Genomic DNA, 115,343 nt, shown 5'->3' on the forward strand with positions numbered 1-115,343 from the left:
AGACGAAGAGCAAGAACCCAAATATTTTCTTTAAGTTAGCGACAGGGATACGATAAGCCAGCTTGACGCCCAGCGGCGCGGTAAAAAAGCTGACCGCTGAAATAAGCAAGACGGCTGGCCAATATATATAACCAATCACAAATGCCTCTTCATGAGTACTTTCCCAACCACTGATCAAATAACCGCACGTGCCTGCCAGCGAAATGAAAAAGCCAACCGCAGAAGATGAGCCTATCGCTTGCTTGATATCTACATTTCGCCACACAAAATAGGGCACCATCAATGAGCCCCCTCCAATCGAAACAAGTGACGAGATACTCCCTATAGCGCCTCCGACCAAAAACAAACGGGTCTTATTTGGCAATTCTTTATCCGGTTTTGGTTTTTTGTTTAAAAACATCTGGATCGCAACAAACAACATAAATGCTGCAAAAAGTAGTGCCAGAAACAGCGTACTTAGCAGCGAAGCAAGAAACGCAGCAGCAAAAGCACCCATTAATACGCCGGGTAACATGGCTTTAACCACATTCCACAACACACCCTGTTTGGCATGATGTGACCGCAAACTGGAGAAAGCAGTAACCACCATCGAGGCCATCGATGTACCTAACGCCAAATGCACGACCATTTCATTACTAACGCCCTGATAAATAAAAAGCGACGTCAGCACCGGTACCATAATGCCACCACCGCCAATCCCTAATAAGCCCGCCATCACACCGACAAACCCACCCAGCAACAGAAAGGCTACAATCATTTCATACGCTAACATTGTGATTCCAATATTGATCAAATAACCGGATTAACGGACCGGGGGTTGAAGCGAAGCCTAAAACTGCACATTAAGATAAGCATGCTAAGTGAGCAATATGAACTCAGTGCTATTTTTATTGGTCTTTTGTTATTTGTACTACCATTACTTTTGAATAGGAGCCGTCTATCCACTTAAATTGAATGAATAGTGGTGATAGCGGCAATGAGTACGAAATAAAGCGCGACGTTCGAGTTTTTTCGCGAATTTTCCAGTCTTTTCTCACCTCAAATTTTATCGGCAGCCGCAACCTTTCAACGAGGGGAACAGGGTCTCTGCTGTTAACTGGAGTGCCAAAACTCAAATTCGATTGTTTTTCTTTTTTTACAGGCCTTGCCTCTTCATCTGCAAGCATCGCTAATCGCTGCTTTTCAGCATCCTTGGTAAGTAGGTTAATGTCACCCTTTGTAATTGACACAAGTCTGTCAGACTTAACGCCTATTAAAATATCTTCTATGGTATCCACGTCTTCTTGTGTCGCTTGTAACCATGAGAAAACGCAACCATAGGAGTTGCACTGAAATAGGTTTTTAGTTTGCTGTTTGTTCTTAGTTAAGCGCTGATCGTTGAGTTTTGTATTAAAGTTAAGTGAATATTGAAATTCGGATACGCTTCCATCTTTGTGCGTTGCTATTAGCTTGACCGTTTCCTGGCTATTTAATCCATCTGAAAGTGGGGAGTGATACCATGTTCCGACTGGCGTGAACGCATTATTCACATTGGGGTAAATCTGCCAGTCAAGGGCTGTCACATTGCTATCTGTAGCAGCAACCATTAGCAATGGGCTAGTTGGCAACCATTGCAACAAAAACAGCGGAATGGCATCCGGCGTGGATGAGTTTATATGATAATTATTACCGTCATTAGGCGAAGATAAATTCAGACTAAACACCGGGCTTTTTTCACCATTGATATACTCCACTTGATAAAAATGAGTTTTATCCGTCATCGGAATGAAAAATTCAAATGTACCATTCGAATCATTGAGCTTGTAACCGGCCACCCCTTGAGTATCCAATGTTTGTAAATTTATTCGATTGATGAGTGCGTTTTTCTGTTCGCCATAGGAAAAATAGTTAATGTAACTTAATAACTCTTGATACTTTTTCCCTTGCCCAAATGAGCCGAAATAACATGCTTTGACTCCTGCATAAAATGGAGTAATAGGTGAACAGTAGGTCGTGCCGCTTTTGTTGAAAAGAGTAATCAGTTTTTTAATTCGTTTATGCTTAGCCTCTTCTATTAAATATGGCAACTGAGGTATTGCATAATGTAGCGGTGCGCTTTTTTCGCCGTCTAAATCTTCCAGGATAAGCGTAACATTGAGTGGGACTTCATCGAATTCAGGGATTTCAATTTGGGCACCCACTAAACCGTTTATCTCACGCACGCTGGTGCCGTTATCAAACTTAAGATTGTAGTAATATTGCTTGGTAATTAACGAGAGACTCGACGCCAAACCCACTCCGATGGGAGTAAAATTAATTCGGTAACTATCCCCCAATTCATAATGGTTTATTTTAACTTGGAAATCTTCAACAGAAACGTCAGATATACCGTCTAATGCACTGGGCATATTGCTCAGACCAGAGCTATAAAAAAACTTCACCACAAAAAATAACAAGATGCCGACTGTGGCTATGCCCAGTGTATTTTTACGTAAAATTCGAAACAGCTTCAAGCCAAGGCCAGGAGGGGTGGGAGAAAAACCAGGCTGATCTGTTTGCTTTACATTTGCCACGATTTGTTGGAGTCGTTCGGGGTAATCGGCCGCCCAACTATCAACCCATTGAGTTGAGCCCAAAATCAACTCAAGGTTTTTAGGGACAGCTACCTCTTCCAACCTAACTGTATAAATTCTACGGCGATAGCTTTTGGCGCGTTCAACTTCGTTTTCTACATATTCAGCAAATTTGGTATTCTCGGAAAGTAACAGCAACAGGCATTTGGAGCGGATCACACCTTCAAGTATTTCTTCGAGGTATTTATTTCCTGCCCGTACATTGCGAGGCGCTATCCAACATTGTAATCCTTGTTTTTCAAGCTCTTCACATAGGCTTTTCGCAGCATCTTCATCCGGCCCGGCATAGCTAATAAACACATCATAACTTGGTTTGTTATCTTCAGTTGGCACGCTAATAATCCCTGTTTTTGTTATTTTACCTATGGATTAGGTCCGTTTGATGTTCCGAGTGATTCCATACAGCATGCTCTGCCATTGCTTCTTGTGCCAACTCAGCCAGCATTTCGGTTTGCAAACTATCTTGCTCTTTATCCAATAAATACAATGCGCGAACATACAGCATGCGTAAGTTTTCATAACCGTTATAGGTGTAATGATAGTTAGCCAGTTCCTGCCACAATGCCATAACAGCCCCTAGCATCAATGCAAACTGAACGCCTAGCAGCGTAAGCGTAGATATAGCGAGCCAATTATCTAATTGATTCTGTCGCAATTCGTGAGCCATTTGGATAGCCATCAATACCGCGGCAACAACAATAGCCAAAGTGAATGCCCGACTAGACCAGCGGGCTAAAAACGTAGCAGCCTTCTTTGGTCGCTTATATAAGAATTCTTTTAACGTTGATTTGCTGGTCATTTGCAGACGTGAATCTAAGAAGTCTATTTGTCCCTGTAACCATTCGGTTTTCACTAACCTGATATCTGCATTCACCGTTTGTGTCCACAGTACTAGCTCGGCAAGTCTGGAGACATAGTTAATGATTGGCCAATTTTGTCTGTATCGTCGAGGAATAATGGGCTTCACGTCTGGCGGAACATTGGCTAGATTCAGGTAAGCACGAATTCTGAGAGCCTCTGCAACACAGCGGAAGGTTTGATATTTAATCTTGGTTTGGTTTTTCTTTTCCTGTTTGATTAAAAATACCAGGCCCAATATACAGACCAAGATTGTCACATTGAAGACTATACCAAGCGGCTTATTGAGTAGTGCAGACATCAGCTCATATGAGATAAGCCCGTAAAGTGCGATGCGAATAAAGCTTTCAAGGTTGTTGCGATAACTTTTTTGATACGCTAAAGCCGAAGCATCTGCTTGATAAAATAAGCTGGCAGATTTCTTCAAGCCTTCTTCTATCCCTGCTATTTTATGCTCTGATGCGTCGACATGACTTCGCTCTGCAAAGATATTGAAACGAACAAGTTGCTGGTTAAGCAAAGCAAATTCGTTACTCAAAAATTCCTTAATGGGGTTTTCTTGTTTATTCAAGCAGTAGCTGACATAAAGTGGATAGGGTGTGTCGTGATAGTCTTTATGCTCTAGTTGAACGAGTTTTGACAATAAGGGGATTCCTGAAGCAGACTGACGTCGATTAATAGAAATATGTTGAACAACACCACCAATTTGGCCATCAAATTCACTATGGGGCTGCAATCCGACAGCAATAGCATTGCTACACCAATCTAACCGTTCACCACACTTGTATCTAACAATATCTGCGGTGCCGCCAACACCTCTGCTAAGGTTGCCGTCCCATAGCGCCATAAGTACGTGGCTGTATTTAGCAATAAACAATCCTACATTTAAGTACTGATAGTCCCGTTGTTGCTGGGCATCCATTTCGGCAGATAAAGGCGTGGTTCGCATTGCTTGAAACGGCTCACTAACCACTATCATATTCTGGCGATGGGCGTTCAAGCGGTTTTTAAATCCAGACAGGCCAAATTGGTATTCTTCTGGCGTCGTCACGAAGTCTTTTTCATACTCTTCTTCTGCCATTGGCAAGCATGGAAAAACTTCAAAATTATTCGTGCCATCAATACCACTGTCTCGTAATTCTTCAAGAGCCTGAACTGCCAATAAATCACACCCTTCAGCCATCGCACTCATCAACCAGATAGGCGTTTGTTCACCCAATTTTTTACGCCAGTAAAGAATACAGTCTTTGATAGCGTCCTTAATTTCAACTATTGAGGAATTACCCGTTTGAAGTTGATAAGGATCTCGATGACCAGTGACGCCAATAATAAAGGGAACTGACGCACTAGAGGGCGTTGATTCTTGTGACAGGTGATCTTGGAGTGCGTGCACTGCACTTTCCTCAATATCAAAAGTGAATTTGAGTCAGTAATTGTTTATAAATAAAACAATAGCCCAGTGCAGAGCGCAAGTCACCTCCTCATTGATCACATAGGATTTTTACGTAATCATGCAACCTTTCACTGCAATAGACGGTTCTTTATTAAAGAAACAGGCTTATCATCCCTGGATTTGAGCGACGCCTAAAACTGTAAACCAGGTTAATAATTCACATTAATTCATTAATACTTCTAACATTTTTATTATTTTTTCTGTGTTAATTTCACCCATTAGTTCTGGGTTTGAAAGCGCATAAATATAGCCTTCATTGCGTGCGAAATTAATATCATCTCTGCATTCTATAAAGTTTGCCCACTCCTCTAATTCATCTGCCGATATAAAACCGGCGATAAACAGCTGAAGTACATCGGCTAATATTGAATCGGATATTTCTACTAACTCGACGTCGCTATCAAATCCAAATTGACATAACGCCGAAAATGCCGGTTCGCGACACTCACCAAATGTGATTATTTGAACGAGTGCTTCAACTCTCTTCATCATTCATACTTTTTAAATCGCCTGTAAGTTAACCGATACAGTATCCACCTGTTAATTAATAAGATGGTCACGCACATCGTTCAGCAATGTAATATGCGGCATTGCTGCCAACACATCAGAGGACGACGACCAGGGATACGATAATGCTTCCAACCAGGACATTACCGCTGCCTGATCCGTAAAGGAAAGAACAATCATATTGTCTATTACTATGGTTAAACGGCTCACCAAATTTGAATCGGGCGCTTCAAATATCCACTGATAATCCCCGTATCCTACTCGCGACAGCCCGGACGATTTTTCTGTCATACCGACTAACCATCGGCAATTCAGGCTGGTGTTATCTTGCTGTAGCGTATCGGTAAGGCAGATGGTATAGACATTTTCGTATAACGTATGAAAGTCTCTCACTAATGTTTCGGTTATATTTGGCAAGCCTGACACGATAGGCGGGAAGGAAACATTGGCCGTACTTACCTTCATTTCAAGCGTAGCGTTGTGAGAAAAGACATGATCCATTAAATGAGGCTTATGCCCATCTTTTGCCCGTATATATCGACACACTTGTGCCACAAACTGACTATCCATATTGATTCCCTACATCCAATTCTTTACGGCGTTTATTGATTCAAGTGACATCAGACTAGTCGATTGCACTTATACATCGAACTTATACACCGCACTTATTCGTTAGCAATGTCCTGAGCAAGGGCTGTTATACCCCGATCACTCAAGCAATATCAATGTGATCTTGAACAAGACTGGTTGTTCTGCAAGCTGATACCTATGAAGCAGTACCTGGGAATCAGCAACTATGAATCAGCGCGTATAAATCAGCTTGGATTATCTGATGTATAATTGTCGCTTTTCCGACTCTATGAGTGTTTATGACACAGCGTAAACGTAACAGCTATTTCCAATGCAAGCAGTTCACTATTGACCAGGGTGACTGCGCGATGAAAGTCACGACCGATGCTTCTCTGTTAGGTGCGTATGTCGATGTATCTCATGCGCAGCGCATACTCGATATTGGCGCAGGCACAGGATTACTCAGTTTATTTGCCGCGCAGCGATCTTCTGCCTGTATTGATGCGGTGGAACTGGATGTGAAAGCGGCTGAGCAGGCACGTAAAAACTTTGCTAATAGCCCGTGGCCTGATCGATTATCACTGCTAGAAATGGATATTCGTGACTACGCACCCCAACACCTGCAACGTTACGATTGTATTATAACCAACCCTCCTTTTTTTACTGACTCAACACCCAACCCTTGTGAGCGCACCGCACTAGCACGACACAATACGCATCTGCCTTTAGCTGATTTGATGGCGGCCATTAATCAGCTATTAAGTGCCGATGGTCTGGTGTGGATTTTACTACCACTGGCAGAATCAGACACCCTGATTCAACTCGCTGAACCACTAGCACTCTATCCACAACAGAGAATGCTAGTGCAAAATAGCAGCCGACACGCGCCTCATCGTGAAATTTTGTCATTAGGCAGAAACCGCACGACAGTCGCGCACAGTGTTTTTTCGCTTTATAAAGAGCACCCTTTCCATACCCACGCGGCGGCGGCATTATTCGGCCAATACTATACCCGTATGAAAGTCGAAGAATAATGTTATAAAAAGCAGTCACTTATCATAAAGAGCCATTAACGCTACAGAATATTTATTGCAGCTTTGTCATCATTTATTCACACACTCAGTTTAGCCTTCCAGTCATTAGTTTTAACCCGCCACTCTTGGCTACTGATTAGCCATTAATGAGCAACCACATTTAACGACTACTGGATATTTGTAATGAAAAAACTCGAACTTCAGAATGCTGCTAACCCTGTAAACGATGACGAGTCAGAATTTTCTAAAATCATCGAAAGCGGTTTGAGCCGTCGTCGTTTTATGCAAGGTGGTGCGGCTGCAATGGGACTTTTCCTGGCAGCAAATCCTTTGGCACAAGCCATTGCAGCAGTAACACACCCTGCCAGCAAATTGCTGGGATTTACGGCAATGCCGATCAGCACCTCCGATGAGTTTCTTGTTCCTGAAGGCTATATTGCTAAACCACTAATCTCATGGGGTGACCCGATTCTTAAAAATGCTCCGGCCTTTGATGAATCAGGTATGCAGCCCAGCTCTGCACAAGCAGGCCAGTTTGGTGATAATACCGACGGTATGAGTCTGTTTCCATTGTCCGGTAACCGTGCCCTAATGGCCGTTAACAATGAGTACACTAACTATCTGCTTCTGTTTGCTCATCAAGGCAATAACCTGACGGCTGATGATGTTAAGAAAGCACAGGCAGCTCATGGTGTCTCCATCTTTGAAGTAGAATTAAAAGCCGATGGTCACTGGCACTACCTGAAAGACTCTAGCTACAACCGCCGTATTACCGCCAATACCGAAATGGAACTGACCGGTGTTGCCGCTGGCCACGCGTTGTTAAAAACCAATGCAGACCCTACCGGTAAAAAAGTACTGGGCACATTTAACAACTGCTCTAATGGTAAAACACCTTGGGGAACGTACCTGACATGCGAAGAGAACTTTAACGGTTACTTTGCAGCACCGGGTGCTGAGATGGACACACATCAAAAACGTTATGGTTTGAAAGCGGATAAGAACAAATATCAGTGGAACACCTTTGATCCGCGTTTTGATATGACTAAAGAGCCGAACGAGCCGCACCGTCATGGCTGGATTGTTGAGATTGATCCGATGGACCCAACCTCTACGCCGAAAAAACGTACCGCACTGGGTCGTTTCAAGCATGAAAACGCGGCTGTAACCTTGGCTGATAACGGTCATGTTATCGTGTATCTGGGTGATGATGAACGCGGCGAACACATTTACAAATTTGTATCTAAAAACCGTTACAACCCTGATGATAAAGCCGCCAACACGGATCTTCTGGAAGAAGGCACTCTGTTTGTTGCACGTTTTGATGCTGCTGAAGGTGAGCTCAAAGGTAATGGCGAGTGGCTTGAACTGACGCATGGTAAAAATGGATTAACAGCAGAAAACGGCTTTGACAGCCAGGCTGAAGTCATGATCTATGCACGTGAAGCCGCTACGATTGTCGGCGCTACCACAATGGATCGCCCCGAGTGGATAGCCGTTCACCCTGACAACAAAACCATCTTCTGCACGCTGACCAACAATAAAAACCGTGGCAATAAAGATAATCAACCTGTTGGTGGCCCTAATCCACGTGCCGATAACAAATATGGCCAGATACTCCGCTGGATGCCGGAAAAAGGCGATCACACTAGCGATGCATTCAACTGGGATCTGTTTCTGGTCGCGGGTAACCCAACAGTACACAGTGATTTTTATGCCGGCAGCGCGAATATCACCGATGAAAACATGTTCAACAGTCCTGATGGCTTAGGCTTTGATGATGCTGGCCGCATGTGGATTCTTACAGATGGTAAGTATTCGAACGAAGGCGACTATGCCGGCATGGGTAATAACCAAATGCTATGTGCTGACCCTGCTTCAGGTGAAGTACGCCGCTTTGCTACCGGGCCTATCGCTTGTGAAATTACAGGTCTGACTTTCTCACCCGATCAGCGCAGCATGTTTGTTGGTGTGCAGCATCCGGGTGAAGATAATAAACCATCACACTTCCCTGCTGGCGGTAACAGCAAACCCCGTTCTAGCATTATGGTTATTCAACGTGAAGATGGCGGCATTATCGGCGCCTGATCATCGCCCCTGATCAACAATAGCATTCTGATAAAAGCCCCTTAAAAAAGGGGCTTTTTTATACCAGTTAACTATTTGTTACTAAGAGTGCTCCAAAAGAGCTCGAACTGAGTTCTTAGGCGTTTTAGCTATCTTTTGTAGTAGTTTGAAGGGTATTTCCGGAAGTACAGTCTGTTTTTCAATAGTTCTTAACATAGCCTGCCATAGTTTGGCTGCCATTTCTGAGTCGTATAAGGCTCTGTGAAATGCGCCGTCACTGGGGATATTTGCATACCGCACCAATGTGCCTAGCTTATGGTCTGGTGCATGCGGATAGATCCGGCGAGCCACCAGCATTGAACAGGCAAACTGTCCTGAATAGGTGCGTGATATGTTACTTAATTCTGCGTCTAAAAAGCGTTTGTCGAATGAAGCATTATGCGCGACCAGATTATAACCGCTAATAAAATCGGCAAATTGAGACATCACCTCTTCGCATGAAGGAGCATGCTTTAACATACTGTTGGTAATCCCGGTGTAGTCTTCAATAAAACCACTGATACGCTGCCCAGGGTTCATTAACTCCTGAAAGCGCCCGGTTATTTCACCGTTTTCGATACGCACCGCGCCAATCTCAATAGCACGATCACCCATAGTCGGTGATAAGCCGGTGGTCTCGAAATCCAATACGACGACCGTATCTGCATTGGGCATAGCGGGTTCCTTTATTCGTGGTTTTTGATTGGGTGCTGAAATGTCGCAGTAATACTGCCTAAATCACCATATGCTAAGGAAAATTCCACATTAGGTTGTACTTCAAATACGCCAGCGTAGGAGCCGGTAATCACCACCTGCCCTGCTTTGATATCGATACCACGCTGTGATAGAAAATTAACTAACCAAAACAAAGGACGTTGCGGAAACAGATGAGGATGTTTACCTGGCATAATTTCAACTGCTGATTCAACTGCTGATTCAACTGCTGACTCAACTGCTGATGGAACGGCTAAAAGAGCGCTTGATTGAGCAAGCGTGAAATTAATCTCTGACGCTGAAAAAGCCTGAGATAATGTGATTTCTGGCCCGACAAAAACCCCTTGGTTAAACAAACAATCAGCCAGATGCTCATAATAGGTGACCTCTTCCGAAGGCACATAACGGTTCTGAATAAGCTCAAGTGCCAGGTGCGCACTCCCTAATGCCGCAGTGATTTCTTCTTCGGTGTAAGCTTCTTTACGGCTGGGTAGGTCGTGTGCAAATTTAAACGCAATTTCCGGTTCTATCTTACAAACGCCCTCATCCAATTGTATCGGGCACGGAGATTGGTTAAAAACAGTGCTACCCAGTATAGGTGCCACAATAAAATCATCACCGTTGGGTAATGAACATTTCCAACCACCCAGCGTATCTTCCATTTGATCCAGCATCGCCTGCTGAATGGCAAATCCATCTTCGATCGTATGTGGCCGCAAATAAGCGTCGTATCTGGCCGATATCTGGTGTGTTATACGCCGCATTAATAATAAAGCGGCGCTCACCTCGATCAATGATGTTTCCATTACACACCCTGAAATAATGTTTGTTTTACTGAACGTTTATCGCCTGTATTTCAGACTGACAATCAGCCACCTTAACATTAAAAAACGCAAAGGCCATTACTAACGGTGTATGTCACGGCGTTTGAGTAACAGGGCCGGTCAAACGCTCAACCATGCTGTTAATGGCCTGCATTTGTGGCGCATCTTTATGTGCATAGTTAAAGGGTGGCAAATTGTTACTGGTATATCCCCAAAAATCCCAGCATCCGCGCGGATTGATAGTCGATTTTTTCACCTGCGGGTACAGCACAATCAGATGATTACTATCGGCCACTTCCATATAACCCGTTTGTTCAATGTAGACGGTATTGATAACGGAGATTCCCTGCCGGCATCCATGTAAAGCAACATGCACACGGCACTGCTCTGTTCTGCATGACTGGGGAATATACACGTAAGCATCGTCATCCATACCCGCTATGGATGATTCGAAAAACTCCCTTTGATTAAAACGAATAAGGTCACCTTGTGGCACTGCAACCGGCTCGTTTAACTCACCATAGATATGGGTAAGCATTCTCTTTGCCTGCGGGATATTACAGTTATTGATGTAAGGCGCCTGTGTGACATCACACTCAGAATCATCTGCATCATTGGTAATAAATGCATGGCCTGCATCAACCGTTTTATTATAAAAAACCTGATCATCACTCAAGCCAAGTAAATGGTAAAATTCGGAGGTTGAATCAACGACTTTAGTGACGACTGTTTTATCGTTAAGTCCGGAAAAAATATAGACGTTGTCGTCTTGTAAATTTTCCAGATCATCAATAAGTGCATCATTAGCAGACGTTTTCGCCAGATCCACGAGGTCGCTACCATCAGGGAAAAATAGAGAAGGACAGATAAACCATGTGTATTTACAAGGGTCCATACAAGTCGTCACTGCATTATAAAGCGGCGACATAAATGAAAAAGTGGATGCACAATTCCACGGCCCACCCGCCACGATACCCGCACCGACTAAATTTTTTGAGTAAGCCACATGAAATTGCGCCGCCATAAAGCCACCAGACGATAAACCAGAAACGGAGGTTTGATCAGAAAAAGCGTTCATCTCTGGCAACCGTATTTCCTCAGCACTGACTATCTGGGTCATCATGACCATTAACAGTACAATAGAAAATCTGATTTTATGTAGCATAGTCATTAAGCCTCCTGGCTTTCGATATCATTTTATTGTTCCATAATTTACACATGACAAATCTTAAAGTTAATGTCTTTTTAGTCGAACTATTTTATGGAATTGTATGGGCATACTCTTCGTTACATTAGGTTACGCTGCACCGATTCGAGCGTTTGGCTGATTAAGGTATTGATAGTCATCGGGCCTACACCACCAGGCACAGGCGTAAGCGCAGATACGCGGGATTCTAACCCTGTTTTTTCGATATCGCCAATACCCCCCTCGTGATAACCGGCATCGATAACAACGGCACCATCTTTGATCCATTCGGCCTTGATGAGCTCTGGCTGCCCTACGGCACCAACAACAATATCAGCCTGGCGTACCAGCGTTGCCAAATCGATTGTACGGGAGTGGCAGAGAGTAACCGTTGCGTTTGCATTGAGCAGCATAGCGGCCATCGGTTTACCTAAAATAGGGCTACGTCCGACAACAACCGCGTGCTTCCCTTCAATAACAATATCGTAATGTTTGAGTAGCGTCATAATGCCCGCCGGTGTTGCCGAACCAAATGCGTGTTCTCCCATCGCCATACGGCCAAAGCCTTGCGTGGTAACACCATCTACATCTTTTTCCAGTGCGATAGCATCAAAACAAGCACGTTCATCAATCTGATCCGGCACCGGGTGCTGCAATAAAATACCATTCACTTTGGGATCGTTATTCAGACGGTGGATCTCTGCCAACAGCTCTTCAGTAGAGGTACTGGCAGGCATTGCGATGCTTTGCGATCCCATACCGACACGTCCACAGGCGTTTATTTTCATCTGTACATACGTTGCGGAAGAAGGGTCATCACCCACTAGAATGGTAGCCAATGCTGGCTTACGACCACCTTCGCTAACCAGCTGATCAATAACAGTTTTTAGCTGCTGCTCGCGGCTTTTAGCTAATACTTTCCCATCCAGAACCAGTGCAGGCATCAGATAACGCTCCTCATTAACAATCTAATTAAACCAAACCGCGATTTCATGAAATAACGATGCAGGTAAGATTTAAAATTTTCCCAGAAATAAAAAAATATTAATCACTCCAGAACAAACTCACGACTATAAAATCATCAGCTCACACCCTGTCACATTTTATAATAAAAAAATGACAGAGTGCGCTAAATAAGACGGATGCTTACTCTATTTAGAATAGATATTTGGAATCTCTTTAAAAATCTGCTTAAGCAGCGGCTTAAAAAATAGCGAAAAGCCTGCTAGCTGCTTATCTTAGGAAGCTTTTTACTCAGTGTTTTCGGGTGTTTATCCCAGCGAACCTTGATATCGAACTGCTGCCGGTCTTCCTCTTCAGACGCACTCACTTTTAAGTACAGCAAGCCCTGTGGTTCCAGTGTTAACACACCTTTATCGTCACTAAACTCAAGACTGCCTTTACCCAGTCCTTTGGAAATAGCTTTAAGCAGGTCCTGAATATCAGCAGGATCTAACAGGGCTTCATGTTTAAACGTGGTTTTGGATTTCATTACTTATTATCCGTCAATCAGCTGTAGTTCTTTTGGTTTGAGTACTTTGGCTGTCGGGTAGTCGCAACTAATGCCAATGATGCCGTTGCGTTTATCAATTAAGGTCGCCCCCATACCAAAGCCCTTCAGGCCTTCATTTTTACGCGAATGCCGATCAAGCGTTATATCTGCTTCAACATGTACGAGCCCTTTTTTGATCGCAATTCGTTGTCCTTCTTGTTGGTTAATATGCCCTTGAACCACCACGCGAATACCGGCTTTGTGTATAGCTTTAACGCCACGCTCTGTCAGAGGAAGATCGACATCCCTGTATTTAGTTCTGAACGTATTGGCTATCGAACTATAATAAAAACCAAATAAATCTCTGTGTTTAAGGTTGCGGTGGAAGGCTTTATTGGCATAACCCGTACCACTTTTTAACAACAATTCACCCATGGTGTCATCGAGACCCGCATGCAGGAATAAAAATGATCCGCGTTTTTCGACCAATTTCATCTTACGATAAAACCAGTGAAACTCCCCTTTTTTATGCAGAAAGAGTTTCTGGCACTTAAGAGAAGCGGCATATATATGCTGTAAACTCAATCCGGCGGCAACACAGTTTTTCTCAAAGCTCTTTACCTTCGAATGCATTTTCCGGACCTCTCGTTCAATCCCTTCTGTGGTCAGTTGTCCTGCTGCATGATAAGGAAATTGTTCGAACCACTTTTCATTCGGGAACAACGCTTTGCGACAAGCATCTTCATCGGGAATATTACGCTGCCAATTTTTATCCGCTAAATACTGCTCGAACACTTCTTTGAACAGAGGGATGACTTTTTTACCCATGCGTACGAAAAAGTGCTGATTACCAATATCTTTTTTCCGCGCTAATGCTAACAACCCCATAAACAATCGTAGATCATGATTACCTGCCAACAACGTCACACGCGCATTGAGGCGATAGAGATGCTTAACACTGCGCAGTAGAGACAAATTACTTGGCCCCTTATCAAGACAATCCCCACCAATGATAATTTCAGATTGTCGGCCTTTTTTCGTCAGTTTTAAATGACAGAGCCCGCTATCCATTTGCTTAGTGACGCCAGCTGCAATCAATGAGGCTTCAAACGCATGTGCATCAGCATGAGGATCGGAGATAAAAACAACAGGCCGCTTTGGCCAACGCAATTCATGTTTTGCAGGGACTTTTGTCGAGCGTTTCTTAGAGAGTTTCTTAGAGAGTTTTATTGAAGGTTTGGCACCTTTTATCGAGTGCTTTATGACTGTTAATGGAGTCTCCTCAGGCTCTCTGGCAACAGCATTACAGGAGCTACGGCCTTGCGGCCATGAGGTCCACTTGTTCGGTAACCTGGCAATAATATCGGCGTGTTCAGGACGATCGGAAATATAAGGGAGAGGGCTTAGCATTTTCATCATTTACCTATCATTCACTTATCAATAAGTGTGCTGTCGGTGAGTCCATCATCAATCTGGTACGTCTTGAATCTGACGCTGTTTCCATTGGCCGAAAAGCAGACGCGGGCACTGACCATCGGCAAATTCAAGCCCCATTTCAAATACCACCGGATGTCCGTAAAACATACTCAGCCTTTTAATATCGCACCGCTTAATAACATTAAGATGATACGCCGCATGCCTGATAGCAGCACCGTGGCCAACGAACAACTTAATGCCACTCTTCATTCCACTCTTCATTTCACTCTCAGCGCCTTCGCGCCACGCTAACAAATGCTGAGCGACACGCTCACCCGCCTCCATCAACGACTCTGCCCCATCAAATGGCAACCGATAATCACTATCCGACTTCCAGTTGGCTGGCGGCGTATCAAAACGTGGGTCCAGTTCGATAACACGTTCTATTTCGCTGACACTCAAATTTGCTACGGCGCCGACACTACGCTCGCACAGGCTCGGAAAGCTTTTCAGTTGCGGAGGTGCCTGAAAGAATTCATGTAATTCTTCCATGTATATTTGGCCTGTCTGCCACGCCCGCAACAGTGTGGATGTCTCCACCAGCGGATCGAGAGTGCGACCTGTTGCACGCAACCATAGACCAAAAGCACGCGCTTGTTGTCGAACCTCTTCCGTACCTTCTCTGGTTAATGGATAGGGTTGCAGGGCACTGGGCACATTCGGTAATTGCTCGTAAGCGCCATGGCGAATCAGTGCGCAACAGACATTGCTCTCCGTGCTCATCATGTATCCATTTGCTCAATCAACTCGAACGCTTTATCGAAGTCTATCAACCCGGTAAGCCTGAAAACACATACGCCTTTGAGCATCGCACAATAGCTTGCTACGGATGCACACGCATTCAGGTCACCGAAAGCGCCGGCGGCATCCTGAAAAAATGGACCTGGCCGTTTGCGTAAACCTTCAATGGCTTGTGGTTCATCCTCAAGATTAACCCTTTCCAGACGCGTCGGTTCAGTTGAATCCAGAGACCAATCCAGCATCAGCAGGTTAGTCAGTTCGCCTTGCAGCTGCACACGATCCGGACCGTATTCATCTTCGATTTGCACATCATATTTTTGCTCTAATACCCATAAATCCTGCTGCGTTAACTGGCGCATTTTATGCTGCTGATCTACAGGCAAAATATGTTTCAGACGCTCAGAATGCAATAAGGTGCCGGGATTGACGCGCGGTAACTTTGCCACACCAACCGCTGTTACAGCGTCCTGTGTAGCCTGCATCAGAATACGGTCATTGGTTAAAAATTGTCTTTGCTGATTTTCCAGACATCTCAACATCAAGGTCGACTTGCCGCCGCCAGAGCCGGCGGCAATGGCCGTTACTTTTCCTTGGACGACGAAGCCAGACGCATGGCCGAGTAAATAGCCACGGCACAAGTGGGCGTTAATAAATTGATTGTTGATAAAGTTAATGATCTGGGCAATATTCTGCAAGCAAGGGCCGACAACCACCGGATCCTTCTGACGCTGTAGCATAAGCATGCCGGTTTTAAATTTTTTGATCCAGCGTCCTGACTCACTATCCAGATAGCCTTCTTTTTTGCCTTGTTTGCCGGCTTCCCGGGGCACCTCTTGCCAATCGAGCGACTCACTGGCAGTCGACTGTTCAATCACAAAGATGTCTACTTCATGTTCGGTGGCCGTGTCTTCCTGATAGCTTTTATAATAGTCGCTAAGCTGATCAAGAATGATCGCGACGTTGCTATGGACGTTTACACCTAGCGAACCGAATACTAACCTTGAATTGAACCGGCAATTCGAAAGCTCCGTCTGCAGCGCATTCGCATCGAGTGGATTAATGATCATTTACAGCGCCTCTATCACTTTCCCTACAGTTCGCCACTTCGGCAAGGATATAATTTGCATAGGCGGAAGCCGCATCGACACCACAACCATCAAGCGCTCCTTTGAAACCGCCAAATGCTGACACCTCAAAGACAACAGGCCCTTCATCGGTAAGCGCGATATCTACCGTCGTAAAGCTAAGGTTAAAGCACGCCTGGGCGCGGTGACCTAGCTCAATCAATTCAGCACCGGGCTCAAAAAGCTCATAGCGACCCCCGCTTTGAATGGTCGTATTCCATGCGCCCGCCTCGGCAACCCGCGCATAGGTACAGAGATACTCCCCGCCTAAAAACACCATTCCCAAATCCCGTCCTTTCAGGTCTAACGCCTGCTGGATATAGAAAATCGAGTTTGTCTGACGATATTCTTCTAACTGGGATTTGACCTCTTCATCGCTGTCCTTTTGCCCTAAAATCAACATACCGCGTGCTTTAGTCGAATACAGCGGCTTGAGTATCGCAGAGCCAAATTCACGAATGGCATCAAAAGCACGCTGGGAGCATTCCGTCACGCGGGTTTTCGGCATGGGAATGCCACCTTGCTGCAGCACCAGTGTTCCGCTCAGACGGTTGATCAGTTTACTCATACTCTGTGTCGGGCTAAACACCGGAACACCAACAGCCTCAAGGTGAGCCAGCATATGGATTCGATCTTCGGTACCCGGCGCATAAATTTCGCTGATTTTCTTAACCACCAACCCATCAAGCTGGGTTAGATCAAAGCCGTTACACATTAGCTTATTGCTATCCAGGCGCAGCTCTACATCCTTCATATCGAAAACAGCACGAAACCCGGTTTGCGCTTCTAATCTATCAGCGAGTACTTCCGTTGACCATTTACCAGGGATGCCAACGACCCCTATTCTGGACTTATTCAATATAAAGTTCCTCTAATGGTATGTTAAACAGCAACTCTTGCTCGGGTGAAAGTTGCGCCAATTGTTCGAGTAAATAACGCGCCCGCAGATGCATGCGGGACGCGAGCTTCTTATCAAAAATAAAGCGTGTTGAGGTGGCAAAAGAACGCGCTAATCCAGCCGCCAGACGAGGCTCAAAATAGTGATCGCCGCGGCGTTTAGCAAAACCCCGTGCGAAATGGTAGATCTGAATGGCACTGGCCATCATCAACTCACGCGTTGAGCCACTGAGTACTTGCAGACGATAGATAGAGACCATTAATACCGAGATATCCTGAATATAGTCCAGGTACGTAGAACGGTGTAGGTCTATAAAATAGATGCGCCCTTCAACAGCGTCGTAAATCAGGTTATCGACATTGAAGTCGCCATGGATCAGCACTGAAAAGGGTGCCATCCAGCGTGACTCTTTCGCCTCTACCTTGCTTATTAAGGTTCGAAAACCCGGCCGGATATATCCACAGACACTGTACTCATCAGCAAAAAAGTCGGGATGTATCTTGATGCTATCGCCGATACGTTTCTCTAATTGCGCCATGAATTTTGCATACGAAGGTTCAGGCGTATAGGTTGCCTGCCAAATGCGTTCCAGTGTTTTGAATAACGTAGCGAGTGCCTGGTCAACTTCATCTTTGCGTCCATCAAGCAGCAAAGCTTCCAGAGTTTTACCGGAAAGATGTTCGATCAAGAGCGCAGATGAGCCACCTTCTGACACCTCATGAGCCAATACATCAGGGGCTAGCCGGCGATCAACTTTCTGCCAGTTTTTTACGCCCTCAACTTCTTCAGCCAGTTTGCTCTGATCACCTTCTTTATAGACGGCGAGTACGTCCTGATCAGATTCGTTTTTGTGAGAGATGGCGGCGATAGCGCTGCCTGAACGCGTCAATGCTAAGCGGCGTACTTTCAGGTCGCTAAGGCTATAGTTGAGTGTTGATGCGGTATTACGCAGGTGATCGTAGTTCTGCAAGGAGACAACCTGGCCCAGATCCGCTTTAATCAAGGCTTCACCAACAATCGCCAGCTGATCGATAACGCGCTTTAGTCCGAAGCTACTCAATATCGCCGCGCGTAACTGGGTGTCGCTTAATGAACCTTTCGCCGCTAAGGTGGCGATTTGTATCTCATCATACAGAGACAGCAAGCCCTGCCTGCGTCGACCAAGCTTTATGCCTGTGCGGCGCTGGGCTTTATCCATACCTAGTTTAATCAGGTTGAGCGCCCGCGCTATTCTGTGTACTAATCTGGCGCACGCCTGACTGCCAGGATGAATGTACGCTTCTGTCAAGGTGCCTTCTTGTATACAGTCAAGAAAACTGCTGGATACACCCTCTAACGCGGCAGCAAGCGATCGTATGGCCTCTACCCGCATATAATAAGCGGTACCCGGCTTACGCCTGGCGATCATCAATGCGCACTCAGTCTCAATTTTTTCGTGCAGTGTTTGCACATAGCCACGACGGGCACGAATGCGCGGCAGAAGATCTATTGAATGCGTTTTAAAAAAAAGATCAACAAGATGGCAATGCGTTTCTACTTCGTTGAGGAGAAAATGAAGGTTCTCCTGAATGCCCAAGGGAGATGTTGGCATGATTGACTAACCGTGATACGACTTTGGCGCCTACTATACGCGAATTACACGACTAAAAAATTACGTTTTTATTACAGTTTATATCCATGACTCAATTGCCTGACACCTGAGACAATCTTGATAGTTGGTGGACAGTTGATCGATAGCTGCGCCTGAGGCGCAGCCATCCATAACGATCAAAAGCTATCACTAACCATCAATAATTATCGACTAAGACAAGAGACTGCCCTAAACAACAACGGCTTTTGGCTCTATAGCACGACGGCTATACATAAATATGGCTATGAATACGGCCAACGAGATCAGACTAATCACGATCTGATGATGCGGCCAGAGCAGTCCCATACCCGCTGCTCCACATAACAGACGCAGGATAAGAGACAAGCGCCCCTCCAGATACCCCTCCATAAATCCAACTAATGCGTACATTCCGAAAAGCGCAAAAACAAAAATAGTTAAGACTTCTACCGCAGTGCCGCCAATAAAGTTCGTGTAAGCAAACAACACCGGGACAACATACAGCCCTTTAGCAATTTTCCACGCCATTATGCCTGTCGCCATCGGCGGTGTACCCGCAATGGCCGCCGCGGCAAAAGCCGTCAGACACACGGGGGGAGTCACGTTAGAGTCTTGTGATAGCCAGAAGATAATCATATGCGCCGACAACAGCAACATCGACAATGCTGTTGGATCGATAGCCTGCTGCAATAGCTGGCCTTTTAACTCATTTGGTATCATCTCTATTAACGCCAACGCGTCGACTTCTGACATAGGCGCCGCTAACAAGGCCACCTTATCCATATCTACCAGCATGAAAATCGTTTTAGCGACCTCAGGCAATGCGCCATCAACAATCAGTTGAACCAACTGCATCTCTGCCATTAAGTTATAGAGCGCAGGAGCAGACAATGTCGCCAATACGATATACGCCGCCGTGACAGGTAAGCCCATCCCCAGCACCAGCGATGCCAACGCCACCAGCACAAGCGTAATCAACAGACTACCACCCGCCCATTCTGTGACCATCAGCGAGAAAGTATTACCGATACCCGTCATGGCAACCACATTCACCACCAGACCTACGGCAATCAGCAGAATAGCGGTCGACGCCATATTCTTTGAACCCTGAGCCAATGCATCCAATATATCTTTAATGCCCATCGGGTGCTTAGACAGCCACGAAGAGGCAATCACGGATAAAATCGAAATACCGGCCGCATAAGTGGGCGTAAACCCATAAATAAGCAAGCCAACCAGTACCCCAATTGGCAATAAAAAATGCCAGCCTTCTTTAAAAACTTCTTTCGCCGGACGGCTATCGAGTTCAATCGCATGCGCATGACTACGCTGAGCCTCAACGCGCACATAAAAACCGACTGACATGAAGTACAGCAACGCAGGCAATGCGGCGATCGCAATAATCTCGACATAAGGAATCTGTGTGTATGACGCCATGATAAAAGCACCGGCACCCATCACCGGAGGCATTAGCTGCCCACCTGTTGAAGCAGCGGCTTCAACACCTGCCGCAAACTTAGCGGGAAACCCTGCTTTACGCATCAACGGGATAGTGATGACACCGGTCGACACGGTATTAGCAACGGATGAGCCAGAAACCGACCCCATCAAACCAGACCCCAGCACCGCGACGAACCCAGGCCCACCGACAAACCGACCTGCAGCACAACGCGATAATTCAATAATAAAGTCCCCTGCACCGGATTTCACCAGAAAAGCGCCGAAGAGTATAAACATGAATACATACGTCCATGAGATACGTGCAATTTGCCCGAACATCCCTTCAGACGAAAAATAACTGCGATACATAACCGTTTCAAGACTAAGACCGGCAAAGCCAAACATACCGTCAATATAAGGCCCCCACCAGAAGACATATGTCAGCGCAACAAGCACCATTGTGGGGATAAACCATCCTGTAGTTCGCCGCGTAAGCTCTAACGCAATAGCGATGGCAAGTATCGAAAACACCCAATCCCAGGTAGAGAATTTAACACCACGCTCATAAAGCGCATCTTCAAAACCGATTAGATACAGCGCGCACGCTACCGCAGCAAGCCCCACTAACATATCCATGATTAACACGGGTTTAGTGGCGCCGGCATGACCTTTTATCATGGGAAACATAAGCGAAGAAAGCAGCGCAAAGCCACCAAAGTGGATCGCTGAGACCCACAATTCAGACATCGTCCCTAATGTATTAAAATAAATATGCAGGATAGCAAAAAGTACACCCGCCCAGTATATAAAGCGGCCGACAGGACTAGCGTCATCGCGCTGCGCTAGCTCCAGACTTTTTAATTTTTCAGCAGTTTCCTGCTCAGAAGCAGACGATGCTTGAGTCATAATCACTCACCTATGTATTAAATCTTAGATTTAAAAGAAGCATTTACCAGAAGTAACAGAGGACACCGATGCAGCCTGAGTCAGACCACACCGGTTTAAAGTGATCAGTTAGCGATCAGATGATCAGGGATAGTGAGACCCATCTCTTTGTAGTAACGCACAGCACCCGGGTGCAATGGCAACGGCAAACCAGCAATAGCTTTATCCAGCGCCATTGCTTTGGTGGCTTTATGAATACCGTTCAGGAATGGCAGGTTTTCATAAAATGTTTTTGTCAGCAAATAGACATCTTCTTCAGAAACATCATCACGTACGGCTAAAAAATTAGGCTGCGCCATGGTGTTAATTTCTTTGGTCTGGCCTGGGTAAGTGTTCGCTGGAATATTAAAACGCGTCCACAGTTTATACTTACCATTTGCTTTTTCAATCTGAGCATCGGTAAAGTCCAGCACAGTGATATCACTACCCATCGACGCATATGCGCGTGTAATAGCGGAGGTAGGTACGCCCGATGGGATATTCATACCTTCAATGGTACCGTTCTGCAGCGCATCTGCAGATGATCCGTATCCCATATAAGCAAAGCTAAAGCTTCCAGTATCAAGACCCAGATTGTTCATGATCGCTAAACCCGAACCTTCTGTACCTGAGTTTTTCTTACCGATAGAAAACTTCTCATCGCTTAAGGCGCCCAGATCGTCAATCGTGCCTGATTTTGCAAATTGGCTTTTAACGACAAATTGCTCAACGTTTTGCCACAACATAGAAATCGAACGAAGATTTTTCTGTGGCCCACTATTCACAAGCTTGCCTTCACCCTCCCAGGCCCAAGCGCCATAGAGACCTTGAAGAATAGCAAACTGTGCTTCATTTTCGCCTAACAACTTAATATTCTCACCGGATCCTGCTGAGTTAATAGCAGACATGGAGATGTTATGCGTAGGTTCCAGTTTTATTTTTGCTAACGTTGCCAGCGCAACACCTACAGGATAATAAGTACCACCCGTTGAGGCGGTAGCCAGAATATAAGAGCGTTTTTCATCAGCCTGAGCCAATCCGCTGACACCAGCAACGGTGGCTAGTGCGACAGCCATTGAGAGTGATTTGATCAATGAGCGTTTGCTAATTTTCATTCTGTCACCTTTTATAATAATTATTTTATTATGATTGTTTTTGCGAGCAGTCTTTATAAATACAAAACAACTTAAAGCAGATATCGAGCCAAAAAAAACAACTCTTTGTTTTATAAGTAAAAAAATAATCATTCAACATTGATAAAGTAAAAATGAGCTGATTATTGCCTATAAGAAGCGTTTGATAGGCAAAAAATAGCTTATGAGCTACTTTTCCGGTTAATGCCTATAAAACAAGGGATTCACCGCTATTGCCAGCATAAAAAATAAAGAGCCAAATCAGTAATGAGCTATTTATTGCCGAGTGAGATAGTGTGAGCAGTGATAAAAAGCGGGAGAGTTTATTAAAGAATACAGAAAGGAAACCAATGGACCCATGTCAGGCCTCATTGGTTTTTACAAGATCAATTAGCGATCAGATGCTCAGGAATAACCATTCCTACTTCTTTGTAATAACGCGCGGCGCCTGGATGTAATGGTACAGGAAGACCTGCAATCGCTTTCTCAATAGCCATTGCTTTGGTAGCTTTATGGATACTATTCAGAAACGAAAGGTTCTCGTAGATGGTTTTGGTTATAAGATAAACATCTTCTTCAGAAACATCATCACGCACCGCCAGAAAATTAGGTTGCGCCATGGTGTTAATCTCTTTGGTCTGACCTGGGTAGGTGTTCGCCGGAATATTAAAACGCGTCCATAGATTATATTTACCATTAGCACGAACTATCTGCTCATCAGTAAAATCAAGCATCGTCATCTCATTACCCAAAGCAGCATAAGCGCGCGTCACCGCACTCGTCGGCACACCGGCAGGAATATTCATACCACTCACCGTACCATTTTGCAGAGCATCAGCGCTTGGACTATATCCTAAATACGCCAGATTGAACTTGTCTGCATTCATATCTAAATTACCCATGATATGGCGTGCAGCGCCTTCAGCTCCTGAGTTTTTTCCGCCAATAGCAAACTTATCGTCCATCAAACCGGCAAGATCAGAAATTGTGCCCGTTTTGACATACTTAGATTTAATTGAAAACTGCTCAACGTTTTGCCAGAGCATAGTAACGGAGCGCAGGTTCTTTTGCGGACTATGGGAAGCTAATGCTCCCTCACCATTCCATGCCCACGCACCGTAAAGCCCCATCAGAATCGCAAACTGAGATTCATTATCACGGAGTAATTTAATGTTCTCACCGGACCCTGCTGAGTTAATAGCAGACATGGAGATGTTATGCGTAGGTTCCAGTTTTATTTTTGCCAACGTTGCCAGCGCTACACCTACAGGATAGTAAGTACCACCTGTGGAGGCAGTAGCCATAATATAAGAACGCTGTTCATCAGCCTGAGCCAAGCCACTGACACCGGAGGCCAGAGCAACAGCCATTGAGAGTGATTTGATCAATGAGCGTTTACTAATATTCATTCTAAAACCTTTTATTATGCTTATTATTGTGAGAATTTTTTGTAAATGCAGAACAGCTTAAAATGCTTTGTAAATACATAATAGTCTAGAGCAGATATCGAGCCAGAAAACACAACATTTTGTTTTACAAGGAAAAATAAAATTTACAACATTAACAAAGTTAAAATGAGCTAATTATTGCCGATTAGCCTCTTTTTATAGGCAATAATTAGCTCATAGGCGAATACCCCTGTGAGAGCCTATAGAACAAGGGATTCAGCGCTATTGCCACACAAAAAATAAAGAGCCAAATCAATAATGAGCTATTTATTGCCGATATAGGCAGACATTCGTCGCAATGAGAAACGGGACGCTTATTCTTTAAAATCTGTTCTGCTGATACCATATCGCATCATTTTTTGATTTAAGGTGCGGCGCGGCAAATCCAGCTGCTCCATCGTCACTTTAATATTTCCCTGATAGTTGCGTAACGCTGCCCGAATAACTTCGGCTTCAAAGTTAGCCACCTGCACCGCTAACGGTAATGCCTTAAACAGCCTAGGCTCAAGCGTCGACATGCCTTCCGCCGCCATCAGAATATCAGCAACCGACAACTCCGGATCCAAAGAATAGCGGATGGCTATATTCTTCAGCTCCCTTACATTCCCGGGCCAATGATATCCTGCCAACGTCAATTGATCCTGAGTAGATAAAGTACGCGGGCTTCTGGCATGGTCAACCGCGACTATTTTCAGATAATGATTAAATAACAAAGGCACATCTTCCAACCTGTCTCTTAATGGAGGGATATGTAATTGGGAAACACTTAAACGATAAAACAGATCTTCCCTGAAGTTGCTATCTTCTCTTAAATCTACCTTTGCGGCGGCAATAACACGCAGGTCAACACTAATTACATTGTTTGACCCTAGCCGCTCAATCACCCCTTCCTGAAAAGCTCTCAACAGCTTGATTTGCAGGTTCTGAGGCATACTCTCAATTTCATCGAGAAATAACGTCCCCTTATCTGAGTACTCAAACTTACCAATACGCTGTTTTGCTGCACTGGTAAAAGCACCCGCCTCATGCCCGAACAGTTCGCTTTCTATCAATGATTCAGGAATCGCACCGCAGTTAATGGGCACAAAGTTGTGCTTTTTACGATGACTGTACTCGTGTAAACATTGCGCTACCAACTCCTTCCCCGTACCCGTTTCCCCATAGACAATCACATTAGTATCCTGCTCCGCTACTTTGAGCAACTCACGCTTTAAACGCTGGATAGAGGGCGATATACCTATAATTCTTGCATCAATACCGGATAAAGAAGCTAAATTCTGCTGCAATTTCTGGTTTTCTAACACGAGTCGACGCTTTTCACATGCCCGGTGCACCGTTTCCGCCAAGCGTTCAGGAACATAAGGCTTTTCAATGAAATCATAAGCGCCGTCACGCAGAGAGCTGATGGCCATATCAACATCACCATGCGCGGTCAGCAAAATAACAGGCAGCCCCGAGACTTTTTGCAAGGCCGCCTTCATGAACTCAAGCCCATTCATGCCAGGCATTCTCACATCGGTTACGACTACACCCGAAAATGAATCATCCAGTGCTGCCAACGCCTCCTCAGCACTGGCATAACTGTCCACCGTAAATCCACATATTTGCAACCACTGCTGCGTCGATTGACGCACCATGGTTTCGTCATCAACTAATAGTACATGCCCACAATGTTCCAACTAAGATTCCCCTTCTTCGACGGCAGACAATGGCAAATAAACAGTAAAACATAATCCACATGCCTGATTACGACCTACCTTAATTTTACCGCCCAGATCACGAATAATACCTTCAACAATCGGCAAGCCAAGACCTAAACCACTGCCCATTGTTTTAGTTGTATAGAATGGCTCAAACATATGCGCTAACTGAGCATCTGTTGCACCCTCACCACTATCACTAATTTCAAGAACAATCTGCTCATTCAGCTGATTAACCCGTATCGAAACATCCCGAAGACCCGTACACCCTTGCATTGCATCACAGGCATTTTTCACCAGATTTATCAATACCTGCTCAACACGCACTTCATCTGCATCCACCCAATAGCAAGGTAACTCATGCGTAAATTGACACCTGATATGATGTTCACTGAAAACACCATCAAACTGCCCTAACACATGATTGATAGCATGAATTAATTCGGACGAGCCACGCTTATCAGGATTTTTATAAGCGAACGTTTTAAGCTGCCCGGTAATCAATGCCATACGATCGACTAAGCTATTCACCAAAATAAGATTTTCATTAAGCAGTTCAGGCCGATCCATCACGCGTCGTATAATCGCCAGATAATTTCGCATGGCCGTTAACGGCTGATTTAATTCATGGACGATAGCGGTCGACATCCTGCCCAGTGCTGCCAGCTTTTCTGCCTGCACCAATTCACTTTGTGCCGACTGCAGAGCCTGAGTTCGCTCAACCACTTTATGCTCAAGCGACTCATTCACTTCCCGCAATGTATGCTCCAGCCTTTTACGCCGCGTGATATCAATCATGGTTACTAAATAACTAGGCTCAGGTGTTGCTGTCATCATTCTGATAGAAAACAGAATAGGAAACACTGATCCATCCGAGCGTTTACCCACCACTTCATACCCGGTGATGGGCGTAAATTCACCCTGCGACAGCCCATCTAACCAGCGCTTCAGGGGTGTAAACTGATCAATATCTGCAAAAATAATATGCAAAGGCTGGTTTATAATCAATGCGAGCGAGACACCAAACTGCTGCATTACCATTGGATTAATGAATACAATAGCCCCGTTCTTATCGACCGTAATCAACCCAACCTGAGCGGTATTGATAATGTAACGCTGGCGCTGCTCACTGTCCCGTTGCGCTCTGATCACGTCCGCTTGTGAGCGTCTCTTCAAGCGAAACTCACGTAAATACAAGACTAATAACGCCAGAGCCAAACAGCCGCCTGCTACGATAGAACTTACATAAAAGGCTTTCTGTTGAGCGGATTCAATCGGCGCGAGAATGCCCACATTCCATCCAAGATCATCAAGGATCACCGACAAATTTAATTGTGCGCCGCCCCCCGGTTTCCAGAGGCTAATCTTTCGTCCGTCATTTAGATTTTCAGTATATAGAGGTGCTAACGGCCAGAAGTTATCGCCGCCATTTAATAATGATTTATTCGTTAAAAATGCCTGGCCTGTCAGCAATGACTGACTAGCGAACAATAACTGACCTTCTTTATCCGCTACATAAAAAGCATATTCAAGAGAAAGCTGCTCTTTGACTTTTTCAATGTCCAGCCGCATGACCGATACACCGATGAACTGCTGACGAGAATAAATAGCGGCTGAAAGATAATAAGAGGGGCTTGCCGGCTTGCCATCCACGACAAAATAGCGCCCTTGCTCCCCTGCGGTTGCCTGCTTGAAAAACGGGGCATCCTGATAAGATTGTGCCGTATTCGCGTCCTGCTCCCGCCAGTTACTATAAGCAACAACTCGTCCGGTTCGATCCAGCACCATTAACGCGGCTGAACCCGCCACCAGATTAGTTTGCTCAAGATAACGGCTCACGCGAACAATTTTATCGGGATTGGGGCGGATCAATAGATCCTTCACATCACGGTTCTGCGACAAGAGAAAAGGCAAATAACGATATTGGTCGATCGCTACGCGAAGCGCACTAATGGTATCCAACAGCTTTGAGGAACCCTGCTGATGCAGCTGAGTAACTTCCCAGTCGCGCGTATAGATATACGATTGCCAAGATAGAATCAGGCTAAAAATAGCCGCCATCACTACGACAATAATTGAGCGTTTTACCAGCAAAGTCTCACCTTTAATTCGTTTTATCCTGCACCCGGAGAAGTAACAGGGTTCTTGCTCTTGATAAAGATTCAACGCATCGCCATGCCTATGACATAATGGCGACTTAATTGACCGACAACTGACTGACGGAAATCACTATATCATGAGCACCAATACCATTGCTTATCAGGGCCATAAAGGCGCCTACTCACATTTAGCATGTCGCCACGTTTATCCAGAGATGGAAGCGTTTGCTTGTGGGAGTTTTGTAGAAGCGATGTTTATGGTTGAGCGAGGAGATGCGCAACTGGCCATGATTCCACTGGAAAACTCAACCGCCGGGCGTGTAGAAGAGATTTACCGCCTTATGCCTAAAACTCAATTACATATTATTAGCGAACATTTTGAACCGGTCAATCATTGCCTGCTCGCCAAACGAGGTACGAAAATTGAAGAACTTCGTAAAGTCTCGTCTCACCCGCAAGCCCTGGCACAGTGTGACAATAATACTAAAAGACTCGGTTTAACACCTATCGCCAGCCTTGATACTGCTGGTGCCGCAGAAGCTCTGCTGACAATGGAAGAACCAGGGCATGCGGCGATAGCCTCTAGTTTGGCCGCTGAGCTGTATGATCTCGACATTCTTAAAGACAATTTCCAGGATAAAACAGGCAATACCACGCGTTTTGTCATATTGGCAAAAGAAAGTCACATGCCAAAACTTGAGCCGGGTATTACTTTTATTACCACCATCATGTTCACTGTTCGTAACCTACCGGCAGCGCTTTACAAAGGCTTAGGTGGCTTTGCTACCAACGGCGTGAATATGGTCAAATTAGAAAGCTATCTGGCATCGGACACTATGCAAGCCGCCAGTTTTCATTTGGATGTTGAAGGCCACCCTGACCAAAAATCTATGCAATATGCCTTACAAGAACTCGACTTTTTCGCAAAGGAGGTTCGTATTATCGGCACTTATGTAGCTCACCCTTTCCGTTTAAAGCAGAATCAAAAAATCGAGCTTTAAATATAGAAAAGTGCAGCGCACAATAACAAGCTATTGAATTATTTATAATTAATTCAATAGCTTAAAACAGTTATACTAAAGTATAATTGTGCAGTGCACCAAAAAAATCAATAGTAACACCTGATAGAGATATTCGTGTTGCCCTTTTTCACGAAACCATGTGTCTATCACATCCCTACTTTCAACTCTGACTTTTCGAGTTGTCTTTTTTAGCCCCTGTTTACAGGGGTTTTTTTTCGTCCGGCTGAAGTAATTGATCAGTAAACGATTAACGAGCAACTACCACACACGGCTCCTTAGCATCAAAAAAGGAACCAACAATACAGTCATGGCAGATCCCGATCTGATCTACCCGGCAAAAAAAATCCGTATTGCGTTAGAAAAATTAAAACAATATTGGCTCAACAATCCGGCCGAACACCCAACAACAAAGGAAAACTGTGTGCTTTTTAAACGATTTTCCTTTTATTATCTCTTTTTTTAAAATAAATCGTTTTTAGGGGTTGAACAAAGCAACCCTCCTCATTATTATACGCGCACTTCAACACAGCGCCGGTATAGCTCAGCTGGTAGAGCAACTGACTTGTAATCAGTAGGTCCCGAGTTCGACTCTTGGTGCCGGCACCACTTCCCTCTGTTGAAAATTGTATACATAGCTAAATTCTGCCTTTACAGACCCTACTTTTTTAGCTAATTCAAAGCTCTTTATATCCAGTACTATCCCTATACACCTTTCATACTTTATATTTATCACTCGCATTGCGATCTCGCTACATATACACGACTCACATCAACCCCTCTCTGATTAGAATTGAGATACCCCCCAACAGCGTCTAAACTCATACCAAACCAGTTGAGTGAGACCGCTATGCAACAACCTTCCGCCATCCTACTGCAAAATGACACACCCACCCTTTCAGCACTTGCGCTTAACGATGCCAGCATTGCTAACAAAAAAAAATACGAGAAAAAACTCAAGAAATGGCAACAGAGGCTTTTGCATGTTCAGCAAGCCTACTACCATCAGAATCGACGTGCCATAATCGTATTTGAAGGATGGGATGCCGGCGGCAAAGGTGGTGCCATCAGACGCCTGACTGAACGACTCGACCCTCGCGGATTTCAGGTACACCCTATTGGCTCCCCTGAAAAAGAGGAACAAGGCAAACACTACCTGTATCGTTTTCAGACCCGCCTGCCAGCACCGGGTAAAATCGCCATATTTGACCGCTCATGGTATGGACGTGTACTGGTAGAACGCGTTGAAGCATTTGCCAGCAAGCCAGAATGGCAACGGGCCTATCAAGAGATCAATGAGTTTGAACGGATGCTGTCAGACGATGGTGTAAGAATTATTAAAATATTCCTGCATATCTCACCCGAAGAGCAACTAAAACGCTTTACCGAGCGATTAGGCAACCCGACTAAGCGCTGGAAGCTAACAGAAGAAGATATCCGCAATCGGAATCGCTGGCCAGAGTACGCTGAAGCGATAGAGCAAATGTTTGAAAAAACATCAACCAAAACATCCCCATGGCATCCGATTGCGGGAAATCATAAGTGGTATGCCAGGCTAAAAGTATTAAAACATATCGTTAAAACCATGGAGAAGGGTGTAGACCTGGCACCGCCACCGGTTAATCCAGATGTACTCATAGCAGCAAGGCAACATCTTGGACTTGACGTATAACAGCCAGCGCTGACAAAAACACAGCGCCTCTTTGCACGCACAGAGGCGCGTCAGAAAGGGATTTAAATAGCACTTAAGCAGCATATCCTGTAAGCTTCACGACCGCCTGAAAAGGCGAAAACCAACCTGTAATACACATCAACAAGAGATATTCTATGAGCTTTGCCTCCCTGGGCCTGTCCGCACCTATACTCGACGCTGTTACCGAGAAAGGCTATACAACTCCTTCGCCTATTCAGGCTCAGGCAATACCTGCTGTACTTGAAGGCAAGGACGTTATGGCAGCTGCCCAAACAGGCACAGGTAAAACAGCAGGCTTTACACTGCCTTTGTTGGAAATACTCTCCAGAGGCACGCCTCCCAGAGCCAACCAGGTACGTGCACTGGTACTCACACCTACCCGGGAACTGGCAGCCCAGGTTAGCGAAAGCATAACGACCTATGGTAAAAACCTACCCTTGCATTCCACCGTTGTATTTGGTGGCGTGAAGATCAACCCTCAAATGATGAAATTACGTAAGGGTGTAGACATACTGGTCGCCACACCGGGCCGCTTAATGGACCTGTACAACCAAAGGGCTGTTAGGTTTGATCAACTCGAAGTGCTGATTTTAGATGAAGCAGATCGCATGCTGGATATGGGCTTTATCAACGATATCCGCAAAATCATCGCGCTGTTACCTAAAAAACGCCAGAACCTGATGTTCTCAGCCACTTTTTCTGATGACATCCGTAAGTTGGCAAAAGGCCTGGTTAACAACCCGATTGAGATTTCAGTGAGTCCACGCAACGCAGCGGCACCTACAGTCGAGCAGTGGATCTCACCGGTCGACAAGAACAGAAAACCAGCGCTGCTCACCCAATTGATTAAAGAACATCAGTGGAGCCAGGTATTGGTATTTACCAAAACCAAGCATGGCGCTAACAAGCTGACTAAACATTTAGAAGCGTCAGGCATCAAATCTGCAGCCATCCATGGCAACAAAAGTCAGGGCGCACGCACAAAAGCACTCGCCGACTTCAAAAACTATTCAGTTCAGGTCTTGGTGGCGACCGATATCGCCGCACGTGGACTGGATATCGAACAGCTACCACAGGTTGTCAACTTTGACTTACCGAACGTGGCAGAAGACTATGTTCACCGCATTGGTCGTACCGGTCGTGCAGGATCAACTGGTCAGGCTATATCACTGGTATGTGCCGATGAGTTCAAACTACTGGCTGCTATTGAACGCCTGACAGGCACACTACTGGCACGAAAAGATATACCTGGTTTTCAACCGGTACACCCTCTACCAGAGTCACGCTTACAACGTTCCGCTCACCCAAGGCACCCGAAAAAGCCAAAAACCGGACACAGAGACGGACAGCGCTCTGGGGAAAACGCCCGGGGCCACAACCCGACAAGTAAAGCTTAATTTAAGCTGACTTACACTTCAGGCTCACACCTGAGAAGCACACTAAAACCCCGGTTATTGACCGGGGTTTTTTAATTAACGCAAATAGCGCAATATTTGCCCGGAAAAAGGCTTATCAAGATAATCTGTATTTTCAGGTTTATGTTGGTTATGCGCATAACCCAAGGTTAGCATTCTCTTACTGAAACGCGAATGATGCCCTCGGCCGGGATCAACCAAAATCACCTCGCAATGCGGCTTAGCGTGCCGGTCAATGAAATCAGACAATAGCTCAACGTGTTCTTTTTCATACAACAAATCACTACCCACTATTACATCAAACACACCCAAACCACTATAGACATCGGCCCATCCGGTCCGCACAAAGGGTATAACTTTGCCATTATTCAACGCGATATTTACTTTCAGAAAATCACCGACTTCCGGGTGATAGTCTGTCGCTGTAATGTTTGCATGACGATGATTCAACATGAGGCTGGTAAGGCCGATACCACAGCCTACTTCCAGAATTCTTTTACCTTCAATTTCATAATCAAACATAAAATGTGCAAGTACCTCACCCGAGGGCCAGATAATACCGAATAATGGCCATGCAGCAGAAGAAATACCTAATATTTCAGCCACACCACCCACATCAAGAAATTGCTGATTATCACGTAATGTTCGCACATGAATATCAACCTCACCAAACTCAATTGTTTGATAACTCAGACGAAGCGCAGACATAAACTAACCTAATGAATTGACATGCAAAACGTGCTTATCTGAGAAATTGATTAGCGACGCAGATCTTATATTTTACCCCCTTAATTAAGACATAACCAATTGTTAAATCCGATAGTAGCGCAGAACTCAAGAGCACTTTGACTCTCTATAAAAATACAACGACCCCTCACTTTGCTAATAAAACATTTTTCGTTTCATAAACTCTTAAGTTAACGCAAACGTAAACGCAAAGCTGGCTATTGACCTTGATTAAAAGATCGCCTATCTTTGCACACAGCGCTTCACAAGAGCCATTAATAATGGACCGGCCTACCGGCCGAATAAAAATAACAAAAGTTGAACATTACTGAGATCCAGTAATCGTTTGAGGAATACCACATGACTCAACCGCATAACCACTCAAGCCACCCATCGTTATCAATAATATCATCGCCTCATCGAATAATTTCACCCCATGAAATTTCAGACTAACGTTTGGCTATTTTTTAGCCGTTGATCTTTTGTTTTTTATGTTGATCTCTTACGAGACCTAAGAAGCACTACCTATCAATTCAGACGTTAATTACCCTTACATAGTGCGCCACCACCAGGCAATACTGCTGTGTAACCGGGTAAATTCGAATTGATGCGTGATGCTTCCGTACCATATCCGTGCCTTAAAGCACGACAGCGGGAGTACACCCATGAAAGATGTAACACTTAATGATAAATGGGAATTAGATTCAGGACGCGTTTATCTAACCGGTAGCCAGGCATTAGCGCGCATACCGATGATGCAGGCACAGCGCGATAAACAGCAGGGATTAAATACCGCGGGTTTTATTTCAGGCTATCGTGGATCCCCACTGGGTGGTTTTGATAAGACACTCTGGCAGGCTAAAAAATACTTAGCGACACATAATATCTTTTTCCAACCCGGTATCAACGAAGATCTGGGTGCGACATCAGTATGGGGATCCCAGCAGGTCAATGTATTTGACGGCGCTAAATACGACGGTGTCTTTGGCCTCTGGTATGGCAAAGGCCCGGGTGTAGACCGGACCGGCGATGTGTTAAAACACGCCAATGCATTTGGCACCTCGGAGTTTGGCGGTGTATTAGCCGTGGCCGGTGATGACCATGCCTGCAAGTCGTCTACCCTGCCCCATCAAAGTGACTACGCCTTTGTTGATGCGATGATACCGGTGCTGTATCCATCAGGTATTCAGGAGATGCTGGACTTTGGTATTTATGGCTGGGCAATGTCTCGCTATAGCGGCTGCTGGGTTGGCTTTAAAACACTCGCAGAACTTCTCGATTCATCTATATCTGCTGACCTTGATCTTGATCGGGTCAAAATTCAGATCCCTTCAGATTTCACATTACCTGCAGAAGGCATCAACGCGCGCTGGCCTGATAAACCGATGCAACAGGAAGCTCGCTTACATACCTACAAACTCAAAGCAGCCGAAGCTTTTTGTCGCGCCAATAAACTCGATAAAACCGTGATTGACAGCCCGCAACCACGCCTGGGAATTATCACTACCGGCAAATCTTATATGGATGTATTGCAGGCTCTGGATGATTTGGGCATCAGCCATGAAATGGCCAGCGAACTAGGCATTAAACTCTACAAGGTCGGCATGGTCTGGCCACTGGAACCCGTCGGTATTCGCGAGTTTGCCAAAGGCACCCCAGAGCTGCTATTGGTCGAAGAAAAACGCGGTATTATTGAAGATCAGATTAAAGATTACCTTTACAGCTGGCAGGACGATATTCGCCCTCGCATTGTCGGCAAACGTGATGAAAACGGTAATGAGTTACTTACTACATTAGGCGAGCTAACACCCGCCATGATTGCCAGAGCGATTGCATCACGGATAGCGCCTTTTTACCAAAGCGAACAGGTCGCCTCTCGTTTAGCCTTCCTCTGCGCTAAAGAGGCCGAACTGGCACAACCGCGCTCGCTGGTTGAACGCACCCCTCACTTCTGTTCAGGCTGCCCGCATAACACATCAACCGTTGTGCCCGAAGGCAGTAAAGCGCTTGGCGGCATTGGTTGCCATTATATGGCGACGTGGATGGATCGCGGCACCGAAACGTTCACCCAAATGGGCGGCGAAGGGGCGACCTGGATCGGCCAGGCTCCCTTCACAAATAATAAACATGTGTTTCAGAATTTGGGGGATGGTACCTATTTCCACTCTGGCCTATTAGCCATTCGGGCCGCGATCGCCTCTGGCGTAAATATTACTTATAAAATCTTATACAACGATGCCGTGGCTATGACCGGTGGGCAACCCGTCGACGGACAGCTCACAGTACAAAAGATCACACACCAACTGTTTGGAGAAGGCATACGTCGCCTTGCCATTGTCAGCGACGAACCCTTTAAATACCCAAGCCGGGCCGACTTTGCAGACGGCGTCACTTTCCATCACCGTGATGATCTGGACGCTGTTCAACGCGAGCTTCGCGAGATAGAAGGCTGTACAGCAATGATCTATGATCAAACCTGTGCAGCAGAAAAACGTCGCCGCCGCAAACGTGGTCAGCTACCTGATCCAGATAAGCGCGTTGTCATCAACAGCGAAATTTGTGAAGGCTGTGGTGATTGCGGTGTGCAATCTAACTGCTTGTCAGTTTTACCCAAAGAAACAGAAAAGGGACGTAAACGCCAGATCGATCAATCTTCCTGTAACAAAGACTTCAGCTGTATCCGCGGCTTTTGCCCCAGCTTTGTCACGGTTAAAGGCGGCACTCTTCGTAAAGCAGCCGGTTTAGATGCAACACCACCAGCAGACAATCTGCCGGAGCCTGTCACACCTGTTATCAGTAAACCCTATAACATTCTGCTGACGGGTGTCGGTGGTACCGGCGTTGTAACGGTCAGCGCGTTGCTTGGCATGGCCGGCCATCTGGAAGAGAAAGGCGTAGGTGTTCTTGATCAGATAGGCCTGGCGCAGAAATTTGGTGCCGTAATGAGCCACATCAGAATTGCACCTTCACAAGACCAAATCCATACCGTGCGCATTCCAGCCGGTGAAACTGATTTATTAATTGGTTTCGATCTAATGGTCGGTGCCAGCGAAGAAGCACTCGGCAAACTCGACGGCAAACGCAGCTTTGCCATCATCAATAATCACGACACAATGCCAGCCGCGTTTACCCGCGATCCTGATCTGCACGTGCCGAATAAAGAGATGCAGGCCGTCATCGAAGCAACAGCTCGCCCGGATGGCACCTTCTGTTTTGATGCCACGCAACTGGCAACAGATCTGATGGGCGATGGTATGGCCGTCAACCTCTTTACTGTCGGCTATGCTTGCCAGAAAGGTCTGCTGCCGCTACACCGCGCCTCAATTGAACAGGCCATCAAGCTTAACGGTGCATCAGTCGACACCAACCTTAAAGCGTTCTTATGGGGACGTTGCGCCGCGCATAATCTGGATAAAGTGATCCAGATAGTCAAACCCGATGCCGCCGTACAAACCGTACGCATGCTGCCATCACTGGATGAGCAAATAGCACGTGAGATGGCACACCTGAGCCAATACCAAAATACGGCACTGGCTCAGCGTTACCAAAAACGACTGGGACAGTTTATAGACGTTGAAAAAGAACAGACCCGGAAAACTCACATCAGCCGTGCGATTGCCGAAAACTACAGCAAAGTGCTGGCCTATAAAGATGAATATGAAGTGGCACGTCAGCTCACATCCGACACTTTCCGCCAGCAATTGACTGAGCAATTTGAAGGCGAATTCGAACTTGAATTCAACTTGGCCCCTCCGCTACTTGCGCGTAAAGACAAGCACACAGGCCGGCCGCGAAAACGTAAATTCAGCCAGAAAATTCTGCCTCTATTTCGCCTGCTCGCCCGGATGAAAAGCCTGCGTGGCACGCCCCTGGATATATTTGCCTGGAGTGAAGACCGCCGCCTGGAGCAACAAATTATCCGCGACTATGAAGCCGACATGACTCTTATAGAAAAAGCGCTGCTCGTAAATGATGCCAATCATGGTATCTACAGCGCAGCTCAGCAGCTCGCCGAATTACCCGGAATGATCCGTGGTTATGGCCCGGTGAAAGAGGCCAACTACCACAAAGCTCAGGAAAAACGTCAGCTTCTGCAGGCGCAATTACTAACGACTGATGCAGCCATCAAGGAAGTGGCTGCCGAACAACTCTAAAGCTACTCAAACAAGCATTGTAAATTCGCTGCCTGTCGGTCTTGACCAGTTAAGTCCGACAGGCGGCTGAAATAATCTTAAGGAACACGAGGTTTATATGTCAGTTTTTAGTCATCCCGAATTTGATTTACACGAGCAGGTCAATTTTTTTCATGATGAAGCGACCGGCCTTAAAGCCATTGTAGCCATCCATAATTCCAATCGTGGCCCCGCTCTGGGGGGCTGTCGTATGTGGAATTATGCGAACGACGAAGAAGCGCTGACCGATGCGCTGCGTCTGTCTAAAGGCATGACCTACAAATCAGCTCTCGCCAATCTGGATCTGGGCGGCGGCAAGTCCGTGATTATCGGCAACCCACGTCAACACAAAACGGAAGCCTTACTGGCAATGATGGGACGTTGCCTGGAAAGCCTCAGTGGCCGCTATATTGCAGCCGAAGATTCAGGCACTAGTGTCGCTGATCTTAAAATCATGGGCCGTCATACTCAATATGTAGCGGGCATTACGGAACGCGCCGGTATAGACGGTAAAGCCTCTAATGGCGACCCGTCTCCAGCCACAGCCTACGGTACCTTTATCGGCCTCAAAGCGGCAGTTAAGCAGCGTCTGGGGCGAGATGATTTACAAGGATTATCCGTAGCCATTCAGGGCGTAGGGAATGTGGGATATCGTCTGGCCGAACACTTACACCTTGCAGGTGCAGTACTCTATGTGACCGATATCCATCAGGAACAAGTCGACAAAGCGGTACAGTTATTAGGTGCTACGGCTGTTTCTGCAGAAGATATTCTAGCGTTAGACGTCGATGTACTCGCCCCTTGTGCTTTAGGTGCCATTCTTAATGACGTTAGCATTCCAACCATTCAGGCAAGCGTGATTGCCGGGGCTTCTAATAACCAATTAGCCGCCTCGCGTCACGATATGATGCTAAAAGAGCGCGGCATCCTGTACGCCCCTGATTTCGCCATTAACGCTGGCGGCATTATCGATATTTTCTATGACCGTGTAGGTCATACACCAGAAAAAGTGTTACGCCATATTGAAACCATAGGCGAAACACTCGCAGAGATCTTCCGCCGCAGTGATACCACAGGCCTACCAACCGGCATGATCGCCAACACGCTGGCAGAAGAGCGATTTATGGGAAGGTAACCGTATAAACACCTTTTTTCACCCATACATATAAAAATAAATTAGTGGAGATACATTCGTGACCCAAGTAAGCAAAACTTATACAGAGGCGCCCTCTGTCGCTGACGCTCGTAAAGACAACCCGATGTGGTCGTCCAGACTGGCCTTTATTCTGGCAGCCAGCGGCTCTGCGGTCGGGCTGGGTAATATCTGGAAGTTCCCCTACATTACAGGTGAAAATGGAGGCGGAGCCTTCGTACTCGTTTATCTGCTATGTATCGCGCTGATCGGTATTCCTATTATGATTGCCGAGGTTATGATCGGCCGCCGCGGAGGTCGCAGCCCCATCAATTCACTGCGTATGCTGACACAACATGACGGCCTGTCCTCACGCTGGACCTGGATCGGCTGGATGGGAATCACAGCATCGTTCCTGATTCTCTCGTTCTATTCAGTGATAGGTGGCTGGGCATTAGCTTACGTTGGCCAGTCCGCCAGCGGCGTTTTTGCGGGTGGTGACGCCGATAGTATTGGCGCTCTGTTTGGTGACCTGCTTGCAGACCCATGGACACTGCTGTTATGGCATTCTATTTTCATGGTGCTGGTCATCATTATCGTAGCCCGCGGCATTCGCTCAGGCATGGAGAAAGCAATCAATATCCTGATGCCGTTACTCTTTGTCTTACTGCTAGTCATGGTCGGTTATGCCATAAATAGTGGCGAGTTCGTCCAGGGCTTTACTTTTCTATTCCAGCCTGACTTTTCAAAACTAACCACTGCAGGCTTCTTAACGGCACTCGGTCACGCTTTCTTTACCCTAAGCCTCGGAATGGGCGTAATGATGGCGTACGGCTCCTACCTACCCAAAAATGTATCAATCGTAAAAACAGCCGTCGCTGTATCTGTTGTGGACACCGCTGTGGCGCTACTAGCCGGACTGGCGATCTTTCCGCTGGTGTTTGCCAACGGCCTTGAACCCGGTTCAGGCCCGGGCTTGATCTTCCAAACGCTGCCTTTAGCATTTGGCAAAATGACCGGCGGGGTATTGTTCGGATCACTATTTTTTACATTATTAGTGGTTGCCGCCGTAACTTCTGCCATTTCACTGCTGGAACCGGTGGTTGAATGGCTGGAAGAACAAAAAGGTATTAGCCGTTTATCAGGAACACTGATTGGCGGTGTAGCGATCTGGCTGCTAGGTATGCTGACGATCTTGTCGTTCAATGAATGGGCTGATGTTTACCCGTTATCATTTATTCCGGCGTTTGAAAGTAAAACTATCTTTGACCTGCTGGATTACGCAACCGCTAATGTAATGATGCCTTTAGGAGGCTTATGCATTGCTATATTCACGGGCTGGTTTATGAGTAAGCAGGCGGTCGAAAATCAACTGGATATAGGTAACCGCATCGCCTTTAAGAGCTTTATGTTTGTACTGCGTTTTATTACACCCGCAGCCGTCGCCGTAGTCTTTATCTACAACCTGGTGTAAATCCAGCCTACCATTGCGCAATCACGCGTGTTTAACATAGGGAGCCAAAGCGGCTCCTTATTTATGCCTACAGATTGATGCGCTGCACCTGACAAACAATGATTAATATCCAGACCTTAATGCTCATACCAGCATCAATATCAACCGGTAACATCATTGCTATCGCAAAAATCAGTCAGGGACTAATGACACAGCAGTACTGAGCATCTGGCCTGTATTTATCACTGAGCCCAAAAAACTGAAGGTTCGGCGCAGACGACAAAAGAAGGGTTCAATAAAGATTCCGAATTAGCGTTATAGACAAGCGGCGCTAACGAATCCAAAGCCAAAACCTGGCCACCCGATGCGAGTACCACAGCATGGCCTGCCGCCGTGTCCCATTCACTCGTTGGGCTTAAACGCGGGTATAGGTCAGCAGCCCCTTCTGCAACTAAACACAGCTTTAAAGAACTACCCATTCCAATAATATGAGCTTCAGGCAGAGATTCCATAAATACCTTAAACGCGGGTGATTGATGTGAACGACTGCCGAGTACACGCCAACCGGTAGGCTGGTCTGGTACAGCAGACACAGAGATAGATTCGATGGGCTCTAAACCTATCTGCTTAAAAGCGCCCTTACCAAGTTCACCCCAATACAGCGTGCTATCTGCTGGAGCCAAAACAACACCAAGAACAGGGACACCATTTTTAATCAGAGCCACATTAATAGTGAACTCACCATTTTTCTTTATGAATTCCTTCGTCCCATCCAAAGGATCAATCAGCCAATAGGTAGACCAGTTTATTCGATCAATTTTAACTGAGTCATCGGACTCTTCTGATAAAACAGGAATATCGGGTGTTAAAGCCGTTAAGCCATCAACCAGTATATGGTGAGCTGCCATATCGGCTGCGGTGAGTGGACTATTATCCGACTTTTCAAAAACCGAAAAATCTTTACGATATATATCCATCACAGCAATAGCCGCTTGCCGGACAAGTACGATTACGTTATCTATTTGCATTGAATCGCTATCCCTATTTAAATATTGAATTTACTCTCGTATTTTAATTAGCAGCCTGCCTGGCAAAAGGTATGACTCATCCCTTCCTGACAAAATCGTAAGATAAGTTTCGACAAGACGCAACATCAGATCCTACTGTGTTTGAGCTGTGGCTTTGTTGCAGAGCCGGATGATAAAGCCCCACTAGTTATTCCGCGATTCACACTAACACAGTCATTAAGAAGCAAAGTACGCCGTATCTGCACAACAACAATGTCATTCCCCTATAATTGTCACTATCTCCGAGATTCGCTTGACAGTTAACGGGGCGAAGCGCAAATTCCCCCCTCTCTCTATATATAGCCGAGACAGATCCATATGCCTAAAGTAGGAATGCCCGAAATAAGAAAACCGCAGCTTATCAATGCGACAATGGAAGCGATCAATGCCGTTGGCTTACATAAGGCCAGTGTTGCGATGATTAGCAGTTACGCAGGCGTGTCTCCGGCGATTATTAACCATTATTTCGGCGGCAAGCATGGTCTTTTGGAAGCAACCATGCGCTCGGTGTTACAGCAACTCTCTCATGGTGTTAAAATTCGCTTACAAGAAACCGCACCTGATGATGTCGTCAGCCGTATTAAAGCTATTGTCAGCGGCAACTTTGATACCCGACAAGTGGAACCCAAAGTCGTCAAAACCTGGCTGGCGTTCTGGTCTTTAGCGATGCATGATCCGGCACTTCATCGCCTGCAGCGTGTCAACGAAAAACGGCTTTTATCACATTTGCTTCTGGAATTAAAACAGGTATTACCCACGGATAGAGCCTTGATTGTAGCGCAGAGTATCGCGGCACTCATCGATGGTATTTGGCTGCGGGGCGCATTGACGCCGACAGGGATTGATAGTGATGTAGCACAGCGCCTGATTACCGATTACCTTGAGCAACAACTGCCTGAAGACGTCATAGCCAGACACAAATCCGGCACGGGTTATTGAACTCAAAAGCCAGGCAGGCGGTGTTTTCAAGATGCCCGGCCCTTATTCAGCACTTTTAATTTTTTCTTTATAAGTCAGGGCACCATTAAGTGCGCCAGCGGGTTTGTAAACGGGTATGCCTCTTCAGCCGCATACGTCGGGAACTCTGTCAGTGGAAAAATAGTCAGCCACACAAATACCCGGAAATCTCCCATTGACGTAAGTGTTATACAGATTGCGGATCTATAGCCCGGCGCCAGACTAAAGGCCGAGCTATGCTTTCATGTCAGCTATTGCATTGCCTGGATAGCGAATTTTGCCCAGTCGGTGGTGTGTATCAGCCCATTAAATTGGCCAGTCACTGACTCAGGCCCCCAGGCTACAATCGGGACAGGAGTATTAGTATGCGTACCAGTCGCCCATACCGTGTTTTGCTGTTTACCCACAATACTGGCCAATAAGTTGTGCCTTACTTCATTGCCGTAAACGAAGAACTCTTTGAATTCATTCACTTTAGGGAACGTTTTAGCGCTAAGGTAGCTGTGCCCTTCAACAAAATACTCATTGTTTTCCGTTTCCAGTACTCTGGCAGCCTCAGCTTCCGAGATAGCAAAACGCGTATGACTGTTAACCAATCCTGCCAATGCTGCGGGTGTTTGCTCAACCGCAGGTAACGCATCGAACATACTGAAAATATCAACATAAGAAGCCGTCTGCTGATAAATTTTGTCCAGAATGCCGTAGTTACCAAAATTGAAATTCGGCTTAAATTCATTCCCTTCAAAAACATCACCCGGAAGGTCTCTGCCTTCAGGCAAATTACTACGAGAATAACTAAAACCGAAACCACCCGTTTCATGATCTGCGGTTACGATTATCAAGGTATCATCCCGGTCTTTTGCCCACTCTCGTAAATATTCTACAACGCCGTCCATTTTCAGCATTTCATGTAGCATATAGCCGGTATCATTATCATGCGCTGCCCAGTCGATTAAGCCGGACTCCACCATCATGAAAAACCCTTTATCGTTACGCTCCAGAATTGACACGGCCTTCTCGGTCATTTCACGTAACGTGGGAACAGTACGATCCGCACTATTAGCCGTCATCGACTCCTGAATACCATTCAGCGTTTGCGAGTAAGAGAATAAACCCAGCAACTTATCACCAGAAGATGCCTTTAACTGCTCTTTGGTAAATGCTAACTGGTAACCTTGTTGTTGGGCTTCCTCCAATAAATTACGTTCGTCCTTACGCTTAGATTTAATACGCACGGCGCCGCCGGTAATATCTTTCAGGTGAGCCTGGACATTACCGTCTTTATCATTAGCGCCTTTCGGTATCCAATGACGCAAACCACCACCCAATAACACATCAACCTTATTATTGAGCATATCTATGGCGATCTCATTTTCTTTAGATCGATGAGTCTGGTGAGCAGCAAATCCTGCAGGTGTTGCATGCGTTACACGGGTATCAGTGATTAAGCCTGTTGATTTGCCCATCTTCGCCGCTATTTCAAGCATTGTTTCTGTGGCATAACCATCAAGATCAGTTCCAACCATTTCCGACCCTGCCATTTTGCCGCTAGCAAATTGTGTGGCAGAAGCAGCAGAGTCAGTGACCAGCACATTAGCTGCATCAGTATAAGCAAGACCCAGCACACCCTCTTTAGCAAGAGACTCCCATGCACTGCGTCTGTTTTTATCTTTATAAACCGAGTTAGGAGCATGCTTTACATAGCTATTTAATAAACCTATTTGCTGCGGCCCCATACCATCGCCAATAACCACTATCACGTTTTTAATACCATCCGCATACGCCCCTGTCATAGACACAGCGACGACACCCAACACCAAGGCTAATTTTCGCAAGATCATAAATCTCTCCTGATTATTATTTTTTTGCTACTAACATTCAGAGCCATGACTACCTTTAGTCAGAACCAACAGTAAAGTGCTTACCCAGTAGTGCATGATAGAAATCTTTGTCTAACAAGACACCCACCAGTTTGTCACTTTCAGTCAGCAGTACCGGCAAACCTGTTTTATATTTGATTTCGATCGCTAAGCGCATCGATACATCCGCAGCAGCCATCACCAGCAAACCTTCTGCAAGGTCTTCTATGTCTTGTCCGTCAATCCAACGATGTAGATTCAACGGCTGATCCTGACGGCTAGCCGCGACGACGGCCCCTTCTGCGTTGACGCTGATCAGCGTATTGTCGTGAGGGTTCAAGACTCTCATATCATCCGGCATGTCATCGCGTGTATCCAATTCGCTTACATCCGTCATCAGTGAGCGGCCACACAGAACATTCAATGGATTAGTATGGGCAACGAAGTCTGCGACATAAGGCGTTTTTGGGTTAAGAACGATATCTTCCGGCTTGTCATGCTGAATAATTTTGGCTGATTCCATAATGGCAATATGAGTACCGAGCTTGAGCGCTTCATCCAGATCGTGGCTAACGAACAAGATGGTTTTATTCAAGCGCTGTTGCAACTCAATTAATTCATCTTGCAACTGGTTGCGGATCAAGGGGTCAAGCGCAGAAAAAGGCTCATCCATCAGCAATATGTCGCTATCCATCGCAAATGCTCGTGCCAAACCTACACGCTGCTGCATGCCACCCGACAATTCATGCGGATACTTATCTTTCCATTCAGTTAAGCTCACCATCTCCAACTGCTGCATCGCTTTAGCGCGACGTTTTGGCTTACTCATACCCTGCATTTCCAGACCAAAGGCAACGTTATCGATGACAGTCATCCATGGCATCAGGGCAAAATTCTGAAACACCATGGATATTCTACGGGTCCGCATATGCTGCAAGGTTTTGGCATCACAGCTGGCGATATCCACCATTTGATCACCATCCTGCACTAAAATCTCGCCCCGGCTGACCGTGTTCAAGCCATTCACTGCACGTAACAAACTTGATTTACCGGAGCCGGACAGGCCCATTAATACACAGATCTCACCTGGCTGCACTTCGATACAGGCGTTATGTACACCCACTACATCACCCGTCGCATCGATGATTTCTTGCCGACTGCTACCCTTATCGAGTAATGCCAGACTCTGCTCAACATGGTTACCAAATACGACATCCACATTGCGAATACTAATTGCTGCCATGATTAACCTTCCTCTTTAGCGCCGGGCGCTTTACAGATTCGATCCAGAATAATGGCCACCAGCACGATGGCTAGCCCGGCTTCGAAACCCTGAGAAATATTGACCGTATTCAGCGCGCGAATAACGGGTTTGCCTAAACCGTCAGCACCCACCAGCGCCGATATCACCACCATTGAAAGGGATAACATGATGCATTGTGTAACACCTGCCATGATGTTTGGCATGGCGGCAGGTAACTCAACCTTATAAAGAAGCTTGAACGGTGTAGCACCAAACGCCTTACCCGCTTCGATCAGATTTGCAGGAACACGACTAATGCCCAAATAAGTCAGTCGGATAGGTGCCGCCACAGCAAATATGATCGTTGATATCAGCCCCGGCACTACACCAAGACCAAACAATACGAGTGTAGGAATGAGGTACACAAAGGTAGGAATGGTCTGCATCAAATCAAGAATAGGCCGCAAGATGGTGTACACCCAGGGCTTATGAGCCGCCATGATTCCGATAGGAATACCCATGGCAACAGAAAACGTCGTGGCTGCCAGGACTAACACAAAAGTTTCCAGCATTTCCTGCCAATAACCCAGGTTAAGAATTAATAACAGCGCGGCAACTACAAAAATCACTAATGGCAGACTACGATGCAGCCACCAAGCAATAGCTGCCGTCAGCATCATAGGTACGAAGGGAGGAAACCACTGGAAAATATCTACCATCGAGATAATTATCCATTCCAAAGAGATTGAAATGGCATCGAAAAAACCGGCGGCATTAAATGTCAGCCAATCAACAAAAGCTTCCATCCAGCTGCCGAGCGGAATCTTGTGCTCAGTAATCCAATTCATGAGTTTGCCTTTTTATAAATAAACGATAGCCTCACCACGCGATGGGGCGAAGAAGTACTTCAAAAATACAGGGAAACTCTGTTGTCGGGCGCATATCGCGCCCGACAACAGACAATGATAGGATCAGAGCTCTAAATGCTTACGCACAGTCGCCAGCGCATCGCCACCGTCTTTGGTAGTCACGCCTTCCAACCAGCTATTGATCGCTTCAGGGTTAGCTTTTAACCAGGCTAATGCGGCAACACGGGGCTTTTTACCCTCATCAAGAATCGCGCCCATGACTTCGTTTTCCATAGTCAGGGTAAAAGACAAGTTCTCCAGTAAGCGCCCTACATTCGGACAATCCTGTCGGTAGTTTTTACGCACGTTGGTATAAACACTGGCGCCACCGTAGTTGGGGCCAAAGAAATCATCACCGCCCTGCAGGTATTCCATCTCAATATTGCTATTCATCGGATGCGGAGCCCACCCCAGAAAGACGATCCATTGTTCGCGTTTGGCTGAACGCGAAACCTGTGACATCATGCCCGCTTCGCTGGATTCCACCAGCTTAAAGCCTTTTAAGCCAAAAGCATCCTGGTCGATCATATCCAGCATTAAGCGGTTACCATCGTTACCGGGCTCGATACCGTAAAGACGGCCTTTAAACTGATCTTTGAATTTTGCGATATCGGCGAAGCTCTTAACACCGGCGTCATACACATATTTAGGCACAGCAAGGGTGTATTTGGCGCCTTCCAGATTAGCGCGCACGGTTTCAACGCTACCGTCTTCACGGTATTTGGCGATATCAGCCTCCATCGTAGGCATCCAATTACCAAGGAACACGTCGATATCAGCATTAGCGAGTGAGGTATAAGTCACCGGCACAGACAATAGCTGAGTCGTTGATTTATAGCCCAGTGCTTCGACGACTTCGCTGGTGACTGCGGTGGTAGCTGTAATGTCTGTCCAACCCACATCGGAGAAACGCACCGTGTCACACTGGCCAGCAAACGCCACAGAGGCAGACAAGCCCATCGCTACGACGATGCCGCGCATTAGATTATGTTTACGGATAATTTTTTTCTGTTGAGTTGTCATGATTGTTACCTTATTTTAGTTTTAAATTCTCTTACGATTACTACTTTTCGATAGTGTGTCTCAATTAAGTTAGTGACTAGCACACGCTTAGGGCTATCTATTAACTATTCGCTTAGGGCTATCTATTAACTATTCGCATAGGGCTATCTACTTAGTTATCAACTACCCGCTTAGGGGCTATCTGTTAACAAACCCGCTTAGGGCTATTTAAACGCTGCTGCTGCTGCCATTGTGGATCGATCCATACTTCGACACCCTCATCCGGCAACGGCTGCTTGTCAAAAATCATGTCAGCCGCTTTCTCCGCCACCATAATAGTGGGTGCATTTAAGTTACCATTCGGAATAGTGGGAAAAACCGAAGAGTCGACGACCCGCAGCGATTCAACGCCTCTGACCCGACACTGAGTATCCAGCACGGCCATGGCATCGTCATCAGCTCCGATTTTGCAGGTGCACGACGGATGATAGGCACTCTCAACATTTTCACGGACCCAGCGATCAACGTCTATATCACTGCTAACCTGCGCGCCTGGCTGAACTTCATCGCCGCGATAGGCATCCAGGGCAGGCTGTTTCAGAATTTCACGCGTCAGACGGATGCAATCACGCCAGTCCTGCTTGTCTTGTTCAGTGCCGATATAGTTAAAGACAATGCTCGGTTTAGCTTTCGGGTCGGCTGATTTAATCCATACACGGCCACGGCTCTGCGGCTTATTGGGCCCTACATGCACCTGAAATCCGTGTCCTTCAATCGCCTTACCACCGTCATAACGCATCGCTGCTGGCAAAAAGTGATACTGAATATTAGGCCATTTCAAGCCTTTACGGGAGCGGATAAAGCCACAGGATTCAAAATGATTGGTCGCACCCAGGCCATCTTTGAACAGCATCCAGCGTGCACCTATAAGGCCTTTGCTCACCAGATCCAGCTTCCCATTCAAGGTAATGGGCTGCTTACAGTGGTATTGAAAGTAAATTTCCAGGTGATCCTGCAGATTTTCACCGACACCTGGTAAGTCATGCACCAGCGCAACTCCAGCTTCTTCCAACACTTTCGCAGGACCAATACCAGAGAGCTGTAACAAATGCGGTGAACCAATGGAGCCGGCGGCTAAAATAACTTCTTTATTCGCCGTCGCATTAATTACTCGTGCACTTTTGTCAGAGCTCTTTTTTTCAGAGCTCTTTTTTTCAGAGTCCATTTTTTCATACTCGATACCCACGGCACGCTTACCTTCCATGATCACCTTACGTGTCAATACACCACTGATCAACGTCAGGTTAGGGCGCTGCATTGCGTCACGCAGATAGGCATTAGAGGTTGATGCACGCACACCCGCTTTGACGGTCATATGCATGGCACCAAAACCTTCCTGACGGTAGCCGTTGTAATCATCAGTGGTCGGGTAGCCCGCATCTTCACCGGCATCAATAAATGCCTGATAAAGAGGGTTCAGTTTCATATCGTTACCGTTACAGGTAAACAAGGGACCGCTCCCTCCACGATAATCATCACTGCCTTTAGCCCAGGTTTCCGCTTTCTTGAAATAGGGCAAACATTGCTGGTAACCCCACCCTGTAGCACCCTTTTCACTCCACTCATCAAAGTCACAGGCATGCCCGCGGACATACACCATACCGTTAATCGAAGAGCTGCCACCCAGCACTTTACCGCGCGGGCAATGCATTGAGCGACCGTCCAGAAAAGGCTCTCCTTCGGTATGGAATTGCCACGCATACTTAGGAGTATTCATTGGATAAGACAACGCCGTCGGCATCTGAATAAATATACTTTTATCCGAGCCGCCAGCTTCCAGCAGCAATACAGTGTGCTGCCCATCTTCCGTTAAACGGTTAGCCAATACGCAGCCGGCAGAACCGGCGCCAACAATGATGTAGTCATAGCGTGTATCAGTGGTCATACTTATTTCCATACCTCGGGTCGCTGCTTATAAAGGCACTCGTTATAAGAGCTCTATTTATAAGGGCTCTCTTTACAGGGCTCTATTAATAGGACTCTCAATTAATAAGGGCAGTCGACATCACCCAGCTCAACGAAGACGCTTTTAATCTGGGTATAATGATTGAGTGTTTCGATACCGTTTTCACGACCAATACCGGATTGCTTATAGCCTCCGACCGGCATTTCTGCAGGCGATGCACCCCAGGTATTAATCCAGCAGATACCTGCCTCAAGACGCGCAATAACGCGATGAGCACGCGAAAAATTGGTTGAGAAGACACCCGCTGCCAGACCGTATTCGGTATCATTGGCGCGCCGAATCACTTCTTCTTCATCACTGAAGCGCAGAATCGACATCACCGGGCCGAATATTTCTTCTTTTACGTTAGGCATGTCATCCGTGCAATCGGCAAACACCGTAGGCTGAACGAAGTAGCCTTTATCCAAACCGTTTGCAATAACACGTTCACCACCACACGCCAGACGAGCACCGGCTGTTTTCGCCGCTTCAATAAAACCTAGTACCTTGTGCATGTGATCTTCAGAGATCAGCGCACCGACTTGCGTATTAAGATCCGTTGGATCACCGATAACCATACGCTCAGTACGCGCCACCACTTTGCTGACAAACTCATCATAAATACTGTCGTGTACAAATACCCGTGTACCGTTAGTGCAGACTTCACCTTGCGTATAAAAATTGGCCAACAACGCACCCGATACCGCGTTATCCAGATCCGCATCGCCAAACACCAGCAGCGGAGACTTTCCTCCCAACTCCATCGTGACCTGCTTTAAGGAGCTAGCCGCATCGGCCACGACTTTTTTACCCGTCCCACACTCACCCGTAAAAGAGACCTTGGCTATCTGAGGATGGCGCGACAGTGCCTGCCCAGCACGATAATCACCTTGTATAACATTGAACACGCCATCCGGCAGCCCAGCTTCGGTGAAAATTTCAGCTAACTTCATTACGCTCAGAGGCGTTTCTTCGGACGGTTTGAAAATCATGCAATTGCCCGCGGCTAACGCAGGGCCAGACTTCCACATGGCGATCTGAATCGGATAGTTCCACGCGCCAATACCCGCACAAACACCCAGCGGCTCACGACGGCTATAGTAAAAGTTAGTGCCGCCAAGGTCCTGCTGCTGACCATGAATAGTCGCTGCAAGGCCCGCATAAAATTCAATAACATCGGCACCTGTTGCAATATCAACACAGTTCGCTTCCTGCAGCGGCTTACCGGTATCTAATACCTCTAGCATCGCCAGTTCATCATTGCGCTCACGTAAAATAGCCACGGCACGCATCAGAATACGACCCCGCTCTGCACCACTCATGGCAGACCAAACGAGAAAACCTGCTTGTGCAGCTTCAACCGCCTTATCAACATCGGCCAGCGAAGCCTGCTGAACTTCAGCCAGCACTTCTCCTGTTGCTGGATTGCGAGTGATGAAAGTCTCACCCGAGGTGGCATCTTGATATCGACCATTGATGTAAAGAGAGTGTTGCATATAACGGCATCCTGATTATCTGGTTTCAATACAATTTGGTGCGCCCACAGCGCAACCGAAAATCTACCTATCTTTTCTGCTGCTGATTCTAATGTAGTCACGTTAGCTACTGTTAATAACCGCCATACACCTGCGATCGGATTACTTGGTTATTAAGTTTTTATTAAATGAACGTTTAATAAAAAACTACTCTGACTACATTTTGCTCAGATGTCAAAAAACCTTGCCGGTTATTTTCAAGTAAACCCGGACAAAGAAGCACACTAAAGATAGCGACAATTAATGTATTTATATTGATTTTTTGAAGATAATAGAAGATTTTAAAAACCGAAAAACACTATTCAATGTCGCTTTCAGTTAAAATTTATTATGTGAATACAGGGTTTTTTTGACGATAACAGAGAATAATTTGTCGCTATCAGTTAATTACCGGCTGGGGAAACCGTAGTTTTTAAGCGCTTTATACCGATACACAGAGACCAACTCAAAACAAAGCTATCCAAATACAGTCAGAGGGCATATGCCCCATACAGTTCAGGGCGGGTCCATAAAAAGCTAAAGCCGCCTCAGATTGAGCGTCCATACCTGGCAACGGAAAGTCTTATCTGACTAATTCAGATAAGACAACATTATCAGCATCCATGCGCATCAAATTGGCGTGAATCTCATCTTTCATCGACTGTGTTAAAGAAAAGGGCCAACTGGTATTTTTTCAAGATCCGCTCTTTTCCATACGGCAAGGCCTTGAGCAGGGCTAACCTCTTGCCAAAACGCGGATTTTTTAGAATCCGCTACATTTTCAAGCTTTGGAATATCAGGTTATTCTTAGCGTTTGGGAATACCATTTCGCCCAGGAAAATCCGGAGCTAATTCCCTGGCATTAGGCATCTTCAGCCACAACCTATACAAATGCCGTCTACGCTCTACTTCGTCGTAATCTTCGAAACTAGTGCGGGAATGAAAAATTGTATAATTATTTGCGAATTGGATATCACCGGGTTCCATCATCATATCTAAACGAATATCTGGATTATTTAAAGTCGAATCAATAAGGTCTAAGGCTTCAACTTCTACATTTGATAACGGAAAGCCTGCATTTTCCTGTGCAATTTCTATATATCGACGTAAATACCGAGCGCTTAACTTACCCTTATGATGACTAAAGATTGGGGTTAAACCTGCATTTCCGTCATCAAGATGTTCTAACAGGAATAGACGGTGGAGAAGTCCAATATACTCTGGATTTTTTTCCAGAATTTCATTATAAAGCGTCATCGCACTTGAAAGACTACTCATACCCCCTGATTTAGCTTTTCGAATAGAAAGTAAACCAACAACATCCGATAAATCGGCGTGATAAGGCAGATATTCATTCGTTTCATAGACACGAACATGTTTCGTATCTATTTCCCCGATATCTTTGACATGCCCTAACATTTCGCCTTTTATATTCTGAGAAACCGGAGTACCCATGTGAAGGCCTAGACCATAGTAAATAATGGCTGCTTCATCATCCGTATACCGCTCAACTGGCAAACCGCGAATTAATATAAAACCCTTGCCATTTTCTAACTCCTCATTGAAGTAAGCGATTTCTTTGGATAGTTCAGTAATCGGAAAATCTTCTTTAGCAAAATCGGGTACTTGCAAATCTTTTTGTTTGACATTTTCTAAGGCCTTTTCTAGAACGCGAATCGATTCATCGGACCAATGATAAATCCATGAATCATCGTCCTTTAAATCCTTCCCTTTCCACGCTGATGGACCTGTAATTTTTTCTTTATGAATGACGCTCATTATCTATTCCTCTAAAAATAAGGTTATTATTTTTTGATACGATCCCATAAAGGAATGAGTTTCGCCTGACCTGACTTCTCAAACATTAATTGAACTTAGCAACATTTAACCCACATTTAATGGATTTTAAGACAATTTAGCGAAATTAATTTTCTTCGCGTTTCGATCTTTTTTAGAATAAACATAAAAATACAGATATAACAATAATTATTTTGTGGGTTTGATGAAGCTTAAACCAGCGCCTCACCATCCAAAATATTCTGTTCGCAAAGCTGCTGAATCAATTCGATGAGAAGAAGCTCAATAGCCCGACAAGCCGATGAAAAGGATCTGTTTTCTAAGCGGACGATAGCGTGAATCCGGTCAATCGAAGGGTTAATAATTTTTAGTGCATCTAAATCTCCACGCTGTAACTCGGTTGTCATCACATCGTAGGGAATGATGGCATTGGCAATGCCGTTGTTCATCAGGCAGCGCAGTGTCAAGCCAGTATCCTGTTCGTACTGGATATCCAAAGGCCACTTCGCCTCCAGTGCTTTTTGTTCAATATGCAAACGAATATTGTGTGGCCGCGATGGAGCAACCAAGGGGTAATTTGATAACTCTTCGAACAATATCGTACCCGAGAGATGTTTTGCAGCGATCCCTTTTCCCACCAGATGCAGAGGTTCCCGATACACCGGAATCACATGCACACCGCTGAGGTCGGCGGCGTTCGGAATCAAACCGATATCAACCTTGCCATCGGCGATATTTTGCGCTGCATTCAGGCTCATGGCATCGTATATTTTCAACTGGACTTCAGGAAAACGACTGGCGCATTCGGTAACCAGCAGGGGAATAAGCGTGTAAGCTTTGGAAGCATCGATCACCACACTCACCTCCCCCCGTGGAGAAAACTCATCAGATATAACATCCGCTTTTGCAATATCAACCTGACGCAATATCAACTTCGCATGATGAACCAATTTCTCGCCAGCAAGTGTGAGTCGCACCCCTTTGACACTGCGAACAAATAACAAAACACCTAACTCATTTTCTAACGCGGCTACCTGGTGGCTCAACGCAGGTTGCGCGATAAATAACTCACGAGCGGCGGCTGATACGCTGCCCACCTCCGCAATTTTCAAAAAATACTTCAGTTGAGTAAATTTCATATTCCCATCCATAACTAAAACATATGGCTAATCATAGTTATTATGTATTTTTTTAAATAGCTTTTCATCTCTAGAGTTATCCAGGTTCCCGTCTCTTCAGCGAGCCACCTGGATACCGCCATGAACTCAAACATTGCAGCGAGCATCAGAACACAGCGACTTGCCAGCCTCATTCCAATGCTGAGCAAGATGATTCCTGAGCATGCAATCTTGAGTGAGCCAGAACAACTCAAAGCCTACGAGTGCGATGCATTCACCACAATGCGCCAAATGCCGTTACTGACGGTACTCCCTGATACCATCGAACAAGTTCAGCATGTCATGCGCTGCTGCCATGCGCTTGATATCCCTGTCGTGGCTCGTGGAGCAGGCACCGGATTAACGGCAGGCGCGATGCCGGTTGAAAATGGCGTGTTACTGGGGATGAGTAAATTTAATAAAATCCATGCGATTGATTTGCATAACCGTACCGCATGGATAGACCCCGGCGTTCGTAATCAAGCGGTTTCTGATGCGGTTGCCCCCTACAATCTTTACTTTGCACCCGACCCTTCGTCTCAACTCGCTTGCTCTGTCGGTGGTAACGTCGCCGAAAATGCCGGCGGTGTTCACTGTCTGAAATACGGATTAACCGTACATAACATTCTTGAACTGGAGATTGTCAGCATCGAAGGCGAACGCATGACACTGGGCGGCCCGGCACTCGATGCCGCCGGTTACGATCTGATGGCCATCATGACCGGCTCAGAAGGCCTGCTCGGCATTGTCGTCGGTATTCGTGTAAAGCTGCTGGCGAAACCGGCCAGCGCACGCGTGCTACTCGCCGCATTTTCAACCATCGAAGATGCCGGGAATGCTATTGCTAAAATCATTGGTGCCGGAATCATCCCCGCAGGATTAGAGATGATCGACCAAACAGGGATACAGGCGATCGAAGCACTGATGCATGCCGGATATCCGGTTCATGCTGCCGCCGTGATTATTTGCGAATTAGACGGCAGTGTTGAAGAAGTTGAAGATGAACTCAGCAGCGTTATTGCTATTCTCAACAGCTTAAACGCCTCGGATATACAGGTTTCTACCAACGAAACAGAGAGCAAACGGATTTGGGCGGCTCGCAAGGCTGCGTTTCCCGCACTCGCCAGCCTCGCCCCCGACAACTATGTGATGGACGGTACTATTCCACGCCGGGCGCTGGCCGAGGTGTGGACCAAGATCAACCGGCTCTCCGACGAGTATCAGTTGTTAGTCGTCAACGTCTTCCATGCCGGAGATGGCAACATGCACCCCTCGATCCTGTTTGACTCTTCAGATGAAAATCAGTACCAGCGAGCCAATGAACTGGCCACACGGATTCTGGAGTTATGTATACAGGTTGGCGGTACTATTTCGGGTGAGCACGGCATCGGATTGGAAAAAATAAATCAGATGTGCCTGCAGTTTTCAGACGCCGAAATCAACCAGTTCCATGCTTTAAAACATGCCTTCGACGAAAAGAGGTTACTCAATCCCGGTAAACAAATACCAACGCTCGCGCGCTGTGCTGAGTTTAATGCGATGCATATCCACAGAGGCGAAATGCCATTTCCTCACCTGGAGCGATTTTAATGGCTGATTCAATAAATGCGACACCTGAGTCGCTGGCCGAACAGGTAAAAAACGCCCACTACAATCAATCCCCTCTGCAGATTATGGGAAGCGGCAGCAAATCATTTTACGGCCGTAACATCACCGCCATTCCGCTTTCAGTAGCGGCTTACAGCGGCGTGATCAATTACGAACCATCAGAGCTGGTGATTACTGCGCGTGCCGGAACCCCGTTACGAGAAATAGAAAATCTGCTGGACGAGCAAGGGCAAATGCTCGGCTTTGAACCGCCCTCTTTTACCGATACTGCCACGCTCGGCGGCACCATTGCTTGTGGCATATCAGGCCCACGTCGTCCCTATGCCGGTGCAGCCAGAGATTTTGTGCTGGGCGTTACTATCATCAATGGTAAAGGCGAGATTCTTAAGTTCGGTGGCCAGGTGATAAAAAATGTTGCGGGCTATGATGTGTCGCGTTTAATGACCGGTGCGCAAGGCTCGCTGGGCATTCTGCTGGACATATCCCTTAAAGTCATCCCAAAACCGGCCTATGAAGCAACACGGGTGCTCCCCTATAGCCACCAGCAGATGAACACACTACTGAGTGATATTGGCCGTAAACCTGTGCCGGTTTCTGCAACGCTACTGCATAACAACTCACTTTACATTCGTCTTTCAGGCGCAAAAGCAGGTGTTCAGGCGGCGGCTTCAGCGATAGGAGGCGACACTCTTCAGAATGCCGATCCATTCTGGCAGCAACTAAAAGAGCAGCAACAACCCTTCTTTAATCAGCAACGCCCTTTATGGCGGGTCTCTCTACCACCGGCTGCGGCCGTTATTCCTGGGGATCTTGTAGAAGAGGAGTCTTTTATAGAGTGGGGAGGCGCACAACGCTGGGTATATAGCCACAACGGTAAAAAGCTACAAGAATGGGCGATTAAGAACGGTGGCCACGCCAGCTGTTTTAGAGATGCTAAGCGTGATCCTTCTCTATCACACAGCGCAGACGAAACCGTTTTTAGCCCGCTAAGCCCCGCGCTTTTCGCGCTCAGCAAACGTATTAAAGACAGTTTCGACCCGGCACATATTCTTAACCCAAACCGCCTTTATACAGGCCTGTAGTCAAAACTAAAGCTGAAACACTCGCTGAGTTAAGTGTAAAGCTGAATAGTAAGGGTGATATAAACAGTGCGAACTAATTTAGCAGAAGAGATCAAGAATACCTCCCATGGTAAAGAAGCCGATGCCATCCTGCGCAAATGTGTGCATTGCGGCTTTTGCCTTGCGACCTGCCCGACTTACAACCTTTTAGGTGATGAGCTGGATAGTCCACGCGGGCGCATCTATCTGATCAAACAGGTACTTGAAGGCACTCCTGCTTCTGCAATTACGCAATCTCATCTTGATAAATGCCTGAACTGTCGCGCCTGTGAAACGACCTGCCCAGTCAACGTAGACTATCACCGCCTACTTGATATCGGCACACAGATAGTCGAACAGCAAGTGCCTCGCGCATTCACACAAAAAGTGTTGCGTAGCGCCATACTCACTCTATTGCCTTATCCTTCCAGGTTTACACCGGTGTTACGTACGGCACAGGCGCTTCGCCCGCTTCTGCCTAAGTCAATCAAAGCAAAGATTCCTCAAACAGATACCGCTCAGCCATGGCCAAAACCTAAACATCAACGCCGCATGCTGGTTTTGGGGGGCTGTGTACAACCCGGTATCGCTCCTGATATCAATGCAGCAACGGCACGTGTATTAAACCAGTTCGATATTTCCTTGATTGAGGCTAAACAGGCCGGTTGCTGCGGCGCTATGAGCTATCACCTTAATAAGCAGCAAGAGGGTCTGGATTTCATGCGACGCAATATAGACGCATGGTGGCCCTATGTAGAAGAAGGCTGTGAAGCGATTCTCATGACAGCCAGCGGTTGCGGCGCAACGGTCAAAGAGTATGGAAAGCTGTTAAAAAACGACGCCGCTTATGCCGAAAAAGCCATTCAGATCTCTGCACTTACCAAAGATCTGGTCGAAGTGATCAGCGAGCAGTCGCTGGAAAAACTCGCTATATCTGCAACAGAAAGCGTCGCTTTTCAATGTCCCTGCTCTTTACAGCATGCCCAAGGATTATCGGGAGCTGTTGAATCGCTACTGACTCGTTTAGGCTTCACAGTAAACCCCGTTGAAGATAGTCACCTCTGTTGCGGATCTGCCGGCACCTACTCTATCTTCCAGCCCGAACTAGCAACAGAGCTGGGCAACAACAAAGCCAAAGCTCTCGAAAAAACAGATCCAGATGTTATCGGCACAGCCAACATAGGTTGCATGATACATCTCGCTGGAAAATCAACACGGCCCGTTAAACACTGGATTCAGATTATTGATGCAGCAATGACCTAACACAGCACACATCTACATTTTATAAAAACCACTGCCTTATATAAGAAGGCATAAAATAAAAAAGGCAACCCTAATGAAACTAAAGACAATGATTAAATCAACAGCGGGGCTTTCTCTCGGCCTACTCTTATCCGGCAACCTACTCGCGGACACTGTCATGCGTGTTTCCAGCTGGCTACCACCGACCCACCCACAAAATTCCGTAGTTCTGACAACGTGGGGGAAATGGATTGAAGAAGCAACACAGGGTCGTGTCACAATGGCAATTGAATACGGCATGGGACACCCCAAAACCATGTTCAATCTGGTTGAAGATCATGTCGTGGATGCAAGCTGGAGTGTTCACGGTTATATCCCAGGACGCTTTAAACTCACCGAGGCTGCTGAACTGCCTAATCTAGGGGTTAACGCAGAAGCCGCTTCCGTGGCGCTGTGGAGAATCAACGATAAATATTATAAACAGGCCAATGAGCATGATGGTCTGACCTTAGCGGCGCTATTTACTCACGGACCCGGCCAAATTCATTTAGCCCAACCCATTGAATCACTGGCTGATATGAAAAACCGAAAAATCCGCTTAGGCGGCGGCATTCAATTAGAGGTCGGCGAACGTATGGGGGTTACCGCTGTTAGCGCACCGGCTACAAAAGTATATGAAATGATGCAACAGGGCGTTATCGATGGCGTCTTTCTTCCCATGAGTGAACATAAGTACCAACGTCTGAAAGAAATAGTAAAGCACGTCGTTAAGTTGCCAGGCGGCCTCTACCAAAACAGCTTCTCAATATTTATGAACCCTGAATTTTTGCAGAGCCTCACAAAAGAAGATCGTGACGCTATTATGTCGGTATCTGGCGAAAAACTCTCAGCTTTAGCGGGTCGTGCATGGGATGATGCTGATATAGTCGGGCTAGCTGAAGCAAAAGAAGCTGGCGTGTCTATTCTGGAAGTTAAAAAGGGCGATTTAATCGCTCAGGAATTCCAGGCAATGATTGTCGGCATGGATGATGATTATCTTGAGCGAGTGGCAGATCGTGGTATCGACGCCGCATCAGCATTGAAAGAATTCCGTGAAATTGCTCGAAGCTATATACCTGAAAGCGCAAACTAAAACAGCTCAAGACTGATCCCAACACAGCAGGTCTCTGATAGGCACTAACCTAAATAGCGACGTTCACTCTGGTTATCCATACACGCTTATTCCCTAAGGATAATCAGGGTACTTTTTAAAGCATAGGTTTCAGCCGTCAGTTCGACACATTGAATACTGGAGGCAAGACGAAACACGCTATTGAGTGATTCGATGGCGCTGGTGGTGGAAAGCCCCTATACCCATCCCTGAATCCACACACTTTCGTTCTGTAACTCATGCCAATCAATAGTGTGTTCATTGCGACTTATCACCGCCTCTAAAACGCATGCGGTAATCACCTGTTCATCATCCTCACATAACTGAGTGACTAGAAAGTGCTTTTCACGCTCCAGCGGTTTCACGGCCGTCCACTTACTCAGCTTTAATTTTTTAGGATTTAGTGTATGCATAATATCTCTCAAAGAATATCCGGCAAATAGCATGATACCGGGTGGAAAGCCTTTACAGGCTTTCTTTAATCAGTGCGGCCATCAGATCGATATGTGCGGGGTTGTCATTCAGACAAGGAATATAGTGATATTTTTCACCTCCTGCCTGGATAAAGTATTCTTTATTTTCTTCTTCAATTTCTTCGAGTGTTTCCAGACAGTCGGCAGAAAAACCCGGACAGATGACTGCAACATGCTTTACCCCTTTTTCTGGAAGCGATTTAAGCGTTACATCAGTGTAAGGCTGTAACCACACAGCTTTACCAAAACGTGACTGAAAACTGGTTATCACCTTGTCTGCATCATCACCCTGCCACCCCAACTGTTCAACTACCAACCTTGTCGTTTGCAGGCAAAAACAATAATAAGGATCGCCCTGCTCCAAATATCGCTTCGGTGTGCCATGATATGAAAATAATAGCCTATCGGGCATACCATGCTGATCTATATATTCTTTAACTGACTGGCAAAGCGCATTTATATAGCCAGCATGCTGATGGTAACCATTAATAAACTTCAATCCCGGAACCCAGCGATACTCCCGTAACGCTTGTGAGACGGCATCAAAGGTTGATCCGGTCGTCACCGCACAATATTGCGGATAAAGTGGCAACACAATGATGTTTCGCACATTCATCTGCGTTAATTGTTCAAGTGCACCTTTAATAGAAGGGTTTCCATAACGCATCGCAACGACAACAGGGATAGTGTCTTGTCCAAACTCAGCATCCAGCTTCTGTTGCAATGCTGTTGCCTGGCGCTGTGTGATGTCCATCAGCGGAGAACCCGCATCAGTCCAGACCTGTGCATATAATTTTGCAGAGCGTTTTGAACGGAACGGCAAGATAAACAGATGAAGAATAAGCCACCAGACCACACGGGGTATTTCCACAACGCGAGGATCACTTAGAAACTCTTTCAGATAACGCCGTAACGACACAGCATCGGGAGCATCAGGTGTTCCCAGATTACTCAGCAATACGCCTGTTTTTGGGTGAGGCTGCTTATGGTCATATTCTGTCTGGCCTTGAAAACGCATATTGCTCTGCTCTGATTAACTCTGATTGAATGGTGCTAACGGTTACGCAGCTATTAGTTCGTATAAAGGGTTTCTTCATACGAACTATTTTTTACGTATAGTTATATAAATAGCTATACGAGCAATCATCTCATTTGGATGTGTGCTTTGTGAAGATATCCCTTAGATTCATGCCTTAGCTCTCTTTTTCGTAGTAGGTGTAACCTTGCATGCTGGTATTAAAGGTATTGATCATTTGCTGGCGCTCACGAGCCGTGATCCGCCCTTCCCGCACCGCCCGCTCAGCCGTATTACGATAACGCACCTGCATCTCTTTAGGATTGTATTCAACGTAACTCAGAACATCCGCGATGCTATCACCGTGAATTTCTTTAACGAACTCAAAGCCGCCTTCGTTACCTAAACGCACACTGACCACATTGGTGTCGCCAAATAGATTGTGAAGGTCACCCAGCGTTTCCTGATAAGCCCCCACCAGGAAAACACCTAAGTAGTACTCTTCGCCTTCAATCAGCTTATGCAGTGGTAACGTATTGGTCGGTTCGGGATCACCGATAAAGCGATCAATTTTACCATCGCAATCACAGGTAATATCGGCGATAACGGCCTGTCGGTCAGGTCGCTCGTTAAGACGATGTATAGGCATAATAGGAAACAGCTGACCAATCGCCCAAATATCGGGTAAGGATTGAAATAAACTGAAGTTTCCGTAGTAAATATCAGCCAGGGATTCTTTTAAATTAGCCAGATCAGGCGGAATCCGCTCCAGGGTCGCCATTAATGAAATAATGCGATGCATAATATCGAGGAACAAGTTTTCTGCCACAGAGCGGGTGCGTAAATCGGTTGCACCCCGTTTAAATAACTCGCGTATTTCATGTCGATAAAAATGGGCGTCGTTGTAACACTCCTGCACACGATCAGCCGTCAAATACTCGATAATCGCCCGCATATTTTTTAACTGATTCGGTTCATTCGTACTGACACCCGGCAAGCTCACCGGCTCAAAATGGGTCGTATCGAGTATGTTAAACAACAGTATTGACGAATAAGCCACGGTAGCGCGCCCTGATTCAGTCACTATGGTCGGATGAGCGATATTCTGCTCGTCCAGCGTTTGCTTAAGCGTCTCGACTACATCTTCGCAGTATTCATCCAGGGTGTAGTTACGACTTTGCTCACTGGCACACCGGGCGCCGGTATAATCGACCGCCAAACCACCGCCTAAATCAATATGGTTGAGTGAGGCGCCTTCTTTCATCAGATCAGTGTAGTAACGGCAGGCTTCAATCACGCCACTACGGATTTCCTGAATACTCGGTATTTGTGAACCCAGATGGCAATGCAGTAATTGCAGGCAATCCAGCATATCTTCCTGCTTGAGCCTATCAACTACTTCTATCAACTGAGTCGCGGTAAGACCGAAAACACTACGGTCTCCACTGGTTGTGTTCCAATGCCCACTCACCTGCGTGTTCATCTTAGCGCGAACGCCTATTAAAGGTTTTATGCCCAACACCCGGCTGCGTTCAATAATAATAGGCAGTTCAGTTGTTGTCTCAATCACAAAGAAACACTTAAAGCCCAATTTTACGGCTTGCAGACCTAAATCAATGAATTCCTGATCTTTATAACCATTACAAATAATCAGGCTGCCCGGCTCTTCCAACATAGCTAACGCGGCTATCATTTCAGGCTTACTGCCGACTTCAAGGCCATGACTAAAACGTGCGCCAAAACGGGCAATTTCTTCCACTACCTGCGCTTGCTGATTCACCTTAATCGGATAGACACCACGGTATCGACCCTCATAATTGACTTTTTCAATCGCGTTAGCGAACGCGGTATTAAGCCGATAGATCTGTGCATCAAGAATGTTTTCAATACGAAGCAGCACCGGCATTTTCATGTCACGCTCAGTCATACCGTCAACGATATCCATCAGCGCAACGGAGCTGTTCAGCGTTTTTGCCGTTACCATACCTTCTGCGGACAAGCCAAAATAGTCGTTACCCCAGCGTTCAAGGCCATAAAGCTCTGCAGACTGTTCCAGATCCCAGTCAGATTCATGTGGCTGATTCAAATTATGTCCCCTTAAGTAGCAAAAATGACCGTGAACGGTATGTACAATAGATGACGCGTAACATAACGCCATTAAGCGATCAATGTATAGAAATAAACGCAGCCTAACTCAATTTTTTATAACGATAATAATAGGCGATATTCACGGTGACGGTCACGACATAAAATAATTTCTGCGCAGGTGTGTAAATTGAAACGAAACAGCGAGGCCGAGGAGGGTTGAGAACCCCGGCTACCCTATTAGGCTTTCTGACACGCCTAAACTGTTTTAACTTTTGGTATATGATTTCTTAATTGAATAGGTAACTTAACCACTAAATTTTCTCTGACACTATGCCAATAGGCAGATAAGATCAAAAGCGCGCCCCCTATAAAAACACCCGTTAGGGCAAAGCTATAGCCAACGCCCCCATAGGTTTTAATTAAACTAGACAGCGCATAAAGCACATACACCAGCGAAGAAACCATAAATGCACGCCGATCAATAGCAATAGATATTGAGGTCATTAGCAGATACAACACAATAACCACTGCCATACTCACTAAGTTTTCTTGTCCGTTTAGAACGCCCAAGCTTGAAAAAACCGGATGAATAATAAGTGGCGCCGATAGAAGATGTAGCCAAAAAGCCACATCTGATCGACGTGTGGTTCTATGGGTATCGGAGGAATCCCAGTACATCGCGAATACAAAGGCGCTAAGGCCTCCTATAAACAAAATGACCAACAGCCAGTCCTTTGCGCCAGGAAACAACGCTATGCTAGCTGACACTAAAACACCAATACCTGCCGCCGTACCAACGGCGATAGTAATAGGAACATTAAACCGTAGCCAGTGAAAGTAGGCGGCCAGCGTTGCTATTGCAGTGGCGACAATAAAAGACATTTCTGAAGTAGAAGAAAAAAAGGAAATAGCTAACGCGAAAATCCCACCAATAAATGACAGCAGAAGCGCAATGGCCGGCAGCGCCATTCTTCTTTTCAGAACAAAAAATTCAGACAAACACCATGATAAAACAGTGAATACAAAAAACCCCAGGCTTTCATTGATGCCTTTCAGCACCCACAGCGAAGAAAACAGCAGCAACGCACAGGCAATTACGATAAAAATATCGTTGAATCCACCAATCAGCCTAAAATTCTCTTCATCGACAGAGGGTGAATTTTTTGACGATGCCAGTAAACATCGAAACTCCTCAACAGAGGTGGTCGTAAAGACCCCTTTATCGACTGCAAAATCTAAATCTTCGTCGGTATACATGCTTATCCTTAATAGAGATTAACGATGGCTCTTCGACGTTTCATGTGGGTTAGGCATTCCTGCGAACGAACACCCATCAACACAACCGCCTTGTGTATTATTAATGTCTGCTCGATATTTAATAACTCAGATTTTATCGATGCAAACACGCTTATGCTCAGTATGACATTACATTTCCAGGTTTGTTGTCGCCGGTAACGATATTTGAGCGTTTTATCAACGTCTTATGTCGGCTTACGTCGCCTTATTGGCTCGTGTTCTTGCCAATATTATGCACCATGCAGCACATTAACCACAGGCATGAACCTTGTCTTTCAGTCGCTCTACGGCACAATCACTTCGATAACCGTCATAGAGATATGCTGCAGGCGCTGCCTGTTAATGCATTCGGTGAGAACATCCGTTGATGATAGATTTTAGAGGATTTTTTGGCAGAAATATGTGATTACTACTTTGAAATAAACCGTTGTTAACTATACGGCTGCACGCCGATTAGCCAGGAAGGCAAAAATGTAGCGGACCATAAATGAGTGTTTTCTGACTGCATCTGCTTTTTTCCTCCGTTGAAAATAAGCGGCGCGTTTTGATGTGGGTTCTTTGCGCGATCTCTACCTGCGCTATGCACAATCTCTTACTCAATGACCAGAAAGACCGCGCCTGGTGAGGCACAGTCATTAGTGTCAAAACGCACACGTTTTCTCTGAAAGCTTATCTATGCCATTTCACTTGCAACGACTTTATCGCAAATATAGCTGCCGATAGGGATAGCGGAGGTGGCCGCAGGTGAGGGAGCATTACAGACGTGCAGGCTGCGCGGGCTTTCGGCAAACAGGAAGTCGTGTACCAGTGAGCCGTCTTTCATCACTGCCTGGGCACGAATACCGGCAGGGTAGGGTTTGAGATCCTCGACCACCAGCTGTGGACAATATTTCTGTACGAGTTTTAAGTAACCCGGCTTCCATAGTGAATTCTTAGTTTCGACAATACCGGTCTTAATATGGCTTTTTAAAACACGCCAGAATCCAACAAAGGTGACCATATCCCAGATATCCCGCAAGCTGATATTGATACGGCCATAGCCTTCCCGCTTCCAGCCTTGTACGGCATTGGGTCCTACCGTCACGGTGCCATCGATCATACGTGTCAGATGTACGCCTAAGAAAGGCAATTCCGGATCGGGGATTGGATAGATAAGGTGATTGACGATATTATTATACTTCGCCGGTAACTGATAATACTCGCCACGGAACGGTATGATTTGGAAGTCGGTGGGTATGCCCAGCATTTTAGTAGTGCGGTCGGCCATTAAGCCTGAGCAGGTAATGAGAAAGCGACCGGTAAAGGTGACTTTTTGTCCATTATGCAGCGCATCAACAGTAACATCGTCCGTTGTTTCTTTAAGCCCTACTACCTTGTGATTGAGGCGTGCATCACCGCCCATCTCGATAAAACGCTCTGCCATTTTGGTGGTGACTTGCTGATAGTTGACGATGGCGGTGTCTTTGACCAACAGCCCACCCAAACCCACAATATTGGGCTCACGCTCTTTGAGCTGCTCAGCATTTAGCAACTCAACATTAATATCATTCTGCTGACAGCGCTCAAACAGCGAATTCATGCGCTCTACTTCTAAGGCATTGGTGGCCACGAGTAGCTTGCCGCACTGGTTATAAGGCACGTCATTTGCGTCACAGAAGGCCATAGTGGCGGCTACTCCGGCTTTGCAAAACTGGGCTTTTAAGCTGCCGGGTGCGTAATAAACGCCGGCATGAATAACACCGCTGTTATGGCCCGTTTGATGTTTTGAATAAACCGACTCTTTTTCCAACAGCAGTACTTTTTTATCCGGAAAGCGTTGTTGCAATTGCCATGCGGTCGACATACCCACAATACCGCCACCCATAATAATGTAGTCGTATGTCATAACACTGCTCGCTTTTATGTAGAAAATTGTTTGAAAAGTTATCTAAGTAATTATTTCGATCGTAAAACAGAAAACCCGCTTAGCTAGTTATTTATATGAATTTATATCAATAAATGCTAAACGGATTTTCGGATGTATATTAACGCTTATTACTATTCAATATCACTTGGTAAAATGACCACGCTGGCGTAACAGTTCACGGCTCAGCTCGGGATGCGCGACAAACTTATCACGACCATGCATCCAGCAATGGTTCTGTGCAATTAACATAGAGCCAACCGGTAAACATACTGAAAGATAGTTAGGATCTGCTTCAATCGACTCGCCCATTTGGTACAAATATAGCCCTTCTGCCATATTTTGAGGCTCAACAAACTGATCGATAAATAGCATATGAGGTTTGCCGTTTTTATCTTCTTCGAAGAAAATCGGATGTGTAATCTTACTCTCTACATTTTTTGATTTAGGTGCGCCCCAAACGAGTTCTTGCTTAGCCAGCGGATGGTGATAAAACTTATTGAGATCAGCCCAGTCATCGATATGCAACAGTAACGATTCACCGCCTTCCATATGGGCTTCACCCAGCTTTTGCATCAATACAAAGTCGGTACGCTCATTAACGTAGGTGCCATCATTGTGCAATTCCATACGACGATGCGCCTGACGCAGATAACTATCTGAGTTATCTTCATTTTTAACCGTAAAGCGTGCGTAGTATTTACCATACATAGAATCATGATTAGGCATACCTATCATGTGTGAAATAGCAGTCGACAGCTTAATTTCAAATTCTGTTCGCAGCTCGCCCGCCTCTACGTTTGGCTCGCCTTCATATTGCAGCACAAAAGCAGCTGTTTCACGATCCTGCATGGTCGCATTCAAAAAACGCCCTAGCGTGTGTTCAGTCAAAGCATCCAGTTTATCGGCCACGGCAAAGCGCAAAAAAGGTTTGTATTCCAATGCTTGTACTGGCCATTGCGCCACGGCATCAACAAAACCATTGATTACCTCATTACTCAAGGTAACCACCTGGAGACGCTGGCTTGATTCATGAGGGTTAACGGTAAAACCGGTAGGTATCAAAGGGGATTCAACTGCACGCAATAGAGCTGTCATTTATTGTTTCTCCAAAACTGTATTCGTTTTGATTATTAATGTCGGCGAAAATGAATAATGTCGACATTTTACAATATCGTCAAGTATTATTTACAACGTCCTCCTTAACTATTTTTAAGTTTTCACTTAGAATAAGACACTATTTGTGGGAAAACAGAGGCTTAACATTCCTGCTGTACAGGTTAGACATCTACTATTTTTATCAGAAAACTTGCCCAACTGAGCCTAACTTAATGCCAGAAAACGTCCCGCTCGTCATCGACAGCAAAGATAATTTTGCCTCTCACGTTATGCTGCAATTGAAGCAGGATATTCTTACCGGTTATTTTTATCCCGGCGAAAAACTGCGCATGGCACGTTTAAAGGAACGTTATCACGTCGGGATTAGCCCTCTGAGAGAAGCGTTATCACAGCTTTTGATTGAACAATTGGTCATTGTTGAAAACCAGCGTGGCTTTCGGGTACATCCCATTTCAAAGGAAGAGATGCTGGATATCTATGAAACCCGCGCCTCTATCGAAGCGCTGTGTATAGGCTTGGCAATTGAGCGCGGTGATGATGAATGGGAAGCCGGCATTATCGCTGCAGCGCATACCATGCATAAGTATTCAGGGCTGTTAGAAAAAGACCCCCACGAGTGGGAGCGTCGCCATCAGGCGTTTCATACTGCGATTGCAGAAGGTTGCCAATCGCCAACGCTGCTGCACGTGCGCCGTTCGCTGTACGAGAAAGCTTCTCGTTACCGGAATCTGTGGCTGAAAAAGAACATGGTTAACAGTGCTGTGTTTGATGCCAACCAAAAAGAACATAGCGCACTCATTGACGCATTGCTTTCGCATGACGCTGATCAGGCAAAAAGCCTAATTCGGGAACACTTGCTAAGCCCTAGCCGTATTTTGCAGGTGACGGAAGACCGCACGTAACATCGAGAATACTATCGAAAATGCTCGCTCAAATAATCTACCAGCATGCGCACTTTAGGCGACAGGTGCCGGTTGTGTGGATAAAGTGCCCAAACATCTTCATCGCTGGGTTGGTACTTTTGTAACAACGCCGTTAACTGTCCTCGCTCGATAGATTCCTGAACATAATAGTCAGGCAGTTGCACTATCCCCAAACCTTTCAACGCGGCATCCAGCAACCCCTGACCCACGTTGTAACGGATATTCCCGTTTATTTTGACATTTCTCTCCAGGCCATTCTCCTGAAACCGCCAATAGTCCAGCGTACCTTGCAAACAGTTATGATCCTCCAGCTCAGACAGATAAGCAGGCTCACCGTAACGTGATATATACGCGGGTGAAGCACACACATACAGACGACGGGAAGCCAAACGTTTTGCCATCATGCTGGAGTCGTCCAATGAACCGACGCGGATCGCAAGATCAAAACCGCTTTCAATTAAGTTAACGGTTTGATTCGTCATTCGGCACTCCACTTCAAGCTCGGGATAGAGTGCGATAAAATCGTTTAACAACGGAGCGATAATACTTTCACCGTAGGTAGCGGGTGCTGTTATTTTCAACTTACCCCGTGGCGCACTTTGCAAATTGGCCAGTGCCCTTTCGGCTTCTTCCAGCCCATCCAGTACTTGCCGACAGTGCTGATAGTAAATCTTGCCCGCTTCGGTAATCGACACCTTACGCGTGGTTCGATAAAGCAGCTGAGTAGCCAGCCGACTTTCCAAAGCGCTGACCTGCCGACTTACCTGAGCAATGGAGATGCCTAAGCGCCGGGAAGCGACCGTAAAACTCTCTGTTTCAGCCACGGCAACAAATTCAGTTACACCTTCCCAGTTAAACATTATTACTCTCTCGTAAAGATGATTTTCTATTCGCGCAGATTATGTTCTTATTAAAAACTATTACAATGGTCGCATCAGCAGTCAAAGCGCCGATCTATTAAGCAGGATAAATAATGAACAACAAAACCATCAAATCTAAAGCAGCCATTGCATGGGGACCTAACCAACCCCTTTCGATTGAAGAAGTAGACGTAATGCCTCCCCAAAAAGGCGAGGTGCGGGTTCGTATTGTGGCATCTGGCGTTTGTCATACTGATGCATTTACCCTATCCGGTGACGACCCTGAAGGAATATTCCCTGCCATCCTCGGCCACGAAGGTGCCGGTATCGTAGAATCGATTGGCGAAGGCGTTACCAGTGTTGCTGTGGGTGATCACGTTATCCCGCTTTACACGCCTGAGTGTGGTGAGTGTAAGTTTTGTAAATCCGGCAAAACAAATTTATGTCAGAAAATCCGCGAGACGCAGGGAAAAGGCCTGATGCCAGATGGCACCACACGTTTTCACAAAGATGGCCAGCCGATTTTCCATTACATGGGCTGTTCTACTTTTTCTGAATACACCGTTTTGCCTGAAATATCCCTCGCTAAAGTGAACAAAGATGCGCCCCTGGAAGAAATCTGCCTGTTAGGCTGTGGCGTAACGACCGGCATGGGCGCGGTGATGAACACCGCCAAAGTGGAAGAAGGCGCGACCGTAGCAATCTTCGGCATCGGTGGTATTGGTTTGTCTGCCATCATTGGCGCTACTATGGCCAAAGCCAGTCGTATTATTGCCATCGACATCAATGAAAGTAAATTTGAGCTGGCACGTAAGCTAGGCGCAACCGATTGTATTAACCCGAAAGATTATGACAAGCCGATCCAGGATGTCATCGTGGAACTGACCGACGGCGGTGTCGATTATTCGTTTGAATGTATTGGCAATGTTAATGTGATGCGTTCGGCACTGGAATGCTGCCATAAAGGATGGGGCGAATCGGTCGTTATCGGCGTAGCCGGAGCGGGTCAGGAGATCTCAACCCGTCCGTTCCAGTTAGTCACCGGGCGCGTCTGGAGGGGTTCTGCTTTTGGTGGTGTTAAAGGCCGTTCGGAATTACCTGACTTTGTAGAACGCTACATGAAAGGTGAATTCAAACTGGATGATTTCATTACTCACACTATGACTCTGGAAGAGATAAACACAGCCTTCGATTTAATGCATGAAGGCAAAAGTATCCGTAGCGTCATTCATTTCGATAAATAATTGCGTTCAATTGACCACCTGCTGTCATCAGTGAAGAAGGCTGATGACGGGAGGCTGTATTCAGCTCCTTTTGACACTTTCTTTTACACTTTCTTTTTACAGGCTTGGCCGCGAAAGTGTATAGCGCCGTTCAGGCCGACCGACACTACCGTAACTAACCTCGGCTGACAGCTCGTTATTACTGACCAGATATTCAAGATAACGCCGCGCCGTCGTTCGGCTGGCACCAATATGCAGCCCTACCTCTTCGGCATTTAGCGCGCCCGCATCTGTACTAAAAACACTTCTGACTTTATCCAGAGTAAGCGCATCAACACCTTTCGGCAAACGCACTTCCTGGGATTCATAGGTTTTTGCCATGTTACTGTGGGGTAAAATTGTATCAACGTCGCTTTGCACTATCGATTCCATCGTCTGGAATTTTTGCAGATGTTTATAGTATCTGTCCAGCGTCTCCTGCAATCGCTCAAACACTAAGGGTTTCAAAATGTAATCAAAAATACCTCCGTGCAGTGCTTCTCTAAGCGTATCGACCTCTTTAGCTGCGGTCACCAAAATCACATCTACACGGCTGGTTCTTGCTCTCAGTTTTCGAAGCAGATCAAGCCCTGTACCGGTAGGGAAGTTTATATCAAGCAACAGCAGTTCTGGCTGAAGAACATCAACCAAATCTTCAGCATCTTCCAGGCTATGAGCAATACCGACCAATTCAAAACCTTCTATACGCTCTAAAAAGCGCTGTTGTATCTCTGCTATTTGCTGATCATCTTCAGCAATGACTATGCGTATCGGATTCATACTTTATTCTTATTTTATTTATATTAATCAAAATTTTAAAGTCAGGTATAACTTTTAGGTATATAAACGATGAAGCGGCATCCCTCCTCATCGCCTTTTTCAAGCGTAATAGTACCACCCAAATTTTTCAGCAACCCTTTAACCAGATGCAAGCCAATCCCGTGACCCGCTTCGGTTTTACTGGTAAATCCTTTATCAAAAATTTGTTGCTCTTCTATCTCGGATACACCGGCCCCCTGATCTTCTACTTCAAAAATAAGGTCATTACCCAGATCAGTCATGGATAAATTTACCTGACCGCCTGGCCCCTTATGCAATAAGGTTGCTTCCAAGGCGTTATCAATTAAGTTTCCGATAATACTGACCAATTGCTCTCGCGGTAAGCGATCAGGCAACTCAGTCATATGACTGTCCGGATCAATGACTAATTGCAATCCGACTTCACGCGCACGATTATATTTCCCCAAGAGGAAGCCCGCCAGAATAGGATCAGGCACTGCTTCTAATAATAGGTGAATCAGCTCTTGATGCTCCTGGTTTTCCTGACCAATAAATGCCATTGCTTCATCTTTGGCATCTAATTGAATCAAGCCGGCGATCGTGTGTAATTTGTTAGTATATTCATGTGCCTGACTGCGCAGATTATCGGCGTACTGGCGAATACGCGTTAACTTCTTACTGACAAGATCAAGTTCGTCTTTACGCCTGAAACTGGAGACTACACCGGTAACTTGGTTACCTTGTTGCAGCGGTATGCGGTTCACAATATATACATCGTTGTGCAGCCACACCTCACAGTCAAACTGAGGCTGACCCGTTCGTAACACCTCCGACATGGCCGACTCAGGCAAAACATCTTCAATTGAGCGGCCGGTTAACTGAGTGTTCTCAGAGAGCCCCAGCGTTTTAATAGCATTACGATTAAAGATCGTTATTATACCTTCGCAGTTAATCGCAATAATGCCTTCGCGGACTGTTTCTAAGGTGGCTTTTTGTTCATCAAACAAATGCGCAATTTGCTCTGGTTCTAAACCAAAAATAGCTTTCTTAAAATGATTGGCAAACCATACGGCAATCACGGCACTGAGCAGAAAAGAGAGCCCTATCACGGCCACCAGCGTCAATCGATAACGGTTGATAACGCCATCCACCTGATCCAGATGATAACCCACCGACACCACACCAATAATCTCTTGTTGATCCAACGCATAAATGGGCGCTTTACCTCGCATGGACCAGCCAAGACTGCCTAATGCTTTAGAGATATACCCTTCCCCCTCTATTAAGGCGATACCACCATCATCCCCATCATCATCCGCCATCGAAAAACCAATTTTTTCGTGACTGGGATGCGCCAGTCGAATACCTTGTTTATCCCCTATTACAACAAATCGCGCCTGTGTTTTTTTAGCTAACAACATACTAATCGGTTGTAGGTAAGCGGTATTTCTCTGAGAAACCGCCTCTGAAATCTGCGGCATAGCGGCGATAGTTTTTGCAACATGCAGGGCACGCTGCCCTATCTGTTCTTCCAAGGATTGATGCAAATATTGCACGGCAAACACACCGATCAACCCCGTTTGCACCAGCGCCATCAGACCTAGAATAAGGATCATGCGATTTTTGAGCTTTAAACTACGTAGCAAATTCATTGCATTTCTCTTGGGACGCTCTTGGCATTCTCCTAGAACGCGCTTGGGACTCTCTGATAACTCCAAACAGACGCCCTGTTTTTTGTAGGCGTTGATTAGATAGTAGACAACTAATTCTTAAAATACCCGTGAACAGTATGAACAAAATGAATTTAAAGTTTTAAAAATCCTTTAAATTCATAAGCTTTAATACGAACTCCTAAATGTTTACCTTGCAGCTATTAAAAAAATAAAGACAACATCCGTGAGGTAAACCCTATGTTCATTACATCCAGTTTGCGTAAACCTAACAGCCGTACACGTACAGGCCTGATGGCAGCCGTATTAACCACCTGCTTAACAGCAGGCGCTTCATTTAATGTATCCGCATTAGAAAGCATTCACTTCCTGGTACCCGGTGGAGCTGGCGGTGGTTGGGATTCAACCGCCCGTGGTACAGGGGAAGCACTGTCTAAATCGGGCCTTGTGTCTACCATTTCTTATGAAAACATGTCAGGCGGTGGTGGTGGTAAAGCAATCGCTCACCTGATTGAAACCGCCACACAAAAACAAGACACATTAATGGTGAACTCTACGCCAATCGTCATCCGTTCACTGTCTAAAGTGTTCCCTCAATCTTTTCGGGACCTGACCCCAATTGCTGCAACCATCGGTGATTTTGGTGCTTTTATCGTCAGAAATGATTCTAAGTACACCAGCTTTACTCAGGTAGTAGAAGACTTCAAAAAAGATAACCGCTCGGTAAAAATTTCCGGCGGTTCAGCACGGGGTAGCATGGACCATTTAGTGGCTGCGATGGCTTTTAAAGCCGCTGGCGGTGACCCATCCAAAGTACGCTACGTTGCTTATGATGGTGGATCAGAAGCTATGGCCGGATTACTGTCAGGCGAAACAGAAGTTCTATCTACGGGCTTCAGCGAAGCACTGACGCTCTCTGCGGCAGGTGAAGTACGCATTCTGGTCATGACGGGAGACGAACGTAATGAAGCAGATGTCAATGTGCCGACCCTGAAAGAATTAGGTTATGACGCATCTTTTGTGAATTGGCGCGGTTTCTTTGCCGCACCGGGCATATCTGAAACCCAGAAAAATGAATTTATCGATTCACTTGAAAAAATGTACGCAACCGATGAATGGGAAGCCGTCAGAGCACGTAACGGTTGGGTTGAGAGCTTCAAGCCTGGCCCTCAGTTCGTTAGCTTCCTTGAACAGCAAGAGCAAGTGATAGGCGACTTGATGCGCGAATTGGGTTTCCTTAAATAACTCGCCACTTTTCGTAATAAATCAGTCACTTGACACAGTCTTCAGGCCTTGTTCACTAACAAAAATATAGTGACGGGCCCGAGGTCTATTTTGCCCCATAAAGCGGAGCGTTTCGCCGCCCGGAGTACCCCATGATTGTTACCAAAGACCATATTGGTGGACTTATCTTTCTGTGCTTATCCGTCATCTACGGTTACTACACTGGAGATATTGCACTACTGCCAGGGGATGAATATGAGCCATTTAATTCCCAGTCATTACCTTACGCACTGGCAATGCTTGGGGGCGCACTCTCCCTCGGGCTACTCATCACTGCTAAATCAGACCTAAACAATAAACTAAGCTTGCGGGGGTATGACTTTCTGCTGGTCTTCAAGTTGCTGTTACTTGTGGTGCTATTTGCATTAGCACTGGAGTGGGTGGGGTTTTTGTTAGCAACCGTGTTTTTCTTAATCAGTGGATACTGGTTATTGGGTGAACGTCGCACAAAAATGCTGCTGTTAGCATCAGTGCCCTTTGCCATTGGCATCTGGTTTGCCCTTACCCAATTGCTGGATGTGTATCTGGCGCCGGGGCAACTCTACATACTACTGTTTGGAGGATAAGCACATGTTAGACGGAATTTTCACCGGGCTATCAACAGCTGTGATGCCCTTTAATTTAATGATGGTTGTTGTCGGCTGCTTCGCTGGAACCTTCATCGGCATGTTACCAGGGCTTGGGCCTATTTCGGCCGTCGCCTTAATGATCCCGATTACTTATGGTATCGACCCCTCATCAGGTATCATTCTGATGGCCGGTGTTTATTATGGTGCCGTATTTGGCGGCTCGACCTCCTCTATTCTTATCAATGCACCCGGTTGCGCCAGCACCGTTGTAACATCATTTGATGGCTACCCATTGGCCCAGCAAGGTCAAGCGGGCAAAGCATTAGCATTAGCGGCCTACAGCTCTTTTATCGGAGGAACCATTGGTGCCATAGCATTACTCATTGCCGCCCCGGCCTTAGCGGCAGTTTCTCTGAGTTTTCAATCTACCGATTATTTCGCACTCATGATATTAGGCCTGACCGCCGTTGCTGCTTTTTCAGGCAAAGGGCAGGTCATCAAAGCGATGATCATGACTGTTTTTGGCCTGATGATAGCCACCGTCGGCACTGATAAAACCTCTGGCGTCCCTCGGTTCACCTTCGGTAGTGTTGACCTGATCGACGGTATTAGCTTTCTGCTGTTAGCGATGGCGACGTTTGCACTCGCAGAAGTGGTAATGACTATCCTCAATGGAAAGCACAAAGAAAAAGATGCACAGCTGAGCATGGCTCAACTCGGCAGCATGAAGCTGAGTAAAGAGGAGATATTACATGTCGCGCCGACTGTTGCCCGCTCTTCTGTTTTTGGCTTTATTGTCGGTGTTCTTCCCGGCGCGGGTGCAACTATTGCGTCTTTTCTTGCTTATGGGCTTGAGCGCAACATTGCTTCAGCAAAAGAAAAACTTAAATTTGGCAAAGGCTCCTTACGAGGCCTGGCGGCACCAGAAACGGCCAACAATGCCGCCTCAACGGGATCATTCGTACCCTTGCTGACGCTCGGCATTCCGGGATCAGGCACCACTGCCATCATGTTAGGTGCCTTAATTGCTGCTGGCGTACAACCAGGCCCTCGCCTGTTTGTTGATAACCCTGAGGTTTTCTGGTCAGTCATTATTTCGATGTATTTTGGCAACCTGGTGCTATTGATTCTTAATTTGCCGCTGATCCCTTATATTTCGAAATTGCTGACGATTCCACGTCCGATACTCACTCCCCTCATCCTGTTCTTCTCAATCACGGGTGTCTATCTGGTGAGCTTTAACACCTTTGATATCCATATGATGGTAATGATTACCGTCGTTGCTCTCTTTCTGAAGTTACTGGAGTTCCCCATGGCTCCCATGCTACTCGGTTATATTTTGGGAGGCATGATGGAAATCAACCTCAGCCGGGCGCTGGTGATTTCAGATGGAAGCTTTGCATTTTTGTGGGAACGACCCTTAACACTGGGCATCATGATAGCGGCCATTTTTATGCTCTGTTTGCCACCCATTCTGGAACGACTGAACAAGCGTAAAGCTGTTAGTGGCCCGGAAGTAGCTATCAATGAAGGAGAGGGATAACAACCCACCTTCTTTATAAAGACCTGTTAAACCCGATCAACCCTTATCTCCCAGCATTGATATTCAATGCTGCGGGCTCTCTTTGCCTTAAGTTGCCGGGCCTGAGAGAAAAACGCTTAAACGTTTCAAAAAAAATAATATGTAAAACCCCGGAGATCTAAATGAAAAAAATAATATTAGTAGCCGCTATTTCCAGCATCACCGCTTTCAGTTCTGCTCAGGCAGCAACCATTTATGAAGGCAAAGGCCTTACATATGAGTTGAAAGGAGACTTACAGGTACAGCTTCGTCAAAAGATTGGTGAAGATAAGAATACCGATATCGAATTCGATGACCTTGAACTGAAAAACCGCGTCACCTATAAGTTAAACGAAGGCCTTTCTGCTTTTGGTCAGCTTGATTTTAGTTTTGACAGGGCCGCCAATGGTGGCGAAGATGGCGCCAAACTTGAAGAAGCCTACCTCGGTTTAGATTTTGGTAATGTTGCCGTACGCGTTGGTAAACAAAACTACTCTACTGATGAATTCAGCGTTGAAAAAGCTTACGAAACCGTTGTCAATGATGACATTTTTGATCTGACCGGCGATGCGGGTGATGATGTTATTCGTGTCGACGCACAATTCGATAACATCTTCGTTTCGGTCTCAACCGATCTTGAAGCAGACGGCAACTCAAACAGCGATGGCGACCAATCTACTGACCTGTTTGTATCTACATCAGTAGGTAAAGTTGACCTGGCAGCAGCTTTCCAAAGCTATCAAGCTAATGGATCTGATTCTGTCAACGTGTGGGCCGTCAGTGCCGTTTATGATGCTGGATTTGCCACTTTTGGTGCTGATTACGGATCAATGGAAGACACAGCCAACGTCTATAATCTGGTTGCTGCATTCCCTGTCACCAATACCACTAAGGCGGCGATAGGCCTACAAAATATCGACAACGAAGACGAGTCTGTTGACGATGTCACCGGTTGGTATGCAAACGTTACTTACAAATTCCCAGAACAGAAAAACGTTAGCCTTTTTGCAGAGATCGGCGATACGGATGAAGACAGCAGCAGCATGGGTTACTTAGCTGGCTTACAAATCAAGTTCTAAGGACATCAGATTGGCTTGAGAAGTATCCCCCTTCATATTTTTCAAGCGAGTCCATCTGGAAAAGGATTTCCATTCTTACCTAAAGGGATAACCTAAGAAATAAGAGATCCTGTAAATATACATCCTTAAAATAATGTGCTCTACCGCCGAAAACTGACTTTATTCTTCTCAACCATTTATAGTTTATTTCAATAATTCATCAAGCCTTTCATTTACAGACAATAATTCAAATTCAAGCTCAGACACTCTTGCCTCTAACGCATCAACCCTGCTGTCAGCCTTTTCCTTGTGTTCATGTCCTTTTGCTAAATTAGCCTCCATTGAGTACTCTCCAACATCAACGTCACCGCTGAACAAATGCGCGTATCGGGATTCTCGTTTACCCGACTCACGTGGAAGGCGAACAACATAAGGGCCATGGTCCGGTTCGCTTAGTGTGTGCAGTACACTTTCTACTTCGTGTACATCGTTAAAGCGGCATAATCTATTAGTACGACTGCGCAGTTCTCCGGGTGTTTGAGGGCCACGTAGAAAGAGTGTGCAGATGATCCCCAATGCCTGCTCATTCAGCTTTAACTCACTGAATTCGGTGTTACAAAATCGATGCTTATACTTAACCACCCGACTACCAAAACCCACCTCTTCCTTCATAAGGCGCTTTTTAATCAGCTCATCCAGAATATCCTGAACATCGGATTCACTCAGCGTCATTACAGGCTCACGACTACTCTTTTGATTACAGGCAGCAACAAGCGAATTTAAAGAGAGGGGATATTGCTCTGGCGTTGTGATCTCTTTTTCAATCAAACAACCAATCACCCGCGTTTGGTTCAAGCTTAAATCCATATCCACAGAATTTTCTCTCCTCATTCAACATCAAAAATGGTTGTCCGTTAATCTTTTTGGACTGTAGAGAAGCGTAGTGCAAAAAAATCATTTGTTTAAATCATCACTCATTAATACTCCTCTATCAACAACCTTTTTATACCCTTTCAATTACCACTTCATCACTATCATCGCGAACAAACTGACAAGCCCTTTTATTTTGCAGTGCAACATTTTAAAACAAGCCGCACTAAAAAGGTGCTTAAACACGCTTCATTAAATTTATAAAATAGACAATTTAGATAAAAAATATCCATATATTTCAATAATATAAAAATTAATTTAATTATTGGAACATTTTATGCTTCCTCTAAATTAACAGAGTAAATAAACATGATGATACATCAATATAAAGTAGCACCTATAAAGATCACTACTTTAAGAAACCATCAGCAGTTGCGTAATATCAATTAGAGAGAGGAAATATTATGTCTTATTTAGTGCCGTCTGAATTTGTCACGAAAATGGTGGATGCCGGTGAATCTAAGGTTCACATGTCGACTCGGGATACGTTGATCAGAGCCTATATGGCAGGTGCCATCTTGGCACTGGCTGCTGTTTTCGCCATTACCATTGCGGTGCAAACCGGTGTCTTTTTGATTGGCGCTATTTTGTTCCCTGTTGGTTTTTGCATGCTCTACCTCATGGGATTCGACCTACTCACCGGCGTCTTTGTTCTGACCCCGCTGGCTTTGATTGATAAACGCCCAGGCGTCACCGTCAATGGTGTACTGAGGAACTGGGGGCTGGTATTTTTAGGCAACTTCGCGGGCGCTCTAACGGTCGCGGTGATGATGGCGTTTATTTTCACTTACGGCTTTAATACCGATCCTGGTGCGGTGGGTAAAAAAATCGCTGCTATCGGTGAAGCACGTACGTTAGGTTATGCGGAATACGGCGCAGCGGGATGGTTCACTATTTTCATACGCGGCATGTTATGTAACTGGATGGTTTCACTCGGTGTAGTCGGTGCGATGATCTCTACCTCGGTAAGCGGTAAAGTGATCGCGATGTGGATGCCTATCATGCTCTTCTTTTTTATGGGATTTGAGCACTCTGTGGTGAATATGTTTCTCTTCCCGTCCGCTATGATTATGGGCGGTGAGTTCTCTATCATGGATTACCTCGTCTGGAATGAGATTCCAACAGTCTTAGGTAACTTAATTGGCGGTCTGGCATTCACGGGATTAACGCTTTACACCACCCATATAAGAACAGCAAAAAACCGCGCCAGTGCTCCAGAATTTAATTCCCGCCTCGCTTAAATTTTTCCGATAATAGCCTCAGCCATATAATTTGGCTGAGGCTTTTGGCAGAAGATATGAAAAATCAGTTAAAAGTATCCGTCGGCCAGTGTTCTGATAAAGGCAGAAAAGAATCCAATCAGGACTTTCATGGGTTTTACCGACCCAACGAGCCACAACTGAGCTCGAAAGGTATCGCATTTGCCATGGCCGACGGCATAAGCAGCAGCCAAGTGAGCCATATAGCCAGTGAAACGGCGGTAAAAAGTTTCTTAGATGACTACTTCTGCACCTCTGAAGCCTGGTCCGTTAAAAACTCAGCTCACCGAGTGATAACAGCGACTAACTCTTGGCTGCATTCACAAACCAGACAGGATCAGCTGCATTACGACAAAGATAAAGGCTATGTGTGTACTTTAAGCGCCCTGGTGATCAAATCCACAACGGCTTATCTGTTTCATGTGGGCGATACGCGTATTTATAAGTTGCATGATAATGCGTTGGAACAGCTAACCAAGGATCATCGGCTTTGGGTCTCTCAGGATAAAAGCTATCTAAGCAGAGCGTTAGGTATCGAACAGGAACTTGAACTCGATCACCTCTCTCTTCCGCTAAAGACAGGTGACATTTTCATAATGGCAACTGATGGTGTATATGAGCATGTTGACGCACAATTCATCATCAACACACTGCAACAAAAACCAGACAGTCTGGATGAAGCCGCCAAGGTAATCCTCAACCAGGCATACGAACAAGGTAGCCAGGATAACCTGACCATCCAAATTATCCGTATCGATGATTTACCCCTGCTAAACTCCACAGAAATTCAGCAGCAGATTGATGAACTTCCGTTTCCTGATATATTACAAGCAAGGGAAAATTTTGACGGCTATACGATTTTACGTGAGGTGCATGCCACCAGCCGCAGCCATATCTATCTGGCACTTGATGAAGAAACCAATACGCACGTCATATTAAAAACACCCTCCATTGACCTTCGCAGCGATCCAGCCTATCTGGAACGTTTCCTGATGGAAGAGTGGATTGCCCGACGCATCAGCAGCGCACATGTTCTGAAAGCAGGCCTGCCAACCCGTAAACGTAACTACCTCTATACCGTGACAGAATTTGTCGATGGTCAAACGCTGGCACAATGGCTGATCGATAACCCTAAACCCGATCTCGAAACAGTACGCAGCATCATTGAACAGGTAGCCAAAGGTTTACGAGCACTGCATCGTATGGAAATACTGCATCAAGACTTAAAGCCAGACAACATCATGATCGATAATACCGGTACGGTTAAGATCATTGATTTTGGGTCTGCCCGAGTAGCCGGCGTTGTTGAAGCCACCGTCACTATTGAGCAAAACGATATACTCGGAACCGCCTTATACACCGCACCAGAATATTTTCTGGGCGAAGCGGGATCACAACGTTCAGATTTATACTCGCTGGCCGTTATCACCTATCACATGATATCGCGTGAATTCCCTTATGACACACAGGTTTCTAAATCCAGAACGATAGCCGCACAACGTCGTTTAACATACAACTCGGTATTAAATGAAGAACGTGAAATTCCGGCGTGGGTTGATGAAACACTCAAAAAAGCCCTCCATCCAAACCCGTATAAACGCTACGAATCACTATCAGAATTTCTATTTGATCTGCGCCAGCCAAACAAAGCATTTTTGAATAAAACACGCCCGCCTATCATGGATCGAAACCCTGTTGTTTTTTGGCAAAGTATCTCTTTGATTCTGTCAATTATCATTGCTGCATTGTTGATAAGGTAAAGGCTGATCAGGTAAAGAGCGGTCGATAAATATCCTGACGTTCGGGAATCATTACCCTTAAATAAACACAAAAAAGGTATTTAATATGATCAGTCATCGTGATGAAGTAACCCAAATGATTTTATCTGCCAAAGTACTGAAAGGCATCAAATGGTGCGACGCCGCTAAGGCTATCAAGCTGTCAAAAGAATGGACCACAGCGGCCTGCCTTGGACAAATGACGTTTAATAAATCGCAGGCTGAAACTATTGGAGAATTATTCGGTTTATCTGATGAAGCCATCGCCTGGCTACAAGTGGCTCCTTATAAAGGATCACTAGCAACAGCAGTACCTACGGATCCTTTAATTTATCGCTGGTATGAAGTCGTCAATGTATACGGCAGCTCTATTAAAGAACTGATCCATGAAGAATTCGGGGACGGAATAATGAGCGCTATTGATTTTTCAATGGATATACAACGCGAAGAAAACCCGAATGGGGATCGCGTCAATGTAGTATTGTCAGGTAAATTCCTACCCTATAAAAGCTATTAAGGCGTTCGGGTTTTCCGACTTTCCAGATAAGATGATTGCATGGTCTAATAGACGAATATATATCTGTTAATTCAGATCTTATATTCCTACTTATGTACTTAAACACACTTATCAGACGAGATTCTCTATGCGACGTGGCAGATTTCCTGAGCAACCCGCTACTCCCCTTAACTGGCAGGTTCTAAAGGTTATCTGGCCTTATCTACTTGAATACAAGCAACGCGTTAGCATTGCACTGGGATGCCTGATTTTGGCAAAAATTGTCAGTGTCGTCGGGCCCTTCTTACTCAAGCATATTGTCGATACGCTCGACGGGGCATCGTCAAAAGGCACAGAATTGATTCTGGTCCCCGTGGGTTTACTGCTGGCTTATGGTCTGGCTCGCTTATTAAACGTCTTACTCGGCGAGATACGTGACACTCTATTCGGGCGGGTGACTGAACGGGCCATGCGGCGTCTCGGCTTGCAGGTTTTTCAGCATATGCATGCGCTGGATCTGGACTTTCATCTGAATCGCCAAACCGGTGGAATTTCGCGAGATATAGACCGGGGCACCAACGGCATTAGCTTTTTGATGCGCTTTTTTATCTTCAATATCGTCCCCACACTGCTCGAAATCGCCATGGTGATCGGCATACTCTTTTATAATTACGGTATCAGTTTCGCTCTGATTACACTGTCAGCCATCATTGTTTATATCGCTTTTTCGATTGTGACGACGGAATGGCGAACCCAGTTTGTGCGGGAAGCCAATCTGGCGGATTCAGCCTCTAATACCCGCGCTATCGATAGCTTACTCAACTACGAAACCGTCAAATACTTTACCAACGAAAGCTTCGAAGCTAAGCGCTACGACGGCGAGTTGCAAAAATGGGAGCTGGCGCGTCGCAAAAACCGTCTGTCACTCTTTACGCTTAACGCCGGACAAGCGTTAATCATCGCGGCGGCGACCACCAGTATGATGTGGCTGGCCGCCGTGAAGGTCAGCACGGGTGACATGACACTGGGCGACTTTGTACTGGTAAACGCTTTTATGATTCAGTTATTTATGCCACTGAACTTTCTCGGTTTCGTCTATCGTGAAATTAAAGGGTCCATGGCCAGCATTGAGAAAATGTTTGAGCTATTAGATGTTAAACCCAAGGTAACTGATATCGAGAATGCAAACGACCTCGTATTAAGCCTAGGTCGAATCACCTTTAATGACGTCTCGTTCCATTATGCAAAAGAGCGCCCTATTCTTAACAACGTCAGTTTTAGCATAGAGCCGGGACAAAAAGTGGCGGTGGTGGGTGCCAGCGGTGCAGGTAAATCCACACTGGTAAAATTACTGTTTCGTTTTTACGATCCCAGTAGCGGCAACATCAGTATTGATGGTCAGGATGTTCATAATATCAGCCAACTCTCATTGCGTAAGGTGATAGGCATCGTTCCTCAGGATACCGTACTGTTCAATGATACAATCTTTGAAAATGTACGTTACGGCCGCCCGGATGCCAGCGATGAAGAGGTACGCGAAGCGATCCGAATGGCATACCTGCAGGACTTTATTGAAGAGCTTCCTCAAGGAGTTGGCACTATCGTCGGCGAACGTGGATTAAAGTTATCGGGTGGTGAAAAACAACGGGTAGCGATTGCACGCACTATCCTGAAGCGACCGCCCATTATGGTTTTTGATGAAGCAACCTCATCTTTGGATAGCCGCTCTGAGCAATCAATTCTAGCAGCCATCAGAGAGATAGCCGTTAATCACACCAGCTTAGTGATCGCCCATCGCCTATCGACTGTCGTCGATGCCGATAATATTATTGTGCTAGATCACGGCAAGATTGTCGAACAAGGCAGGCATCAACAACTGCTTGAGCAACAAGGTTCTTACGCACGCCTATGGCAAATACAACAGCAGCAGCCTTGAGCTCGTTAAAGAGCCTTGAGCTATTTAACGAGCCTTGGCTCTTTCAAAGAGCTTTGAGCAGCGTTTACCAGCTAATAAATGCCTACATCAAGACCCGCTGACATGGTCATTCCCAGCTCTTCACATTGCTCAAGAAACGACGCTTGCCAGTCTCCTCGACATACCAACGGCGGCTGAATCCAGCTCCATCGTAAACCAGTGCAGATAGTTTCTACGGCACGGCAAGTACCCGTGCCATCATTTCCTGCACGCACATACAAAGCACAAGGCAACCCTTGCTTTGCTTCCAGACAGGGATAATAGCAGCGATCAAAAAAATCTTTCAGCGCACCGCTCATATAACCCAGATTTTCTGTTGTACCCAGAATAATGGCATCGCAGGCCAAAACATCGTCTGGTGTCGTTTCTAACGGCGCAATCCAGCGTGCTTGTACCTGTTCAATATCCGGATGCTGCGCGCCTTTTAAAACGGCTTCGGCCATTAGGCGTGTATTTTCAGAGGGAGCATGTGCCACAATCAGCAGTGTTTTCATCATTTTTACACTTTCACTAGAAAATTCGTTTAACTCGACATTACACTAAATAAGCGTTGACGGTTCAGCACATTTTACGGTGTTGCCGGTCAGTATATTTGAGTACACATCATAAATTAGTTGTTAAATCCGAGACCTGAAAATAAATAACAAAACGGTCTTCAAATCAAAATCGATTTATGATTAAACTTTAAGGAGCAGAAGTGTCAAACTATTACCTTTTTTACAATAGCTGTCCTACACTAGACATAATGTTACCCCTAAATAGAACTCCTAAATAGAACGCCACTGATAGGTACTGGAACGATGTTAAAAACTAAAAAAATATTATCTACGTTCGCACTTATCGGCACCTCACTGAGTATCTTTGCGTCCCTACCTGCAGCATACGCCAGCACATCTGAGCGCACTTTATATAAGCAGGCTAAAGTGGCTTTCGACAAAAACGATACCGCACTTGCCGACAAGCTAATCGTGCAACTCAGGGACTATCCACTGGTTCCCTATCTGCACATTAAGCAATTCAAAAGAGACATTTCTCAACTGAATGACAATATCATCAGTAAATATATACAGGACAACAAGACCACACCGTTCGCGGATGACGCTCAACGCGTTCGGCTAGATAATATGATGGAGCAACAGCGCTGGCAGTCATTTACCCGCGCCTATAATGAGTTTCCGCTTAAACGCAATCGATACCTATGCGGATTAGGTTATGCGCAATTGCAAGCCGGACATAAAAAAGAGGCATTCCAAACCGCACAACAACTGTGGGAAGTCGGACATTCTCAAGATGCAGCCTGCGACCCGCTGTTTGCAGAGTGGATGAAAGAGGGTCATCTAACTTCAGATGTAGCCAACCACCGCTTCTGGAATGCTATACAGGAAAAAAACTTCGCACTCGCTAAATATATTGAGCGCTTCCTGAGCGACCCTACCCATAAAAAAGAAAGTGAGCTATTTTGGTCGGTTAAAGCAAAACCAGAATTGTTAAATGATGTTGCCTTGCTATCAAAACAAAATCCACATCACGGGATAATGGCAGCGTATGGTATCCGTCAAATAGCCCGCAAAGATATTAGTCAAGCGACAGATCTATGGTTGCGTGACCGTACAAGGTTAAGCATAGACAAGCCTACTCTTGATAAACTTAACGAGTATTTCGGGCTGCGCTACGCCAAAGGCTTTCGAGATAATGCCGTTGAAATACTCGCTAAGCTCGATCCTGATTTTACTTACGAAAAACTCACTGAGTGGCGCATCCGCCTTGAGCTGGCGAAACAGGACTGGCAATCGGCGCTTAATCTGATCGAGAAGCTTCCCGATACGCTAAAAGCAGATGGCCGTTGGGTATACTGGAAAGAAACCTCCAAATATCGCCTGAATCCTAAAAGCTACCAAGCCAATTATGCCAGCGTCGTAAAAGAAAGAAGCTTTTATGGTTTTCTGGCATCTGAGCTTTCCAGCGATCCCTTCTATCTCAACCACCAACCTTCTGGGGTGACTAAAGAACAAAAAGCAATACTAAGCAAACTTCCTGCAGTCATGCGCATGAAAGAATTACTGGCATTTGATTATCAATATGCGGCTCGCGTGGAATGGAACTTCCTGAACAAACAGCTTGCTGCTAGTGATCAGCTGGCCTTAGCGCATATTGCCTATGACTGGGGCTGGTATGATCAGGCGATACGTGGCGCATCCCGCCTTAAAGCCTGGAATGATCTGGATATTCGATTTCCTAACCCTCACCCTTCACTCTTTGAAGAGCTCGCTAACGAACGCGGAATATACCAAACCTGGGCTATTGCTATTGCGCGCCAGGAAAGCGCTTTCCACTTACAAGCACGTTCCAGAGTAGGCGCCCGTGGTTTGATGCAATTAATGCCTGCCACCGCAAAACAGACAGCGAAAAGATTTGACGTTAACTATACAAAACCCGATCAGTTATTTATCCCACGAACTAATATAGCATTAGGCACAGCATACCTTGCCCAGGTACTCGGCACTTTCGAAGGGAATCGTGTTTATGCGACAGCTGCTTATAATGCGGGCCCTCACCGTGTTAAACGCTGGCTAAAAGAGCGTGGAGATGTTCCTCTGGACGTATGGATAGAGACCATTCCATTCGATGAAACCCGAAATTATGTACAAAATGTATTAGCCTTCAGCGTCATTTATGATGTTATGGCATCAAGAAGCACAACACTGTTTAACACACAAGAGTCAGCCTCGTTTGCTCTGAACTACGGTAATAAATCAGCTCGTCCATCGACGCTTTAATACTGATGACTGAGTTAATAACGACCGAGCTTATCGACATTGGCGTTAATCTGACAGATAAACGTTTTCGCCATGATATAGATGAGGTTATTGCCCGGGCAAAAGCATCGCGTATAAGCGCGATGCTCATTACGGGTACATCGCTGGAGTCGTCACGACAGGCCATTGCCCTCTGCAAGGAAAACCCTGGTTATCTTTATGCGACAACAGGTATTCACCCCCATGACGCTTCTTCCATGTCCGATCACACAATGGAGGAACTCTACAAGCTCAGCCAGCAGCCTGGTGTCGTTGCTATTGGTGAAACGGGCCTCGATTTTAATCGGAATTTTTCTACTCCCGAAGAACAGATAGCCGCATTTGAGCGGCAAATCGATCTGGCTATAACAACGAAACTGCCGCTGTTTTTACACGACAGGGAAGCAACTGAGACACAAATCAAGATACTCAAACCTGTAATCCGGCAACTTGAAGGGGCCGTTATTCATTGCTTTACCGGTGACAAAGCAGCCTTATTTGGCTATCTGGACTTAGGGCTTTATATTGGCATTACAGGCTGGATCTGTGATGAACGACGCGGACTGTCACTTAAAGCACTTATAAAAGAGATCCCTCACGATAGATTACTACTTGAAACGGATGCTCCTTACCTGCTTCCGAGAGACCTGCCAATAAAGCCCAAAAAAGGCCGCAATGAACCCGTTTACTTGCATCATATTGCAAGGACGATTGCGCAGCTCCGAGGGATTACAATAGAAGAGTTATCGACCCAGACCACGAACAACACCAAACGACTCTTTAACGTCTGACGGTCTGTAACCCTTAGCCGCTAATCCATCAGTTATGATTATTTATTAATGAAGAGCCGTAATTGATGAGCATCAAACGGCCAGTCTAACTCTGCATTTGTTTGCTCGTTTTGTAACACAGGTATACGTTCGCCATAGGTTTCAAGTAATTGATCATCATAAGCAATATCAATCACATCTATCTGATGCAGCCCAGGATCAAGACTGGAAACAAGCAACGCTTCTGCCTGCTCACACAGATGACAAGCTTGCGTACTAAAAAGTAAAAAACTCTTCATAAAGCCTCAAAATTCAGTCGAATATTAGGATGTTTTTATACGGATTATGCCATTCCTGCTCACCTTACGCCTAGCCATCCATGCTAACCTTTCAGCCAGATTAAGCGTTTAGTCATACTGATTGTTTTACAACATATCGACGCTATGATTGATGAGCATCATACAACTAAGCAAGGCTAAAGGACTATTATGATCTGTTGTATATGACTTGCATGCCTTGTAGTAGCAAGGATATGCTAAACGTCAGTAATTTTATTGTCACAGAAAACTGTAATCATTAATCTGGAAACGTCACATCGACACCTAGGTATTAGCTGGGCAAATCAGCAGATTTCAGCATAAAGGTAGTTTCATGGAAAAAAATATTAACGACAAGCTTACGAATCCTCAAGAGTTCATTAACTACGTCAACCAGGAAACCCAAAAGCTTCTCGAAAACTATACCACTGCAGGTGGGGATGATGTTTTCAGCCAGTTCACTCAATCATGGTCTGAACTAGCAACACGCTCTGCTGAGGATCCAACGGTCTGGATCAAAGCAATCACAGATTACCAGCAAGCTCAAATGAGCATGTGGAAAAATTTGTTATCAGGACAGTCTGTTATAAAACCGGTTGCCGAACCGGCTAAAGGCGACCGCCGTTTTAATGCAGAAGAATGGTCAACAAGCCCGGTTTTCAGCTATATCAAGCAATCATATCTGCTTGGCTCTGGTATGCTGCAGAATATGGCTTCTAAAGCTAACCTGTCTGAAACAGAACAACGTAAACTTGAGTTTTATACTCAACAGTACATTGATGCAATGTCTCCTACTAACTTTGCTATTACTAACCCTGAAGTTTTACAGCAAGCTCTTGAAACTAAAGGCCAAAGTCTGGTAGATGGCTTACAGAACCTGCTCGGCGATATCGAGAAAGGCCGCATCTCGATGAGCGATGAAAGTGCTTTTGTTCTAGGCGAAAATATCGCTACGTCTGAAGGCGCTGTTGTTTTCGAAAATGAGATGTTCCAACTGCTTCAGTACAAGCCGCTAACTGAACAAGTATTTGAAAAACCGACATTAATTGTCCCTCCTTGTATTAATAAATTCTACATTCTGGATCTTCAGGAACATAACTCCTATGTGAAGTTCTGTGTAGAACAAGGTCAAACGGTATTCCTGATCTCCTGGGTTAACCCGACTATTGAACAGGGTAATATCAGCTGGGATAACTATGTAGGCGATGGTGTTCTAAAAGCCATTGACGTTGTTAAAGAGATTTCAGGTTCACCCAAAGTCAACACCGTCGCTTGGTGTATCGGTGGTACGCTTGTTGCTTCAGCATTAGCTGTTCTTGCACACCGTAAGGATACCAGTGTTGCATCTGCTACCTTCCTGACAACACTGACCGATTTCAGGGACCCTGGTGATCTGTGTGTATTCCTCGACGAACAACAAGTCAAAAAACTAGAAACCAAGGTCAATAACCAGGGTTATCTATCCGGTAAAGAGCTTGCCACTTCGTTCAACATGTTACGTTCGAATGACTTGATTTGGTCTTATGTAGTGAATAACTACCTGAAAGGCCAGACACCTCCTCCATTTGATATTCTATATTGGAATGGTGACTCAACTAATCTACCAGCAGAAATGTACACTTATTACATCACAAAGATGTATGTTGAGAATAAACTGGTAGAAAAAGATGCACTGACTATGTGCGGATCTCCAATTGACTTAGGACGTATCAAGACACCTTGTTACTTCCTATCTACTATTGATGATCACATCGCACCTTGGAAAGGCACCTATACAGGAATGGAAAACTTCGGTGGCCCTATAGAGTTTGTTCTGGGTGCAAGTGGACATGTAGCCGGCGTTATTAATCCTGCGTCAAAAAATCGTCGAAACTACTGGGTTAAAGGCGAGCAAGGAAAAGGCTCTGACCATTGGCTCGACACAGCTGAAAGCGTTGAAGGTTCATGGTGGCCAAACTGGTCAGAATGGCATAAACGTCGTGCTGGCAAAAAAATTGATGCACCGAAAGAATATGGAAATGCAGAGCATAAAGCGATCGAAGCAGCGCCAGGCCGTTTCGTCACAGTTCGTATTGAATAAATAATTAGTGCTTTATAAAAGCCTCTGCACTGCAGGGGCTTTTTTTTGTTTTCACTTCTGTGGTTGCATTCACCTATCGCTACTCCTATGATCTCCTTCGCTTATTGGGATACTGCGTACCCATACTACTCGTCTTTTTTCAGAGATTTGATTGTTGAAACAATACCGCCTCTGGCAGGAATCAAAAATCCTGCTGTCATTAGGCTTGCCTATTATGCTGACGCAATTAGCGCAGGCATCCATGGGTTTTGTCGACACCCTTATTGCAGGACAATACAGTACGCTTGATCTGGCGGCTGTCGCGCTTGGATCAAGCATCTGGCTACCTATTTTTTTAGCAGCCACGGGAATCCTGATGGCAACTACGCCGCTGGTCGCTTTTGCTATGGGGTCGGAACGATCGGATAAAGTGCTGAGTATTTTCAGGCAAGGGATCTGGGTCGCATTAACGTTAGGCATAGTCAGCGTATTTTTATTAAATTCGACAACATGGATTCTTGAATTCATGAAAGTCGAGCCTCATCTAGCCGCAAAAACACAAGCCTATCTGCACGCCATCTCCTGGGGATTTCCTGCTCTCATGCTTTACCAATTATTCAGAAGTTATTTTGAAGGACTCGGTAAAACACGCCCTGCCATGCATATTGCTTTTGCCGCATTACTACTTAACATACCGCTAAACTATATCTTTGTTTTCGGGAAATTGGGGATGCCCGAACTGGGCGCGGCAGGTTGTGGCTGGGCCAGCGCGCTGGTAATGTGGTTAATGCTGATCTGCGGCTGGTTAGCGCTGAAGCATAAACCTCAACTGAAACTACCTCATGCAACTACGGCCAGATGGCTGGATATCGCCGCCCTTTTTAACTACCTGAAGCTTGGCGTTCCTATGGGCTTTGCCATCCTCATCGAAACCAGCATGTTTTCAGTTATTGCTCTACTACTTGCCCCATTAGGCACGGTTATCGTCGCAGCACACCAAATCACGATGACCTTTACCGGTTTGATTTTTATGATCCCACTCAGCATAGCCATGGCTTGTACCATTCGTATTGGTCAGCTATCGGGCGCAGCAAAACCGCATGATGCCTGGTTTAGCGCCAAGATAGGCGTACTGATTACCAGCAGTATTGCAGTGTTCACCAGCATCGCAATCTGGCTACTAGCCAGCCAAATTGCGCAAATTTTCACGACCGAAAAAAATCTTATTGAGCTTGCCGCCAATCTATTATTGATTGCAGCGCTCTTCGGAATATCCGATGCGCTTCAAGTGACGGCGGCAGGCGCTTTACGCGGCTACAAAGATACCAGCATTCCTCTACTCATTGTGTTTATCGCCTATTGGGGCATTGGCCTGCCACTAGGGTACATTCTAGGTCTTACCGATTGGCTTACGCCGGCCATGGGCGCCGCCGGTTTCTGGTATGGCTTAGTTATCGGCCTCTCGGTATCCGCCGTATTATTACTTATCAGGCTCCGGCGTGTCGCGAAACAGTCCTGCCGTTAATTTTTGCTTATATTTAGCGGCGCTACTTTTTCTCAGCGCCTGCAGCCGGGTGTCCGAAGAACAAACCCTGATGCAAACCTATGCCAATCGCGTCGCTTATGTGCTTGATGAGCCCCCACAATGGAACACCGAACAACTAACAATACCCGCGCTACCCGCCCAACGACAACGCTTTCAGAAAGCCACTGATATCAGTGAAGGATTACTTGATGTTCTCGATTTAGGGAGGTGCGACTTGCTATCATTAATTGCGTCAAGAAACAGCTCGCTAGGCAAACTGGCAGCCCCTTCGCAGAGGCTGAGCTACGAAATTCAATTCTATGTGAAAATTCGTCAATGCTTAACATTAGCTGTGAATGATCCAACGATAGAAGTTGATCTAAAAAAACGTATTGAAAAAATTGTTACTATCAAACGAGACAATATGCCTTTAATAGTCTGGAATGCCCTTTATACAGGCAAAGAGATTGATGCATCGCTTGCCATGAATCAGCCGCCCCTTCCTTTCATTCAATCAGACCATACGGCCACCCTACAGGCGCTGAAAAAATTATCCTTTATTGTGAGCAGCGTATTTCATCCGACCGAAACTACTGAAAAATCATTATTCGTTAACTTAAATAGCCTAGAGAAAAACTATGAGTCTATTTATCGTGACCCACTTGGCACCCCGTTATTAAAATCACTCGTATTACTTGAAACAACATTCAATAGCGTATCAGATAGTATTGACAACCGACTAGCACGCAGAGCCATGTGCTTTGATAACATGCGCAACCCACAGGCTGACGTACTCAAAAACGTCTTTTTAGAATATTACGCCCATCAAATTCAACCTTACATGGCTCAGGTTCAGCGTATTGGATATGAGTGGTTCAGCACCCATGAAAAAATGCTCTCTTTTTTGTCCGTACCAGAGGAAATTAAAAAATATACTGATCAGGTTTTCATGACGGATACTGACATCAGTGTCTGGAAACGCTATATTAGCGCCCGAAATAGACATACAGAGGCTTGGCATAGAATCCTTACACAATGCAATTTAATGCCTTCCCTATCCGACTAAAAAAATTCCACCTTGTAAAAGTGCACTATTTCTACCATGCTGAATCCACTACTTCTCCTGCACAGGGCACGCCGTGCTGAATAACCCCTTCTCCATTATCGAAAAGAGACGGCCCACATCGTTTAAAATCAGTGCATTCTGTTGTCTTTGCGTTGCGACTCTTTCCTTAACATTATCTATGCTTGCATTAAGTGAAATCAGCGTGCGGCTGACTAAAGCTTACATTCATCAGTTAGGTCAAAAGTACGGAGCCGAAGCAGAGCTGCGATTACAGGCATGGCAGAATCTAATGAATGATATAGCCAATAAGCCTGAAAAAGAAAAACTAAAGCAAGTTAACGATTTTTTTAATCAGGTCAGGTTTCTGGATGATATCAGCCATTGGAAGCAAAAAGACTACTGGGCTACACCGGTTGAATTTCTGATCAGTAATGGCGGCGATTGCGAAGATTTTTCTATTGCGAAATACTACACTCTCAAGGAGGTTGGTGTAGATATGAACAAGCTAAGCATTTCTTATGTTAAAGCACTCAAACTAAATCAGGCGCATATGGTGCTGACATATTATGAGCAACCTAATGCTATTCCTGTTGTATTAGACAACCTGATTCCTGAAATAAAACCGGCGTCCCAACGCCCAGACCTACTGCATGTTTATAGCTTTAATGGTGACAATCTATGGCTTTCGAAAAAAGGCCGCAGAACCACATTAGTTGGAACATCAGATCGCCTGGGCCCTTGGGTACAGCTAAAATCGAGATTGGAAAATAATCGTGTTAATGTTAATTAATCAGGGGTCAGGGAGATCTTTATGTCTTTACTCAATCAGCTAACCGCCGCAGTCTTTGCTGTTTTGATTGGCCTAGTGTCAGGCACCCTTTACATCATGTCCGACAGTTCAAAAGAGATGTTGCTGCATCAATTAGAATCTCACGGACAGGACACAGCGACCCATTTAGGTTTGTATCTTGCTCCATACATGGCAGACGAAGACACTGCAATGATTGAAACCACAGTTAATGCAATTTTCGACAGTGGTTTTTATCACAAAATTGAAGTCACGAATGCAGACCAAAAAACTCTTTTTTCTTCAACAACACCGGTTATCATTTCAGAAAAAGTGCCCCAATGGTTTCTCAAGCTGGTCCAAATAACACCGCCTTCTATGGAGCGGGAAATAAGCCATCAATGGCGTAAAGTCGGTAAAATTAAAGTTCAGAGTCGAGCAGGCTATGCCTATGAACAATTATGGAAAGGCGCTGAGAAAACACTTATTTGGTTTATTTCATTAGCACTTATTGCGGTATTGTCTCTTAGCTATTTATTAAGACTTATCCTGCGTCCGCTAAAAGGCGTTGAAGAACAAGCAACCGCTTTATCTGAACGCAAATATGTTGAACAAAAACAGATACCTAAGACTCGCGAATTAAAAAACGTTGTTGAAGCAATGAACCGAATGGTTCGACGCGTACATCTAATGTTCGACGAGCAGAGTCGCCATATTGATGATCTGCGCAAAACCGCTTATCAAGACAACCTGACAGGCCTTGCCAATCAGCGGTCTACTCAGGCCCAACTGTGCGACTGGCTCGATTATCGCAAGGAGTTCGGCCCCGGTACCTGTATATATCTGCACATTCCCAATCTGCAGGCCCTTAATGAAAAGTTTGGTGAAGAAAAAGCCAATAACTTCCTGAGATATACGGCTAAACAGCTGGAAAATTTATCGATACGCTATCAGCCAAACATTGTCGGGCGTCTCTCTGGTGCTGATTTTATTGCTTTAATTCCAGAGACCGACGAAGAAACAATAAAATGTGAAATCACAAAATTAAACCATACCATCAAAACCCGAGCCGATTTTGAAAACATTTCACCTGATCAGCCTGCTGTCCATATCTCTGTGACGCAGAGTACAGATGACACATCCGCCGCCCAACTGCTATCAGAAGCGAGAATTCTTGTCAGACAGGCAGCAATAGAAAAAACAGATATTCAGTTTCCAGAGCAATTTACCGGAACTCAGGTTGCATCCAGTTCTTGGCAAGAACATGTGGCAAATGCCATTAATAATAAACAGGTCTTCCTACAGTTTCAGAAAGTCCTTTCTTCCACAGAAAAAAAACCTCTGCAACGTGAATTATTAGTGCGTATCTTAAACAGAGAGAACATTCCCTGTACTGCAAACGAATTTATACACGTAGTGAAAGAGCTGGGGCTAATTGAAGCGCTGGATAAAGCAGTATTAGAACGCGCCATCGAATATATCTCACATAACCCGACGAGCTCCCCCTTGACCGTCAATTTAACTCAGCAAACGATTCATACTGAAAATTTTGATAAATGGTTGCGAAGGAAGCTGGGTAAACATCCGCTGAAAGGCAAGTTAAATATTGAGATTAATGAAACCGCTGTTCTTAATGATGTTGAACATATTGTTCGTTTTCGTGACCTTTTAAGAAAAAATAGTATCGGATTTGGTGTAGATAATTTTGGTATTCATCCAAGTGGTTTCAGCTATATTTATGCTGTCCAGCCAGATTATATTAAAATTGATGGCTCACTTATCAGGGAGGTAGACCATAGTGCTGAAGACCGTTTCTTTATCAGCAGCCTGATAACTGCAGTGCATAGCCTGGGAATTGAAGTTTATGCTGAGCGTGTTGAAAAACAGAGTCAGGTTGAGCAGTTAATTCTGCTCAATATCGATGGGACTCAAGGATTCTTACATGGCAGGCCAGAGGCTCTTGTATAACTCCTGCAGAGCCTTATCTAACTAAGGCTCTGGCAATATACATTACTCCATAGATTAAACAGACATCTGCAACCAGCGCATTAAGCTGGTTGCATCCACGGCTCCCGCCTGTCGTGCTATCTCTTTCCCATCTTTTATCATCAGTAACGTCGGTATGCTGCGGACCGCATATCGAGCCGCTAACGCTTGTTCTACTTCCGTATTCACTTTCACAAAACGAAACTTCGGTTCGAGTTGAGCAGCCACTTGAGTAAAAACCGGACCCATCATTTTGCATGGACCACACCAGGGTGCCCAAAAATCAACGACAACAGGAATGTCAGTAGACTTTATCAGTTTATCAAACCGCGCAGCATCAAGCTCTACAGGCTTCCCTTGAAACAGCAGTTCTCGACATCGCCCACAAACAGGCTTATCAGACAACTTCTGAAAGGGAACACGATTGGGTGTTTGGCAAGACGGACAAGAAATTAGTTTAATCTGAGACATAAAGCACCCTATATAAGAACCCTGTAACATAAGAACTTTTTAATATAAGGTGCTTTACTATGAATTCATAGTCGTAATTAGCGCTTATTCAACGCAACCAGTTGGTCTAATTTACTATGGATACGGTCAGCTTTTTCAATTTCGCGCTGTTGTTTTTCATTCTCGCGCTGAATTTCACGACGATGCTGATGAAATTCTTTTAATTTACCTTTCGCATGTTCAGCTTCTTCTGCCGTCACCTGACCTTGTGGCTCTCCCAGCAAATTAATCCGATCAGCCCCATCCTGCAAAGACCGGAAATACTGAGGCGCTCGCACATATGATGCAAGTGCACGCTTGATTTTATTTTTCGCTACTTTCTCTTCAGCGATTAAATCGTCCTGAATACCAATCTTGAGAGGACGTACGTTGTCACGATTAAATACTTTAGGATAGGTTTCCATCAAAAGCTGAAGCGCTGCCTGATTTGCCGCTCTATTCTTTGCTTTACTTTTACTTTTTGGGGTCACTACGTCGTTCACAACATTTCTCTCGATCACTTTGATATTCAAACGGTTTTTCTTTAGCTCTAAATCGCTTAATAACCGTTCGCATTCATCAACCATCTGCAATGTTTTATTCACCGCAGTATCTACATCGTCATGGACCATCTCAGGCACCTTTGCGGATATAGTAGCTGAACTTTTGTTTTCCGTTTTCATTGATTTGCTCAACAAGCTCATGTCCAAGAAATGTACAGAACTTGGGGATATCGCGCTGAGTTGAAGGATCAGTGGCTAATACTAACAACACCTCACCTATTTCAATTTCACGCACCTTACTGTGCAACATCATAACCGGTTCGGGACAATATAAGCCCGTAGCATCCAGCAAATGATCTTCTTTGATACCCACCATTTCGCATCTCTACCCAAAAACACGCCTATTGTCTCAAATAATACTCACCAGCGGAAGCCAGCACTGGCCAAAGTATGAGTTTGTGATTATCAGCACAAGGTTTATGCTTACTCTATAGCAATAGACCACAGGGAGCACGTCATGATTAAAGTGATTATTGAACGACACATTGCTGATGAGGAATTGTGCAAGCATTATGAAAAATCTGAAATGAACACACTGCAAAAAGCGATGCAGGCACATGGCTTCATTTCAGGCGAAGCATTAAAGGATGTACATGATTCAAACCATCGCATCATAATCGCCACTTACCGTACGGTTGATGACTGGCATCGCTGGAGAATATCAACTGAACGAAAAGAATTAATGGAAATGATTAGCCCGATGCTAGATCGAGACGAAAAATTTATGATTCTAGAGCATTAACGTCACGCTCTGAATGGCGCCTGACAATGACAGACGTCATAACGCTGAGTGCTGAATCAATATGAGCTGATTGTGTACAACCTGACCTTTTTCTAGGCTTCAGATCGTGATTGCCATCTTCAAACCAGTTAATCTGGACAGTTGACGGCAATACGTAATTATTCACTTCCGTCATATGACCCATAGGGTCGCGTTCGCCCTGAAATATATACAATGGCTTTTCTAACGCCAGTAAATGATCTGTACGAGTAGTCAACGGCTTGCCAACAGGATGAAAGGGGTATCCGAAGACAAAACATGCTTGTGCGTCAGATTGATCAAGAACCATCGAGGCAACCCGACCTCCCATTGACTTCCCAGCCAGAAACAGTGGCACTTGATCGGAAAAACTATCAATTACATCGTTGTAAGCCTGAATCAGACGATCCAAACGATCTGGCGGTCTTTTTTTGCCCCCTGAACGCCGTTGATGCATGTAATCAAACTCGAAGCGCACCACCTGTATTTGATTCTCAACCAAACGATGGCTTACGTATTCCATAAACTCACTATCCATGGCCGCACCTGCACCATGAGCAAGAATAACTCGCCCCAATAAAGCATCCCCTTCAATTAAAAGATCCAAAATTCAACATTACCTATCAAAACAGACTATTAATGCATTGTACTGCTTGATCTACATCAAGCAAATGCTAGTTAAGAAACGTCAAAAACACGCCTAAAGTAGTACTAATTAACAAAAGAGCAGCGCTAAATAGGGTCTTATACGATTGTACAATAACTGATTATATTTTATTAACTTTTTATAAATCAATAAGATATAAACACAAGACGGCATAAAGTAATATTCATATAGAATATATTTAATTTAAGTTATGTGCGACAATACGCCACACTCAACGCATGAAGATCGTTGAAAACACAGGGCTATTCCAAGATAATTACCCTTGTAACTGTACTATCAAACCAAGCTTTTTGATGAGAGCCTGACATGAGCACTGCAATCGAACATCCAACTTATAACTACAAAGTTGTACGCCAGTTCGCCATTATGACGGTGATATGGGGTATCGTAGGCATGACAGTAGGCGTCTTTATTGCCGCTCAACTGGTATGGCCGGCATTAAACTTTGACACGGCGTGGCTCTCTTTTGGCCGCATTCGTCCTCTACACACCAATGCGGTTATATTCGCATTTGGTGGATCAGCCCTGTTCGCTACATCTTATTATGTAGTTCAGCGTACCTGCCAAACACGTCTTTTCTCTGACGGTTTGGCTGCTTTCACATTCTGGGGCTGGCAAACAGTCATTCTTCTAGCAGCAATTACGCTGCCAATGGGTCTGACTTCCAGCAAGGAATACGCAGAGCTGGAATGGCCAATCGATATACTCCTTGCGGTTGTATGGATTTGCTATGCCATCGTATTTCTGGGCACAGTGAAAAACCGTAAAACTTCTCATATCTATGTGGGTAACTGGTTCTACATGGCTTTTATCATTACTGTAGCGGTACTTCATATCGTTAACAGTGCAGTGATACCGGTCACTATGTGGAAATCCTACTCTGTTTACCCTGGTGCAGTTGATGCCATGGTGCAGTGGTGGTATGGGCATAATGCTGTAGGTTTCTTCCTCACAGCAGGCTTCCTGGGCATGATGTATTACTTCGTTCCGAAGCAAGCTGAACGTCCAATTTACTCTTATCGCTTATCTATCGTGCATTTCTGGGCGCTGATTGCGACATACATGTGGGCCGGTGGTCATCACCTGCATTACTCTGCCCTGCCTGACTGGACTCAGTCTGTTGCCATGGTTATGTCTTTGATTCTTCTGGCACCTTCATGGGGCGGTATGATCAACGGTATGATGACGCTCTCTGGCGCCTGGCACAAACTACGCACTGATCCTATCCTTCGCTTTTTGGTTGTTTCTCTATCCTTCTACGGTATGTCTACCTTCGAAGGCCCTATGATGGCAATCAAAACAGTGAATGCACTGTCTCACAACACTGACTGGACGGTAGGTCACGTACATGCCGGCGCTCTTGGCTGGGTTGCTATGATCACTATCGGTGCAACCTATCACATGATTCCCAAACTGTTCGGGAAGACACAGATGTGGAGCGTTGCCTTGATCAATACTCACTTCTGGCTGGCAACTGTTGGTACTGTACTTTACATCTGCGCGATGTGGGTTAATGGTATATTGCAGGGTCTGATGTGGCGCGCAGTTAACGAAGATGGCACGCTGACTTACAGCTTCGTTGAAGCACTGGAAGCATCACATCCAGGTTACTTCGTACGCTGGTTGGGTGGATTATTCTTGCTGACAGGTATGTTTCTGATGGCTTTCAACACTTGGCAGACTGTTCGTAAAGACAGTAAAGCCCCAGTAGCTGACGCTGCTGCGCAGGTTGCATAAGGCTGAGGAGCAGAATAATGATCAAGCATGAAACAATAGAAAAAAACATCGGCTTAATGGTCCTGCTGATTATCATCGTTATCAGCGGTGGTGGTTTGGCTGAGATCGTACCTTTGTTTTTCCAGGCATCAACGACCAAACCAATTGAAGGCCTGCGCACTTATACTGCAGTAGAACTTGAAGGACGTGATATTTACATCCGCGAAGGCTGCCATGTGTGCCACACTCAGATGATCCGTCCGTTCCGTGCAGAAACAGAACGTTATGGCCATTTTTCAACAGCTGACGAACATGTATGGGAACATCCGTTCCTATGGGGTTCTAAACGCACAGGGCCTGATTTGGCCCGTGTCGGTGGCCGCTACTCAGATGATTGGCATCGCGCGCATTTATACAACCCTCGTGATGTTGTACCTGAGTCAAAAATGCCTTCATTCCCATGGCTGTTCGAAGACAAGCTAACGGGAGAAGATACGGCTGCCAAAATGAGTGTTCTGCGTCAACTGGGTGTCCCTTACACTGACGATCAAATCGCCAGTGCTCAAGAAGACGCTGCAGGTAAATATGAAATTGAAGCATTGATTTCATATTTGCAGGCGCTGGGCAAAACCCATTCTGTTTACAATAACAAACGGTAATCCCTAGTGAGTTACGATGTTTACGGTCCTTTCATACCGGTGATTATGCTTATCACTTTTCTTGGCCTTTTTATCTGGGTATTACTTCCAGGCAATAAGAAGCGATTTGATGAGGCATCTCAACTCCCCTTCGCAGACGAAGGGGATAGCAACCGGGATGAAACGCCCCCGAACAGGAGTGTTGAAAAATGAGTGCTTTCTGGAGCGCATGGGTAACCATTATCACCCTAGCCGTTATTTTTGGCTGTACTTGGTTACTTTTGCAAACGCGTAAAAGTGAACCCTACAAAGAAGAAACTGAAAAAACAGTCGGTCATGAATTTGACGGCATTGCAGAATACGATAACCCATTACCAAAATGGTGGTTCCAGATGTTTATGGCAACTATCGTTTTTGGTTTGGTTTATCTGGCTCTGTACCCTGGACTTGGCAACTGGAAAGGCCTATTGGGCTGGACTTCAACCAACCAGTGGGAAGAAGAGATGGCTCATGCTGATGAAGTATACAAGCCCGTCTTTGCTAAATACGCAGTGCTTTCAGTTGAAGACCTGCAAAAACCTGAAAACGTAGCAGGCCTTAAAATGGGGCAGCGCATGTTTGCAAACAACTGTTCTGTTTGTCATGGTACTGCTGCAACTGGCGCGCACGGCTTTCCTAACCTGACGGATAATGACTGGCTGTATGGCGGCGCTCCTGCCACCATTAAGCAGACGCTTTTACATGGTCGTCAGGGTGCGATGCCAGCATGGGGAGCGGTTCTTGGCGAAGAAGGTGTTCGTGACGTAGCAAGCTACGTACAGACACTTAGCGGCCAGGAATCTGACCCTGAATCTACTGCACGCGGTAAGACTCAGTTCCAGGCACTCTGTACGGCCTGTCACGGTGTTGATGGTAAAGGAATGCAAGCTTTAGGCGCACCTAACCTGACTGACACTACTTGGCTGTACGGTGGTACTTTTGAACAAATAACCCATACTATCCGTTCAGGGCGTAATGGTGTTATGCCTGCTCAGAAGAATCTGCTCAGCGAGGATAAAATCCAGCTAATTGCTGCCTATGTCTATAGCTTGTCTAACAAGTAATTGACAGTTATCAATTAAAAGGCGATATGAAGATATTCATATCGCCTTTTTTTTAGAGAAAACATTATAATATTCAACATATCTAATAGATAAGTTATAGATACGTTGGCCCAGTAGGCTAATACCCATCCATTCAGCTTGCGAGCACAGGAATGAATCAGATACCCGTAAAAGATATAACGCCGCCACCTTCTCCTAGTGAAAAAGCAGCATCTATTGATCTCTACTCAAGTAGAGAACACATTTATGTAAAGTTTTATAAAGGTATCTTTAAAAATTTACGCGTTATCTCTGGCGCGATTATGCTGATCATGTTTTATGGCTTTCCCCTTATTGAGTGGAATGGCAGACAAGCGATCCTCTTTGATCTGCCTAGTCGTCAGTTTCACGTGTTTGGCATGACTTTTTGGCCTCAAGACTTCATGCTGCTATCTTGGCTACTAATCATCCTGGCATTCACCCTGTTTTTTGTAACTGTTTTTGCAGGGCGTCTCTGGTGTGGCTATGCTTGCCCTCAGTTCGTATGGACATGGCTGTTTATATGGGCAGAGAGAATTGCCGAAGGTGATCGCAACCAGCGCATGAAGCTAGACAAAGCCGGTTGGAGCCTCACAAAACTCCGCAAGAAAGTTGTAAAACATGGTTTATGGTTATTCATAGCAATCACCTCTGCTATTGCCTTTGTCGGCTATTTTTCGCCCATTCGCCAACTGGTCAATGATTTCGCTAGTTTTTCGCTCGGCCCCTGGGAAACCTGGTGGATTGGTTTTGTTGCGGTTGCTACCTATGCCAACGCAGGCTGGCTTCGCGAGCAGGTATGTATCTATATGTGTCCTTATGCACGCTTTCAAAGCGTCATGTTTGATCAGGATACACTCGTCATATCCTATGATGAAAAACGCGGTGAACATCGAGGAAAACGCAAGAAGGATACCGATTATAAAGCAGAAGGTTTAGGTGACTGCATCGATTGTGGTTTCTGTGTAAACGTGTGCCCTGTTGGTATAGATATTCGCGATGGCTTACAATACGAATGCGTAGCTTGTGGTGCGTGTGTGGATGCCTGTGATGACATCATGGATCGTATGGGATATGAAAGAGGACTGGTTCGATACACGACAGAGCACCAATTAGAGGGCAAAAAAACCCACTTATTAAGACCTCGTCTTATGGGCTATTTATTAGTACTCATAGCCATGTGTATTGCTTTTGGTTACACCATTTACAGCCGAATCCCTCTCGAAGTTGATATTCTGCGTGACCGTGGACAACTTTATAATAAAACCCCCAATGGTTTAATAGAGAATGTGTACAATCTCAAACTAGCCAATAAAGAGCAGCGTGATCATGACTATCGAATTAGTTTATCGGGCGTCGAAGGACTGCAACTAATTTCAGATCCTGTAGTCACCATTAAAGCAGGCGAACTTCTGGGTTACGTTATTCGTGTTCAGTTAGATCCGGAGCAAATCAAACGGTCTAACTATGATATCCAGATTAATGTTCAGGCATTAGATGATGACAGCATCTCTATCACCGAAGACAGTCGCTTTTTAGGCCCTGCGCCACGTCGATAAGCGACGGCGTAATAAATGAGTAAAAATAGCTGCTTTCTGCAAAGACAGCAGCTATTTTTTATAGTCGTAATTTTTTATAGCAGTAACCAATATGACCGAAGATGAGATTGATAAGATTCAAGCAGCAAAACCCTGGTACCAACAACCTTGGCTATGGTTTATTTTATCGCCCCTGATTGCCGTAGCTATTTATGGATTTACCTTTCTCTATCTCGCTATTACAACCATGGACGGCGTGGTTAAAGATGATTATTACCGCATAGCAAGAGGCTATGAGGTGAACACAGTAAAAACTCAAAAAGCTATCGAGCATCATATCGCTGCCACACTCAGCCTGGATAATATGACGGGTGATATTATGGTCAAGCTCAAGGGTGAATTTAGCGCCATCCCTGAATATCTGATGCTTGATATCGTCCATCCGACACACCAGAAATATGATCAGATGATCACATTAAAAGCGGTCGGTTCTCAGCAACTGTATTCAGGAACCCTATCCTCTCAGCTAAAGGGTAAACGCTTTATTTTCATAGCACCCCCTAATGAAGACTGGCATTTGAATAAAGAAATCCAGCCACCTTATGATCAAATAAGCGTTGAGCTGAAGCCCACTTTATAGGCCTGTTAACATGAATAGTAAGTTCGAGGGTCAGGCATGTTTCCATTGTGGCCTGGATGTACCCAAAGGCACCTTGTTTATTGCCGACATCAACGGGACAGCACAACCTATGTGCTGTCCCGGCTGCAAAGCGGTCGCTGAAACCATTGTCTCCAGCGGGCTTGAGCACTACTATAAATACCGTCAGGGAGATTCCGTCGCTATTCCGGAGCTCTCAGGCACCGATCTACCCACGAATGTACAAGACGAGTTGCAGCTTTACGATAACAACACTATCCAAAAAGCCTTTGTTATTTCCCTGCAAGACGACCTTAAAGAAGCCACACTCGTTATAGAAGGAATCACCTGTGCGGCGTGCGTTTGGTTACTTGAGCATCATTTGGTCAAGCAATCCGGAGTAGAGCAAGCCTCTGTCAACCTGACCAATCATCGCGCGCGTATCCGCTGGCATGACGATACGATTCAACTCAGCCAGATCATGGCGGCCATCTATCATGTCGGTTATAAAGGCCATCCTTACCATCCTGATAAAGAAGAACAACTTCTGGAACTTGAGAAAAAGCGGGCTTTTCGTCGCTTAGGTGTAGCCGGGCTCGGCATGATGCAAGTCATGATGATGTCTATCGCACTATATGCTGGCGCTTTACAGGGAATTGAGGATAAATTTGAAACATTTATTCGCTGGACCAGCCTGATTATTGCGACACCTGTTTTACTTTACTCTGCCCGTCCTTTTTTTATTGCCGCGATACGTGACATCAAATCCCGCTACCTAAGCATGGATGTTCCAGTGTCTATCGCCGTCGGCGGAGCTTACCTTGCAAGCGCATGGGCCACTATTACACAGAGCGGTGAAGTTTATTTTGATTCAGTCACGATGTTTACTTTCTTCCTGTTGATTGGCCGATATCTTGAGATGCAAGCAAGGCACCGTACCGGACGTGCCGGAAACGCTCTCTTAAACTTAATTCCAGCCAGCGCGATACGGATCAGAGAGGGTAATGAAACATTGATTCCGGCAACAGAGCTGAATATTGATGACATCATTTTGGTCAAACCCGGCCACACTATTCCTGCTGACGGCATTATTATCGAGGGCTACTCATCTATTGATGAATCAGCCTTAACCGGCGAATATCTCCCGATCAACAAAACCATTGGCGATAGTGTTGCAAGCGGCACCATTAATGTCGAAAGTCCGGTGCAATTAAAAGTCACCGACGTCGGTGCAGACACTAAATTATCTGCCATCGTTCGTCTTTTGGAGCGGGCTCAAGAAGAGAAACCCGCTGTGGCCAAGATTGCTGATAAAGTGGCTAGTTACTTTGTCGCATCAGTCCTGCTCACTGCGGCTATTGTCAGCCTTTTCTGGTGGAGTATCGACCCGCAGAATGCATTCTGGATAACCCTCTCTGTCTTAGTTGTCACCTGCCCTTGCGCTCTTTCGCTAGCGACACCAACCGCTTTGACAGCAGCAACAGGGACATTAAGGCAGCACGGCTTGTTAATTACGCGAGGTCACGTACTTGAAAGCCTGGCAACAGCAACACATATCATTTTTGATAAAACAGGGACACTGACAGAAGGCAATCTATCGCTTAAAAGCACTCAGTTATGCAGTGATCTCGATACACAAACGGTACTGGGCATAGCCGCCGCACTCGAAGCACATTCGGAACACCCCATCGCCAAAGCATTCCATAAGTATCAAACGCAAACGGCTAAAGCACTTAACGTCGAATTAGGCCAGGGCCTTGAAGGTACAATTGAGGGTGTAAGTTACCGTATTGGAAAACCCGAATACTCCTCCGCACTCTGCCAACAACAACTTACCTACAAAGATGCGCCTGATCTTGACGGCCAATGGCTATTATTGTGTGGTACTCAATCCCCGTTAGCCTGGTTCTGCTTAAACGATCAGATCCGCAAAGACACGCCACGGACACTCGCCATCCTACGCCGATTAGGACTCAATGTTCAGATGTTAACCGGTGATAACTCAGGCGCTGTTAAGGAAGTCGCTAACGCACTTAACATAAAGGATGTTATTTCCAATACCTCGCCACAAGAAAAATTAGCTTATATACAAAAACTACAAAGCCAGGGCGCAAAAGTGGTTATGGTCGGCGATGGTATTAACGATATCCCTGTATTAGCCGGCGCTCAAACGTCTATTGCAATGGGCAGTGCGACGGATTTGGCTAAAACCAATGCGGACGCTATTCTTATCAGCAGCGATATTGGCCGATTGGTGGACGCCATTCTATTATCCAGAAAAACCCAATCTATTATTCGTCAGAACCTCAGCTGGGCACTGCTTTATAACCTGATCGCATTACCACTCGCAGCAATGGGCTTTATTGCACCCTACATGGCGGCTATTGGCATGTCCGTCAGCTCGCTGATTGTTGTGGGTAATGCTTTGCGCCTGACTAAACTTGTTCGCAGAAATCCTGTAAAATAACACTTTAATTTTGAGCTGATTCCCAATGGAAATTATATTTATATTAATCCCCATAGCAATCATTCTGCTGGGTTTTGCTGTCTGGGCTTTTTTCTGGAGCGTCAATTCAGGTCAATATGATGATCTTGACTCCCCTGCCCACAGTATTTTATTTGACGATGACGATCATCTGATTCCTGACGAGGCCAAGCAAAGCAAGGCACACTCACCACGTGACTGAATCATTATCGCTAACAACCGCTGTTCTCCTGGGCCTCCTCGGCAGCGCCCACTGCATCGGCATGTGCGGTGGAATTGCAGCCACCATGGCGATGGGACCGCAACACACCAGAGTACCTAACCTTATAGGTTACAACATGGGCAGGCTAATCAGTTATGCATTAGCTGGAGCCTTAGTTGGATCTATCGGTATTTTAGTCAAAGACAGCACATTAGCTATCGTGTTACGCACCCTCGCAGGTCTCTTGCTTATCACTATGGGCTTGTATGTTGCCCAATGGTGGAAAGGGCTTGTTCATGTTGAAAAGCTTGGAAGCAAACTCTGGTCTGTTATACGGCCAGCCACCAGCAAGCTCCTGCCTGTTAAAAATGTTAAACAAGCCTTATTACTTGGCTTTTTCTGGGGATGGCTACCCTGTGGGTTAGTCTATAGTACCTTGATATGGGCGGCGACAGCTCAAGATGCCCTGCAAAGCAGTAGTCTAATGTTTGCGTTTGGTATCGGCACACTACCTGCCATGCTTACAACAGGTCTGCTTGCCAAACAGGTGAAAACTTTATTAGCCAATCGTAACGTTCAACATCTCGCGGGCCTGTTGATTATTCTGTTTGGCTTTTACACTATTCCCTTCCAGGCAATCATTAGTCTTTGATTAGCATCAAATCAAATATCAGACTCACTTGTTATACTGCCGCACAATTAACAATGAGGATACTATCGTGAGCCTGGACAATACCATTACATGGGACCTGGATCTTATTAAACGCTATGATCTTTCCGGCCCCCGATATACCTCATATCCGACTGCCATTCAATTTGACGCCGCGCTTTCTGAAACACAGTTAGTCGCAGACGGGCAGCTAACGACTGACAAAAACGCGCCGCTATCACTCTATGTGCATATACCTTTTTGCGCGCACGTTTGTTATTTTTGTGCCTGCAATAAAGTAATCACCCGCAATCGCAAAAAAGCTCAACCCTATCTCGACACTTTATTTAAAGAGATTGAGCAAGTAGCTAAATGGTACAGTGAAAACCGCATAGTTAACCAACTGCATTGGGGTGGCGGCACACCTACGTTTATCAGTGACGAGCAAATGACTGAGCTGATGAATAAACTGAAACAGGAATTCAATCTGCTTGATGACGACAGCGGTGATTACTCTATAGAGATCGATCCCCGCGAAGCGTCGCTTGAGACACTAAAAACTCTCAGAAGTATTGGCTTTAATCGTATTAGTCTTGGTGTTCAGGATGTTAATCCAGCCGTACAAAAAGCGGTAAATCGCATCCAGTCCACCGAACAAACTGCAGGTATATTAACCGCCGCACGTGAACTGGGTTTTAAATCCATTAATATGGATCTTATTTATGGCCTCCCACACCAAACCTTGGAAAGCTTCAACGAAACGCTGGACGTAGTCATTGATCTGAGCCCTGACCGTCTGTCTGTATTCAACTACGCACACATGCCAGACCGCTTTCGCTCACAAAAGCATATTAATGGAGAAGATTTACCCAGCCCTGAAGTTAAATTAGCGATTCTGGAGTCGACGATCAATAAACTCCTCACTGCCGAGTATGTGTACATTGGCATGGATCACTTTGCTAAACCCGATGACGAACTGGCATTAGCGCAAAAAAGTGGCCATCTACACCGTAACTTCCAGGGTTACACCACCCATTCTGATTGCGACCTGGTGGCAATGGGTGTCTCCGCTATTAGCCAAATTGGCAATGTTTATTATCAGAATGAGCACGACATTACAGCTTATACAGATGCGGTTGAATCACGCTCCAGTGCCATTCGTCGTGGTGTAAAACTAAATACCGATGACTGTATTCGGCGTACGGTTATTACACAGCTAATCTGCCATTTTGAACTGGATACTCAGCTAATAGAATCAAAATTCAGTATTGATTTCAAAGAATACTTCGCAACGGAACAGGTAGAGATTCAGCGTTTTATTGAGGATGGCTTAGTACAGATAGATGGTCAGCGGATTATCGTTACTGCGGCTGGTCGATTATTAATCAGGCGCATCTGCATGGCCTTCGATCAATACATTCCGAAGCAGCAACCCACACAAGGTTTTTCACGTATCATCTAATGGATGCTTCACGGTTCACTCGAAATACGACATAATTCAGGTATGAGTAGCCTCTCATTATGTTTAATAACCACAGGAACCGGCCATGAGTGATCTTAAAAGGGAAGGAAAACTGCATACGTTGCAGCAAGCACACTGCAATACATGCAGTATTAGCTCGCTCTGCCTTCCCGTATCCTTAAACAACTCGGAGATGGAAAGCCTAGATAACATCATCGAGAAAAGCCGCCCACTAAAAAAAGGTGACCACCTTTTCCATCAAGGTGATACTTTTGAATCGGTCTATGCTATCAGAGCCGGAAGCGTCAAAAGTTATACCATCACCAATGAAGGCGAAGAGCAAATTACCGGATTTTATTTTCCGGGTGAGCTCGTCGGACTAAGTGGGTATGACAACCAACATCATCCTGTTTCCACTAAAATAATGGAAACAACCACGGTGTGTGAAATTCCATTTGATCATTTGGATACATTGTGTGGCCAATTACCCGAGCTGCGTCGTCAGGTAATGCGTACCATGAGCAAAGAGATCAGAGATGACCAGCAAATGATGCTGCTACTCTCTAAAAAGAATGCAGAGGAGCGTGTAGCTACTTTTCTGATCAAACTTTCTTTACGCTTTCAGGCACGCGGTTACTCTGCTCATAAATTCAGATTATCCATGTCACGTAATGAGATTGGTAATTATCTGGGACTTGCTGTTGAAACTGTCAGTAGGATATTTACCCGCTTCCAGAAAACTAATCTGATTCAGGTAGATGGAAAAGAAGTAGAGCTGCTTGACCTTGATAATCTGTATCAGGTGTCAGGCGAATGTAACGGAAACGACAGCACTAAAGAAACCGACATACAACAACTGTCTTTATAAACTTATTATAAAGACATCTTGAAAAACGCCGTTCAAATAATGAACGGCGCGTACTACTGTTGCACAAAAAAGTAGCCATCTCTATGTGTAATCCAACAAAACCATTAAAGCGTAGATTTACTTTTTAAACATTGAGCCATATCAACCGTTCTTGCTCAAAGCCTGCTTGAGGAGCTATTAGTACATGTCCTACGACGAATTTTACATCAAGTCAGTTATCCGTTCTCTACCTGACTGGCCTGAGCCGGGTGTCATGTTTCGTGACATCACGCCCATTTTCAAAGATCCAAAAGCATTAAGAATGGTAGCCGATGCGTTTATTCAGCGTTATATGGATTCAGAACTGACGCACATTGCCTGCATTGATGCCCGCGGCTTTTTAATTGCCTCAATTATGGCCTACCAGATGCAAAAACCTCTGGTACTGGTGCGCAAAAAAGGAAAACTACCAGGCGAAACTGTTCATCAGGAATACCAACTGGAATATGGTACCTCTGCTGTAGAGATGCAAGTTGATGCGGTAGGCCCTGGCGACAAAGTTTTGGTATTTGATGACCTTATCGCAACCGGCGGAACTATTCTGGCTGCCTGCACATTAATCAAAAGACTCGGCGCAGAAGTTATCGAAAGCGCTGCATTGGTTGATTTACCTGATTTACAAGGTTCCATTCGAATCCAGGAAACTGGCATACCGGTTTTCACTATGCTTGCTTACGAAGGCTTATAGCCAAAGTCAGAGACCTCTGTTATTGTTTAGTTTTATTATAAGCTTATAACCATAGCAGAGGCTCAAATGCTTAAAATACTGCTTAACACTTCCTCACTTTTTCTACTACTTACGGCGCTGCCTCTAAGTGCTCAGGAAGTCACTCTCGCCCATGAAACGCTTAATCATAAAATACTAACCCTCAATGCTGAGATGAAACTCGCTGAAAACAGCCAACTCTCAGACGGAGTTATGTTGATTACCCACGGCACTCTGGCACATAACAAAATGGAGGTTATCAGCACGTTCCAAAATCTGTTAGCGGATGCGGGTATTAATACATTAGCCATTAATTTAAGCCTGGGTATCAACAACCGTCATGGTATGTATGATTGTAAGGTTCCACATCAACATAAGCATACTGACGCGATTGAAGAAATAAACGCATGGCTAAGCTGGTTACAACAGCAAGGCGCAGGAAACATTACCTTGATGGGACACTCTCGTGGCGGAAACCAAACCGCCTGGTTTAGCGACAGTCATCCGGATCAACTTATCAAAGCACAAATTTTATTGGCGCCTGCTACATGGTCGGAAAAAGCGGAGCAGGACAATTATCAAACAAGCTATGGAAAATCACTTTCGACCCTGCTTTCTGACGCTCAACGCGCCCAACCCAACACTTGGATGGAGCATGTAGATTTTATTTACTGCGCCGATAGCCGGGTTAAAGCCGACTCATTTGTGGATTACTACCAAGCCAATCCAAAATTTAATACACCTTATTTGCTGAAACAGACCACTATACCTACGCTGGTGATTAGCGGCTCTGAAGATAAAACCGTCTCTGATTTACCTGAAATGATGACGAACGTATCCAACCCACTGGTACAACATATTGAGATAGAGGGCGCAGACCATTACTTCAGGGATCTTTATGCTGATGAAGCAGTTGAGAGTATTATTGAGTTTTTGGATAATCAAGAATGATATCCCGTCACCTCCTAAGCTATGTTTCAGGCCTTATTCTTAGCGGAGTATTCTCTATTGCAGCCTCTACCGCGCACGCCAGCGATCTTCCCGTAACGACGAGTTTATTACAGGATGCAAACGCTCTGGGTAGCAACCGCGTGCTTGTAGTCATGCTGAGCCAACAGGATTGTAGTTATTGCCAGTTGATCCGCCATGATTTTCTTGAACCTATGCATCGCGGCGGTCTCTATCAAAAAAAAGCTTTATTCAGGGAGTTAAAAACTGATTCAAACCAGCTGATCACAGATTTTGACGGTACACAGATATCCCCTCAAAGTTTCGCGCGACGCTATAAAGCAACGTTAATACCCACATTACTTTTCCTCAATAACAGCGGCAAAGCAATAGTGCCTAATAGCGTCGGAATCAGCACACCTGAGTTTTATGGTTATTACTTAGACCAATCGATAGACGACGCCATTGCGCAGTTAAACATTGATTAAGACCTAACTGATTAAAACTAAAGATCACCAATCACTTGTCAAACTACTCACTCCCCCCCACCACAACTACCCAGCACAACTACCTGCATTCTTAATCAGTTAAGTTTCCCTTAACGCTGCTGTCCACGATATACTTTTCACCTCATTCCCAGCCGTTGTTTATATGCCAAAATCGTCGATCAAACTGCCTATCTACACTGTTATTCCCGATCTTATTGCAGCGCTTGCGATCCGACATGAAGCCGTATTAGAAGCGCCGCCCGGTGCCGGAAAAACAACGGTTGTTCCCCTGGAGCTGCTACACCAGCCATGGCTAAAACAGAATAAGATCATTATGCTGGAACCTCGTCGCCTGGCAGCACGAGCAGCGGCAGAGCGCATGGCCTCTACACTGGGCGAAGCAGTAGGTCAGACGGTTGGCTACCGAGTACGAATGGATACAAAAATCAGCCACAAGACAAGAATCGAAGTTGTTACGGAGGGCATACTGACCCGAATGCTGCAGCAAGACCCTAGCCTGGAAGGCGTGGGCTTAGTCATCTTTGATGAATTCCACGAACGTAGCCTGGATGCTGATTTAGGGCTAGCGCTCATATTACAAGGGCGCACATTATTCAGAGAAGACGAACCACTCAAAATACTCATGATGTCAGCTACGCTGGACAGTCACGCCATTGCTGAATTACTCGATAATGCACCAGTTATCAGTAGCAAAGGTAGAAGTTTTCCGGTCGAGCTTATTTATAGCACTCCCTGGAAGAGTAAAGAATGGGTTGAACCCAGAGTAGTTTCTGCCATCAAAACAGCACTCAGCGCGCAGACAGGTAGCCTATTGGTCTTTCTACCAGGACAGGCTGAAATAAGACGCGTCGAAACGCAGCTATATGCAAACTTAAACGAATTCGATAAGCAAACATTGCTCATTACACCGCTTTATGGCGACCTCAGTCTCGAACAACAACGTAAGGCTATTGCTCCAGCCCCTGCCGAACATCGTAAAATAGTGCTGACGACTGCCATTGCAGAAACCAGCCTGACGATTGAAGGCGTCGACGTGGTTATCGATAGCGGCCTCAGCAGGCAGGCAAACTACGACCCCAATACCGGTATGACTCGCTTACACACGCGCCGATTATCTCGCGCTGCAAGCACACAGCGTGCCGGTCGAGCGGGACGCATGGCGCCCGGCACCTGCTATCGGCTCTGGTCATTAGAGCAGCAGGCGCAACTGGCCCCTTTTACCTTACCTGAAATCCAGAAAGCTGATCTGACGCCATTGATACTGCAACTTTATCGCTGGGGCTGTAATGATCCGTCCGAGCTGGCGTGGCTTGATCCCCCCGCAGCCGCACCGAGCCAGCAGGCACGAGAATTACTCGTGCAACTAAACGCGCTGCAACTCACCGCTTCAGGCTATCGCCTCACGGAACAGGGAGAGCAGATGGCTCGCTTACCTGTGCATCCACGTTTAGCCCATATGATGCTGCAGGGGCGGCGCTATCAGTTAGGTTACCTGGCCTGTGAGCTGGCGGCGCTTCTCTCCGAACGCGACCCGTTACAGACACGCCAGGCCGATATACAGCAGCGCCTGGACTGGCTACAGGGTAAAAAGGCGTGCCATGCGTCACAACAAGGACAGCTTTACCGCTTAAAACAACAGTGTCAGCGCTTTTACGCTATGTGCCAGCAACTCCCCATTGAAACGACGCTAGCGACCATTGAGGCCAACGATCGAATCGGCTTTCTGATCGCCAGTGCATGGCCAGATCGTGTAGCCCAACAGAAAGGCCCGCAACGCTTCCTGCTGGCCAATGGTCGTGCCTCGCACCTGAATGATAACGATTACCTCAGCAAAACACCCTGGCTCGCGATCGCGCAGCTCGGTGGCCATGAAGGCAAGTCCAGTGATGCTATTTGGTTGGCCGCGCCATTCAATACGGCGCTGTTTAACGGCCCCCTCAGCTCAATGCTACACACTCGCCAGCGTGTAGAATGGAATGACCAGCAACAAAAACTCATCGCAGAAGAACAACAATGCTGCGGTGAGTTAATTATCCAAAGCAAACCACTCAGCAAACTCTCTGATGAAGCAAGGATTGAAGCGTTAGTCGGGTTGGTCAGAATTAAAGGTCTGAGCATTTTTTCGCATCCTCAAGCACTTAATCAATGGCGTCAGCGGGTCAATTTTTTGCATAACACTTTTTCAAATAATACGGGGTTGCCATCAGGCAGTGAGAACCCATGGCCCGACTTATCAGACGCAGCACTACTCGCAACCCTCGAGGTTTGGCTAACCCCTTATTTAAGTAAAGTTAGCCGTCTTAATCACTTTGCTCAGCTCAATTTACACAGCATACTATTAGCTCTACTGCCATGGCCTTTACCGCAAAAGCTGGATGAACTCGCCCCTGAACGCCTCACCGTTCCATCAGGTTCAAAAATCCGCATCGACTACAGTGAAAGCCCACCCATACTGGGAGTTAAACTACAAGAAATGTTCGGTGGCACATCAACGCCGACCATTGCTAACGATGTAAAACTTAAAATACACTTGCTTTCACCTGCCGGACATCCACTGCAGGTGACGCAGGACCTGGAAAATTTCTGGCAGCAGATTTATCCGCAGGTCAAAAAGGAGATGAAGGGCCGCTATCCCAAACATCCCTGGCCTGATGATCCCTGGAGTGCTATTGCCACGCACAAAACCAAACGTCATTTAAGCTGAACGCCGATATTGAGAACGCGTTCTCTTGAAAAATGTTGTACCTCTCATGCATTTAGCACTAAGCTAACTGCGATTTTAATTTACTTAAATGGAAGCGTTATGTGGTTCAAAAATTTCATCTTTTATCGGTTTACAGAACAACAGGATTACACCCAAGAACAACTGGAAACCGCCTTCTCTGAACATCTTTTTGAGCCGTGTCGTAGCCAGGAACTCAGCCGCTTCGGTTGGGTTGCACCTCATCCTGCGCTTGACGAGCAAACCGTTTTTGCTTCATCCGGTGCGTATTTGATCACAGCACAAAAAGAAGAAAAAATATTACCTGCAACGGTTATCAAGAAGAATTTAAACGAACGAGTACACCAAATTGAGCAGGAACAAGCGCGCAAAGTGTACCGTAAAGAACAACTGCAAATGAAAGACGAGATCATACTTGATCTGCTTCCACGTGCTTTCAGTAAATTCCAGCAAACCAGCGCTCTGCTTTTACCCCGCGCTGGCTTTATTGTGGTAGATAGCTCAAGCCACAAAGGCGCTGAGGAGCTATTAAACCTGTTGCGTAACAGTCTTTCAACATTGCCTATCGCCCTGCCTGAAACACAGCAGTCACCGGGTGTTGTTATGTCTGAGTGGTTGCAGCAAACCAGCTCATTCCCCGCTTTTACCTGCCTGGATGAGTGTGAATTAAAAGATCAGACAGAAGAAGGCGGCGTTATCCGCATCAAAGGCCATGACCTTCACAGTAGCGAAGTGATTGCCCATTTGGAGAAAGACAAGAAAGTCACTAAACTTGCCATGCAGTGGGATGAAACGCTCAGCTTTATTTTGCAGGATGATCTTTCAATCAAACGCGTTAAACCAACAGACGAGCTAACGCAAACATTGAATGAAGAAGCCTCAGAAGACCCGCTGGTTCGACTGGATAGCGATGTGGCTCGCCTGGCGCTGGAATGCCAACGCTTATACCCGCAGCTGCTGGAAGCCTTTGGTGGCCAGATACAACGCTAATACCCTCTATTGGTCCGCGGTTCATAAACCAATGAGCGCCAAAGATCTCTAACGAAAAAGGGGCTGTATATTCACATATCAGCCCCTTTTGTCTATTCATGTTGTGAGATCGTGCTTTCTCTTTCTAGATCAACATGTACTCGCCTGCGCATACCTTCACTTAGACATGCACTCCAGCGGATTATTGACTAACTAAAACGCGTTAAACCGGATAGTCAATAATACCCGGATTACCCTCAACATTTTTCAGCTTTGGTGTATTCAATTTATCAATACTGGCCACTTTACGATCTTTAAGATATTCCGCCACCACATCCCAAATATCCGCACCTTCTGAACGCGCGCCTACCGTTGCCCAGCCACTAACTTTATAAGATTTTTCAGCATCAATTTTTTCGCCATTATCCAACGTCATTTCACTGATACGACTGCCGATACTTTCAGCGGGATCACACACGTAGTCAAATCCGCCAACACGTACCATATCACCACCCGATTGCAGATAAGGTTCAGGATTAAATAAGTTATCAGCGACATCTTCCAAAATAAGCTTGAGCTCCGACCCCTTCATCTCACGCACATAGGTTTCTGGATAAGTAAGACAGGTCTGATCCAGTACATGCTCCATCGTTACCATCTGCCCTTTAAGGACTGTCGTTCCCCAACGGAATCCGGGAGACAGGGATATTTGAGCATCATTCACTTTACGCAACGCATCACAAATAACCTGATCGAAGGTACCGTTAAAATTACCACGGCGAAACATCAGTTCATCAGCAGGCGCTAATGCTTCAGTCAGCCAAGGTAAATACGGAGCACGAATATCTGTTATCAGCTTTGCCATTCCTGCATCAGGTGCCAACAGCTCTGAAAAGACCGGCATTAATCGATAACGAAAATCCTCAACCTTACCGTTACGGATATCCAGATCCATTACACCCACAAATTTGCCATTAGAGCCAACATTACAAACCAGCGTTGTCCCACCATTATTTTTGACAACCGTAGGGCTCGGTATACCATCATGGGTGTGACCACCCAGAATCACATCGACACCAGAAACCCGACCCGCCATAGCAAGATCAACATCCATACCGTTATGCGAGAGCACCACAACAGCATCAACATTTTCCGTGCCACGGATATTATCTACCTGCTCCTGTAACTTCCCATCATAAATATCAAACGTCCAATCGGGAATAAAGCGCGCAGGGTTTGCTATCTTAGTCCGAGGAAATGCCTGTCCGATAATGGCGATACGTGCGCCATTAATCTCACGAATACTATAAGGCTGGAATACATGCCCGGTATCTTCATCATAAATATATTCCTCTGCACCAGAGAACAATGCTTCTTCAGTGACGAATACATTTTGTGCTAAAAATTCACCATTAAATGCTTTTATATTTTTCAGGATCTCTTCCTGATGATAGGTAAACTCCCAATGGCCGGTCATATAATCGACACCCAACTCATTAGACGCTTCAACCATATCCATTCCGCGTGTTTTATACGCTGTACCTGATCCCTGCCACGTATCTCCACCATCTAATAATAGAGTTTTTTCACGACCATAAGATTCACGCAGGCGATCAACCAAGGTTTTGATATGCGCAAAGCCCCCTACCTTGCCGTATTTAACGGCAGCTTCTTCATACTGAAGACAAGAAAATGCATGCGCTTCCAGCGAATTGGAAGCGATGCCAAAGTGGTTAAGCAGTTTATCTCCGACTAAATGAGGCGCCTGGCCTTTCGCGGCCCCCATGCCAAGATTAACGTTCGGTTCTCTAAAGTAGATAGGCAATAATTGTGCATGACAATCTGTCATATGCAGCAATCGTACATTACCAAAATTAGCGACTT

At 45.6% G+C, this 115,343-nt stretch carries 94 protein-coding genes and 1 tRNA gene (2 of these 95 cut by a window edge); 48 read left to right on the forward strand and 47 right to left on the reverse strand.

The features are described 5' to 3' along the window. The 5 genes from Nant_RS19520 to Nant_RS19540 all read right to left on the reverse strand — a co-directional run. Positions 1–772 carry the 5' portion of a sulfite exporter TauE/SafE family protein gene (locus tag Nant_RS19520; RefSeq protein WP_054343360.1) on the reverse strand. It extends 32 nt beyond the left edge of the window, so the window shows 772 of its 804 coding nt (coding positions 1–772); the start codon lies at positions 770–772; the stop codon falls past the left edge of the window. 115 nt (positions 773–887) lie between these two features. Further along, positions 888–2,945: a toll/interleukin-1 receptor domain-containing protein gene (locus tag Nant_RS19525; protein WP_054343361.1), complete on the reverse strand. Its 2,058-nt coding sequence runs from the start codon at positions 2,943–2,945 to the stop codon at positions 888–890. 25 nt (positions 2,946–2,970) lie between these two features. Further along, the gene (locus Nant_RS19530; protein ID WP_054343362.1) at positions 2,971–4,863 is read right to left on the reverse strand and encodes a hypothetical protein; all 1,893 of its coding nucleotides are present in this window, start codon (positions 4,861–4,863) and stop codon (positions 2,971–2,973) included. Between the two features lie 222 nt (positions 4,864–5,085). Next, positions 5,086–5,415 (reverse strand): hypothetical protein, encoded by a 330-nt coding sequence (locus Nant_RS19535; protein ID WP_202905050.1) that lies wholly within the window; start codon positions 5,413–5,415, stop codon positions 5,086–5,088. A gap of 48 nt (positions 5,416–5,463) precedes the next feature. Beyond that, entirely contained in the window at positions 5,464–6,000 is a 537-nt protein-coding gene (locus tag Nant_RS19540; protein ID WP_054343363.1) for a hypothetical protein, read from the reverse strand. Positions 6,001–6,299: 299 nt separating this feature from the next. On the opposite strand from Nant_RS19540, the gene Nant_RS19545 reads away from it, so the two are divergent. Beyond that, positions 6,300–7,034, forward strand: a complete 735-nt coding sequence (locus Nant_RS19545; protein WP_054343364.1) for a tRNA1(Val) (adenine(37)-N6)-methyltransferase — start codon at positions 6,300–6,302, stop codon at positions 7,032–7,034. 183 nt (positions 7,035–7,217) lie between these two features. Then, a complete protein-coding gene (locus Nant_RS19550) occupies positions 7,218–9,122 on the forward strand; it encodes a PhoX family protein (protein ID WP_054343365.1) in 1,905 nt (634 codons plus the stop codon). Positions 9,123–9,203: 81 nt separating this feature from the next. Here Nant_RS19550 and Nant_RS19555 read toward each other — a convergent pair whose 3' ends face one another. From Nant_RS19555 to Nant_RS19625, 15 genes are all read right to left on the reverse strand, one after another. After that, positions 9,204–9,815 carry a 3'-5' exonuclease gene (locus tag Nant_RS19555; protein ID WP_054343366.1) on the reverse strand — a complete coding sequence of 204 codons (612 nt, stop codon included), beginning with the start codon at positions 9,813–9,815 and terminating at the stop codon, positions 9,204–9,206. A gap of 11 nt (positions 9,816–9,826) precedes the next feature. Next, positions 9,827–10,660, reverse strand: coding sequence for a hypothetical protein (locus tag Nant_RS19560; RefSeq protein WP_054343367.1), 834 nt, complete (start codon positions 10,658–10,660; stop codon positions 9,827–9,829). 112 nt (positions 10,661–10,772) lie between these two features. Then, complete coding sequence (locus Nant_RS19565) at positions 10,773–11,849, reverse strand: extracellular catalytic domain type 2 short-chain-length polyhydroxyalkanoate depolymerase (RefSeq protein WP_202905051.1); 1,077 nt, start codon at positions 11,847–11,849, stop codon at positions 10,773–10,775. A gap of 116 nt (positions 11,850–11,965) precedes the next feature. Beyond that, positions 11,966–12,808, reverse strand: coding sequence for a tetrahydrofolate dehydrogenase/cyclohydrolase catalytic domain-containing protein (locus Nant_RS19570; RefSeq protein WP_054343368.1), 843 nt, complete (start codon positions 12,806–12,808; stop codon positions 11,966–11,968). Positions 12,809–13,089: 281 nt separating this feature from the next. Further along, positions 13,090–13,356, reverse strand: a complete 267-nt coding sequence (locus Nant_RS19575; protein ID WP_054343369.1) for an amphi-Trp domain-containing protein — start codon at positions 13,354–13,356, stop codon at positions 13,090–13,092. A 6-nt stretch (positions 13,357–13,362) separates the two neighbouring features. Then, positions 13,363–14,775 carry a metallophosphoesterase gene (locus Nant_RS19580; protein ID WP_238377200.1) on the reverse strand — a complete coding sequence of 471 codons (1,413 nt, stop codon included), beginning with the start codon at positions 14,773–14,775 and terminating at the stop codon, positions 13,363–13,365. Between the two features lie 48 nt (positions 14,776–14,823). Beyond that, a complete protein-coding gene (locus tag Nant_RS19585) occupies positions 14,824–15,558 on the reverse strand; it encodes a histidine phosphatase family protein (protein ID WP_238377201.1) in 735 nt (244 codons plus the stop codon). Continuing rightward, complete coding sequence (locus Nant_RS19590) at positions 15,555–16,640, reverse strand: HprK-related kinase B (RefSeq protein WP_054343371.1); 1,086 nt, start codon at positions 16,638–16,640, stop codon at positions 15,555–15,557. Before Nant_RS19590 ends, Nant_RS19585 begins: the two co-directional genes overlap by 4 nt. Then, positions 16,630–17,556 carry a GAK system ATP-grasp enzyme gene (locus Nant_RS19595; protein ID WP_054343372.1) on the reverse strand — a complete coding sequence of 309 codons (927 nt, stop codon included), beginning with the start codon at positions 17,554–17,556 and terminating at the stop codon, positions 16,630–16,632. The genes Nant_RS19590 and Nant_RS19595 overlap by 11 nt, the downstream gene beginning before the upstream one ends. After that, entirely contained in the window at positions 17,549–19,186 is a 1,638-nt protein-coding gene (locus Nant_RS19600) for a phosphotransferase family protein (RefSeq protein ID WP_054343373.1), read from the reverse strand. The genes Nant_RS19595 and Nant_RS19600 overlap by 8 nt, the downstream gene beginning before the upstream one ends. 228 nt (positions 19,187–19,414) lie before the next feature. Then, on the reverse strand, positions 19,415–21,550 hold the full coding sequence (locus Nant_RS19605; RefSeq protein ID WP_054343374.1) for a TRAP transporter permease: 2,136 nt from the start codon (positions 21,548–21,550) through the stop codon (positions 19,415–19,417). Between the two features lie 104 nt (positions 21,551–21,654). Then, complete coding sequence (locus tag Nant_RS19610) at positions 21,655–22,683, reverse strand: TAXI family TRAP transporter solute-binding subunit (RefSeq protein WP_054343469.1); 1,029 nt, start codon at positions 22,681–22,683, stop codon at positions 21,655–21,657. A 404-nt stretch (positions 22,684–23,087) separates the two neighbouring features. Then, on the reverse strand, positions 23,088–24,110 hold the full coding sequence (locus Nant_RS19615) for a TAXI family TRAP transporter solute-binding subunit (RefSeq protein WP_054343375.1): 1,023 nt from the start codon (positions 24,108–24,110) through the stop codon (positions 23,088–23,090). Positions 24,111–24,463: 353 nt separating this feature from the next. Beyond that, entirely contained in the window at positions 24,464–25,828 is a 1,365-nt protein-coding gene (locus Nant_RS19620; RefSeq protein ID WP_143773506.1) for a sigma-54-dependent transcriptional regulator, read from the reverse strand. Further along, positions 25,829–27,943 (reverse strand): sensor histidine kinase, encoded by a 2,115-nt coding sequence (locus Nant_RS19625; protein ID WP_054343376.1) that lies wholly within the window; start codon positions 27,941–27,943, stop codon positions 25,829–25,831. Positions 27,944–28,085: 142 nt separating this feature from the next. On the opposite strand from Nant_RS19625, the gene Nant_RS19630 reads away from it, so the two are divergent. The 4 genes from Nant_RS19630 (at position 28,086) to Nant_RS19645 (ending at position 32,057) form a co-directional block, all read left to right on the forward strand. After that, the gene (locus Nant_RS19630) at positions 28,086–28,949 is read left to right on the forward strand and encodes a prephenate dehydratase (RefSeq protein WP_054343377.1); all 864 of its coding nucleotides are present in this window, start codon (positions 28,086–28,088) and stop codon (positions 28,947–28,949) included. A gap of 551 nt (positions 28,950–29,500) precedes the next feature. Continuing rightward, positions 29,501–29,576 (forward strand) — tRNA-Thr (locus tag Nant_RS19635). Between the two features lie 241 nt (positions 29,577–29,817). After that, a complete protein-coding gene (locus Nant_RS19640; protein WP_054343378.1) occupies positions 29,818–30,639 on the forward strand; it encodes a polyphosphate kinase 2 family protein in 822 nt (273 codons plus the stop codon). A 155-nt stretch (positions 30,640–30,794) separates the two neighbouring features. Further along, the gene (locus tag Nant_RS19645) at positions 30,795–32,057 is read left to right on the forward strand and encodes a DEAD/DEAH box helicase (protein ID WP_054343379.1); all 1,263 of its coding nucleotides are present in this window, start codon (positions 30,795–30,797) and stop codon (positions 32,055–32,057) included. A gap of 75 nt (positions 32,058–32,132) precedes the next feature. On the opposite strand, the gene Nant_RS19650 is transcribed toward Nant_RS19645, so the two are convergent. After that, the gene (locus Nant_RS19650; protein WP_054343380.1) at positions 32,133–32,783 is read right to left on the reverse strand and encodes a class I SAM-dependent methyltransferase; all 651 of its coding nucleotides are present in this window, start codon (positions 32,781–32,783) and stop codon (positions 32,133–32,135) included. Between the two features lie 683 nt (positions 32,784–33,466). Between Nant_RS19650 and Nant_RS19655 the strand changes: the two genes are divergently transcribed. The 3 genes from Nant_RS19655 to Nant_RS19665 all read left to right on the forward strand — a co-directional run bounded on the left by Nant_RS19655 (position 33,467) and on the right by Nant_RS19665 (position 39,579). Next, positions 33,467–36,955, forward strand: a complete 3,489-nt coding sequence (locus Nant_RS19655) for an indolepyruvate ferredoxin oxidoreductase family protein (RefSeq protein ID WP_054343381.1) — start codon at positions 33,467–33,469, stop codon at positions 36,953–36,955. Positions 36,956–37,052: 97 nt separating this feature from the next. Continuing rightward, positions 37,053–38,108: a Leu/Phe/Val dehydrogenase gene (locus Nant_RS19660; RefSeq protein ID WP_054343382.1), complete on the forward strand. Its 1,056-nt coding sequence runs from the start codon at positions 37,053–37,055 to the stop codon at positions 38,106–38,108. 124 nt (positions 38,109–38,232) lie between these two features. Then, complete coding sequence (locus tag Nant_RS19665) at positions 38,233–39,579, forward strand: sodium-dependent transporter (RefSeq protein WP_082400437.1); 1,347 nt, start codon at positions 38,233–38,235, stop codon at positions 39,577–39,579. A 221-nt stretch (positions 39,580–39,800) separates the two neighbouring features. On the opposite strand, the gene cysQ is transcribed toward Nant_RS19665, so the two are convergent. Beyond that, on the reverse strand, positions 39,801–40,586 hold the full coding sequence (gene cysQ, locus Nant_RS19670) for a 3'(2'),5'-bisphosphate nucleotidase CysQ (RefSeq protein WP_054343384.1): 786 nt from the start codon (positions 40,584–40,586) through the stop codon (positions 39,801–39,803). Positions 40,587–40,943: 357 nt separating this feature from the next. On the opposite strand from cysQ, the gene betI reads away from it, so the two are divergent. After that, entirely contained in the window at positions 40,944–41,564 is a 621-nt protein-coding gene (betI, locus tag Nant_RS19675; RefSeq protein ID WP_054343385.1) for a transcriptional regulator BetI, read from the forward strand. 269 nt (positions 41,565–41,833) lie between these two features. Here the strand turns inward: betI and Nant_RS19680 are convergent, their stop codons facing one another. The 8 genes from Nant_RS19680 to Nant_RS19715 form a co-directional block, all read right to left on the reverse strand. After that, positions 41,834–43,423, reverse strand: a complete 1,590-nt coding sequence (locus Nant_RS19680) for an alkaline phosphatase (protein WP_054343386.1) — start codon at positions 43,421–43,423, stop codon at positions 41,834–41,836. A gap of 55 nt (positions 43,424–43,478) precedes the next feature. After that, on the reverse strand, positions 43,479–44,684 hold the full coding sequence (gene choV / locus Nant_RS19685; RefSeq protein ID WP_054343387.1) for a choline ABC transporter ATP-binding protein: 1,206 nt from the start codon (positions 44,682–44,684) through the stop codon (positions 43,479–43,481). A 2-nt stretch (positions 44,685–44,686) separates the two neighbouring features. Further along, a complete protein-coding gene (gene choW, locus Nant_RS19690; protein ID WP_054343388.1) occupies positions 44,687–45,532 on the reverse strand; it encodes a choline ABC transporter permease subunit in 846 nt (281 codons plus the stop codon). Between the two features lie 123 nt (positions 45,533–45,655). Beyond that, positions 45,656–46,615 carry a choline ABC transporter substrate-binding protein gene (locus Nant_RS19695; protein WP_054343389.1) on the reverse strand — a complete coding sequence of 320 codons (960 nt, stop codon included), beginning with the start codon at positions 46,613–46,615 and terminating at the stop codon, positions 45,656–45,658. A 184-nt stretch (positions 46,616–46,799) separates the two neighbouring features. Then, positions 46,800–48,539 carry a choline dehydrogenase gene (gene betA, locus Nant_RS19700; RefSeq protein ID WP_054343390.1) on the reverse strand — a complete coding sequence of 580 codons (1,740 nt, stop codon included), beginning with the start codon at positions 48,537–48,539 and terminating at the stop codon, positions 46,800–46,802. Positions 48,540–48,640: 101 nt separating this feature from the next. Next, complete coding sequence (gene betB, locus Nant_RS19705; RefSeq protein ID WP_054343391.1) at positions 48,641–50,095, reverse strand: betaine-aldehyde dehydrogenase; 1,455 nt, start codon at positions 50,093–50,095, stop codon at positions 48,641–48,643. Positions 50,096–50,920: 825 nt separating this feature from the next. Continuing rightward, entirely contained in the window at positions 50,921–51,892 is a 972-nt protein-coding gene (locus Nant_RS19710; protein WP_054343392.1) for a TauD/TfdA family dioxygenase, read from the reverse strand. 230 nt (positions 51,893–52,122) lie between these two features. Next, entirely contained in the window at positions 52,123–53,049 is a 927-nt protein-coding gene (locus Nant_RS19715; RefSeq protein ID WP_054343393.1) for a LysR family transcriptional regulator, read from the reverse strand. Positions 53,050–53,169: 120 nt separating this feature from the next. Between Nant_RS19715 and Nant_RS19720 the strand changes: the two genes are divergently transcribed. The 4 genes from Nant_RS19720 to Nant_RS19735 all read left to right on the forward strand — a co-directional run bounded on the left by Nant_RS19720 (position 53,170) and on the right by Nant_RS19735 (position 58,149). Continuing rightward, positions 53,170–54,657 (forward strand): FAD-linked oxidase C-terminal domain-containing protein, encoded by a 1,488-nt coding sequence (locus Nant_RS19720; RefSeq protein ID WP_054343394.1) that lies wholly within the window; start codon positions 53,170–53,172, stop codon positions 54,655–54,657. Then, complete coding sequence (glcE, locus tag Nant_RS19725) at positions 54,657–55,757, forward strand: glycolate oxidase subunit GlcE (protein ID WP_179078918.1); 1,101 nt, start codon at positions 54,657–54,659, stop codon at positions 55,755–55,757. The genes Nant_RS19720 and glcE overlap by 1 nt, the downstream gene beginning before the upstream one ends. Positions 55,758–55,823: 66 nt before the next feature. After that, the gene (gene glcF, locus Nant_RS19730; protein WP_054343395.1) at positions 55,824–57,038 is read left to right on the forward strand and encodes a glycolate oxidase subunit GlcF; all 1,215 of its coding nucleotides are present in this window, start codon (positions 55,824–55,826) and stop codon (positions 57,036–57,038) included. Positions 57,039–57,111: 73 nt separating this feature from the next. Next, positions 57,112–58,149 (forward strand): TRAP transporter substrate-binding protein, encoded by a 1,038-nt coding sequence (locus tag Nant_RS19735; protein WP_054343396.1) that lies wholly within the window; start codon positions 57,112–57,114, stop codon positions 58,147–58,149. A gap of 215 nt (positions 58,150–58,364) precedes the next feature. On the opposite strand, the gene Nant_RS19740 is transcribed toward Nant_RS19735, so the two are convergent. From Nant_RS19740 to glaH, 6 genes are all read right to left on the reverse strand, one after another. After that, positions 58,365–58,580, reverse strand: a complete 216-nt coding sequence (locus tag Nant_RS19740; RefSeq protein WP_054343472.1) for a TIGR02450 family Trp-rich protein — start codon at positions 58,578–58,580, stop codon at positions 58,365–58,367. A 52-nt stretch (positions 58,581–58,632) separates the two neighbouring features. After that, positions 58,633–59,658: a ferrochelatase gene (hemH, locus tag Nant_RS19745; protein ID WP_054343397.1), complete on the reverse strand. Its 1,026-nt coding sequence runs from the start codon at positions 59,656–59,658 to the stop codon at positions 58,633–58,635. A gap of 175 nt (positions 59,659–59,833) precedes the next feature. Next, positions 59,834–61,741, reverse strand: coding sequence for a biosynthetic arginine decarboxylase (gene speA / locus Nant_RS19750; protein WP_054343398.1), 1,908 nt, complete (start codon positions 61,739–61,741; stop codon positions 59,834–59,836). Positions 61,742–61,998: 257 nt separating this feature from the next. Beyond that, complete coding sequence (locus Nant_RS19755; protein ID WP_054343399.1) at positions 61,999–63,000, reverse strand: hypothetical protein; 1,002 nt, start codon at positions 62,998–63,000, stop codon at positions 61,999–62,001. Positions 63,001–63,712: 712 nt separating this feature from the next. Next, positions 63,713–64,924: an L-2-hydroxyglutarate oxidase gene (gene lhgO, locus Nant_RS19760; protein WP_054343400.1), complete on the reverse strand. Its 1,212-nt coding sequence runs from the start codon at positions 64,922–64,924 to the stop codon at positions 63,713–63,715. A 162-nt stretch (positions 64,925–65,086) separates the two neighbouring features. Then, a complete protein-coding gene (glaH, locus tag Nant_RS19765; protein WP_054343401.1) occupies positions 65,087–66,040 on the reverse strand; it encodes a glutarate dioxygenase GlaH in 954 nt (317 codons plus the stop codon). 233 nt (positions 66,041–66,273) lie between these two features. On the opposite strand from glaH, the gene csiR reads away from it, so the two are divergent. Beyond that, positions 66,274–66,963 carry a DNA-binding transcriptional regulator CsiR gene (csiR, locus tag Nant_RS19770; protein ID WP_076495959.1) on the forward strand — a complete coding sequence of 230 codons (690 nt, stop codon included), beginning with the start codon at positions 66,274–66,276 and terminating at the stop codon, positions 66,961–66,963. Positions 66,964–66,974: 11 nt separating this feature from the next. Here csiR and Nant_RS19775 read toward each other — a convergent pair whose 3' ends face one another. Next, positions 66,975–67,844 (reverse strand): LysR substrate-binding domain-containing protein, encoded by an 870-nt coding sequence (locus tag Nant_RS19775; protein ID WP_054343402.1) that lies wholly within the window; start codon positions 67,842–67,844, stop codon positions 66,975–66,977. A 113-nt stretch (positions 67,845–67,957) separates the two neighbouring features. On the opposite strand from Nant_RS19775, the gene Nant_RS19780 reads away from it, so the two are divergent. Further along, the gene (locus tag Nant_RS19780; RefSeq protein ID WP_054343403.1) at positions 67,958–69,088 is read left to right on the forward strand and encodes an S-(hydroxymethyl)glutathione dehydrogenase/class III alcohol dehydrogenase; all 1,131 of its coding nucleotides are present in this window, start codon (positions 67,958–67,960) and stop codon (positions 69,086–69,088) included. A gap of 96 nt (positions 69,089–69,184) precedes the next feature. Here the strand turns inward: Nant_RS19780 and Nant_RS19785 are convergent, their stop codons facing one another. Together Nant_RS19785 and Nant_RS19790 are read right to left on the reverse strand one after the other, a co-directional pair. Further along, positions 69,185–69,886, reverse strand: coding sequence for a response regulator (locus Nant_RS19785; RefSeq protein WP_054343404.1), 702 nt, complete (start codon positions 69,884–69,886; stop codon positions 69,185–69,187). A gap of 41 nt (positions 69,887–69,927) precedes the next feature. Further along, complete coding sequence (locus tag Nant_RS19790) at positions 69,928–71,538, reverse strand: ATP-binding protein (RefSeq protein WP_054343405.1); 1,611 nt, start codon at positions 71,536–71,538, stop codon at positions 69,928–69,930. 258 nt (positions 71,539–71,796) lie between these two features. On the opposite strand from Nant_RS19790, the gene Nant_RS19795 reads away from it, so the two are divergent. The 4 genes from Nant_RS19795 (at position 71,797) to Nant_RS19810 (ending at position 76,049) form a co-directional block, all read left to right on the forward strand. Then, positions 71,797–72,801, forward strand: coding sequence for a tripartite tricarboxylate transporter substrate binding protein (locus Nant_RS19795; protein ID WP_054343406.1), 1,005 nt, complete (start codon positions 71,797–71,799; stop codon positions 72,799–72,801). A gap of 131 nt (positions 72,802–72,932) precedes the next feature. Further along, positions 72,933–73,406, forward strand: coding sequence for a tripartite tricarboxylate transporter TctB family protein (locus Nant_RS19800; protein WP_054343407.1), 474 nt, complete (start codon positions 72,933–72,935; stop codon positions 73,404–73,406). Positions 73,407–73,410: 4 nt separating this feature from the next. After that, positions 73,411–74,952, forward strand: coding sequence for a tripartite tricarboxylate transporter permease (locus Nant_RS19805; RefSeq protein WP_054343408.1), 1,542 nt, complete (start codon positions 73,411–73,413; stop codon positions 74,950–74,952). A gap of 161 nt (positions 74,953–75,113) precedes the next feature. Further along, on the forward strand, positions 75,114–76,049 hold the full coding sequence (locus tag Nant_RS19810) for a porin (protein ID WP_054343409.1): 936 nt from the start codon (positions 75,114–75,116) through the stop codon (positions 76,047–76,049). Positions 76,050–76,232: 183 nt separating this feature from the next. Here the strand turns inward: Nant_RS19810 and Nant_RS19815 are convergent, their stop codons facing one another. Further along, on the reverse strand, positions 76,233–76,895 hold the full coding sequence (locus Nant_RS19815; RefSeq protein ID WP_054343474.1) for a DUF480 domain-containing protein: 663 nt from the start codon (positions 76,893–76,895) through the stop codon (positions 76,233–76,235). A gap of 467 nt (positions 76,896–77,362) precedes the next feature. Here Nant_RS19815 and Nant_RS19820 point away from each other — a divergent pair, with 467 nt between their 5' ends. The 4 genes from Nant_RS19820 to Nant_RS19835 all read left to right on the forward strand — a co-directional run bounded on the left by Nant_RS19820 (position 77,363) and on the right by Nant_RS19835 (position 82,427). Beyond that, on the forward strand, positions 77,363–78,199 hold the full coding sequence (locus tag Nant_RS19820; RefSeq protein WP_054343410.1) for a formate/nitrite transporter family protein: 837 nt from the start codon (positions 77,363–77,365) through the stop codon (positions 78,197–78,199). 56 nt (positions 78,200–78,255) lie between these two features. Continuing rightward, positions 78,256–79,977, forward strand: a complete 1,722-nt coding sequence (locus tag Nant_RS19825) for a bifunctional protein-serine/threonine kinase/phosphatase (protein ID WP_054343411.1) — start codon at positions 78,256–78,258, stop codon at positions 79,975–79,977. Positions 79,978–80,062: 85 nt separating this feature from the next. Then, complete coding sequence (gene cynS / locus Nant_RS19830) at positions 80,063–80,512, forward strand: cyanase (protein WP_054343412.1); 450 nt, start codon at positions 80,063–80,065, stop codon at positions 80,510–80,512. 127 nt (positions 80,513–80,639) lie between these two features. Then, positions 80,640–82,427, forward strand: a complete 1,788-nt coding sequence (locus tag Nant_RS19835) for an ABCB family ABC transporter ATP-binding protein/permease (RefSeq protein ID WP_054343413.1) — start codon at positions 80,640–80,642, stop codon at positions 82,425–82,427. Between the two features lie 71 nt (positions 82,428–82,498). Here Nant_RS19835 and Nant_RS19840 read toward each other — a convergent pair whose 3' ends face one another. After that, positions 82,499–82,960 carry a flavodoxin family protein gene (locus Nant_RS19840; RefSeq protein WP_054343475.1) on the reverse strand — a complete coding sequence of 154 codons (462 nt, stop codon included), beginning with the start codon at positions 82,958–82,960 and terminating at the stop codon, positions 82,499–82,501. Between the two features lie 306 nt (positions 82,961–83,266). Here Nant_RS19840 and Nant_RS19845 point away from each other — a divergent pair, with 306 nt between their 5' ends. Both Nant_RS19845 and Nant_RS19850 read left to right on the forward strand, forming a co-directional pair. Then, positions 83,267–85,243, forward strand: coding sequence for a transglycosylase SLT domain-containing protein (locus tag Nant_RS19845; RefSeq protein WP_054343414.1), 1,977 nt, complete (start codon positions 83,267–83,269; stop codon positions 85,241–85,243). Between the two features lie 5 nt (positions 85,244–85,248). Continuing rightward, on the forward strand, positions 85,249–86,052 hold the full coding sequence (locus Nant_RS19850; RefSeq protein ID WP_054343415.1) for a TatD family hydrolase: 804 nt from the start codon (positions 85,249–85,251) through the stop codon (positions 86,050–86,052). A 38-nt stretch (positions 86,053–86,090) separates the two neighbouring features. Here the strand turns inward: Nant_RS19850 and Nant_RS19855 are convergent, their stop codons facing one another. Next, positions 86,091–86,330: a glutaredoxin family protein gene (locus Nant_RS19855; RefSeq protein ID WP_054343416.1), complete on the reverse strand. Its 240-nt coding sequence runs from the start codon at positions 86,328–86,330 to the stop codon at positions 86,091–86,093. Between the two features lie 352 nt (positions 86,331–86,682). Here Nant_RS19855 and Nant_RS19860 point away from each other — a divergent pair, with 352 nt between their 5' ends. The 5 genes from Nant_RS19860 to Nant_RS19880 all read left to right on the forward strand — a co-directional run bounded on the left by Nant_RS19860 (position 86,683) and on the right by Nant_RS19880 (position 93,753). Continuing rightward, positions 86,683–88,428: a PHA/PHB synthase family protein gene (locus Nant_RS19860; RefSeq protein ID WP_082400423.1), complete on the forward strand. Its 1,746-nt coding sequence runs from the start codon at positions 86,683–86,685 to the stop codon at positions 88,426–88,428. Positions 88,429–88,582: 154 nt separating this feature from the next. Next, entirely contained in the window at positions 88,583–89,932 is a 1,350-nt protein-coding gene (locus Nant_RS19865; RefSeq protein ID WP_238377202.1) for an MATE family efflux transporter, read from the forward strand. Next, positions 89,907–90,998, forward strand: coding sequence for a DUF3080 family protein (locus Nant_RS19870; RefSeq protein ID WP_054343417.1), 1,092 nt, complete (start codon positions 89,907–89,909; stop codon positions 90,996–90,998). The genes Nant_RS19865 and Nant_RS19870 overlap by 26 nt, the downstream gene beginning before the upstream one ends. A 202-nt stretch (positions 90,999–91,200) precedes the next feature. Beyond that, complete coding sequence (locus Nant_RS19875; RefSeq protein ID WP_238377203.1) at positions 91,201–91,788, forward strand: transglutaminase-like cysteine peptidase; 588 nt, start codon at positions 91,201–91,203, stop codon at positions 91,786–91,788. Positions 91,789–91,809: 21 nt separating this feature from the next. Continuing rightward, positions 91,810–93,753, forward strand: coding sequence for a bifunctional diguanylate cyclase/phosphodiesterase (locus tag Nant_RS19880; RefSeq protein WP_054343419.1), 1,944 nt, complete (start codon positions 91,810–91,812; stop codon positions 93,751–93,753). A gap of 54 nt (positions 93,754–93,807) precedes the next feature. Here Nant_RS19880 and trxC read toward each other — a convergent pair whose 3' ends face one another. The 3 genes from trxC to tusA all read right to left on the reverse strand — a co-directional run bounded on the left by trxC (position 93,808) and on the right by tusA (position 95,139). Next, complete coding sequence (trxC, locus tag Nant_RS19885) at positions 93,808–94,242, reverse strand: thioredoxin TrxC (protein WP_054343420.1); 435 nt, start codon at positions 94,240–94,242, stop codon at positions 93,808–93,810. Positions 94,243–94,319: 77 nt separating this feature from the next. After that, positions 94,320–94,943, reverse strand: coding sequence for a ProQ/FINO family protein (locus tag Nant_RS19890; RefSeq protein ID WP_238377205.1), 624 nt, complete (start codon positions 94,941–94,943; stop codon positions 94,320–94,322). Next, a complete protein-coding gene (gene tusA, locus Nant_RS19895) occupies positions 94,894–95,139 on the reverse strand; it encodes a sulfurtransferase TusA (RefSeq protein ID WP_054343421.1) in 246 nt (81 codons plus the stop codon). Before tusA ends, Nant_RS19890 begins: the two co-directional genes overlap by 50 nt. Before the next feature lie 141 nt (positions 95,140–95,280). Here tusA and Nant_RS19900 point away from each other — a divergent pair, with 141 nt between their 5' ends. Continuing rightward, complete coding sequence (locus Nant_RS19900; RefSeq protein WP_054343422.1) at positions 95,281–95,565, forward strand: antibiotic biosynthesis monooxygenase family protein; 285 nt, start codon at positions 95,281–95,283, stop codon at positions 95,563–95,565. Here the strand turns inward: Nant_RS19900 and Nant_RS19905 are convergent. Continuing rightward, positions 95,546–96,190 (reverse strand): alpha/beta family hydrolase, encoded by a 645-nt coding sequence (locus Nant_RS19905; protein WP_238377206.1) that lies wholly within the window; start codon positions 96,188–96,190, stop codon positions 95,546–95,548. The genes Nant_RS19900 and Nant_RS19905 overlap by 20 nt on opposite strands. Positions 96,191–96,556: 366 nt before the next feature. On the opposite strand from Nant_RS19905, the gene ccoN reads away from it, so the two are divergent. The 16 genes from ccoN (at position 96,557) to rdgC (ending at position 113,480) form a co-directional block, all read left to right on the forward strand. Further along, the gene (gene ccoN / locus Nant_RS19910) at positions 96,557–97,987 is read left to right on the forward strand and encodes a cytochrome-c oxidase, cbb3-type subunit I (protein WP_054343423.1); all 1,431 of its coding nucleotides are present in this window, start codon (positions 96,557–96,559) and stop codon (positions 97,985–97,987) included. 17 nt (positions 97,988–98,004) lie between these two features. Continuing rightward, positions 98,005–98,625 carry a cytochrome-c oxidase, cbb3-type subunit II gene (gene ccoO / locus Nant_RS19915; protein WP_054343424.1) on the forward strand — a complete coding sequence of 207 codons (621 nt, stop codon included), beginning with the start codon at positions 98,005–98,007 and terminating at the stop codon, positions 98,623–98,625. A gap of 6 nt (positions 98,626–98,631) precedes the next feature. Then, complete coding sequence (locus Nant_RS19920; protein ID WP_054343425.1) at positions 98,632–98,817, forward strand: CcoQ/FixQ family Cbb3-type cytochrome c oxidase assembly chaperone; 186 nt, start codon at positions 98,632–98,634, stop codon at positions 98,815–98,817. Further along, a complete protein-coding gene (gene ccoP / locus Nant_RS19925; protein WP_054343426.1) occupies positions 98,814–99,707 on the forward strand; it encodes a cytochrome-c oxidase, cbb3-type subunit III in 894 nt (297 codons plus the stop codon). The genes Nant_RS19920 and ccoP overlap by 4 nt, the downstream gene beginning before the upstream one ends. A gap of 152 nt (positions 99,708–99,859) precedes the next feature. Continuing rightward, positions 99,860–101,284, forward strand: a complete 1,425-nt coding sequence (gene ccoG / locus Nant_RS19930) for a cytochrome c oxidase accessory protein CcoG (protein ID WP_054343427.1) — start codon at positions 99,860–99,862, stop codon at positions 101,282–101,284. Positions 101,285–101,375: 91 nt separating this feature from the next. After that, complete coding sequence (locus Nant_RS19935; RefSeq protein WP_054343428.1) at positions 101,376–101,903, forward strand: FixH family protein; 528 nt, start codon at positions 101,376–101,378, stop codon at positions 101,901–101,903. 10 nt (positions 101,904–101,913) lie between these two features. Further along, positions 101,914–104,367: a heavy metal translocating P-type ATPase gene (locus Nant_RS19940; RefSeq protein ID WP_054343429.1), complete on the forward strand. Its 2,454-nt coding sequence runs from the start codon at positions 101,914–101,916 to the stop codon at positions 104,365–104,367. A 25-nt stretch (positions 104,368–104,392) separates the two neighbouring features. Continuing rightward, on the forward strand, positions 104,393–104,587 hold the full coding sequence (gene ccoS / locus Nant_RS19945; RefSeq protein WP_054343430.1) for a cbb3-type cytochrome oxidase assembly protein CcoS: 195 nt from the start codon (positions 104,393–104,395) through the stop codon (positions 104,585–104,587). Next, entirely contained in the window at positions 104,580–105,239 is a 660-nt protein-coding gene (locus Nant_RS19950) for a sulfite exporter TauE/SafE family protein (RefSeq protein ID WP_054343431.1), read from the forward strand. Before ccoS ends, Nant_RS19950 begins: the two co-directional genes overlap by 8 nt. Before the next feature lie 67 nt (positions 105,240–105,306). After that, positions 105,307–106,698: an oxygen-independent coproporphyrinogen III oxidase gene (hemN, locus tag Nant_RS19955; protein WP_238377207.1), complete on the forward strand. Its 1,392-nt coding sequence runs from the start codon at positions 105,307–105,309 to the stop codon at positions 106,696–106,698. A gap of 85 nt (positions 106,699–106,783) precedes the next feature. Beyond that, positions 106,784–107,566 (forward strand): fumarate/nitrate reduction transcriptional regulator Fnr, encoded by a 783-nt coding sequence (fnr, locus tag Nant_RS19960; protein ID WP_054343432.1) that lies wholly within the window; start codon positions 106,784–106,786, stop codon positions 107,564–107,566. A gap of 184 nt (positions 107,567–107,750) precedes the next feature. After that, positions 107,751–108,293 (forward strand): adenine phosphoribosyltransferase, encoded by a 543-nt coding sequence (locus tag Nant_RS19965; protein ID WP_054343433.1) that lies wholly within the window; start codon positions 107,751–107,753, stop codon positions 108,291–108,293. Positions 108,294–108,359: 66 nt separating this feature from the next. Further along, entirely contained in the window at positions 108,360–109,262 is a 903-nt protein-coding gene (locus Nant_RS19970) for an alpha/beta hydrolase (RefSeq protein ID WP_054343434.1), read from the forward strand. Continuing rightward, positions 109,259–109,747 (forward strand): thioredoxin family protein, encoded by a 489-nt coding sequence (locus tag Nant_RS19975; RefSeq protein WP_054343435.1) that lies wholly within the window; start codon positions 109,259–109,261, stop codon positions 109,745–109,747. Before Nant_RS19970 ends, Nant_RS19975 begins: the two co-directional genes overlap by 4 nt. Positions 109,748–109,910: 163 nt before the next feature. Beyond that, entirely contained in the window at positions 109,911–112,472 is a 2,562-nt protein-coding gene (gene hrpB, locus Nant_RS19980; protein WP_054343436.1) for an ATP-dependent helicase HrpB, read from the forward strand. Positions 112,473–112,571: 99 nt separating this feature from the next. Then, positions 112,572–113,480: a recombination-associated protein RdgC gene (rdgC, locus tag Nant_RS19985; protein WP_054343437.1), complete on the forward strand. Its 909-nt coding sequence runs from the start codon at positions 112,572–112,574 to the stop codon at positions 113,478–113,480. 202 nt (positions 113,481–113,682) lie between these two features. Here rdgC and soxB read toward each other — a convergent pair whose 3' ends face one another. Next, positions 113,683–115,343: the 3' portion of a thiosulfohydrolase SoxB gene (gene soxB / locus Nant_RS19990; protein WP_054343438.1), read on the reverse strand. It continues 109 nt past the right edge of the window; 1,661 of the gene's 1,770 nt are visible here — the last part of the coding sequence; its start codon lies beyond the right edge, outside the window; the stop codon is at positions 113,683–113,685.

Source organism: Neptunomonas antarctica (genome assembly GCF_001305295.1).
Classification (GTDB): domain Bacteria; phylum Pseudomonadota; class Gammaproteobacteria; order Pseudomonadales; family Balneatricaceae; genus Neptunomonas; species Neptunomonas antarctica.

Bases quoted from the DNA above. Each gene is read 5' to 3' on its own strand.
- betI (WP_054343385.1), top strand. From the start codon at position 40,944: ATGCCTAAAGTAGGAATGCCCGAAATAAGAAAACCGCAGCTTATCAAT.
- lhgO (WP_054343400.1), bottom strand. From the start codon at position 64,924: ATGACATACGACTACATTATTATGGGTGGCGGTATTGTGGGTATGTCG.
- Nant_RS19680 (WP_054343386.1), bottom strand. From the start codon at position 43,423: ATGATCTTGCGAAAATTAGCCTTGGTGTTGGGTGTCGTCGCTGTGTCT.
- Nant_RS19790 (WP_054343405.1), bottom strand. From the start codon at position 71,538: ATGAATTTGCTACGTAGTTTAAAGCTCAAAAATCGCATGATCCTTATT.
- hemH (WP_054343397.1), bottom strand. From the start codon at position 59,658: ATGCGTTTTCAAGGCCAGACAGAATATGACCATAAGCAGCCTCACCCA.
- Nant_RS19850 (WP_054343415.1), top strand. From the start codon at position 85,249: ATGACTGAGTTAATAACGACCGAGCTTATCGACATTGGCGTTAATCTG.
- trxC (WP_054343420.1), bottom strand. From the start codon at position 94,242: ATGTCTCAGATTAAACTAATTTCTTGTCCGTCTTGCCAAACACCCAAT.
- rdgC (WP_054343437.1), top strand. From the start codon at position 112,572: ATGTGGTTCAAAAATTTCATCTTTTATCGGTTTACAGAACAACAGGAT.
- Nant_RS19855 (WP_054343416.1), bottom strand. From the start codon at position 86,330: ATGAAGAGTTTTTTACTTTTTAGTACGCAAGCTTGTCATCTGTGTGAG.
- Nant_RS19650 (WP_054343380.1), bottom strand. From the start codon at position 32,783: ATGTCTGCGCTTCGTCTGAGTTATCAAACAATTGAGTTTGGTGAGGTT.
- Nant_RS19545 (WP_054343364.1), top strand. From the start codon at position 6,300: ATGACACAGCGTAAACGTAACAGCTATTTCCAATGCAAGCAGTTCACT.
- Nant_RS19550 (WP_054343365.1), top strand. From the start codon at position 7,218: ATGAAAAAACTCGAACTTCAGAATGCTGCTAACCCTGTAAACGATGAC.
- Nant_RS19560 (WP_054343367.1), bottom strand. From the start codon at position 10,660: ATGGAAACATCATTGATCGAGGTGAGCGCCGCTTTATTATTAATGCGG.
- Nant_RS19600 (WP_054343373.1), bottom strand. From the start codon at position 19,186: ATGCCAACATCTCCCTTGGGCATTCAGGAGAACCTTCATTTTCTCCTC.
- Nant_RS19655 (WP_054343381.1), top strand. From the start codon at position 33,467: ATGAAAGATGTAACACTTAATGATAAATGGGAATTAGATTCAGGACGC.
- Nant_RS19570 (WP_054343368.1), bottom strand. From the start codon at position 12,808: ATGCCTGCACTGGTTCTGGATGGGAAAGTATTAGCTAAAAGCCGCGAG.
- Nant_RS19845 (WP_054343414.1), top strand. From the start codon at position 83,267: ATGTTAAAAACTAAAAAAATATTATCTACGTTCGCACTTATCGGCACC.
- Nant_RS19630 (WP_054343377.1), top strand. From the start codon at position 28,086: ATGAGCACCAATACCATTGCTTATCAGGGCCATAAAGGCGCCTACTCA.
- Nant_RS19645 (WP_054343379.1), top strand. From the start codon at position 30,795: ATGAGCTTTGCCTCCCTGGGCCTGTCCGCACCTATACTCGACGCTGTT.
- Nant_RS19780 (WP_054343403.1), top strand. From the start codon at position 67,958: ATGAACAACAAAACCATCAAATCTAAAGCAGCCATTGCATGGGGACCT.
- Nant_RS19720 (WP_054343394.1), top strand. From the start codon at position 53,170: ATGAACTCAAACATTGCAGCGAGCATCAGAACACAGCGACTTGCCAGC.
- Nant_RS19860 (WP_082400423.1), top strand. From the start codon at position 86,683: ATGGAAAAAAATATTAACGACAAGCTTACGAATCCTCAAGAGTTCATT.
- Nant_RS19795 (WP_054343406.1), top strand. From the start codon at position 71,797: ATGTTCATTACATCCAGTTTGCGTAAACCTAACAGCCGTACACGTACA.
- Nant_RS19805 (WP_054343408.1), top strand. From the start codon at position 73,411: ATGTTAGACGGAATTTTCACCGGGCTATCAACAGCTGTGATGCCCTTT.
- Nant_RS19575 (WP_054343369.1), bottom strand. From the start codon at position 13,356: ATGAAATCCAAAACCACGTTTAAACATGAAGCCCTGTTAGATCCTGCT.
- Nant_RS19660 (WP_054343382.1), top strand. From the start codon at position 37,053: ATGTCAGTTTTTAGTCATCCCGAATTTGATTTACACGAGCAGGTCAAT.
- Nant_RS19890 (WP_238377205.1), bottom strand. From the start codon at position 94,943: ATGAAAACGGAAAACAAAAGTTCAGCTACTATATCCGCAAAGGTGCCT.
- Nant_RS19820 (WP_054343410.1), top strand. From the start codon at position 77,363: ATGTCTTATTTAGTGCCGTCTGAATTTGTCACGAAAATGGTGGATGCC.
- Nant_RS19975 (WP_054343435.1), top strand. From the start codon at position 109,259: ATGATATCCCGTCACCTCCTAAGCTATGTTTCAGGCCTTATTCTTAGC.
- Nant_RS19715 (WP_054343393.1), bottom strand. From the start codon at position 53,049: ATGAAATTTACTCAACTGAAGTATTTTTTGAAAATTGCGGAGGTGGGC.
- cysQ (WP_054343384.1), bottom strand. From the start codon at position 40,586: ATGCAAATAGATAACGTAATCGTACTTGTCCGGCAAGCGGCTATTGCT.
- fnr (WP_054343432.1), top strand. From the start codon at position 106,784: ATGAGTGATCTTAAAAGGGAAGGAAAACTGCATACGTTGCAGCAAGCA.
- betA (WP_054343390.1), bottom strand. From the start codon at position 48,539: ATGACCACTGATACACGCTATGACTACATCATTGTTGGCGCCGGTTCT.
- Nant_RS19785 (WP_054343404.1), bottom strand. From the start codon at position 69,886: ATGAATCCGATACGCATAGTCATTGCTGAAGATGATCAGCAAATAGCA.
- tusA (WP_054343421.1), bottom strand. From the start codon at position 95,139: ATGGTGGGTATCAAAGAAGATCATTTGCTGGATGCTACGGGCTTATAT.
- Nant_RS19580 (WP_238377200.1), bottom strand. From the start codon at position 14,775: ATGATGAAAATGCTAAGCCCTCTCCCTTATATTTCCGATCGTCCTGAA.
- Nant_RS19755 (WP_054343399.1), bottom strand. From the start codon at position 63,000: ATGTATACCGACGAAGATTTAGATTTTGCAGTCGATAAAGGGGTCTTT.
- Nant_RS19605 (WP_054343374.1), bottom strand. From the start codon at position 21,550: ATGACTCAAGCATCGTCTGCTTCTGAGCAGGAAACTGCTGAAAAATTA.
- cynS (WP_054343412.1), top strand. From the start codon at position 80,063: ATGATCAGTCATCGTGATGAAGTAACCCAAATGATTTTATCTGCCAAA.
- Nant_RS19815 (WP_054343474.1), bottom strand. From the start codon at position 76,895: ATGGATTTAAGCTTGAACCAAACGCGGGTGATTGGTTGTTTGATTGAA.
- Nant_RS19640 (WP_054343378.1), top strand. From the start codon at position 29,818: ATGCAACAACCTTCCGCCATCCTACTGCAAAATGACACACCCACCCTT.
- Nant_RS19735 (WP_054343396.1), top strand. From the start codon at position 57,112: ATGAAACTAAAGACAATGATTAAATCAACAGCGGGGCTTTCTCTCGGC.
- betB (WP_054343391.1), bottom strand. From the start codon at position 50,095: ATGCAACACTCTCTTTACATCAATGGTCGATATCAAGATGCCACCTCG.
- Nant_RS19585 (WP_238377201.1), bottom strand. From the start codon at position 15,558: ATGATGAGCACGGAGAGCAATGTCTGTTGCGCACTGATTCGCCATGGC.
- ccoS (WP_054343430.1), top strand. From the start codon at position 104,393: ATGGAAATTATATTTATATTAATCCCCATAGCAATCATTCTGCTGGGT.
- Nant_RS19590 (WP_054343371.1), bottom strand. From the start codon at position 16,640: ATGATCATTAATCCACTCGATGCGAATGCGCTGCAGACGGAGCTTTCG.
- Nant_RS19840 (WP_054343475.1), bottom strand. From the start codon at position 82,960: ATGAAAACACTGCTGATTGTGGCACATGCTCCCTCTGAAAATACACGC.
- Nant_RS19565 (WP_202905051.1), bottom strand. From the start codon at position 11,849: ATGACTATGCTACATAAAATCAGATTTTCTATTGTACTGTTAATGGTC.
- Nant_RS19775 (WP_054343402.1), bottom strand. From the start codon at position 67,844: ATGTTTAACTGGGAAGGTGTAACTGAATTTGTTGCCGTGGCTGAAACA.
- ccoP (WP_054343426.1), top strand. From the start codon at position 98,814: ATGAGTGCTTTCTGGAGCGCATGGGTAACCATTATCACCCTAGCCGTT.
- glaH (WP_054343401.1), bottom strand. From the start codon at position 66,040: ATGACAGCTCTATTGCGTGCAGTTGAATCCCCTTTGATACCTACCGGT.
- Nant_RS19710 (WP_054343392.1), bottom strand. From the start codon at position 51,892: ATGAGCGTCATTCATAAAGAAAAAATTACAGGTCCATCAGCGTGGAAA.
- Nant_RS19825 (WP_054343411.1), top strand. From the start codon at position 78,256: ATGAAAAATCAGTTAAAAGTATCCGTCGGCCAGTGTTCTGATAAAGGC.
- hrpB (WP_054343436.1), top strand. From the start codon at position 109,911: ATGCCAAAATCGTCGATCAAACTGCCTATCTACACTGTTATTCCCGAT.
- Nant_RS19535 (WP_202905050.1), bottom strand. From the start codon at position 5,415: ATGATGAAGAGAGTTGAAGCACTCGTTCAAATAATCACATTTGGTGAG.
- Nant_RS19555 (WP_054343366.1), bottom strand. From the start codon at position 9,815: ATGCCCAATGCAGATACGGTCGTCGTATTGGATTTCGAGACCACCGGC.
- ccoG (WP_054343427.1), top strand. From the start codon at position 99,860: ATGAATCAGATACCCGTAAAAGATATAACGCCGCCACCTTCTCCTAGT.
- Nant_RS19965 (WP_054343433.1), top strand. From the start codon at position 107,751: ATGTCCTACGACGAATTTTACATCAAGTCAGTTATCCGTTCTCTACCT.
- csiR (WP_076495959.1), top strand. From the start codon at position 66,274: ATGCCAGAAAACGTCCCGCTCGTCATCGACAGCAAAGATAATTTTGCC.
- Nant_RS19880 (WP_054343419.1), top strand. From the start codon at position 91,810: ATGTCTTTACTCAATCAGCTAACCGCCGCAGTCTTTGCTGTTTTGATT.
- Nant_RS19540 (WP_054343363.1), bottom strand. From the start codon at position 6,000: ATGGATAGTCAGTTTGTGGCACAAGTGTGTCGATATATACGGGCAAAA.
- ccoO (WP_054343424.1), top strand. From the start codon at position 98,005: ATGATCAAGCATGAAACAATAGAAAAAAACATCGGCTTAATGGTCCTG.
- Nant_RS19935 (WP_054343428.1), top strand. From the start codon at position 101,376: ATGACCGAAGATGAGATTGATAAGATTCAAGCAGCAAAACCCTGGTAC.
- Nant_RS19810 (WP_054343409.1), top strand. From the start codon at position 75,114: ATGAAAAAAATAATATTAGTAGCCGCTATTTCCAGCATCACCGCTTTC.
- Nant_RS19940 (WP_054343429.1), top strand. From the start codon at position 101,914: ATGAATAGTAAGTTCGAGGGTCAGGCATGTTTCCATTGTGGCCTGGAT.
- Nant_RS19800 (WP_054343407.1), top strand. From the start codon at position 72,933: ATGATTGTTACCAAAGACCATATTGGTGGACTTATCTTTCTGTGCTTA.
- choW (WP_054343388.1), bottom strand. From the start codon at position 45,532: ATGAATTGGATTACTGAGCACAAGATTCCGCTCGGCAGCTGGATGGAA.
- Nant_RS19665 (WP_082400437.1), top strand. From the start codon at position 38,233: ATGTGGTCGTCCAGACTGGCCTTTATTCTGGCAGCCAGCGGCTCTGCG.
- glcE (WP_179078918.1), top strand. From the start codon at position 54,657: ATGGCTGATTCAATAAATGCGACACCTGAGTCGCTGGCCGAACAGGTA.
- Nant_RS19615 (WP_054343375.1), bottom strand. From the start codon at position 24,110: ATGAATATTAGTAAACGCTCATTGATCAAATCACTCTCAATGGCTGTT.
- Nant_RS19610 (WP_054343469.1), bottom strand. From the start codon at position 22,683: ATGAAAATTAGCAAACGCTCATTGATCAAATCACTCTCAATGGCTGTC.
- choV (WP_054343387.1), bottom strand. From the start codon at position 44,684: ATGGCAGCAATTAGTATTCGCAATGTGGATGTCGTATTTGGTAACCAT.
- Nant_RS19970 (WP_054343434.1), top strand. From the start codon at position 108,360: ATGCTTAAAATACTGCTTAACACTTCCTCACTTTTTCTACTACTTACG.
- Nant_RS19900 (WP_054343422.1), top strand. From the start codon at position 95,281: ATGATTAAAGTGATTATTGAACGACACATTGCTGATGAGGAATTGTGC.
- Nant_RS19740 (WP_054343472.1), bottom strand. From the start codon at position 58,580: ATGCATACACTAAATCCTAAAAAATTAAAGCTGAGTAAGTGGACGGCC.
- Nant_RS19835 (WP_054343413.1), top strand. From the start codon at position 80,640: ATGCGACGTGGCAGATTTCCTGAGCAACCCGCTACTCCCCTTAACTGG.
- Nant_RS19695 (WP_054343389.1), bottom strand. From the start codon at position 46,615: ATGACAACTCAACAGAAAAAAATTATCCGTAAACATAATCTAATGCGC.
- ccoN (WP_054343423.1), top strand. From the start codon at position 96,557: ATGAGCACTGCAATCGAACATCCAACTTATAACTACAAAGTTGTACGC.